The organism is Candidatus Rickettsia barbarica (genome assembly GCF_041477405.1).
Lineage (GTDB): Bacteria > Pseudomonadota > Alphaproteobacteria > Rickettsiales > Rickettsiaceae > Rickettsia > Rickettsia rickettsii.
Genome location: NZ_JBEWYL010000001.1, coordinates 115,343 through 230,685, shown reverse-complemented (window position 1 = coordinate 230,685; position 115,343 = coordinate 115,343). Strand labels below are relative to the sequence as shown.

Below are 115,343 nucleotides of genomic sequence, written 5' to 3'. Positions count from 1 at the left end.
ATGAGTGTTAGGGTTAAAATTTGTTAGAACATATACACAAAAAATACAACTAACCAAAGCAATAATTAAACAATATTTATATCCCCGATTACTTAAAGGAGCAAAACTTACTTTTTCAAGCAAAGGACCCCATAAAAATTTAAATATATGAATAAAATTCACTAAACTAAAAAGCCCGATAGTGATTTTATCAAAACCGGATTCTCGAAGCCAAAAAGAAAGAGTTGAACCGGTAAGTAAATAAATTAAACCTCCAGGAAAAGAAATTATTAATATAAAGAAAATATTAGATATATATTGAAATCGTGAAAAATTTAAACTTATGAATTTATCCTCCTTTAAAATATACAGTTGTCATTCCTGCAAAGGCATCATCACCCGCATGTATATCTAATCGTCATTGCGAGCAGCCATAAGGCTACGTGACAATCTCATGCAATAATAATAAACTCTTGAGATTGCTTCGTCAATTACTTACGTAATTTCCTCGCAATGATATAAATGACGTAAATCTAAACTACGATACTTTCTTTCTTTTATTACCGTAGCTGTTACCATCAAAGGTTCTTTTACGGCTACTATCAAAAGCATTAAACTTTTTACCGTCACCGCCGGCTCTTTTACCGAATGATCTTTTACGATTATTTTTATCACTTCTAAACTCACTACGTGGTGTAGATTCTCCTTTATTTACTAAACGATCGATTGCACGCCATCTAATAACATCATCAGGAGAAATAAAAGACAACGCATGTCCGGTAGCCCCTGCTCTACCCGTTCTACCTATCCTATGTAAATAATCTTCAGGACACATAGGTAAATCATAATTAATAACATGCTGTGTATGAGGAATATCAAGCCCACGAGCCGCTACATCAGTTGCTACCATTATTCTATGGCTTGACTTACGAAATGATAAAATTACTCTTTCACGTTGACGCTGACTTAAATCACCGTGTATAGCTTCTGCTGTATGATTTTCATATTTCAACATTTTAGCTAATTGATCGGCAGAACGTTTAGTCTTCACAAAAATAATGACCGATCCTTCCCTATTACCAAGTTGTTTAGTTAATGCACTAAATTTTTCTTTATCAGAAACATGCATTGATTCCTGTTTTATTTCTGCAGCTGCTTTATTAGTAGCACCTACCGTAATACGTACCGGATTGTTTAGATATTTTTGAGAAACAGCAATAATATGTTTTGGCATAGTAGCGGAAAACATTAAAACTTGTCTTTTTTCTGGTAAAAATTTATTGATTTCTTCTAATTGTTCTTTCATCCCCATATCAAGCATTCTATCCATTTCGTCAAGTACGGTTATGCCTATACGATCAATTTTTAGACTTCCCCTATTTAAGTGATCGATAATACGCCCCGGCGTACCGATAATCACTTTTGGATTCTTTTTTAATTGCATAAATTGTTTAGGCATCGGTTCACCGCCTATCAAAACTGCACTATTAATTTTATAGGATGTAGTTACTTTATTTAAAGTACTGTGTATTTGCGTTGCTAATTCTCTAGTCGGAACAAGAATTAAAGCAGTAGTTTTATTTTTAATAAATGAATCAATTAATGGCAATAAATAAGCAAGAGTTTTGCCTGAACCTGTTTGGCTAGAAGCGAGTATGTCCGATCCCGCCATTGCAACCGGAATCGATTGCTTTTGTATTTCAGTCGGCTCAGTTATATTCATTGTCTCGAGAGCAATAATTAATTCTTCAGATAAATTAAAATTTTTCATTATATAATCCAATATAGTTTTAAATCAAAATATGCACATTATTGATTAGACCTCTTAACATAACTCATTTCTTAAAGATATATGAGACATCGACACTGCTCTCTCATCCTTACATACTTAACTATGTACGCTGCGTAGAGTAGAAGTTCTTATTCCCTTTATAAGATAAGTTATACAAGAGGTCTATTATATAAAAAATAAGTTATAGTAAATTAAAATAACGACTTATATAATTATCCTGAATCAAAAAATATGCTTAAGCTAGATTACAAAACACCCACTAAATATATAAAACGATAATGAATAATGAAACTATTTTAGAATCTTATTCAAGCCAGAATAATATTATTAGATTTAGGGCATTTTCATGCCCTTTAGTAAAAATAATTTATTATACTTAAAATTATATAGGTTATTATAAGACAAAAACAAAATATTTACTATTTTGATAAAGATGACTAGGCTACCCTAAATTATAAACAATTTTGGATAGCTGCTTTTGGTATTATAAATTTATTTAATTCTGAGGTTAACAGCATAGGCTTTTCCTTGCTTTTCTTCAAGATCAAAAATTACATCTTGTCCTTCTTCAAGGCTATGTAAACCTGCTGCGTCTACGGCTGATTTGTGTACAAACACATCTTTGCCGCCATTGTCCTGTTCAATAAATCCAAAATTCTTTGTAGAATTATACCACTTAACTTTACCTACTATATTTGTAGCCATAAAAACCTTTATTAGATAGAAATTACTTATTTGAACTTAACACACGCTTATAATAACTAAAACTTAAATTTTACTTTAAGCCTTACTTAAATATAAGAGCCGATAAAAATTCATTATGCAAAACTACCTTACCTTGCGGCATTTGTCAATAAACATGTCAATAACATGCAAGAGAAAGTATTACCTCCTGGAACTAATCTATCATATTATTACTATTTTGTCACTATTTAAGTTAATTATCTAATAAATTAATGAGTAAACTAACGATTTTAAATGTGTTTAATAACTTTTTCATATCAGACTAATATATTAACGATGAAAGTACTTGCTTTTTCATATTTTTTTTATTAATCTGTCCACTTAGCAAATGCAACCTTAATATCCACAACTGCCCGCGTGATGGAATGGTAGACATAACGGACTTAAAATCCGTGGAGCGTAAGCTCTTGCCGGTTCAAGTCCGGCCGCGGGTACCATTCGCCATTTTTAGGCAAATTCACCAATGTATCAAACAGCGAACGTAGCATAAAATCAAGCTTTTCAGGTTTCAATATTAAGTTCCCAAATATTAAATTTACTAAACGTCTTTTTTCGCTCACGCTGGAACTTTTAAATATCTTATAGGCACTTGAGGCTGTTGATATCAAGGAAACCTGTAGCGATAACCGAAATTAATGCGTAGCTGTGACCCTAATGTATTAATTCACATCGCAACTAGATATTATGAGTGAAACTGATTTAGAGATTGCCACAAAACACTAACCACCAAGCCAATGCCATTTAATATGTTTACTTTAGCTGAACATTTGTATAAGACAATTGTCGAAATCAAGCAAATTACAATAGACGAATAGCATCACTGCTTCGCTTATTTTAGACTAAAGAAATCTAGCAAACAGAATAGATTGAAAAGGCAATAAGTAAAAGCTTTGCAGCGTTTTTACTTAATAACACATACGCTTTAATAAATGTTGTTTATTATATTGTGCTTTAGAATTTGTAGGATCAAGTTCAATTGCTTTATTATAAGACTCAAGAACTAAATTGTATTTACCTAGTAAATAGAAAAAGCCGTATTTTTGAGTAAGATAGATTTATTAAATATATAATTATTAACTTATTCCCCCTATAAATTACTTCTCTCACATGATAATTAAACTCTATCATTAATATATAAGCTAATTTTAAAGAGTTAAAATATAAAGAAGAAATTTTAACCTCTGAGTCTTATATTGATGAAAAGAAAGAAAAGAAATTAAAAGTTCAAAATGCATAGTTTTGACTAGTTTTTTAACTTTCTGTTATTTCTTTTTTAACTATATAGACGAAAAAGCAGCAGAATATAAACTACAGCAAGCAGCAGCAGCAAACAAGTTAGATAAAGCTGAATGATGCAATCTATAATATTTCAGCAATTCTCAAATAATCTTGAGGGGCAAGATTTTCAGCGCGATAATTATCATTGATTTTCAACTGAGTTAATACTTCATGTATATTAGGTACAAGATTTTTCAGTGATGATTTGATCATTTTCCGTCGTCCTGCAAAAGCAAGCTTTGTTATTTGCTCAACTTTATTTATCAGAGCAATAGACGGCGAATTTTCTAAAGGTATTAGTTTAACTATCGCAGAATATACTTTAGGAGGTGGATAGAAAGCAGTTGGCGCTACGTCAAAGCACTTTTCCACTTTAGCTATTAACTGACATATTACTGATAACCTGCCATATGCTTTAGTTGAGGGTATAGCACAAATACGTTCTACTACTTCCTTTTGTAACATTAGCGTCATACTAGTAATTAACCGTACTTCTTTCAGCCATCTAATCACTAACTCAGTACCTATATGGTACGGTAAATTAGAGATTATAGTTACTTTATAGTCAATTGATTTAGACTCGCCTATATCGTTCGCTCTCCTATTAGTTATAGGCTTCGCTTCTCGCTTCTTGTATGCAAATCCAACTGAATTGACTATATCACAGCTTAAATCGGTTAAATTTATTTTAAGAGCATCTTGTTTAATAATATTTAGATTAGGATAATATTCTTTAATCTCATTAAGGAGCGGGAGGCATCTCTCATCTGTTTCTATAACAGTTAAGGATTCAGGATTTTTCTGCAATATTGACCTAGTTAACCCTCCTGTGCCGGGCCCTATTTCTAATACTCGGCTATTTTCTGCCAGGTTACTTGCACGTACGATTTTATCACATAGACTACTGTCAAAAATAAAATTTTGTCCGTGCTTTTTAAGAGGATTAACTTGATGTAAAGCTGCGTGTTTTGCAATTGAAGGGAGCATAGGGTATATCATTCCCGTGAAAGCGGGAATCCAGTAAAACATATAAAAACTTGTTTTTATATGTTTGTTTTCATCAAATATAATTCTATATTAATAATCAAGGTTATTTGTCTGGATTCCCGCCTACGCGGGAATGACATAGAATAACACACACTAAGACGGCAGCATTATTTTTATAGCTGCTTTCTTACGCATATTTTCAAACATTTTTTGTGCTTTTTGCGAAATCTTTTTATTGGTTAGGAAATTTACTACATAATTATTTTCATCTTCATTAACATTTAATATTTTTTTGCTGCACACTAATGTTATTTCAAATTTGTTATTTACTTCAAAAACATTACTTGCTTTATCAGGAGTTAAGTCCTTTACAATAGTTTGTTTTACACCTTCTATCTTGCTAAGTTTATCGGTAATAATTTGCATAGTAGCAAAATTATCATAAAGCGATTTTTTAACATCCGCACATTTTTTTAGTCGATTTTTCAAATTATTCATCTGCGTAAACGCTTTATTGCCACCATCTTTAGATGTAAATACTTGCATTGAAATTTCTACGTCTTTTTGATCGCTAGATAAAATTGCAACATCTATTTCTTTATTACTTACTTGTACCGATCTTGATAGACTTGATAAAATATTCATTTTAATCAACTCGGATTTAATTTGGGAAATAAAACTATCAGGATTAACTGATCTGCTTTTTAGATACTGAAGAAGAGAACCGTGAGGCATTTTATTACGATCTTCAATAGACTTAATAGCATTCTCTATCTCTTCTTGCGGAATTTCTCTATCTCCTGCATATTGAAAAAGCAAAGAGTCGTCAATTAAGCTCTTAAGTGCTAAGTCACTTAGCTGCTTATCTTGAGCAGGCGTTAGACTTTCAACATTATTTAGTGCCATAATCATTTTTTTTCTAGCACGGAACTCATTAAGAGTAATAGGTTCATCATTTACGGATACTACTATATTCGGTAATGATGCTTGTGCTACATTAAAAGTAAAAAAAACGGTAATGATTAATAATAATTTTCTCATGTGATACTCTGAATAAGTGACCAGTAAGTAGACGAAGTTTTATTTGGAAAAGAGCAAGGAGTCTATAAGTCAAGGAGCGGAGCGTACATTTAGTACGTGAGCACCGCAGAACTTATAAGACGACATAGACAATTTTTCAAATAAAACGAATATACTCACATGTTTAAAACTTTTAAACCGATAGAAATAGTCGGCGAAGAGGTAGTCTTTTTGATTCCTCTACTTCCATCGGCTAGATAATCGGAATAAATCTTTGCAGTAATTCTAACACAATCTTTAGCATATGTCATCCTAATAGTTCGCGTAAGTAAATTTGGAGACCGTCTAGAGAGATCAATGCGTGCACCAAAGCCTATAGTCCAATTTTCCGCTAGCTGATAATTTATGTCTCCATAAAATTGTCGTACTCTATTATTTGAAACCTTTATACTTTCTACGGAATAATCTTTGTTAAGATTGTGAATAAAACTACCTAGCAAGTTAATCTTATCATAGTTAAAATTTCCTCCCACTTCATCCCTAATAGGTCTGAAATATCTATCTTTCCGAAAGCTATAAAACACTTCTAAATTATTAGAAAGATTACCTAGTATCCGCCCTACATTTTCCTTATCATCAGCTGGCAAATTTATACTATATCTTGTATTACGGGAGTGTCCTAAAAATAATTTTAAATAATTTTCTTCTTTAGCAATACTAGTATTTAAGCCGTAACTTAATCTATTACCGAAATCATGGCAATCAATACCGCTATAACGGTTGGATAAAAAGATATTTTTTTCGGATAATTCATATTTAGCAGGATCAATTATAACAAATTTTTTATCTTTCTTAGATAGTTTACGTCCCATAGTAAAAGAAACTACCGGCTCAATAAGTAAATTTATCGTTTTTGTTATATTGCCTACTAACGGATAACGCCATAAAGTTTGCAATTCTGGTATATTCCTTTGAAATGCTTTACTTTCTCTCGGCTTATCTACATAAGCCCGCCTAGCAAGATAAAAATCGCCTCTATCTTTAGCAGCAAAATCAAAAATTTGTCCTGAAGCAGTCAGCACATTATGCATAAAGGATAGTTGCAAAGAGGTTCTAGCAACTTGTTTTCCTATTCTTTCTTTGTACATTAACGTATTATTTTCAACAACGATATGGCTGTTGTCATTATCATTCAAATTTATCACGTTTTTTGTATTGATTTTTGGTAATACTAGAGGATCGGTATATTTACGATCATTACTACCTAAGCCTTGAAAACTTAATCCTTCCGCCGAAAAATAATCAGCCTCATGAATTTTATTTAAGAATATTTTAGAAGTTAAATATGAAGCGTAGTTATTATAATAATTTTTTAAATAAGCTTTATCCGATGTACGCTCCACCCTGAAACCGTAATCATAAACTTTATCGGTACTAATAAAATTACCGCTTGCTGTATAATGATAAGAAGAAACTCTTTTATTTTTCACTACACTTCCATCTTTTTCTAGAAAATACGGTAATTTACCGTAACTAACTTGAAAATTCATATTATCGGTATCATTCAGGCGATAACGTACTTCTAGCTCATAAGTTTGATATTTACTAAAAATTCTTGGAGTGAGAGTAAAATCGATATTAGGTTTTGCACGTAGATATAGGGGGATGCCAAACCCTTTATTTTTGACGTCAGGTACCAATAATCCAGAAGTTGCAGGGGCCGTATGAGTCGGATGGAAAAAATACGGTAAGTAACAAATCGGTACACCGTACACTTCAAAAAACACGTTTTTATAAACTACTCTATGCTCTACGGAATGAATATAAGTATCCTTAGCAGCAATTTGCCAAATAGGATTTCTATTACAAGCAACATCACAAGGGGTAAACTCGGCATGGTGCAGCTTAAGATTATTTTCATCTATTCTTTCGGCAAGTTTAGCAATTAAAAGATTATTATCACCGGAAAGCAAAATGAATTCCGATATGATACCTTTCTTAAATTCATCTTTTAAAACCGCTTTGTCTCCCTCTATTATCCGATTTTGTTTATCCTTAATTCGGATATTACCTTCTGCCCTTAAAATATCGTTTTCTATATCATAAAGTAAATTATCTGCTGTTAATAAATACTCATCCGTGATAATTCTTATATTACCTTTAGCATATATCAAATCCTGATTTTCATTATACTCTACGAAGTCAGCTATAATATTGCTTATTTTACTATTTTGACCATTCTTAGAAAGAGCGGCAAAACTTACCAAAGAAAATATTATGATAATAAGCAAACATATTATTCGCAGTAGCATTTATATTAATAAATATATTTTAATAGTAAAAAATAATAGCAAGCTATTAGCAATATATCAAATAATAAAAAATTTTGCTTGCTCTTTTGTAGTACAAGGTTATTCTATGGAGATGATAATCATCATTGCGAGGAGATGCATAGCATCGACGTGGCCATCTCATGAAGTAGGATAAACTCCTGAGATTGCTTCGTCAAAACTTATAGTTTCTCCTCGTAATGACGAATAATGTGTTACCCTCAGCGCAAAAAACCAAGTACTAATAAAATGCTAGACAATTTCATTGCGCATCAAGCAACCAAAGAGTTTTCAGTTAGTGAGATTTCTAATAAAATCAAAGAGCTATTAGAAAATAATTTTAGCTATATTAAGGTAAAAGGCGAAATTTCAGGCTTAAAAATAGCAAACTCAGGTCATGCTTATTTTAACTTAAAAGAAAATACCGCCATTTTAGCCTGTACTTGCTGGCGTCCTATTCTTGCTAAAATCAAATTTCCTTTAAATGACGGCATGGAAGTAGTAATTAGCGGTAAACTCTCAAGTTATGCAGGTAATTCACGTTATCAATTATCGGTAGATAATTTGCAACCCACAGGACTTGGAGCTATGCTGCAAATTCTAAATGAGCGTAAAGCAGGGCTCGAGAAAGAAGGCTTATTTAATAAAATACGTATTCCTATACCCTTTTTACCTGATAAAATAGGCGTTATCACTTCAATAACCGGTGCTGTTATTAAAGATATTATTCATCGTATTCGCGAACGTTTTCCGACTCGGATAATAATATGGCCGGTTAGCGTACAAGGTGAAAATTCTGGCAATGAAATTGCTGAAGCAATTGAAGGATTTAACAATTTAGAAGAGGTAAATAAACCATGTGTTATAATCGTTGCTAGAGGTGGCGGTTCTATAGAAGATCTTTGGTCATTTAACGATGAGATATTAGTACGTGCTGCTTATAACTCAAAAATTCCCATTATTTCCGCAGTAGGTCATGAAGTGGATTATACTTTAATAGATTTAGCAGCCGATAAAAGAGCTCCAACACCGACTGCTGCCGCAGAATTTGCTGTACCGGTACACTCTATTTTAAATAATACGCTACAATCTTATGAAAAAATATTATTGAATAATACTAGCCGGTTAATTAAATATCACGAACAAAATATAGTAAATTACAATAAAATACACAGATCTCTCTCTCACTATATAAATAATAGGCAGCAGTTACTGGACGAAACCGGTTTTAATTTACTAGATGCTTTACCGTGCTTTATTGCACTACAAGAAACAAAGATAAAATCTTTTTCTAAAGAAAGAGTTAACCCTGCTAAAATAATCAATTACAAAACATTAGAATTAACACATCAAACAGCTTATCTATCAAAATCGGCAAATAATACTTTGAAAAACTTTGAGTATAAATTAGAATTAAATAGTACGTTACTTGCAAGCCTTGATTATCACAACGTATTAAAACGAGGTTTTGCTATAGTTAAAGGAGAAACGGGTAATTTTTTATCTTCTAAAATTACTGCTGCGAATGAAAAAATTTTTAATATTAAATTTTCTGACGGTGAAATTAAAGTAGTTCGTGCTTAAAGGCTTTGGTTTTTATACTTCTCATTTCTAAAAATTTGTATGCTTTAAGTATAGGCACGAACAAACAACAAGCAATTTTAGAATGCGACAGCTGATAAAAAAACTTTGATAAATGCATGGTATGTAAATGAGCCTTATCAATACTTAATTGCTGCTTCAAACGGTCATACTACCGTTTCCGGTATGGATATAGAATTAATGAACGCTATTGCTGAAAAAATAGGTATCAATATTGAGTACAATCAAGATAGCTGGTATCAAGTTAGATATTCAAAGCGGCAATACCGACATGACAGCAGGAGCTACTTACACTACTGAGAGGAGTTGCAATGGTTATTATTCACAAAATTGAGCCTCTAAGTTTTTGGAGACCGTTTTTTGCTTTCATTACAGCTAATTGCGATACAATATTACGAGATTTTATTATGAAAGAAAATTCAATTAAGAGGACACCAAGAGGAGTTAGTATTGCAATCACTGTATTTATGGGGTTATAGCTTTTAGCATATTATTAGATATGTACAGTGGTAATCCAAATTATCATACAATAAAATATTCAATGAGTATAGTAATTGCCAGAGCATTTATTACTAGTCTCTTAGTTTATCATTTTGGTTTTCTTGAGTGGCAATTCCGTAATACAAAATTAGAAGATATAGCAAAACAAACATGAAGATAGCTACTTGGAATATTAATTCCATAAAAACAAGACTTAATTTATTGCGTAATTTTTTATCTAAAGAAAATCCGGATATTTTATTATTGCAAGAAATAAAATGCGAAACCGCAAAATTTCCTTTTGATGCATTATCCGATCTACCTTATAATTCTTATGTTCACGGACAAAAATCATATAACGGTGTTGCTATAATTGCAAAATTTCCTGCCGATGAAATAATTAAGGATTTTCCGAATAATTACTGCAGTGATCAAGCAAGATTCTTAGAAATAAAATTATCATTACCTATAGGGTGTTGTAATATAATCTCGCTCTATGCTCCTAACGGTTCATTTGTCGGTAGCGATAAATTTGTAGCAAAACTAGCATTTTATGATAATTTTATCAATTATCTATCAACTAAAAAATCTTTTGACGAAAAAACTATCATAGGCGGTGATTTCAATATTGCACCGTTCGATATAGACGTATATTCACCTAAGCTACTGGCTGAAACTACTTGTTTTACTGAGGTTGAACAAAAAAAATTACGCACTATTCTAAATTCCGGATTTGAGGATTTATACAGATTAATGCATCCGAGTAAACAAGAATTTTCATGGTGGGATTATAGAGCCGGATGTTTTGAACAAAATAAAGGTATGAGGATTGATATGATTCTTGGTTGTAATAATACTATTGACTATTTAGAAAATTGCTATATGGATTATAATTTAAGGACTCAAGAAAAACCTTCAGATCATATACCGGTAATTGCGAGTTTTAAGGGATAGTCAATATGGAATGTTGCTATCTTAGGATGCCGTATGTCATTCCCGCGTAGGCGGGAGTCCAAAAAAATAGCTTTAATATTGATATAGGAGTTACATAATTTGATAAAATAATCATATAAAAACAAGTTTTTATATGATTTTAATGGATTCCCGCCTACGCAGGAATGACATAGACCACTTTTTAAAAATAAATATATGTCTCCAAAATTCATGACATTTTACGAAAAATATATGACGATTGTCGGTACAATCGGCAATTTTATGTTCTATGTACAGGCTCATAAGATTTTCACCTGCCAATCTTCGGCTTCTGTTTCTATGCCCGCCTTTACTATAAGTGCTATTGCTCTTTGTAGTTGGCTTATATACGGCATATTAATAAAAAATACACCTATTATAATAGCAAATATAGTAGGTTTATCGGGGCATTATTAGTTCTCTTAACCATAATAATATATTAAATAATGACTAAGCAAATCATTACTTTAGTTGGTCGTCCGAATGTAGGCAAATCAACGCTTTTCAATAGATTAAGCATACGTAAAAAAGCTATCGTTCACGATTTGCCAGGCGTCACTAGAGATAGAAAATATACAGACGGCAAAATCGGCTCTTTTGAATTTTTGTTAATTGATACCCCAGGACTTGACGAGCATCCTAATAGTATGGGAGAGAGGTTAATTGAGCAGACTACTAAAGCAATTTTAGAGGCAGATTTAATTTGCTTTATGGTTGACGGTAGAAGCGGAATATTACCTGATGATAAGCTACTTAGTAGTTTTGTTAGAAAATATAATAAGCCTGCTATATTGGTAGTTAATAAATGCGAGAAAGCTTTTGATTTTGATAAAGAGTACTACAAATTAGGGTTTGATAGTATGATAGCTATCTCTGCCGAACATGGCACAGGCTTAATTGATTTATATGACGAAATTATTGCCAAGTTACCTGAAGAAGAATCAATCAAGACAAATATAGCCGATCCAATTAAAGGAGATTGTTTGCAAATAGTAGTTAGTGGCAGACCTAACGCCGGAAAATCTACTTTTATAAACGCTCTTATTAATGATGAAAGATTATTAACCGGTCCTGAAGCCGGCATTACTCGTGAATCAATTGAAATTGATTGGCAATATAAAAATAATCATATTAAATTGATTGATACGGCAGGACTCCGCAAGAAATCTACTATTACAGAGTCTTTAGAAAAATTATCGGCATCGGATACTATTAACAGTATTAAATTTGCTAATACCGTAATCTTAATGATTGATGCCTTAGCTCCTTTAAAACAACAAGATTTAAATATTGCAAGCCATGTGGTAAATGAAGGAAGAAGTATAGTTATAGTAGTGAATAAATGGGATTTAGTTAAAGAATCCGAAAAAGAAGCATTTCAGGAAGAATTTTATTATCAGATAAATACTCATCTGCCTCAAGTTAAAGGTATCCCTGTTCTATTCATTTCAGCAATAAATAAACAAAATATTGAACAAGTGCTAGATGCTTGTCTTAAAATTTATAAAATTTGGAATAAGAAAATAACTACTAGCAAATTAAATGAATGGCTTAATTTTACTACGGAAGCACATCTGCTGCCTTTACAAAAAGGAGGCAAAAGAGTGCGTGTAAAATATATGACTCAAACAAAAACCCGCCCCCCTACTTTCAAACTATTCTCCAATAATCCGGAAAAAATTACCGATAGCTATACTAGGTATTTAGTAAACAATATGCGTGAGGCTTTTGACATACCGGGCGTTCCTATTAGATTCATTTACGTAAAAACTAAAAACCCGTATGTGTAGTTAAAATTAATTAATAACAGTTTAGTTATTAGCACCGAAAAATCTGAATTAGATATATTACTAGATAATATTACTGATTCTAATTGTCATCATGAATTTATTAAGTAATGATAAGACTAAAGGTAATGAACTATGGTAACTTATATACTTTAACCAAGCTGTAAATTAGATAAGTTCGCTATTCCAACTACACTTATTTTTTCTGTTTTTTTATATGTATTATTCCCGGCGGTAACAATATATAAATGTTCTAACTGCAAATCGGCAAGAACGGCATGCATTGATTTAGTAATACTAGGAGCATCAGCATTTTTTACTTCAAAGCCGTATTTCTTACCATTCTTAATAATCAATAAATCTAATTCTGCTCCTGTTTGCGTTCGCCAAAAAAAATACTCTGCATCCGTTTTAAATTTACGTATTAACTCCTCTATTACAAACCCTTCAAATGAAAAACCGCGTTTTGGATGAACATACCAATCATGTTCGTGAATCCCTAATAATGCATGTAGTATTCCGCTATCTCGTATATAGACTTTTGGTGCTTTCACTTGACGTTTTGAGATATTTTCATACCAAGGTTTTAATAGCCGAATCATAAAAGTTTGCTCTAATATTTCAGTATAACGTTTTATAGTCATATCCGTTAAACCGAGCGACCTTCCAAGCTCGCTATAATTTAATAATTGCCCATGATTATGAGCAAGCATCATCCATAACTGCCTCATTACATGTGCATTAAGAGATATTCCTAAACTAGGCAAATCACGCTCGATAAAACTAGTGATGTATCTATTACGCCATCTAAGACTTTGGACATAATTTTTTGCTAAATATGATTTAGGAAAACCACCTCTTAACCATAACTCCCTAAAATCATTTATCTCTATTAAATTGAACGGAGTAAGCTCCATATATTCAATACGGCCGGCTAATGATTCTGAAGATTGTCGCAATAATTCTCCAGAAGCACTACCTAATATTAAAAATTTTTTGTTTGAATAGTCAGCAAGAACTCTTAAATAAGGAAACATTTCAGGTTGTCTTTGAATTTCATCAATTACTATTAAACCGTTTAAAGGCTCAAGAGTTGTTTTAAGATTCTTAAATTGATCTAAGTGAGCTGGATCCTCAAGGTCAAAAAAGTAGCTCTTTTCATTTTCTTTAAGCTGTTTAATATAAGCGTGAGCTAAAGTAGTTTTACCACATTGCCTTGGACCGAGCATGGCACAAATAGGGAATATCTCAAGGGCACTTGTGATATGTGTTAAATAATAATTTCTGTCTATCATCCTTGTAATTTCATAATGACACTTTGAATTTACAATATAATTTTAATCAAATAATAGCAAGATGTTTCTAGGTCCTGTGCACTTTTGATTAATGATTATAATTATTAGATCTTTTTAAGCGAAAATTAATAAGATTTTTGAAGGAATAGTTATGCATATTTCAAAAAAATTTGATAATTGCCAACTAGAGCCATAATATTCTATTAAAAGTGCACAGGACTTAGGCTCCTCTACCGGATTTTCCTATCTCTCTTTGTCTTTCTTCTAATACCTTACTTGTATGCGGTCCTACTGCTTATTTATCTTTACTAAATTTACTTTTTCCTAAATTAACTATAGTTTCTGCTAATATACTCCTAGCACTTGTGGATCTGATAATAATTTTAACGCCAGCAATAATAATTTTACCGTATTCATGTTTGCTAAATTTATCGGCAATTTGAATTAATTCAGGTGCATGTTTACTTACCAGCTATCTTTACTAATTTTTCACCGTCTAATTTTAATTTTTGACCCTTAGGTGTTTTATTTCACAACTCATCTACAAGCAGTCCTAAACTACTTACATGTTTTGTTAATAGTTCAGGAAGGTCTTTTTCAATTATTTTTCTTATTTCCGGATTATGGTTTTTAATTTGTATCAAAAGACTAATCCATTCCTTTACCTCTTTTACCTTTTCTTCTTTTGATTTCTCTTCCTTTGGAAGTGGCTTAATTAACTGAAATTTTTGTATTATATCAGCAACTTTATCGCTATCGGGAAGAGCGAAGCTTGCAAGTTTAGTAATTGACGGCAGAGCCTCTTTTAAAAAAGACGTAGATGCATCTAATGCCTTATGTATAAACTCCGGATCTTTCCCTTGTGATTCTATTCTTTCCGTTACTTTAGGATGTTTTAAAACATCTAATATATCCTGTTTATTACTATCTAAATATCGCGGTAATTTTTTTCTAAAACAGGAGGTAAATTATCAATAATTTTTTTGGCATTTTCAACTAACTCTACTATTTGAGGTTTTTTGCCTTTTAATAACTCTTTTTTAGTTTCAGTATCTAACCCTGCCATATTTAGGTTAATTTTAGTCCAACGCTGATTTGCTTTAAGCTGACTATAAGCTTTTATAGCTGAAGGAGTACTTTCAATTAATTTTTCGCTAGAATTTACAAGTAGTGCTACTGTATTTGCAATTAATTCAGGTTTAGCGATTTTTTGTGCTTTAAATGTCATGTATATTTTTAATATAGCACCTTGAGATGACGTGTTTTTTTGTTTAATATTCTTATATATTTCTTGTACTTTTGGGTTTAAATCGCTTTCTAGTGCTTTAGATATTAAATCTACTCCTAGTGTAGATAATTCTCTGATAAATTTAGGACTTATTTTGTCTAATACATTTATTTTTTCTGTTTCGGAAGTTTGAAAGTTTTTTGTTATTTTGCTAAGCCTCTTATTTAAAATAGGCGTGAGAAGAGATATGGGATAACTTTAGACTGTAAAAGAGTTTCTTTTGAACTATTGATATAGTTGCGGAATGTAAAACAGAAGCACATTTTTTTATAAGCGATGCTGCATCTGCTATCATCTTGCAACCAGCGTCAATAGAACCTACACTAGTGGTAGCACTTCTCGCTTTTCTGAGGTTATTAAGCTCCAATGCCAAGATCAGGTAAAACTTGAGAAGCCTCCCAGGTAAACTGCAATGCACTAGGAACATTCCCGACTGCTTGGATAACACTTTGTATTATACCTAAATTATCTTTATTAAGATCTAGATATCGTTTATTTAACTCATCATATTTTTTGTTACCTGTGTCAGCTCCAAGAGCTAAATATCCAACTTGAACCCACGAAAGATTTTTATATTCTTCATCAAACTGTTGCCTTATCTTATCAATGGATTCCTGCTCTTGCTCTTGGCTTTTAGACATTTAAATACCTTTATATAATTTAAAGGTTTATAAAATTTTACTTTTTAATTTTTGTTAATTTTCAAAGTCATGGTTATCTTGCAATGGTTTTTTACTATAATTTTTCATTTACCGGTAAATCCATACTAACCTCTCCACACAATAAAACAATACTCTCCATTACCTGAGGATCTATATCCGGGTTGTTATACTCTTTATTTTTCTAAATCCAGTTGTAATAGTAAGGGTCAGGCCATAATTCCATGATTTTCGGTAAAGATTTTTGCTGTATAGTACCGACATTATACTCGCGTTTTAAAACTTCAGCCGGCATTCACACCCTACATCACCGATAAAATATATTTCTGAGAAATGCAAAAGCGATTTAATATTATTATCGGGATCTATATGGATTTATAATATTCACGTTGTACATCATTAAACAATTTCGCTACTATAAATGGTTTATCGAGATGTCGTTCTATACTTACTAAAGCTATATTTTCTAAGTTTTCGGGGTATTAAACCATTTTATCTAAAGCCGTTAATTTTTCACACTCTTCCTCTCCTATTTTTTCTTTTAGGTCTCTTTTATATTTTTGTTCTTTATCTGAAGGAAATACTAATTTATCATTTTTACAATCAACCAAAAAAGAAGTAGTAATAGGATATTTAATAAATAAATCTTTTAGTTTCATAATAAAAAATTTCTTAAAATATAAGGCTAATTTTTTATATGTCAAATAATATCCTCTAGACTATCTAGGTCATGCTTTACCAATCGTAACAACTTCGCTTCAGGGCTTAGATTTTTCACGGCCCATTTTTTAATCCAAGGTTCGGCGAGCTGCCACATATTAACATTACCGTCTAACTGTCTGCCTATCCCTTCCACCATTATTAAAGTCTTTTGCAATAACAACAACTCCGGTTGTACTTCCATGCCAAAATCTTCCGTGATTTTAAATAACTGTGCAAGCAGCTTACCTACAGAAATATTTTTTATGGGCGTCCCTACTATAGGCTCGGTAACTGCTCTACAACTTTGAGCGAATAAAGCTAAATCGGTATTTGATGGGATATAGCCGGCTCTTAAATGTACTTTAGCAACTAATTTATAATCACGCCTTAAAAAGCCAAATAGACTTTCGGCAACGGCTAAACGATCTTTTTCTTTAAGTCTGCCCATAATACCGAAATCAAGTAAAATTATTTTACCTTGCTTATTCACTAAAATATTCCCTGCATGTAAATCAGCATGAAAAAATCCGTCTCTATAGGCTTGATTGAAAAACATTACGGCAAAATCCTGAGATATTTTCGCAGGCTCTAACCCCATTTCCTTTAGTAGCAAAGTATCATATATAGAAGTGCCGTCTAACCACTCGGTGGTTAGTATATTTTCTGATGTTAAATCCCAATATATTTTAGGGATTATCACGTTAATATCATTTCGCATATTATCCGTAAGCTCAGAAGCTGCTGCCGCCTCTAAACGTAAATCAAGCTCAAATTTCATAGTTTCATGAAATTTATCGACTACTTTAATCGGTTTGAGCCTTTTTGCTTTAGAAAATTTTGAGATAATTTTTGCAAGAAAATATAGCAGCTTAATATCTCTGTTATATTTTTTATGAATACCCGGACGCAAAATTTTTACGGCAACATATTCACCGGTTATAAGTTGTGCTTTATGTACCTGCGAAATTGATGCGGCAGCGATGGGGGTATCGTCGAGGTGTAAGAAAGGGAGGGCGTCATGGCTCACAGTCATAGACTGCGTGGCAATCTTTTGTTTGCTTGCTGAGATTGCTTCGTCGACATAAATGTCTCCTCGCAATGACGTTATCAACCTTCTCACCACCCCACCATCAAACGGAGGTAGCTTATCTTGCAGTAACCTTAAATAACCTGCTATCTCTGTTCCTACTAAATCGGCTCTTGTCGAAAGAGTTTGTCCAAATTTTATATAAATAGGTCCAAGATCACTTAAACAATCTATTAAGCGTTTGCCGTAATCTTCCCGTGATTTTTTTATTAACGAGACCGGAGCAAAAAATAAGGCTAATATATAACCGATAAACCTGCAATATTTAGGGCTTCTTGAATCAATTAAGATTTGCTTTTTACTGATGATACGAAAAATACGTATTAAATTAAAAAAATTACTTATCATCTATTATATACTCCGAAGTAAAATAAAGAATAGTATACGAAGATCAACTTCAAAAAGAGCAAGGAGTTCACAAGTCGAGGAGCGGAGCGTATACTTAATACGTAAGTACCGCAGATCTTGTAGAACGACGTAGCCAATTTTTGAAGTTCATTGAGTATACGCACTATGGATAGCAACTATTCCGCCACTTAGATTTTTATAACCGACTTCCTCAAAACCGGCATCTTTAATCATTATTCTAAACTCGTCTTGTGAGGGGAATAAATCTATACTTTCGACCAAATATTCATATGCCTCTTTATTACCTGCTATCATTTGACCAATACTCGGTATAATATTAAATGAGTAGAATTTATAGAAATCTTTTATGTACCCTTCCTTTACTTTTGAAAACTCAAGACATATAAACTTACCCATTGGCTTTAAAACCCTACATGCTTCCTTTAAAGCCTTATTTATATCAGGTACATTTCTAATACCGAATGCTATAGTATAATAATCAAAACTATCATCCGGAAACGGTAGTTCTTCAGCACTTGCTACAGTAAATTTAAGCTTTTGAAATAAATTCAGATCTATTGCTTTTTTCTTAGCTTGCTTTAACATTTCTTCATTAATATCACTTAAAGTTAAAGAGATATTATTAACTCTATCTCTTGCTTTTTTAGCAAGTTTTAAAGCAATATCACCGCTACCGCTAGCAACATCTAATATATGAGAGTTAAGATTTGGAATTTGCCTAATAAATTCATCTTTCCATAAGCGATGTAATCCCAAACTCATTAAGTCATTCATTAAATCATACTTATCAGCAACATTAGAAAAAACGTTATTTACTAAGCCTTGTTTTTTAGTGTAGTCTACTTTTTTAAAGCCAAAATTTGTTTGGTTCATAGTTTTTTATTATAAATATTAGTATCAAATGCCGGAACTTCCTGAAGTAGAAACTCTTAAAAACTCTCTAAAAGATAAGCTAATCGGGCTTATTATAGAAAATGTAGAGTTAAAAAGAGATAATTTACGTTATAAACTATCCCCGCTTTTAGCTACAGAAATCTTAAATACTAATATACTGGATGTTAGGCGTCGTGCAAAATATTTAATTATAGATTTTAATAATGATTATTCTTTAATAGTTCATCTAGGCATGAGCGGCAGATTTACTCTGCAATCTGCTAATTATAAAACTCAAAAACACGATCATGTGATTTTTGATTTAAGTAACGGCGAAAAGTTAATTTTCAACGATACTAGACGATTCGGTATGATTTATAGTTTTAAGACTGATCTCTTAGAAAAAGAATTTTTTAATGATTTAGGCATAGAGCCTTTTTCTGATTTATTGACGTTAGAATATCTAAAAGATAAGCTACAAACTAAAAAAATACCAATAAAAAACTTGATTATGGATAATAGAGTTATAGTCGGAATCGGTAATATCTATGCTTCCGAAAGTCTGCATTTAGCTAGAATTCATCCGGATAAATCAGGTAACGATTTAAGGGATGATGAAATAGAAAATTTAATTAAAGCGATTAGAGATGTGTTAACTAAAGCTATAACTGCCGGCGGTACTACTCTTAAAGATTTTGTAAACGGCGATAACAAACCTGGTTATTTTACTAAGCAACTTAAGGTTTACGGTAGAGAGGGACAAAGTTGTTTAAGCTGCTCTAGCACTATTATCAAGATAAAGCATTCAGGCAGAAGTACTTTTTATTGTAAAACTTGCCAATATAGTTAATTCACTTGACATATTTTTTAAAACTATTTATAAAGCTCTTTATTATTTAATTCAATTAATAGTTGTAAAAATATATGAAAGTAGACTCCTTACATAACCTATCTTATAAAGAGGAATTTGAAGGAGACATGAAACGCAGCACCGCAGCATACAAAAAGGTAAGTGAGGGTGCGAGTATTGGAGCGACGTATATCGCAGATACTTCAGGAGTTGGGAGTCAAATAAGTGGTGAGCCTGTACAGCGTATAAAAATACCTGAGCACAGGCAAATCCTGAAATGTAACGTACCAAATCTTGAAGTATCAAAGGTATACAAATTACCTTTAGAAGGAGGTTATGCAAGGATCTAATAAAACCGGTGATTATGGCAGGAGGTAACGGTAAAAGACTATGGCCTTTGGCATCTAAGGATAAACCGAAACAGTTTAAAAAAATATTGAGTGATCTAACTTTACTTCAGCAAACATTAAACCGCAATAAATTTTTAGGACAACCTACTATTATTACTTCCAAAAAATATTAATCAATCACTAAAGAACAAGCAGCAGAAATAGATGTAGAAATAGCATTAATTACCGAGCCTTTACAAAAAAATACTGCCGTTTGTGCCATTATTACGGCATTATCGGCTACAGCACTAGGATTTGATATTGTAGTGTTACTACCTTCAAACCATCATATAGCGGATGATACAAATTATCTTAATACTATAAATAAAGCTTTACATTATGTTAATGCGGCATTTGCACTATATTCCTATAAATGTTATAAGTGCCAAGGGCTATATATAAACACAGGATTACCAATTGCAGAAAATGTTTATCTAGTTGATCATTTAATTGAACAACCTATATTAGAGCAAGCAAACAAACATTTTCAAAGTAATGAATATTTTTGGAATTCAGGAATTTGTGTATACGATGTTAACTTCTTCTTAAACTTAGCAATGAACCTTCAACCTGATTTATTCTGTATTGCAGAAAAAGCATTTAATACTGCCGTAAAAAATGAGAATAGTTTGGCCATAGACAATGAGGCTTATAATGAAATCGCAGCAATTTCTATAGATAATACCATAATGGAATATATTTCGGGAATGGTCATGATAAAAGCCGATTTTGCTTGGAACGATCTTGGTACTTGGCATTCCTTATTACAGGTAAAACACCGGAATATAAACTATAATTATTGCGAGGGAAACGTAGTAACAAGCAATACTACAAACTCTTTCATTAGTTCTAATAATAAATTAAGGTCCTGACAATTTCATAATTATCGATACTATGAAAACGGTCTTTTGGTCGCCGATAAATCAAAAATGAATGATCTAGAGAAAGCTAAAATCTTATTTACTGCTCTTTTTAACGGAAAATCTGATTCATCACCGAATTATGAAATATATGAAAAAGCTTTTCTAAATAATATTTTATCTTCTGAAGAAATAAAATTAGAAACTATGAAGGAAAATAACGAAGCTTGTTATATTCTTACTAAAACTTACGAAATAATTAATCGTAACACCCCCAAGATGAATATAACTCTATGTTATTAACATTGATTGGAAGTAAATGAGGAAATACAGAATGTACAGAGCTTGTTTATTCATATCCTAAAAATATACAAACTTTGAATCTACTGTTAACAATTTTATTCAAGACTATACAGGACAGCTTAATATCACTTTTGATGATGCTATATTATCAGCTGCTTACTCCGATACTTTAAATACTTCAATGTTAGGAGACTCAAATTATAATAATATGTATAACCTTGTTGAACACCGCTAATATTCAAGGCTATTGACATAGCGTTATTGCTTATATATCCTATTTTTATGAGTTTAAACCTCATCATTCAAATATAGCTAATCTTATACACTTCAACAATCTGTAAGTTATAGGAACAGCTTAGTAATAAAGAGGTTCATTTTAGTTGAGTTACAACATGGAAAATACTACAGAAGAACAAACAATAATATCTGAAGTCAAAAATGATGAAGACATAGATGAAGAAGCGAAAAGGTTAAAAGCAGAAGATTCACGAAAGCAACTTAAAGCAATACTAATAACATTTGGTATTATTTTGACCGGTTTTTTAACTTTTACTTATTTCTTTTTTAATTACATCGAAGAAAAAGCGGAAGAATACAGACAACAGCAACAACAAGAAATTCAAAAGATTAATAAGAGTTGAATATTAGATTACCACACTTCTCCTTTAATTATGATCTTGTTGTATGGCTGCGATATAATTCCAGCAAGGTATTGTTGCGTGGATACCACCCTGTCATTACGAGCGACTGAAAGAAGCGTGACAATCCAGAAAAAATAACAAAAAAATGCTGTAAATCAGCATTTTTTACTGCATTGCTGCGTCAATTACTTACGTAATGTCCTCGCAATGACGGAAAAAACAATCCACGTAGGCAATGTCCGCTCATAATGACTATTTTTATGCTGCCTTAAGTTTAGATGGCTTGAAATTAGTTTTATCAATGTTTAAATTTACTTCCGCTAAATACCCCGTAATGCCCTGCCCCTTTTTGTAAATGGTATCTTTGCATTGATTCAGGTATATTTGAACAAAGTTTTAAAGCAGCTTTTGTTTGCCCTACCACTGCAATATCATCTAATTCCCCTTCAATACCGAGTAAAGCACATTTAGTAATATGTTTTAAATCGATCGGACGCTTCTCAGAAACTAATTTACCTGTTGCTAACGAAAATTGTTAGAATACTTCATCTATAGTTTGTAAGTAAAACTCTGCCGGCATATCCATACCTGCTAAATACTCATAATAAAATTTAATAGTATGATCGGCTTTTTTATAGTCAGAATTTAATAAACTTTGCCATAATTCTAAATGTGAATCTATATGACAACATAAGTTTAAACCCATAAAGACGGCAAGTGGGAGGAAACCAGGATAGTTTGGCGACACCTGCATTGTAACCATTTGGCAGAACCATTCTAAACTTTTACTTTGAGCGAATTCATTAACTACCGTGGGATTTTTTCTAGCATCTATAGGGCCGCCCATCAAAATCATCGAACTCGGCACATTTGGACTATTACTCTCCGACATTAAGCTAATGGCGGCAAGCAATGGAACAGTAGGTTGGCAAACTGCCATAGTATGAACATTCGGTCCTATAAAATTGATAAACTCCATTACGTAATCAATATAATCATCCATATCAAAATGCCTTGCTTCAAGCAGCACATATAACTGGCTTCCGTCCAATCTGTAATATAAATACCGGTATACAGTAATAATTCTTGTACTGTTGTTCTAAGTAAAGTAGCGTGATGTCCCGCCATGGCCATGGGTGCTACTATTAATAATTGAGGTAATTCTTTTTTAAAACCTATTTTCTGAAAATGCCTTAGTTCACAAAAAGACTTTTTTAGTATAACTTTTCCATTAATGTTATAGGTTTTATCATCAATAATTGTTTCAAGGATTATTAAATTCGGGTTTTTCATATTTTCTAGTCATGCGTTCACAAAGCGTTAAATAAGCATGCATAATTCTTGCAAAACCGTTATCTCATGTTAATATGCTTCTTTTAGAATTTTTATACCTAAACGCATTGGAGCAATTTGTGCTCTAAGCCCCTCTAACATATAATATGTATAATTAGTACTTAAATCACAGTTAATTATAATTTATCCACAAATTTAAAAATAATTAATATAAATTTAGTTTAACACTAAAAATTCTCAGTACATTAATTTTAGGACTCACTGCTTAAATTTTTATAAATGCGTAATAATAATGGTCTATATATAAATATGTTTATTTTTTCTTCTTATTTTGCTTAGGAATTTTATTTACGTGATCATTAAATATTAAACCAAATACTATCATTTACTTTCTGTTTTTTATAGACTGTATCAATATTATTTATATAATTTTCAAAATCTTTATTCTCTTCTGCTAACCTATTAGCCATATTCCAATCTATTTCTGGTCTTTCTCTAGCAGGAATTGATATTTTACTATCTTCAGGATTTTCTATATCTACTAAAATAAATCCTATACCATGCCTAGTATCATTTTATCTACTTTCAATTAAATCAGCAGCAACTAAATAACTATAATGTGCACATGAGAAATTTGATAAAGCCTGAAAAAAGATTCTCGTAAATTACTACGATTGATAATTTTTTTTGCTTCAAAAGACCAAAACCTTACTTGTTTTCATGCATAATATTTAGCACAATCTTTAATTAGTAAACTCCACTTTTCATTAAGAACTTCCATACCTACCCAATCTGGGGTAACCATTTATTATTACCTTTAGTGCCTTGTTTATTTGAAGAAAAATTATGCTTAATAGGCATATTATGCATCTTCAATTTGTTTTGAAGATATAATGCCAGTGCATCATCACATACTTACACTGCGGTTATTTTATCTTCTTTATTTGCATTTATTTTAGGTTCTGTGGCTTGTGCATTATTGACATAGTAATCAGGGTTTTGCGAATAATAAAACTTTAGCTTAGGTTTTATTCTAATATTAGGTTCTTGTCTTCGTTCAGCAGAAAGCTTACTACTGCTAATTGCACCTGCATCAATTCCTATAATCTCCTTATCTTTTTCTGCTTGAGTCTTGCTTAGTCAATGTGATTTTCTACAAACCATTCAGCTATACCATAAGAGGTAAATTTCTGATCTTCATGTGCTTTGAAAAAACCAATGATGGTATTTTTGCGATTAAATTCCATATCAAATGTACTAATAATTGAAATACTATAAAATATACATATTATTTTAAAAAATTTCAACTTTAAATTATCAAACTTGCTGTTTTTATAAAGTATTATTTATATATTTTTCAAATTTAAAAAATAATGTTTTGAAGTTATGAGTAGTAACATTTGCTACTTCTTTTGATGTTATATTTTTGAGTTCGGCAACTTTTTCAGCGACATACCTAATAAATGCCGGTTCGTTTTGTTTGCCTCGCATAGGCGTAGGAGCTAAGTAAGGAGTGTCGGTTTCTATTAATAACTTATCAAGCGGTATATATTTGACTATTTCTTGTAAATCAGTAGCATTCTTGAAAGTTATAATCCCTGACATTGAAATATATAAACCGATATCTAGCATTTTTGCCGCTAGATTTTTTGAAGAGGTAAAGCAATGTATTAAACCTGGAAATGTGCTGTTACGCATTTCTGAGGTTAAAATGTCAATAGTATCTTCGTCTGCTTCTCTTGTATGAACAATAACAGGCAGACGTGTACTAGACGCCGCATGTATATGTGCTACAAACAAATCTTTTTGTAATTTTTGATCGTAAGGCTGATGATAATAATCAAGCCCCGTTTCACCGATTCCGATAATTTTCGGATGCTGGGTTAGCATAATAATTGCCTCAGCATCTGAGTTCGGAAAGACGTAGTCTTGAGGTAGCAATCTTGTCCAAGCTTCCTGAGATTGCCACAGCACTTGCAGTGCTTCGCAATGACTAATAAAAGAATTCACTTCACACGGATGCACCCCAACACTCGCAAAAACATTTGCATATTTTTCAGCTATCTCTAAAATAATAGGTAAATCTTCAATTTTAGTGCAGATAGTTTGCATATACTGCACATTATTTTCTAATGCTCTTTGAATGACAGAATCTAAAAGCACTGCGTCATACCATGGTTTGACTACGGTATCTATGTCGCGGGATGACAAGTTACTACGTAAATTAAGATGACAATGTGAATCTATTAACATATTATACTCTTAGTAGGTGTGTCATACTGCGGTCTCGCCACGGTATGACACACTATTCAAATTTTGGAAATATTATGGTAGGTTCTAAAATATTGCTACCCGCTGTTAAAGTATAATCACGTATTAAATGCTTAAACAGACGTTCTTCTTTATTTACCCCTAACTGATCAAGCATTTTATTTGCTGAACTCGGTATAAAAGGCAGAAGCATTATCGCAATATAGCGTAAAACTTCTAGTAAAGCGTATAACACTTCTAACGTTTTATCTGGATCGGTTTTTTTCAAATTCCAGGGTGCTTCGCTATCAATATAGATATTTGCCTCTTCGGCCAAATTAATAATATTTTCAAGAATTTTATTAATCTCTGTTTTGTCCATCAATAAAATATTCTGCTCGACAAATTTACTTGCGGTTTTTAAAATCGGTAGCTCATATATTTTATCTATAACACCTTGCGTAAGCAAAGGCACTTTGGCGTCATTATTCTTATAAACAAAAGATGTAATACGCTGTAATAAATTACCTATTTTGTTTGACAACTCGCTATTAATACGGGTAATTAAATTACTACGAGCAAAATTGCCGTCCGCACCAAAAGTTACTTCACGCATCAGAAAATACCTAACTTGATCAACACCGAATTCATCAATTAACTTAATCGGATCAATGGTATTACCAAGAGATTTAGAGATTTTCTGCCCCTCACTCGTCCACCAGCCATGAGCCATAATTGTTTTCGGCAGCGGAACTTCTGCAGCCATTAAGAAAGCAGGCCAATAGACGGCATGAAAACGCAAGATATCTTTACCGACTACATGTAAATCAGCCGGCCAAAACTTATTGTAATTACTTTGTTCGTCAAGATAACCGAGTGCTGAAATATAATTAGCCAGTGCATCAAGCCAAACATAAATTACATGTTTTTCATTATTTGGTACTTTTATTCCCCAGTTAAAAGTAGTACGCGATACCGATAAATCTTTTAACCCCGATTTAACAAAGCTAATTACTTCGTTACGCCTTGATATAGGTCTGATAAAATCAGGGTTTGCTTCATAAAACTCAAGCAATTTATCCTGCCATTTTGAAAGATTAAAGAAATAGCTAGGCTCTTTAACCCATTCAACTGGAGCACCCGTCGGTGCTAAACCGTCCCTCGTAAGTTCCGACTCATCAAAAAAAGCCTCATCTCGCACTGCATACCACCCTTCATAAAAACCTTCATAAATAGTGCCGTTATCTAGTAATTTCTGCCAAAAAACAGCTACAGCTTCTTTATGTCTGTGTTCCGTTGTTCTGATAAAATCATCATTGGAAATATGCATAGCAGTCATCAGATGACGAAAACTCTCGGATGTTTGATCGGTAAATTTTTGTGGATCAATATTTTTATTAATAGCTGCTTTTTCTACTTTCTGCCCATGTTCGTCAGTACCTGTTAAAAACATTACATCGAAACCTCGCAGTCGCATGAAACGAGCGATTACGTCACTTGCAACGCTAGTATAAGCATGACCGATATGGGGAATATCGTTAACGTAATATATAGGGGTAGTAATGTAGTAAGTATTGTTCATAAATGCTTTTTTATTAACTCATGTACTTCAAGTGAACTTAAATCTGAAGCTTTAATTGTTTTTATTCTCTCAGGAAATCTATTACTTAATTCTTTAAAGCAATAATAGATTTTTTTATAAAAATCTATACCTCTTATGTCAAATTTATTGTTCATATTTCGTGAATTGACTCTCTTAATAGCAGTATCCGGCTCTACGTCAATAAAAAACGTAATATCCGGCATAAGAGAAGGCATTAAAGTTTTGTGCAGATTATAAACTAAATCTATGCCGTTTTCTAGCTCTAATCCTTGATAACATACAGTTGAGTCAATAAACCTATCACATATTACAATATGTCCCTCTTGTAGAGCTGGTATAATTTTCCGTGCCATATGATCATAACGTGCTGCCATAGCTTGTAATAGCTCAGACATGGGTAGTAATTCTTCCTGTACTAGAATTTCACGCATTTTTTCGGCTACAATAGTACCACCGACTTCACGAGTTAAAATAACGGGAGTATTTTGAGATTGTAAATATTCATAGAGCATTTGAGATTGAGTAGATTTGCCTATCCCTTCCCCTCCCTCAAATGTAATAAACTTTCCTTGTTTCAAATTATTTATTCATTCATTACAATTACTTTAAGCTATAACTTTATAATCATATCTCTTAAAAAAATATTTACAAGGAAGATTACATACTTATATACTCCTACAAAACGAAGCGCTGTTATACGAAGATCAACTTGGAAAAGAGTAATCGGTCTGTAAGCCGAGGAGCAGAGCGTATATTAAACGTTCAGCATCCGAGGACTTACAAAGACATTGTCACCAATGTTCCAAATTCATCGAGTATAATCCATTATAAATTTTAAATTATTAATATATGAGTAATGCATTAAGTAAAAGGGATTTTTCGATCCTAATCGGTAATGCGATGGATCATTTCGATACTGCACTTTATGGGTTTCTTGCTCCGCTACTTGCTGGTATTTTTTTTCCGAATCATGATAAAGTCGTTGCTTTAATACTTACCTATAGTGTTCTTGCTACGTCTTTATTTACACGTCTCATAGGCTCTTATTTTTTTGGCGTAATTGCTAAAAAATACGGCGGTGTTTTTGCTTTATCTTACTCTTTAATCGGCGTTGCTTTAACAACGAGCCTAATCGGTTTAATACCTTCACATGCTCAAATAGGCTGGCTTGCACCGCTATTATTAGTGTTGCTTAGAACGTTGCAAGGAGTATATTCCGAGGGTGAATGTACCATTGCTAAATTATTTATTTTAGAGAATAAAGAAGAAAAAAAAGCGCTTAAAGCTTCTTACCTTTATCAAACATCTACTATGGTCGGTATTATTCTTGCTTCATTTATCAGTACTATAGTTTTAAATGTAGAGTATAATACATATTGGCGTTTATGTTTCATATTTGGCGGACTTACAGCACTGATAGGTCATTTTTTAAGAAAGCGTGAGGATATTGTAGTCAAACCCTCATTTTCATCCCGTGGCTTGACCACGGGATCCAATAAAAAAGATAAAATTACTTTACGTAATTTTTGGATACTGTGGTCAAGCCACGGGATGACACCTGGGTCCTCTCCTCGCAATGACGTAGTATCATCACTATTACAAGACTTAACTACAATTTGGAACTGTAAACTAAGTATCTTATGCATTAGTTTTGCCATAGGTTTCTCATATATGACTTATATAGTACCTTTCGTCTTTTTGAATAGTTTTATTCCGCTTATCACTGATATATCACTCGAAATAATGATGAAATTTAATACTGAGTTTCTGATTTTTGATATGATTATGATTCCGATAATAGGGCATCTAACAAAAAAGCTACATTACCTTAAAATACTAAACGGTACTCTTATTTTAATGAGTTTAAGCATAATTCCTTTATGGCTCTGCTTGAATAATGCATCTATATGGTATGTTAATTTTGTACGTATTTGGATTATAATACTCGGTGTCGGGTTCTTGGCACCTTTGAACTGCTGGCTAAATGATTTATTTAAAACTGCCGATAAATATATGTTAGTCGGTATCGGCAGTAGTATAGGTGCTTCATTAATCGGACGTCTTACTCCGTCAATCTGCCTAATGCTATGGTATGTAACCAGCAACTCTTTATCAATTGCGGTTTATATAACCGCAATATCGATGGTCACTTTATGGGCTGTTAGAGGAGTTGTTGCACGGGTCAATGTCATTCCTGCGGAAGCAGGAATCCAGTAAAACATATAAAAATTAAATGCTTATATGTTTTTTACTAGAAATGTAATACTTACAGCAATATTAATGTTATTTTTATGGATTCCTGCTTTCGCAGGAATGACACATCAAGAACATTATCTAATCCCTAACAAGACTGTTATTAGGAAAAGAATTTAATAAAACACCATACTCAAAACTAATCCGATATAATTATTAGCTCTGAATCTTGTCATACAATTGGCAGGATTTTCAATATCAAGAGTTGCTACTTGTAATATCAGTAAAATTAAAGCAGCTAAAATAGGTAAATAGTCGATATTATGGTTAGCCATTTTTGTTGCTAGAATAAATAACAATATAAAACCTATATAACATATATAAAGCCAAAGCTTAGAATGCTTGTTCTCTAAATATATACTTAACGATTTCACTCCTATTTTCTTATCATCTCTTATATCCATATATCCGTAAATCGTATCATAACCGATGGCCCAAAAACAGCATGCTAAATACATAATAATCGCTGCTATATCAAGTGTATCCTGAACTGCCGCATAAGCTATTAAGGCCCCTAGCTTAAATGTAAATCCCAAAAAGATTTGCGGGAAATACGTGATACGTTTCATTAACGGGTATAGGCTAATCATTATTACCGCAAAAAAAACTATATATATAGCTGTTTTGTTTAAAAGTAGCAAAATACAAAGTGAGATAACGCTAAGAATCAAGAGTATCAAAATAGCATAAGAAACAGATAAAGCCTTGCTAGCTAAAGGTCGCTCTTTAGTCCTTGCGACATGCTTATCAAATTTTCTATCAAATATATCGTTAATAATACACCCGCTACTTCTAGCTGTTATACTACCTAAAATAAATAACGGTAATAAATGTATTAACTCCGTTCTTGAGGGGTTTGCAAGCAGTAACCCAAATAAAGCAGGAAAAAAAACCAGCAAATAAGCTACCAGCTTATCTGCACGCATTAATTTTAAGGTAAGCAAAAGTTTGTCTAGAATTAGCATATTAAACTTTAAATTTAAATAAATATGGACATTATAGATAATTTAAGATACAATACGCCACGAAATAAAGCTACTAGATTTTTATGGCTAAAAAATTAAAACATGATTCATTAGTAAAAATAATAATGAACGACCCAGTAGCAGCAGAAGAATTTTTGTAATATTATTTACCCGATGATTTTAATAGTAGATTTATCAAAAATAACGGTAGAACAAGAAAGCTACATTGAGGAATCTTTAAATAAGAAATATAGTAATATAACATATAAAATTAGCACCAATAATAAAGAAGAAGCATTTGTTTATGTATTAGTAGAGGCCCAATCAACAATTGATTATTGGACGGCTTTGCGGTTATGGAAATATACACTATTATTATGTGAAAGACATAAGCAAGGAAAGGATAAATTACCGCTAGTCTATAATTTAGTTATTTGCAACGGTAAAGAAATTTATAATGCTCCAAGAAATCTGTGGAGTTTATTTACTGATAGTGTGATGGCAAGGAAATTAATGGAGGAAGATTATCAATTAGTAGATTTGCAAGCTATGACAGATGATGAAATCGTCAAGAAAAAACATTTAGGTATGCTAGAATATATGATACAGCATATCCAATATGCAGGATATGATAAAACTATGGGAGAAGTTTTTAACAGAGTTTAAGCATATTATAATATTGGATAAAGAAAAAGGTTATATTTACCTAAGATCCTTCTTATGGTATACTAACGCAAAATTATCAACACAAAAACAACCGGAATTAGTAGAAGTATTGGATGCACATCTATTACCGCAAGATAAGGATACTATTATGAAAACTATCGCTGATACATATAGAGATGAAGGAAAGGTGCCAGGGTATTGAGATAGGCAAAGCTGAGGGCGAACATAATAAGGCAGTAATTATAGCGAAGGAAATGTTCAGTCAGGGCTTTAAAATTCCTGTTATTGCTAAAATTACAGGTCTTCAAGAAACTTTCGTTCGCTCAATTGTAAATAAGTACTTAATCATGCAAGCACCACTTGCACAAATCCTAAATATCCATCCTCCCAAAGAAAAGCATCTATTGTCATAATCACATATAATCTTTATAATAATATTCTTGAATCAACTACAAAATCTATGAAAGAATTTCCAAAAAATTATAATTTTACCGAAAATGAAAAAAAGTGGCAGCAAATTTGGCAAGAGAAACAAATTTATGCTTATAATCCAAACGTTGCAAAAGAAGAAACCTATGTAATCGATACTCCGCCTCCAACAGTTTCAGGGCAGTTACATATCGGTCATGTTTATAGCTATACGCAAACCGACTTTATTGTACGTTTTCAGCGTATGATGGGTAAAAATATCTTTTATCCTATGGGTTTTGACGATAACGGGCTACCGACCGAGAGACTTGTTGAAAAGCAGAAACAGATCAAAGCTTATAATATGGATCGATCTGAATTTATAAAAATTTGCGAAGAGGTAGTAGAAAGTGAAGAAGAAAAGTTTAGAAGTCTATTGAACCAAATAGCTTTATCGGTTGATTGGAGTTTAGAGTACCAAACTATTAGTCCATTATCACGAAAAATATCACAAATGTCTTTTCTTGATTTAGTACAAAAAGAAGAAATTTATCGTACTAATCAACCGATTTTATGGGATCCAGTAGATGGTACAGCTCTTGCCCAAGCCGATATTGAGGATAAGGAAAAAACCTCTTTCATGAATTATATTACGTTTAAAACCGAGCAAGGAGACCCGCTTACTATAGCCACTACCAGACCTGAGCTATTACCGGCTTGCGTAGCCGTATTTTATCACCCTGACGATGGACGTTATAAGCATCTAGCAGGTCAATCAGCTATAACCCCACTTTTTAATGAGCAAGTTCCACTGCTTGCTGACCCTTTAGTACGACAAGATAAAGGCACGGGACTGGTAATGTGCTGTACGTTTGGTGATCAAACGGATATTACTTGGTGGAAGACGCATAATCTACCTTTAAAAACTACTATCACTAAAAAAGGTACAATAGACTTCCAACATGAAACTTCTATAGATGGGTTGAAAATTAAAGAAGCTCGAACAAAAATAATAGATATTTTAAAAGAACAAGCGTTGCTTATTAAACAAGAAGACATCACTCATACCGTTAAATGTGCCGAGAGGTCAGGTGCTCCTCTTGAGATACTAACTGTACCGCAATGGTTCATTAAAACTATATCACATAAAGAAGAATTGCTTAAAAGAGCGAATGAGTTAAATTGGCATCCTAAAAATATGAAGATTCGTTTAGAGAATTGGATTAATGCCATTAGTTGGGATTGGTGTATAAGTAGGCAGCGTTATTTTGGTGTGCCTTTCCCTGTTTGGTACTCTAAAAGAGTAGGTGAGGAAGGAAAAATCTTATATGCCGATGTTACGCAGCTACCTATCGATCCGTTAAAAGATTTACCTATGGGTTATAGTAAAGAAGAAGTAGAACCTGATTATGACGTAATGGATACTTGGGCAATAAGTTCCGTTTCGCCTCAACTTTCTACTCATGGGATTTCTGACGACTTCGCTGTTAATAAAGATAGGCACGATAAATTATTTCCGATGGATTTAAGACCTCAAGCACATGAAATTATCAGAACTTGGGCGTTCTATACTATTTTAAAAGCTCATTTACACCAAAATACTTTGCCGTGGAAAAACATCATGGTAAACGGTTGGTGTTTAGCTGAAGATCGAAGTAAAATGTCAAAATCTAAGGGCAATGTTTTAGTTCCTGAAAAACTGTTAGAACAATATGGTTCCGACGTGATACGTTATTGGTCGGCAAATGCAAAGCTAGGTGCTGATACCACCTATTCTGAAGACGTTATGAAAAACGGCAAAAGGCTTGTTAACAAGCTATGGAATGCTGCTAAATTTGTTTTTATACATTTTGATAAACTGAAAGGTGAAGATAAAAAAGCGAGTTTACTCGATATTAAAGAAAAAATCACTAACGAGTTTGATAAATGGATGGTTAATAAACTAGTGGAATTAGTTAAGCTAGCTACAAATGAGTTACAAAACTACGAATATGCAAATGCTATGCATCTGACGGAAAAATTCTTTTGGGTGGTATTGTGTGATAATTATTTAGAAATAAGCAAAACAAGAAGCTATGATGAGGAACACAAAAATCCACAAGGACAATATAGTAGCATATTAACTTTATATCATGTTATGCAAACGTTACTGAAACTATTTGCACCTTTCATGCCACATATTACCGAAGAATTATACCAAATATTATATAGTGAAAATTCTATTCATGTTAAAGGTAGCTGGGTTAATTACAGTGACTTAAATTATGAAATCAATGCAAAAGGAGCAGAAGGGCTGCTTGAAATACTAGATATCGTCAGAAAATTCAAAGCTGAGAAGAATCTATCTATAAAAACTCCAATAAAATTGCTTGAAGTTAGCGGCATAGTATTATCTGCAGAATTAGCAGAAGATTTAAAAAACGTCACATCGGCAGAAGAAATACAATTTGAGATGAAAGATGATAAAATTAAAGTCAATATTATCCTTTAAAAATATTATAGGTTTAATATTAATTATATTTGCCGGGATATTTTTTTATGCTTATATATTAGAACATGACTGGCGATATGTAACCTTAAGTGATGAACAAGTAAAAAAATACAGGATTAGCGAGAAAAAAGCTATTGCCCTTTATCAGTTAATGAAAGACACTCATGAGCTACTTGGTAAGAATAATATTAATTATTGGATAGACAGCGGCACTCTGCTTGGAGCCGTTAGACATCAAGGCATAATTCCTTTTGACGATGATTTAGATATCGGCATTATGCATGAAGACGAAATACGTTTGCAACAAATATTACCGCAATTTGAACAACTCGGTTATACTGTTTCCTATAAGAGAGCTTATAATATATGCAAAAAAGCTTGTTTAGATATTTTCATTTTTCATAAAGAACAAAACAAATTTATATATACTAATTTAGCGGTTCGAAATAAGTATCCGAAGAGTTCATTTTATGATAATGAATTATATCCTTTAAAAAAATATAAATTCGGTAGTATAGAGGTTTACGGTCCCACTGATCCTATAGAAAATCTAAATAGGCAATATCCAGAATGGGATAAGTATGCAGTGATAGAGCAGCCCCATAGCTTACATTTACCTTTTTTATCGAATATCGAGAAAAAAACTAAATTTATATTAACGCCGGAATTGTTAAAACCGGCTCAGCCACTCGGACCGCTAGAAGATAAAGTGAATATAGTCAATTCAGCTACATTTAGTGGTATGTGCGAGGATACAGCTTATCATTAAATGTCGAATTGGTAATGACTATTTCGATATAAGCAACGAAATAGTCATATGATTTACATTTGCCTAGATTACTTTTTTGCAAAAATTCATATCAAACAAGTTGAGATAAGAAAGTAATAGCCGGTACTATTCATAAACCCGGTTTATCAAAAGCAAGAGTCCGAAATAGCTTGTTTATTTTGAATTACTTGAACACTAAACTCAGGGTTAAGTAATTCATGAAAATATTTTAAGCTTGAAGAAACGGTTGAGTCACTTACTTTTGCTTCCACTAAAATCCACGGTTGGTTATCTTTTGTTATTACTAAATTGACTTCACGTTTTTGTTTATCACGCAGATAGTATAAACCAAAATCACCAAGCCCTGTTTCGTTCCAAAAATATACGGCTTTTAAAAGGTGAGAAGCTACAAGATTTTCAAATCTCGTTCCTATATCTTTTATTTGCGATCAATCCCAAAGGTAAATTTGGGGCTCTTTTATCAAACTTTTTACAACATTTTTAGACCAAGGTGTGATAGCAAAACAATACTAATGCTTTTCTAGCAAAGAGAGCCATCTTCTTATTGTTTGGTCTGAAACTCTAACTTTGTTAGCAAGGTATAGCTTATAAATGAGCCTGCTTACTCATTTATAATGCTAGCAAGTAATTCTAACGCACAAATATTGTTGATATCTTCAGTATTTCTTACATCTTCTCTAAATAATTGCTCGAATCTTTGATTACTCCATATTCTATGAAATTTAGCAGTTACTTTTAAATAACTTTCTGCAAATCCTCCAAAATTTATTAAAGCTTCACATTCATCTATAGTGATATTTTTGGGGCTTTTTATATAATCAATGTCATTATCAAAATTTTTAGCTATTTCAGATACCGATAACGGATACACGGTTAAACTTATATAACGTCCCATTAGGCTATCACCGCCTTTTTTATATATATTTAATTTGGCACTAGCTGTTATAATAAATTCAATATTTTCTCCGAATTTATCATAAAATCCTTTTACAAGATTTTTCCAATCTTTATATTTATGAATTTCATCTAATATTAAGCACGGTTTCTTATCGGATATAGTAGAAAGTAGATTTTTAAAAAGTTCGGTGTGTTTGTTTAAGATTTTATTTCTATCTTCTAGATAATCCCAATTTAGGTAAATTGAATTAGGATTAGGCTTAATTACTTGTTTTGATATTGTAGTTTTTCCTACTTGCCTTGCTCCGCTTATAAATACAAGCTTACCGTAATTTGTTAGATATTCTTCAACTTGCTTTTTATATAACCTATCCATTATAATATTTCTATAAGTTTATAAAAATATTATAGGCTAATATCGAAATAGTCTTACTTGTAGTATTGAAATTGAGCATTGCCTAGAAAAAGTTGTTTTATAGTTTAGCCTTCCGATGTCATTCCCACGAAAGCGAGAATGCTTTGTTGCGTGGACCAGTTTCCTAATTGTCATCCCGCGACTTGATCGCGGAATCCAGTTTAAAACATTAAAATTTTAGTATTTTAAGTTGTGTTTTTGGATATCGTGGTCAAGTCACTGCATAACACCGAACGGGTTTTTCGGTCCACACAACAAGACCTGCGCAGGCATGACATAAAACGAGCCATGCAACAACACCTGCAGTAACTCACAATGACTATATCAACCTTTTCTAGGCAATACCAAAATAATTAGTGCAAATTATGCGGTACTTTAGTATTATTTAACATTAAACTTTGCTTCATTCTATGCCTTATTTATTACCCACTATTATAACTACTCTACTTATTTTATTAGCGCTAATAATTTGGTTTTATGTAAAAACTCAAACCTTAAGGACACAGCTACAATTTTTATCAGAACAGAATCTAGAAATTAGCAATAACAACCAATTATTAAATCAAGAAAAGATAGGATATTTACAGAAAATTGAGCAATTGCAGTGTAAAATAGAATATCAAGCACAGACTATTAAGGATTCAGAAAAAATAAGAGAAGAGTCATTTTCATCGGCTAAAGCTGCGTTATTTGATTTAGGTCAAGATTTGTCTAAACAATTAATAGCGATACATAAAATGGAAAACACGGTGGCAAGAGAGCTAGCCGAGAAAAATATCGCTACTGCTTCAAGAAAATTTAATAGTGAGTTTGAACGGTTAATTACGATGGTGGGAACATTAAATAAAGATATAGAGCAATCAAAAGGTACGGTTGATTTGATAAAACAGTCTCTGCTTTCTCCGATCGGAGCGGGGCTACTTGCTGAGATTACCCTTGAGAATATCTTAAAATCTTCGGGCTTACGTCCTAATTTAGATTTCATTATGCAATACGGTCTAACTACATTAGATAGCGGAAAGCTAAGACCTGATGCGCTCATTTTTCTTCCTTCCGGTAATTTAATGGTTATTGATTCTAAAGCTTCAAAGTTTCTTGTAGACGAACAAGATAATAACATGAGTCTTAATAAAACTATGAATTACCATTTAAAATCTTTGGCGAATAAAGAATATGCCGCAAATATTTTAACTAATCTAAACAAAAAGGATCAGAGCTTTAACAATGTTATTACTTTAATGTTTTTGCCGACTGAACAAGCGGTTGAGAAAGTTATTGCAGCCGACCCTGAATTTTTACAAAAAGCTTGGGGCTGTAATATCTTTCCGGTAGGACCTAGCGGCCTTATGAATATGCTATCATTTGCAAAATTTCAAATTACCGATCATCGCCGCTCAGAAAATTATAAGGTAATCATTGAAGAAGTGAGAAAGCTATTAAACTCCATCGGTACTATGGCAGATTATTCTCAAAAGATCGGTAATAACCTGTATAATATGGTTACTAATTACGATAAATTTGCTGCTTCGTTTAATCGTAATTTTATGTCAAGAGTAAAGAATATTCAAAAACTCGGTATTGATTCAGGGAATAAAGCCATGCCGGCTACCTTAGAGCGTTATCAAATCGTTTCCTCTAAATCTGAGATTATTGAAGTGGAAGCAGAAAATCCACCACAAATAGCAGAAAAATTATAAATAAATTTTTCTCGTAATAGGTAATTTAAATGTTAAAAAAACTTTCCATAATCTGTATAGCCATATTATTACTATGTGTAAGCATATAAGATTAAAGCTCCTAAAAAAGAAAACAAACATGCTATAAGAGTGAGTTTTATTAATATTTGGCCGGGCTTTACAATAGACGAGTACCTATGATAAAAGAAATCATTGAAGAAAACGGACAAACAATTGTTATAGATCATAACAATTATGACCTTATTATTGATAGTGTTTTTGGTCAAAGAACTATTAGTAATAACGATAGTATAAAGATATTTTTTGTGAATCGGTTAGACCAAAGCTAGAAAATTATGATATATCTATAGGTTTTGATTATATAGATCATCCAAATTATATAAGAATACCTTTATATTATATGTATTGTATGACATCAGTACTTGAATATAAACACTCAAAATACAATCGGAACAAAACGTATTTTGCTTGTTTCTTAGTCTCTAACGGTATAGAAGATCCTGAGAACGACGGCTGCATAGCAAGAAATCGATTTTTTCATAAATTATCGCTGTATAAAAAAGTAGTAAGCGGCAGTAAATATTTAAATACTGAATCTACAATTATACCAAAAGAAAAAACTCGTGAATGGTTATCTAAATGTAAATTTGTTATTGCTTTTGAAAATAAAACATCTGAGGGGTATGTTACTACAAAACCTTTTCAAGCTTATTTAGCAGGAGCAGTACCTATTATATATTATGCAGATAAAAGTTATATAAAAGATGTAAACCCTAATTCAGTAATATTTGTTAAAGATTATTCAGAAGAAGATTTATATAATTATATTATTCCTGTTGATAAAGATGATGAAAAATATTATAAGATATATAGATTGTACCGGCTTCAGAAAAAAATTACCTCTATTAAATACAAATTAAAAACTATTTTTATAATATCAATTATAATTATTTGTTTATCATTGCTTTTTATATTTTTAAAAACTTATCAAATAGGTTCTTGCTCCACTTGAAGAAACGGTTATAATTTATCTATAACAGATTCAGGGGGAAAAAGATTTACCGGATTAGAAAAATAACCCTGCTCTTTTATCCCTTAATAACGGTTATACTGTACTTTGTCCTTCGGAAAATATAAATTATTATTCCGATAGCAAAATATTAAATCATACTTTAACTGCAGGTGAACTCGGTTGTTATTGTAACCATAGAGAAATTTGGCTTAAAATGGTTAAAGACAATATACCTTATGCCCTAATAATAGAAGATGATGCTATACTAAATGACGATTTCCGTAATAAATTTTTAACAATGCTTAAGCATTTACCTACCGATTGGGATTTAATTTATTTGTCCTTGTCACATGCTAAAAACAAAATATTTTATAATATTTACAATAATCCGTATTTAAAGAAGATAGGTCATGGTGGTTACTTTAATACAACTACAGGTTATTTGATACACTTAAAAGCTGCTCAAAAACTGCTTGAATATAGCAAAAACTTTACTTTAGAGATTGATAATGTACCAAGCTTTTATGCATAGCGAAGTGCAGTCCTATGTCACCTCGCCTTTTTTAATATATGCAACACTTAATTCTGAAGATTCAATTATATTTGAAATGAGAAGAGCACATTAAATAACGTAAATTTTACAACCTTAATAGAGGTTTTGTGGACATTTCTAAAAAGATTTAATTTTGGCTATTTTTTGCTGCAAAATAGCAAATCAATTAGCAGTGTCCACAAAACCTCTAAGCATGGTACTTCTTCTGTAGGATCAATATCAATAACTGTATCATCGTTTGTGCCTGAGGTAACCTTATTAAGCCAAGTAAGGGTAGTAGCGGTTTTCTTGGCAATATTCTTGCCTGCACTACTCATTGCCTTGCCGACATTGAAATCCGATATAACAGTTGTTAAAACATCTATGAAAGTTGCAAAACTTAAGAATTTTAAATCTTTAATAGACTCAAACATTATTAAAGGTACTATCGCTAGGGTCAATCTTGCCGTATCATTATAGTAAAACTTTTGAAAAAACACATCATTAGTTAATGTTTTGTTGGTGATATTTTCTATAACTTTATTGCCATAATATGTTGATACTAATATAAAGAAGCAAGACGCATGAATTTAACAGAAGTTGATGCATAAAACATTGAATCTTCATAAAATTCTAATGCTGGATTACGAAAATAAAAACAGATATAATCCAAAATCAGTGTGGCTATTGCCGAACATATAGCAGTCCTCTTCTATCCATGATAGATACTAATGTCTGATTCAATATTGTTAAAATCTATATTATTGCCTGAAGTTTTATTTGCGTATTCTTATCTGTTTTGGAATGTTTATATAGTAACTGAAAATATGGTTTAATTTCTTCAGCTGTAAATTGCTTATGCTCAATTAAAGCCGGTACAATTTTATCATGCCAAAATTTAATTAATTTATTTTGCATAAAATTTGTAACTTTACTTTGTTCTTCTACTACTCCTGCAACTGTATACCATAGTAAAGCCCGTATATACAATTATACGATTAATAGTATTATTATTTAATAAATCAATAGGCTGCAACCCTAAATTAGCAGCATATCTAAAACAAATCGCAGTTGTATTTACGGCATCATTAGCAAAGCTTGGAGTATGATCAAATAAAAATTTAACATCTTCAGCATTGTCATTGTTATTTTCTAATGCTTGAAACATATTATTATTCATCTCTTGAGTGTATCTATTTGATAAGACCGTACCGGGAAAGATAATAAAATTTGTAACATCGCAAGGTTAGTGGTCGGTAAAGCACATAATTCATACCAAGGATCCTTTTCGTCAATTACATATGAACGTAAAGCAATTACACCCACTATAAGAGAAACATAAGTAATTGCTATTTTACCTGAATGATTACTAACTAAAGCTGATTTTTCGGTTAACCAAGAAGCAATTTTGTGATCTTCATTATACTTATCACTAGCTTTTTCTATTCTAGTAAGACTTTGCTCTAATGAATTAAGATAATTTGCAAAATTTAAATGAGCTTTTTTTACTATATTAAACTCGTTTTCATACGAGGAAGGCGCATTTAAATTATTTGTAAATAATATTGCTTTAGCTATATAGCGATATAAAAAATATTCTCTCGTCAGAGGATATGCCATAGCATCGATTTCTTTGGCTGCTTTAATCAAGTGTTCAGATTGATCTAAATTATTTTTTAAAAACACTTGGACTTTAGTAATTAGGGTACTAAAATCTAATGAATTTATATCCCCTATATCATCTAGCATAGCATCAATGATATTCTTGTTTTCTACTCCTATTAACTTCTGTAGAAAAATGATCTCAATTATTTAGCTCTTCAAAACAATGGCTCCATTGAGAATGATCAATATCTTGATACTTTCCGGTAGCAGCTACTTTACTTAACATTGTTTCTAAAGATTGAGTATAAATTAAACTTTGATCTAGTGTCAGTAGATCTTGAAAATTTTTATCACAGAACCATATTTTCCATACCTCACCTAAATTAAAACTAGCAAGTTGCTGTAGTAGTTTTCCATAATCTTACGCCTAAATTTGATATATCATATTGTATTATTACTTCTAGTTTATTACTCATAATTTTAATTACATAAATATTAAAAATATAAACATCTCTTAATATTTATGCAAATCTTTTATATATAATCATTTATAATCTTTAATTATTTTAACATTAAAGTCACACACGAGCAACCCCAGTTTATGATAAGCGAGAAGAGGATTGGGTTATAAAAGTTTTTAACCAAAAAAACAATAGTTATGGACATAACATATCCTTTTTTATCTTCTATTGGCAACAGGATCTGATTAATGATATAAAAAATATCAGTACCTGAATAGTTTATATTATAATGAGAATACTAGTAACAGGAGCTAACGGCTTTATTGGATCATATATTACAGCTGAATTATTAAAGAATAATTATAAAGTAATATGCTGTGTTAGGGATGTTGAATCGACCAGGAAAAATTCCCTACTGCAGAAGTGATATACTGTGATTTTAATATAGACCTAACACCACAAAGCTGGATAAATAGATTAAATAACATAGATATAGTTATTAATGTATCAGGTGTGTTAACGTCTAGTCATGCAATAATATTGGCAATGTTCATGTCAATGATCCAAAGGCTCTATTTAAGGCTTGCACCCTTACTAACGTACAAAGAATTATTCATATTTCAGCTCTTGGAATAGATAATGAAAAAAACACTGCTTATGCTTTAACTAAAAAAGCAGCTGAAGAATATGTACAAAAATTAGGAATATAGACTGGATAATTTTACAACCGTCTCTTGTTTACGCAAGCGGTTGTTATGGTGGTACCTCGCTATTTAGGGCTCTTTCAACATTACCTTATTTTATTCCTTTAATAGGTGATGGTTTACAACAATTTCAACCTATTCATATTGATGACTTAACGAAAGTAATTATTCACTGTATAGAAAGGGAAGGAAAAATCCACACATTATTAAAAATAGTTGGACCAGACATAGTGAACATGAAGGATATCTTGCTTGGATTCAGAAGATGGCTTGGAGTCATGGAAGACTAATAAAAATTCCTTTAATATTCATTAAAATAGCAGCTAAATTAGGGGATTGTCTTAAAAATAGGACCCATTAATTCTACTGCGTATAATATGTTACTTCAACCTAATATTGCTGATAAAAAAGATTTTATCGATCTTACTTCTATAATCCCTAGAAACTTGCAACAAGGTTTTGCAACCGAACCTTTAACCGTACAATCCATATGGCACGCTAGGCTTTATTTTTTAAAACCTATAATAAAAATTGTCTTAGGACTATTTTGGATAATGACAGGAATTATTTCAAGCATTTTTGTTTATGATGCTAGTATGCAAATTATACTATCACTAGGATTTGATAAACAAATAGCACCTTACATATTATATGGACGCTGCTTTACAGATATTATTCTTAGAATTCTACTAATTATCAAAAATAAAATAAATAGGATATGTAGTTTACAAATTTTATTAATACTAGCTTATACTCTACTATTAACATATCTTAAGCCAATATTGTGGCTAGATCCGCTTGGTCCGATATTTAAAAATATTCCAGTAATATTACTTACTTTAGTATTCATGGCAATAGAACGAGATAAATAATGGATTATCTTTTTATAAAAACTATGCATATTATTAGCTCTACCACTTTATTTGGTATTGCTTTTTTTTATGTGGTGGGCAAATAAAACCAATGATTTGAATGCAACGGCATATGCAACTCGCACTACAATAGCTGATCTTCTTTTTACTACTCCAACTGTGATAATTCAACCGGTTAGCGGCATAATATTAGTAAATATGCTTGGCTATAATTATTTTGATTTATGGCTTACCTTAACTTATATCGGATACATAATCGCCGGTAGTTGTTGGCTTCTGCTGGTATGGATTCAAATTCCACTACGAAATATGGCACTTGAAGCATTAAAACCGCGAATTCCCCTACCGGAAAAATATTATAAATTATTTAAATTATGATTCTACCTAGGCTGGCCGGTATTTATCAGTTTGAGTATTATTTTTTTCTTAATGGTATTTAAACCGCTATAATACTAGTTTAGGATAAATTTTATCCTAAATTAGTATTGTCCCGTGGTCAAGCCGGCGTTGTTGTGTGGATACCCACCCATCATTGCGAGCAGTCGTAGGTCTTGTTGCATGCTTCTCTATGTCATTCCCGCGTAGGCGGGAATGACATAGAGCAGCAAATAATATTTACGCCGGTATATCTGCAATAATCGGTTGTTTTTTGTTTGATTTTGTAGAAATGAGAGAGGTCATTATCGGTTCGACTAAGCCGTTAACTACCTCTTTTGTAATAGTAACACGCTGTTTTTTTAGCTCGGCAACTTTATACATACTATCAAGCAAAAGATGCTCAAGTATTGAACGAAGTCCTCTTGCTCCCGTCTTTTTAGCTAGAGCTTTTTCGGCAATAGTTTCTAAGGCTGAATAATCAATTACAAGCTCAGCATCATCAAGCTCAAATTGTTTCTGATATTGCTTTACTATGGCGTTCTTAGGCTTAGTTAAAATTGTAATTAAAGCTTCTTTGTCTAACTCATCTAAAGTAGTAACGATAGGTAATCTACCGATAAATTCAGGAATTAAACCGAATTTAGTTAAATCCTCAATCTCTAGGGATTTAAGAATCTCACTATTATTTTTCTCTTTATCTATATTTACGTTAGCTGCAAAGCCTATAGAACTATGATTAGTTCTTGAGGTTATAATGCTATCAATCCCCATAAAAGCACCACCACAAATAAATAAGATATTTGCAGTATCTAACTGTACGAAATCTTGTTGTGGGTGTTTCCTACCACCTTGAGGAGGCACGGAAGCAACTGTTCCTTCCATAATTTTGAGTAATGCCTGCTGTACTCCTTCACCCGATACATCCCGTGTAATAGAAGGATTCTCCGATTTACGGGCAATTTTATCAACCTCGTCAATATAAATTATACCTTTTTGTGCTTTTGCTATATTAAACTCAGATGCTATCAATAAACGTAGTAATATATTCTCAACATCTTCACCGACATACCCAGCTTCCGTTAAAGAAGTAGCATCCGCCATAGTAAAAGGTACATCTAAAATTTTAGCAAGCGTTTGAGCAAGTAAAGTTTTTCCTGAACCGGTAGGACCGATCAGTAAGATATTCGACTTATTAAGCTCAACGTCATTATTGCCGGATTGTACATATTCAAGCCTCTTATAATGGTTATAAACCGCTACTGCTAAAATCTTTTTCGCTTGATCTTGCCCAACTACATAATCATTTAGAATGCCACATATTTTTTGCGGCGTTGGAATTGAAGAAGTAATGTGCTTTAAAGCAACTTTATTTTCTTCTTTCATAATATCCGTACATAAATCTATACATTCATCACAAATAAATACTGCAGGACCTGCTATCAGTTTTTTTACTTCATGTTGTTTTTTACTACAAAACGAACAAATCAATGCTTTTTTATCAGCTTCTACTACCATTAACTTTCTTTTTTATGTTTATTTTAACAATTCTTACTATAGTACTCTTGCGTATATATAATAATCTTTATGCTCATTTGCAACTATTTCGTATTTTTTAAGAATTCCTTCCCTAGCAAAACCGCATCTCTCAAGAAGATGAATTGAACGAAAATTATCAGTAATTACTGTTGCTTGTACTCTTATAATACCAATATAATCAGCAAATTTTAAAATATTCTTTATAGATTTTAACATCATACCTTGACCCCAAAAATTAGGATCTAGATCATAACTTATTTCTGCTCTATGATGCTCTAGATTTATTATATTAAAACCGGCAGTACCTATTAATTTATTATCGTCTTTAATGGCCATTCCCCAATAAAAACTTCTATGATTTTTATATAAACTAGACCAATAACGTATTTCCTCTCCGGCTTCTTCTACGTCTTTAGGCCTATTGCTATCAGTTATATAAATAGCCATTTCCGGCTTACTCATATAATTAAAATAATCTTGCGCATCCTCCGCGGCTAACTCTCGTAAAACTATATCGTTTAAATCAAGCACAGGAAAAGGGGCATATAAATGTCCTCTATTTATCATATATACTAACTATTTTTCTGTATAATATAAATATTGCATATTCATATTATACAGAAGATTTTTAAATAATGAGTATACAAGGTGAACAATGGTTTCCACCTTGTATACAAATTTACTTCATATTATTTTATTATTAATTTTATGAGTATATATCTATAATTATACATACTTAATCGGATCTTGTATATTATTCTTTTTAAAAGCATCAAGTCGTGCAATGCATGATAGACATTGACCACAAGATAAACCGTCTTCTGTTGGATCATAACATGATATTGTTTTACTATAATCTACTCCAAGCTCAAGCCCTTTTTTAATTATTTGCTCTTTGGTCATATTTATTAAAGGAGCATGGATAGTAATTTTTTCTCCATTTACTCCTACCCTAGTTGCTAAATTTGCCATTGCTTCAAAAGATTTTATATATTCAGGACGACAATCAGGATAGTTAGTATAATCATTAGTGTGTACCCCAATAAAAATATCTCTAGCTCCTATAACCTCAGCAACTCCTAGTGCGTAGCTTAAAAATATTGTATTACGTGCCGGTACATAAGTAACCGGTATGTCACTTGGTAATTGATCTGTGTTTTTAAATTTTGGTACATCTATATTATCATCAGTCAATGCAGAACCGATAAATGACTGCAAATCAATATTAATAACCCTATGTTGTTTTACATTATAATCTTTAATTAATCCTTGGATTTTTTGGACCTCCAGACTATTGCGTCTATGATAATTAAAACTTAGAGCATAAATTTCATAATCTGTTTTGCTCACTATCTCAAGAACCGTAGTAGAATCAGGTCCACCGCTTAATAAAATAACTGCTTTTTTTTTCATTGTTTTACTGATAAAGTTAATTTTTGAGATACTAAAGCATTTAAACTAATTTTTGCTCTAAGTGCTTCAAGTACTAAAGCTCGATGCACACGTTTATCTACTCTAACATTAAACTGTCCGCTATACTCTTTCCTAGACGGAGCTAAGGGGATAGATTGATTATGACTTATATAACTTTCTTTCATTAAAGTCCAAGCTTGTTGTAATTCTTGCAGTGCTTTTTCAGGCGAATTGCCAAAAGCTGATATATTCGGTAGCTCTTCAAACCTTGCTAGCCAATCTCCATCCGTATCTTTAAAAAGTTCTATAGTAAACCCATCAAATGTATCATTTGTTTTCATCTTCATTTCCTTTTGCAAAGTTTAAAAATGGTCGAACTTGATATTCTTTTTCCATATTTCCAAAAGTGTGAATAGATAACCTATTTCCTTTGGGCAAGTACCAAATCTGATGGCTACCTTTTTGCCTATCTTTAACCCAACCGCACTTAGTCATTAAAGTATGAATCAGAGAAACTGAATCCTTTAGGATTTTGTTTAGCTTTCTTTATTTATAAGTTTTATATACTGATTCATGTTGTAACTATATATAGTTATAATATATAAGTCAAATAATTATGTTAATACAATAAATATTCTTGACTAACTCCTTCTGATAATCTAAATTTATGTTGTTAATTTATGGCGGGTGTAGCTCAGTTGGTTAGAGCATCAGGTTGTGGTTCTGAGGGTCGCGGGTTCGAATCCCGTCACTCGCCCCATGTTTTGGAATTGTTGTGTGGTTACCAAATCATCATTGCGAAGAAAATTACAAAGTAATTGACGAAGCAATCCAGTAAAAAATGCTAAAATTAGTACTTTTTTGTTATTTTTCTGGATTACCACGTCGCTTCGCTCCTTGCAATGACGATTTGACATCCATGCAACAACGCCTACAGTCACTCGCAATGACATTTTTTTCTTATGGATATCAAACTTTTATATAGACTAGCTAAATATCTAAGGTTCTATAAAAAAGATTTGATCATCGTTATGATCTCTTTACTTAGCGTATCAGCTTCATTATTACTAATCGGTAGTGTTTTTAGAAATTTAGTTGATAAAGGCTTGAGCAAAGACCATATTTCATCGGTTGATAAATCTATATTATATATTTGTTTATTAATTATCATCTTAAGTATTGCTAGTTTTTTTCGTTCATATTTTATCAATAATGTTGCTGAAAAGGCAGTTAATCAAATAAGAAAAGAAGCTTATAGTAATTTAATTAATTATGAAATTGAAGAGTTTGAAGAACTAAAAATCGGCGATATAATTTCACGCCTAACAAATGATATAGATCAAATATCTACTCTCATCGTTAATTTCTTATCTTTTTTTATTCGCAATTCGGTGATGCTAATTGGCAGCATTACATTAATGTTTTTTGAAAGCTTTAAACTCGCTTCTATAGTAATTATTACCATTCCTATCTTATTAATTCCTTTAATTAAATTCGGCAAGCATGTTAAGGTTTTATCTAAAAAAGCTCTAGAATCTAAGTCACTTTTAGCATCGGATATTGATGAAACTTTTAATAATATTAGAGCTATTTATGCTTTTAACCATCAAATAAACAAAATTGCCGATTTTGACACTAAATTACAAAACTATTTAATATACTGCAAAACCCGTTTAAAAATTCGTGCTTTATTCTTTGCGATTTCAATAGCCGTTATATTTCTTGCGATTACTTTAGTCGTTTGGATCGGAGCTTCAGATATAGTGAAAGGTCATTTATCTGCGGGACAAATTATCTCGTTTATTTATTATGCGATTATCACCGGAGTTAGCTGTGGCGGTATTTTTGAGCTACTAAGCGAAATGCATTTACCTGTTACAGCCCTTGAGAGAATAATTACAATTATAGATAAGACACCTATAGCACATAATAATTATTTAGAATTAAATAATTCCGATCCAATCTCGATAGAATTCAAAAATGTTGATTTTAGCTATCATTCAAGACCTAATTTAAGGATTATTAATAATATGTCTTTGAAGATAAATGCCAATAAGTTTCTTGGTATTGTAGGTAGATCAGGTGCAGGAAAAAGTACTGTGATACAGTTACTGCTGCGTTTTTACCGGCAAGAAAACGGCACTATCCTTATTAACAATCAAGATATAACTCTTTTAAATCCTGCTGAAATTCGTAAATTAATTGCCTATGTTCCTCAAGAGGCTAGCATTTTTTCCGGCACTATAAAATCAAATATTATATTCGGTAATAATGAAGCAAGCGACGACGAAATAAATGAGATAATAAAAATTACAGGAATAGAAGAATTTGCTGCTAAACTTCATGACGGTATAAATGCTAAAATCGGTGAAAGAGGGATTAGATTATCAGGAGGACAGAAACAAAGAATAGCTATTGCTAGAGCATTACTACGCATGCCGCAAATTTTGCTTCTTGATGAGGCAATGAGTGCTTTAGATACGATGAGCGAACAGAAATTACTAGAGTCTATAAAAAAAATAATGAGAGGGAACATTATTATATCAATTGCCCATCGAATTAGTAGTATAGAATCAGCTGATTATATTTTAGTCATAGATAAAGGAGGAGTAGTCGCTGAAGGATCACATAATGATTTATCTAAAAACTCAGAAATTTATCGAAATATTTGCAGAGAGCAGTTAACAATATAAAGGGGTATGTCATTCCTGCGAAAGCAGGAATCCAGTCAATCTTAATGTCATACCACGACTTGAGCGTGGTATCTTAGGACATAATCTGTGACACAAGATCCCGTGGTCAAGCCACGGTATAATACTGAACGCTTTTTACTGGATTCCCGCTTTCGCGGGAATGACAATAAAGTATATATATTGATATATTTGTTACAATAAAAGTTTCTTAGTATAAAAAATTTAAATGTTTAATATAATTTAGCTTGAAAGCTGCCGTAGCTTTGTTATAATCGTAATTACAAAACAAAAAAGGTTTACAAAATGAAAAATTTATTAAAGATTTTATTAATTCTAACTTTCGCGAGCTCAGTATTTGCTTCATCAATGCAAATGCCTGCCCCAGCTTCAGTTACAACAACCCAAATACAAGCTATGAGTACTGACGATCAACAAGCTTGGGTTGCTAGTTTAACAGCAGATCAGTATAATATGTTAAGTCCTGATGTCCAAAAGTGGGTAATGGAGAATACTACCGATACTCAAAAACAAGCTTTAGGAATTAATCAGTAATATTTTAATTAATTTTTAAAATTGATAGGGGACTGCTAACAAAATAATTTTAATTGATAATTAAAAAGAATTTTTAGCGAAAATTAATAAGAGTTTTGAAGGAATAGTGTGAATCCTATTTTAAAAAAGCCTTATAATTTGCAGTAAAAATAAATTTAATTAGCTTTAAAATTTATTCTGTTAATAGTCCCACATGTTAGGAATCATTATTATTAACATATATTACTAAAAGTTTCTACTTGCACTTCCTTTCAGTCTTCCTGTTATCGTGTCATGTATATACTCTTGATAAATAAAAATTGCTAGACGAGCATAAATATTCATTTATTCTCTCTTTAGTAAAACAATACACTAATTATTGTAAGCTATAAGAATATAGAAGGCTAATTTGTTGTGTGGCTTTTTGCTGCCATTCCTGCATCCTTATTTATGTCATTCCTGCAAAAATGTTGTTGCGTGGATCGGTTTTTCCATCATTGCGAGAAAATTTACAATAGTAAATTGATGAAGCAATCTTGGAAAGAATTCCTGAGATTGCCATGCTCACTAACGTTCGCTCGCAATGATGACTTGGTATCTATGCAACAATGCCTTGCAGGGATGACATCGCGCAAGGCTTTCGGCTTCAATAATACTTTGCTAAAATAACCTCAAACTAACAATTAATTATGAAATTAATTATTACCGTAATCATCATGGAAATACTTGCTGGAGCGGAAATAGATTTATTCATTCCAAGTTTTCCTGAAATACAAGATACATTCAACCTTTCAACTTTTATGACAGAGTTACTACTTGGTGTTAATCTAACTGCTTATTGTATTACTTCGCTTATAGTCGGTAATTTAGGAGATAGGTACGGACGCAGACCGATTATTATACTCGGTTTACTGATTTTTAATCTTGGTAGTTTATTTTGTGTATTTGCAAATAATTATGCAGCTATATTATTTGGAAGATTTTTGCAAGGATGCGGGATATCATCGGTTGCAGTGCTAATATATATTGTTCTTGCCGATATTTATTCGGTACAAGAACAGCAAAGATTCATGGGCATTTTAAACGGCACTATTGCCCTTTCTATGGCAATAGCACCGGTTATAGGTAGCTACGTCAATTTATTTTGGGGCTGGCGTGGCAATTTTGTTTTGTTGCTTATAATAGGTTTGATCAGCCTAATTCTTGGTATATTATTTATTCCAAAAAGAGAAGTTAATAAAAAAATACGTATTTCTTTAAAAGACTATATACCTATCTTCAAATCGCCAAAAGCTATATATTATATACTTACAATGATATTTCTTGCACAAGGATATTGGATATTTATTGGGATTGCTCCTATTTTATATATGCAAGATTTAGGTGTAACTTTAGAATATTTCGGACTTTATCAAGGAGCAATGGCAGCTCTATTCTCAATTATGAGCTTTTCAAGCGGTTATTGCTTTAAAAAATTCGGTATTAAAAATTGCTTCTATTTTGGAGTTATATTTATAATACTATTCCTACTAGGCAATAGCATATTAGTTGTATATAATATTAATAATCCTTTAACCATAACAATAGTTACTTTATTATTATCTCTTGGCGTGATATATCCGATTAACATATTATGGCCATTGCTTTTAGAAGCTATTCCGGACGGTAAAGCTCGTATGATGGCTATTTTCACTGTGGCTAGATTGATTTTAACAGCATTTGGGCTGCAATTAGTAGGATTTTTATATAACGGTACTTTTACTCCTCTTGGCATTACTATATCCAGTGTTACACTATTTGGGTTAGTAACATTACCTAAATTATTTAAGTATGATAAAGTCTTTGAGATTTCTAGTAACGTGTAGATGTCTTTATGTCATCAATTGTGTCGTCATTGCGAGGAAAAACTGTAAGTGTTGACGAAACAATCTCAGGAATTTGTTATTATTTCATAAGATTGCCACGCAGCCTACGGCTGTTCACAATGACAAAAAAGCTGATTCACACAGGAATAACCTAGAAACGGATGTAAGAAAAAATAAACAAATGATCAATAGCAATTTTATCTTCAAGATAGCTTTCAGATATTTTAGAGCTAAGAAAAACGAAAAGTTTGTTTCTATTATTTCTGCCTTTTCTTTAGTGGGCGTCATGATCGGCGTTGCAGCATTGATAGTAGTCATGTCCGTTATGAACGGTTTTCATATAGAGCTTACTAAAAATATTATCAGCTTAAATGGGGATATAGTGATAAATCGGCAAGGTGGTAGTATTGATAACTATGAAGAGATTAAAGCCAAACTCCTAAAACAAGATTATGTAAAACATGTAACATTCATTGCTCACGGTCAAGCTTTGGCTCTTGGTAAAAGTAATAATAGCGGTGTGCTTGTTAAAGGTATGAAATTAAAGGATCTAAGTATAAGAAATGAAATTTTTAAAAATGTAAATTTTGGTAGTTTTGATAATTTTCACGGCAAAAACGTAATAGCACTCGGAGAACAATTAGCAAGCAATTTAGGCGTAACCGTTGGGGATAAGATTAGATTAATTTCACCGAATAATTCAGTTTCTACCACCTTTGGCAGTATGCCAAGATCAAAAGAATTTACAGTTATAGCAATTTTCAATAGCGGTATGTATGATTATGATTTGACAACGATATTAATGCCGCTTACCGCAGCACAAAATTTCTTATCTCTCGGCAACGATATTAATTTAATTGAAATTAATAGTCTAGATCCCGATAAAGCTCTCACATATTCACATAAAATACAATCACTCTTAGGTCCAACCCTATATGTATTTAATTGGCAAACCTTAAATTCACAATTTTTAAGTGCTCTTGCTGTTGAGCGTACAGCTATGTTTACTATTCTATCTTTAATTATTACGGTTGCCGCATTTAATATTATTTCAAGCTTATTTATGCTTGTTAAAGATAAAACTTCAGATATTGCAATTCTTAGAACTATGGGAGCAAGCACTAAGCAAATAATGTTTATTTTTATCTATAACGGAATGTTTATAGGATTACTTGGCACAACACTAGGTGTAATCCTTGGTGTTACCTTTTCTTATAATATTCAAACTATCAAGAATTATTTGGAGCGTATAACCGGTACTAAAATTTTCGAGGCAGCTATTTATTTTCTTTATAGTTTACCTTCAAAAGTAAGAGCTGAGGATATTATTTTAATTACCTCTTTATCTATAATATTGTGTTTTCTTGCGACAATTTATCCTTCTTATAGAGCCTCAAAATTAAATCCCGTGGATGCCCTAAGATATGAATAATACAGTCCTCATTTTAAAAAATATCTCAAAACATTACAGCCAAGGCAAAATTATTGTTAGAGTACTAGATGATCTTAATCTAACGGTTAATGAAGGTGAATTAATCGCTATAATAGGTTCTTCAGGTAGCGGCAAATCAACTTTACTACATATTGCCGGCTTGCTTGATAAACCTACAAAAGGTCAAGTCATCATACCAAATAGCAAGTATCAAAAATATCATCTCATTCGTCTTCATTATTTAGGTTTTATCTATCAACAACATCACTTACTTAAAGATTTTACCGCTCTTGAAAATGTTATTATGCCAAGGCTTATTAGTGGTCTTGATCAAAAAGAAGCAATAGAAGATGCAACAAAGATATTAGATGATTTAGGGCTTGGGAAAAAACTCTATAATATGCCTGGAGAATTATCGGGAGGAGAAAAACAACGGGTTGCTATAGCTCGGAGCTTAATTAATAAGCCGAAAATTATTTTAGCAGATGAACCGACAGGTAATTTAGATCCCAAAACTACAAATGAAGTATTTAATTTATTTTTAAAAGTAGCAAGAGAACAAAATACTGCAATTATTATGGTAACACATAACCATGAATTAGCACATAAAATGGATAAATTATATAAGCTAAAGCACAGATTATTAAATATAGCTTGATTTAAAGCTCAAAAATTCTAATAATTATATGTAGGTTCTGTGAAGATTTCTAAAAAGATTTAATTTTGGCTCTTTTTTGCTGCAAATTATAAGATTTTTTTGAAATATGAATAACTATTCCTTCAAAAACCTTATAATTTTTGCTAAAAAATATCTTAAAATAGCAAATCAATTAGAAATTTTCACAGAACCCAATATTCTTTTAATAAAGGTTAGTAATGGCTGAGCCTATTATATTTACTCTTTTACTTGGAGATGAAGATCGGATATTAGAGAAAATAAACAAGCAGGAAACTCAAAATAAACTGCCTATTATCCGGCTAGAAGTTAATAAAGCATCACATATACCCGATAAAGAACGTATTTTTTCGGAGATCTTACAAGAATCCCACAAAAAGGACAAAACACCGATTTTTAATATTCAACTTAATAACAATAATATACAACCCATTTTTACGGTACAAGATTTAATTAATTTACAAAATTTAAATATAAAAACTACTATTACTTTTGATCAATATAATTCATTACCCCAAAATTCTGAACTAGAAGCTTATTGGAAGCAAATTATGAAAAAAGTTGATCATGTTTTTTTTACAAATGAAGCAGATCAAAATTTATCTATAGCCGATGGTATAGTACCAAAAGATAAAGCCACTACAATTACAGATATAAGTTTAGTAACATCTGTTTTTAACAATCTTGTATCTGATCGTAAAATTGATCAATTACTTTCCGGTACAATACCTGATAAAGAAAAGCTAGATAAAATAATAAAAAACGCTAAAAATCAAGGCGGTAGAGTGATTATAGAAACTTGGCCTCTTTCTGCAGACGAAACAACAAATCTTATCACTGCTAAATTCGGTATTACCTCTGAAGCTCAAATTTACGGATTGAAACTCGAAATTAATGAAATCTTAAAAGATGCAAATAATGCTGCTGAAAACTTAAAAAAGTATGTATCACAAATATCTAGGCAATTTCAAAAAGATTTAGGTAAAACTGAGGTAAATCCTATTGACTTTAATTTTATTAATACAAAGAAAGTTATGAATGATAGACCTAAGGATATACAAGTAGAACACACAATATCATATGAACCTCCAAAAGCAAACCAACCACAACCGCAAGGTTTTTTTAAAAGAGTTTTTAACTATTTTAAAGATATAATAACTAGTTTTAAAGAAGCAATATTCGGCAAAAAAGAAGAACCTAAAACTCACGAATCAACAACTCCAACTACGGAAGCAAAGCCGACAATAACAGAAGAACCACTAACCACTGTTGCATCTTCTATAAATCCACCGCAACAGCAAGCTCCCGCTAATAATCAAAAACCATGGGAAAAATTAGGAATTCCACAGGAAATGTATAAGGAATCTCTAAAAGCAGAACAACAATTAGCCAAACCAGTAATAGAGCCAAAACAGCAGATACCTGAAAAAAAAATCATCACTGGTTATAAATACTGAAGATCAAGTTGGTGTTTATAATACAGGAAATATAAAACAACCTACTTATTTATACACTGAAGATGATATAAAAAATATATTGGAAGCAAATATAGATAAGAATATGTTCTCTATATTTCATCATGCCTCTTTAGAAGAGCCGGAAATACTAAAAGATACTCTTCGTGTTACAGTAGCAGATTTAATACTAGATCATAAGCCTGCAATTATACCACTAAATACAGGACATAAACATTGGTTACTCTTAATGGCTAGTAAAGATGATAAAGGTAATATAAACTTTATGTATAATGATCCCTATGGTGAGCCATTGGAATCTCGACCAAAAGTAACAGAATATATTACCGACATTTATTCCGATGCAAAAATAACAGACCTAAATACCAAGCAACAAGAAAATGTATATGATTGCGGAGTGTTCGTATGCGATAGTGCAATCAAACTCTCTAAAGGGCAAAAAATTCTAACTACTGAAGAATCTAAAGACCAAGGTATAAATTTAAGGAAAGCTCAAGCTAATACATTATTAATACAGCAACAAGCAATAGCGATTGGACACGAATCACGCAAGACATCATCTACAAATAACAAATTTCACAATCTTATTAACAGCCGAAAAACAAAAGATACTGAAAGGAGTCGTTGATAACAAAAAAACATTAGGCAAAATCTATAATTACTAATATAATTATTTATAGTTAATTTATATTTTAACAAAGAATGACTACCATACTTGTGATCGTTATTATAATAATGATCGCCTTATCTGCTTTATTGGCCGCTACCGAAACTGCTATTACCGCTTCTTCCCCAGGGAAGATTCATAAGCTTAAAATCGCCGGTAATAAGCGTGCTAAAACAATTTTAGAGGTTCTTAAGAAAAAAGAAAAGGTCATAGGAACTTTATTAATAGGTAATAGTTTAATCAATACTGTTTGTACCACTATTGCTACTACTCTCTTTATTAGCTTTCTTGGAGATAATGGACCCATTGTTGCTTCCGGCGTTATGGCTTTTATAATTATTGTTTTTGCCGAAGTAGTACCGAAAGCAATAGCCGTTGCTAAACCTGAACAATTAGCATTAAAAATGGCTTCAACTATTGTAATATTTTTAAAGCTTTTCAAACCTATTAATATTGCTCTTGATTACATTACAAAAATATTTTGCTTCATATTTCGTATTAATTTAAATCCTCAAATATCAGGCACGGAAGAAGTAAGAGGCGTGATTGAACATTACCATCAAGAAGGCGGAGTTTATAAATCTGATCGTAATATGCTCGGCGGGATATTAGATATACGTAATATGATGGTATCGGAAATTATGACTCACAGAAGTAGTATTATAGCCCTTAATATCGACCTACCTCATGAAGTGATAATTAAAACTTTATTATCAGGTGCTCATACACGTATACCTTTGTGGCAAGATAATAGAGATAATATAATAGGGATTCTCAATCTAAAAGATTTGCTTAAAGCATTATACGAAAATAATAATGATGCAAAAAAAGTTGATATTAATAAACTTCTAACCCCACCTTGGTTTATCCCTGAGAATGCACTTGTAGTAGACCAGCTACATGCATTTAGAGAACGTAATAATCATTTTGCTTGTGTTGTAGATGAGTATGGTACTCTACTAGGTATTATTACTCTTGAAGATGTTATAGAAGAAATCGTAGGACCCATTACTGATGAACATGATAGACTTAATAATGACATTATCAAGAAGTCTAATACCGAGTTCATTATAAAAGGAACTACGACTATTAGAGATATTAACCGAGAACTTGATTGGAATTTATCGGATGAAGATGCAAACACTATAGCAGGATTAATAATCCATAAAATTGCTAGAATTCCAAATCAAGGGGAAGTAATTGAAATATTTAATTTAAAGGTAATTATTTTAAAGAAAATTGCCAATAAGATTGATAGCGTAAAAATTACCGTATTACCTACTACCGAGGCAACAATAAGCAGTGAGTGAAATCGGTAATTTTTTACTACTAACAACGATGTACTTGTCGGTTATCGGTTTGTCTTTTGTCTTTTATGTCATTCCTGTGAAAGCGGGAATCCATAAAAAATCTCTACTTTATAGACTGGATTGCTGCTTTCGCGGGAATGACAACTACCTCATTACTTGCCCCTTCTACATAGCTGCCTCATGTACTATACTTGCCTTTTTTACCCTAGTCTATGCTTTTATTATCTCTGACTTTTCACTACAAAATGTTTTCTTAAATTCCAGTACTTTAAAACCTTTAATATATAAAATAGCCGGTAGTTGGTCGAGCCACGAAGGCTCAATGTTATTATGGTTTTGTTTATTACAAATCGTTAGTTGCTGTTATATATTTTTACTTGAAGATAACCGTCTTAAATTTTTATCTATTATTATTCTATCAGCCATACAATTATTTTTTAGCAGCTTTATTTACTTTACCTCCAATCCTTTTAACGTGTTTTCTTTCATTCCTAAAGAAGGGTTAGGCTTAAACCCGATGCTACAAGATATTGCTTTGAGCATCCATCCTCCTCTGCTTTATTTAGGCTATGTTAGCTATGTAGTACCGTTTACTATTGTTTGTGCCTCTATGTCATTCTCATACCCACTTATGTCATTCCCGCGAAAGCGGGAATCCATTAATGACATAAGACTTCTCAAAACATTTTCCAATATCGGTATCTTATTTACTACCATAGGAATTAGCCTTGGTTCTTGGTGGGCATATAGAGAACTCGGCTGGGGCGGATTTTGGTTTTTTGATCCGGTAGAAAATATTTCACTATTTCCTTGGTTATCCGGAATTATGCTCCATCATTCTATAATTGTAACAACAAAAACCAGACGTATGCAAAACTGGACAGTAATTTTATCCATCATTACTTTTTTATTAGTAATATTTAGTGCTTTTTTAGTACGTTCCGGTTTTATTACCTCAATTCACTCTTTTGCATTCTCACCTGAGAGAGGAATATACTTGCTTGGAATATTTTTGATTATGGGGATTGGTAGTATTGGGTGGTATACTACCACATCATTGCGAGGAAATGCATTAACATTGACGAAGCAATCTCAGGAAGCTAACCGAGATTGCCACAGCCACTTTCGTGGCTTCGCAATGACGAATTGTGGAAACTCCATACTCCTCGGTAATATATTCCTCCTTCTTAGCCTTATTGTGCTAATAGCTGCCACACTTTATCCGCCAATTTACTCTTTATTCGACGATAAATCTATTATTATTAGTGAAACATTTTTTGTTAATAATTTTATTATATTCGTTATCCCTATTCTTGGTACCATAGGATTATTTACTACTAGAAGCTCTATTAAAAAACATATTATAATTCTAATATTATCTCTAATAATTACTTATTTAATATCATTAAAAGTAACATTTAGTGTTATATCGATTTTAACTATAATCGCATCTATATTTCTTATGCTTCATAATATTCATTATCTTTTGGTTAAAACTAATTATTGTAGAAATAGACTTAAAGCAAGTAACGCTAGTATGATCCTTGGACATTTTGGTTTTGCACTAATTAGTTTTAGTATTACTATGAATACATTATTACAAAGTGAAATGGATTTTACCGGCAGAGTAGGAACAAGTAAAACATTTAACGAATTTAAAGTCACATTGCAAAATATTAAGTTTGCTCAAGGTCAAAATTATTATAGACAAATCGCTGAATTTTGGCTTGAGGATAATAGCCGTAATATAACTATATTAAAGCCGGAAAATAGACTTTATATAGTTGAAAAGAGTTTATCGCAAGAAAGTGATATATACTCTTACTTATTATATGATCTTTACGCAGTTTTAAGTAATATAGACGGCGATATAATCCATGCTAAAATATATTACAAGCCAACGATAAGCTTTATTTGGCTTGGAATTATTCTTATCGCGTCCGGTTTTTTTATTGCACTAATCAGAAAAAATTCTAGCTAATTTGAACCATCACATTTAAGGTTTAAAATTTTAATACTATTCGGATGATCAGCACCGAATTGTTCTATCTGATTATTACGGAATTTTTCATACCAAAATTTCTTAGGTAAAGTACAACTAGCTTTAGCGGCTGCAAAATACATATTACTTATTTCATACACATTTTTCATATTTTCTTTATAATTATTCCAATATATATTTTCAGCAGTAGCATAAGTATCTACCGCCTCCTCATTTTGATTAAGTAACACTAGTGCATCCCCTTCAGCAACAAACGTTTTTACCAAATCTATATCCGGTGATATAATAATCTCTTTGTTAGGTCTAGTTGGATCATTAAGAAAAATTGCTTTAGCTTTTTTATTCTAGAGCTTCGGTAACATCACCTAAACCTAGTTTTGCTCTTGATTTTTGGGTAAAAATTCGTCCAAATACTTGATTTTCCTCTTTTTTACTCGACTTATTCATATCATATACTTATTCTAATAAAGAAAGAGCTTCCTGATGTTTCTTAAGATTATTTAATACATCTAATTTAATGAGATATGAACCGGTAAGAAATAAATCTTGAGGTTTCATCCCGTTTTCGATACAAGCATTTATAGTATCGTCAATTCTTCTTAATGCTTCATAATTTTTACCTTGGATATTAAATAATTTAGCTTTTGCATAATATATAGTTGCTATGTCAGTTTGATCTACTAGATTTTGATTGAACATATCTTCCATCATTTGGATATTTTTTTCTGCTTCTGCTAGATTTCCTAGCTGAATATTGGATATAGCCGAACCGAAAACTACATTACATTTTATGGAATCATATACTTTCACTTCATCAAATACCTGCTTAGCTTTCGTATCTATTCAATTGCTTTTTAGGATCTGACCAGGTTCTATAATACCACCCTATGCGTCCTAAATATGCAGCATAAGCAAATTTTTCTTCATTATTCATTGTCCATAATTTAAATTTACCTTTTTGACCGTTTTTATCAAACCAATTTACTAATTTTTTTGAGTTATATAAATCGGAAGAATTAGCATATTGTATTAATAAATTTATAACTCTAAAATTTTATATATTGATATATCGTATTTTTCTGCATTTTTTGTAATTAATCCGGTATAGTTTTAGCATTTCTAAAAATACGCCCCTTTACTAAACTTTTAGGCATAGAATTTAAAAGATTAGTAACACTACGTTTAAGATATTCTTTATTTCCTTTATCTCCATTTATTTGTAATATTTTGTAATATTTTTTCCATCATGCATTTCAAATATCGGATTAACTTCATTAGGTTCAATATTAGAGATCAAAGCAAATTTAGAAAACTGATAAATATCATCATCTAGACTATGCTTATCTTCAGTAATAGCATTTAATAATTCTTTTGAAACACTTTGATTATTAAGCAATGCTATCCCATCTAGTAATCTCTTGGCACTAGGCTTTAATTCATTGCTAACAAGTTTTATATTTAGCTCAATTTTATCCTTAGAGGCTTTTATCTTTTGCTTGTATTTCTCTAAGTTTAAACCTTGTATTTGATTTAATATTTGTGCTCCTTGAACTATGAGAATCGGATAACCTCCAAATGCTTGAGTCAAACAATTTATTAATTCCAGATTTTTATTTTCCAATATATTTGTTGCAAGTAATGCAGCTTCCGGCTTAGTGAAAGCGTTTGCTTTGATTATATTAGATAATAATTCATCGTCTTGGGTACAAAATATAATATTACCTTTATACTCCCAATTAATAACATCCTCTATTTTCTTATTCTCGCCTATTTCTAAATTATCAAACACCAATAACTATTTATCCTTACTTACTAGATAAACCATTAAATCTTTCTTCATCACTGCCACATCTTCTGAAATCACCGGTGATTTTACCTCGGTATTAATAGTTTTAGATAATTTGAGTAATTGCGGCTCTATATTTAGATTACAATCAATCAACCAAATTATGTTATAGTGATCTTTATTTTCATAAGCATACATTCTAGCAAGCTGCGTTTTACCCATACCGCTTACCCCTACTACACTAGATTGCTTATATTTATTAAGATTTTCCTTTAGTTTTTCCAATTGGGATACATGATTTATAAAATAGCTAACACCGGGACAACTAAATTAGATATTTGACTTTGAGCAAATATACTGCCGCTTATTAGAAGCATAATAATCACTAATATATATTTTTTTCATAATATTTATTAATTTTAAATTTTTAGCTGTAAAAATTTATATCTTTTCGACTAGAAGTCAATAAAATTTGAGGTTAGTGAAGGTATTGCACGGGGTGGAAAAGTAGGTGATGTCATTCTCGCATAGGCGGAGGGTTGTGTATGGCTTGTTTATATCCTTCCCGCGAAAGCGGGACTCCAGTAATTTAAAGATTATACACAATAAGTTTGTAAAATTAAAAGCTCGATTTATCTCGCTGTTTTCTGGATCCCTGCCTACGCGGGAATGTAATAGGTTTTGAGCCATGCAACAAGGCATGTAGGCAGGAAGAAAGAATAAACAAAGCCCCCCCCTTTTTCAAAGAGGGCTTTTTTCTTGAGGAACTTATAAACCGGCTAATCGGGAGCGATTAGAAGTTTACACGGACTTTTAGAGTACCTTGATGTGCAGTATATTTACTTGAAATCTGAGCATCGTAACCGATTCCGTACTCCATCTTAGCATCAGATCTTATGCTTGCACTTAAACCTAAATTATAAGATGTTTTAGCAGTTCTGTCAGCCTGGCTGATACACGGAGTAACTTGTCCGTCTAATACAGACTGAGTTTTAGATAATCTACCGGTTACTTTGTGAACCACAAAAGCGTGAACTTCCGGATATACCGCAAGATCAGTTATGTTCATAGTACTGCCGGCTACTTTAGCACCTACTATTAAATCAGTTCTATCGCTAAATTTGCTGTTAACTTGCTTGTTTGCAACTGTTGTACCGGTTTCTTTGTAGTTTTCGTCAGAAGACTTTAAGTAGCTAAGTCCTGCCATTGGAGTTACTAACACACCTTGCATTGCATTGTAATCATAACCGACTGTTAAGTTACCACCGAATGTCATGTTATCGTAATGACCAACAGCAATTTGCTTGCTCATATTACCGTTAGCATCGAAGAAGTAACGCTGACTTTTGTTCTTCACTTGGTTTAAGCTAAATATTGCACTACCTTGAGCAAAGAAGTTCTTAACAAGCTGCTGGGCACCATATAGAGAGAATGAGAAACCGTTAACGTCGGTTTTATCACCTTTCTTATAATCTTGGTGTTTTATATCAGTTTTAGTGAGACCAATAGCAGCACCGATCATTAAGTTATCGTTAGCTAGCGTATCTAAACCGATTACGACACCGGTGGTTTTAGCTTTATAACCAGCTAAACCACCTTCCTTACTTTGATGTGTATCAGTATAGAAAGGTTTTGCCCATATACCGTAAGCTACATTATCAACAGCCTCGTCACCTGCAGCAACTGCAGCCGGTATTGCTCCAGCTTTAGGTCCAGCCATTTCAGCAGTTTCAGGAGTACCTAAATATCTAAGAGCACCTAATCTGTTACCAAGTTGAGCTTGGATATCTTTAGCTACATCTAATTGCGCATTAGTTATGGCCGCACTTGTATCGGTAACGATAGCTCCAACAAAGTTAGCAGCATTAGCACTATTTTTAGCTAAAAGAAGATTATTATATGCTGCAGTATTAGTTGCATTTACAAATGTTGTAACGTTCTGACCTACACCCGGTACACCTCCAAACGGACTATTTGCGATATCATTAGTAACTACGTTTTCTACATTGTTAGTACGTGTTATTACATAATCTTGGTTAGCAGCACGTATTAAACCGTAATTTACGAAACGATTACTTCCGGTTACAACAAAGTTGGGACCTCCTAAAGTACCGTTAAATCTAGCACCACCTTGGATTAAAGTATAAGTTTGTGTACCACTGAAATTTGCATTGGCATCATCTTGTACTTTAATGGTTGCAGTTCCTGTGGTTGTTGCATTAACTTGCGCACCTTCCAAAATAACGATGTTACCTATATTACCGTTTGCTAATGTTAAAGTAGTTTCAATAGAAGTATTGTTTCCCCATGTTGAAGTACCACTTGCAAATATTAAAGTATTTGTAAGAAGATTGATTTTACCGTTAATAGCAGTAGTACCGCCGCCTAAAATTACATTAGAATTTAAAATACCTAAGTTATAAGTACCAAAGTCTATGACTTGTGAATAAATATTTCCTTGTAATCCTGCACCACCATCACTACCTGTAAATCTAACAGAAGCTACAGGAGTACCTGAATCACCTATATTACCGACGAATGCATTACCTAAATAAGTTACAGTACCATTATTAGCTTTAGTAGTACCAATCATACTTGTAGAATTAGACAATATACCGTCAACAAATCTTACATTACCGTTACCGTTAACACTTCCAAGAGTAATTTTACCGTCAAAACCTATTCCGGCTATACCGCCTGTAGTAACAGTTACACCGTCATTAATTGTTGCGTTAGTTGCAATAATATTACCTAAATTGTTATAGTCTGTAGTAAACGTTACTTGCTTGAACTTTGAAGCGCCAATACCTGTGCCTAAGCCATAAACTGTACCAGGGGTATTAGGAATACCACCGCTAAGTGTGACAGTACCTTGATTATTGTTTATAGTACTGATACCTGCATATAATGTAGTAGCATTAACGATTATATCGTTATCGCTTCCAAGACCTAGACCTACGATATTATTTTGATCACCGATTACTTGACCGTCAGCGATGACACTATCAACACCTAAAACAATCACGCTAGGAACATCAAAACCTGCAGCTGTTTTATTACCTACGGTACTTTTAATTGTTAAAGGAATTATGTTGCCTGCATCATTGAATGGAATGCCTGTAGGTAATAATACAACTGCACCTAAACTTGAATTTTCAAAAGCAATCGTATCAGTCACGGCACCATGATAATTACCTGCATTACCTATCTCATTAATCACTACGTTACCGGAACCAGAAACCGTTATTTGTTTTAAAGCATTAACAGGTGCAGCTTGTTTGTTTAATGTTACGGTAATAGGATCGGTGTTAACGAATTCCACTATACCGGTACCATCGGCAGATGCAACAAAGTCTGTAGTATAGTTACCACCGATTTGTAAGGTAGAATTAGCTGCAATTGTAGTGTTACCGTTAAATGTTGCATTACCTAAGAACTTAACAGTAGTACCGTTATCTAATGCTACAGTATTAAACTTATTACCTTGCTGTCCACCGACTGTACCGCTTACTATATTTGTTCTACCGGCATTAAAGATGAAAGAACCTACGTTAGCATCGGTAGTAGTAATATTAGTAGCATATAAATTTACACCTTCACCAACATTTAATACAGTATCAACATTAACCCCTTTAGATCCAAAATTAATTTCTGCAAGTGGATTTGTAGCACTACCTAAATTTGTACCGGCTGCAAGAGTTGTATTATTATTTACAACAGGATTAAATATTATTTTACCTTGACCGGCAGCATTTGTAGTTCTTGTTATTAAATAAGTATTATGAGCGAATTGTACTGCACCGTTATTTCCAATAACTAACTCGTTAATAGCAACATCACCACCACTTAAAGCTGTTTTACTTGAGCCAATATTAAATTGTCCAAGAGTTTTATTATTAGCTCCAATAGTACCGATTTTACCGTTAATAGTTAAAGTTTGAGCATTTGTTAGGCTACTCGCATCAACAACGCCTGTTTGATCAGTAGTTATAGCTAAATCAAAATCAACTACAATATTATTTTGAGTGCTTGTGAATTTAATAGTACCACCGTTAGCTTGGAAATCAATCGTTCCACCATTAGCACCGATAATATTTGCTCCACCAAGTGTTAATGTTTTTGTAGCATCGTTAGCTAAAGTAATGCCTTGTAACGCAGCAGCACCGCCAGCGTTCCCTATATCGCCGGTAATTGTAGCACTACCGTCTAAGGTAATAGTACCGGCTGCAAGAGCACCGGCGACAAGAGCAGTTTGGTTAACCTTACCGTTTATAACTGTACCGTCAGCAAGTTTAAAGACAGAACCGGCATTTCCTAAACGTAACTCGGCAGCATGTGTTCCTGATAATTGGACAACTCCGGCACCTGATGCTTCAATTGCTGTAATATTATTTGTCACCGCAACATTTGCATCTGCACTAGCACTTGCTAAAGTACCGTTAGCATCAAAAGTTATCACACCTGCAGTGTTACCGGGATTGTTAGCATCACCTGTAAAATTACCTTTAAGGGTCATAGTATTAGGAATTGTAATCTGTGCTGCAAGATTACCGAAATCAGTAGTACCAAAGTTTGAGTTTTGGGTTATTGCAACTTTAGAAGCTGCTGTTTTAAAGGCAGTAGTACCGTCTATACCAACGTCAACTATGTGTCTAAAATTTACTTGTCCAACTGCATTAGCACTTTGTATAACCATGTCTTTAGCATAAACTTGTCCATCGATTGTTGCTACCTTACCATTATCTACGCTAACAACAAATCCTGCAGCTCTACCTGCGCCATTATTAGTACCTATTACTGCATTAGCAGGGCCTGCATTAGCTTTAAGTTGACCGTCTACTGCAACAGTGTTAAATTCAATAATACCTTTTAGATTACCGCCTAAACTTCCTGTAACGTTAAAGTCGGTAGCAGCAGCATTCTTACTTAATAATACTAATCTACCCGTACCGTCTGTTCCATTAAAATTAATAGCAGCACCACCTGCTTGTAAATTTAAAGCATTAGCATTATTAGCATCAGTATTGAATATGATACCTTGACCGTCACCGATATTAATTGCATTAACAGTAGCAAAACTTTTACTTGAAACTTTAATAAATCCATTAGTAACATTTAATGTACCGTTAGCACCATTAACTATTACAGCATTATCTCCAAGTATAAGAGGCACTTTTTGAGTTGTAGGATTTGCTAAATTAAATACTAATGTAGAAGCCGCAGCACCGAAGTCTATTGTTCCTACACTTTGAAGATCATTATTTTCAATAGCAGCACCATTATTAACTTGTACAACAACATTTTGAGCATTTTTTGTAGCAGCAGCTTGTACATTAGTAATACCTTGACCTGTTATAGTAAGAGTTTTACCGGCATTAAGCGTAAGGTTAAAGAAGTTAGCGTTATTAACAGCACGAGTGATGAACCCTAAGGTAGTATCTTCACTCACTGTCACTGCTAAATCGTTTTCAGTATTTAAAAACAAACCGTTAAAACTACCGGCTGGAGTATTTAAATTAATACCCTTATGAACACTAGCAGTAATAACTGCATTTAGAGGAACTGCAACATTTGCAGGAACTGCAGTTTGGTCAAATCCCACACCATCAACAGTTGTAGCATCTGCGTTTGTTGTTCTATTCTGCTGTATAGCAGCACCCATAGCTGACCCTGCAAAACTGGCTACTATGGTAGCTGTAGAAGCAGTTACCAACCCTGCGGAAATTAATTTTTTTAGAAGATTTGGTTTTTGAGCCATAATTTTTGTCCTATATTTAAGTTAAAATTTAGTACCTAGTATTAAAACAATCAAACGTGAGTCAAGATATCCCACATTTGATAAGAAAATAACCTAATATTTTGTTTCAATAGTTTCTAAACTACGAGCTGTAGTATACTATATATTGTATATAATTACAAGCATCTCTATAGTTTTTTTATAAAGTTTTAATAAATGTTATATTTTTACCACATTGGCGTTATGCCTTATCAGTGTCATCCCGTGGCTTGACCGCGGGATCCAAAAAAATAACTTAATACGTATACATTTTTGATTTTTTTAGATGGATACCGCTACAAGCTCGCAGTATGACACCAAGCACTGGATCCCGTGGTCAAGTCACGGGATGACGAACTAATTATCCCCCTAATCTTTGTTAAATATTAGCACTTCAGCAGTATTTGCCCATTTTAGCATTTCATCGTATTTAGTATGCCAAATACGCATAATTTCTTTTTCATATTCTACAATTTGCTCTTCGAATCCTTCAAATTGTTGCACCATTTGACGTGCTTTAGAAAGTATCGTGTCATTAGTAACGTCAAAAACTTTTTGCAAATGACGGTCTTGTTCTTCTTTATAATTTAAATGAGCTGCTCTACCAAGCTCGGCATCTTTATGCATATTTTCACTTCTTATCTGTATTTCAAAATTACGTTTAGAGTGTAAAAGCTGCATTATATTATGAAGAGACTGATAGCCGTTACTTTTTGGTCTATTGATATAATCTTTGGTGTATAACCAATCTAAATGTGGAGAACTCTTAACTACGTACAAAGCATTATAGCATAGAGCTTTAGATTTAACTATAATCCTACATGCAATTAAGTCTTTCAATGCATCAATCGGCACTTCTTTCCTTTTCATCTTTTTTAAAACAGAATAAGGGTCTTTAAGACGCATATATATCTCATTGTCTATATCTGCTTTATTTAAATCTTCTTTAAGCAGATTAATAATATCACAGATCAAACCCCCTCCTGCTACCTAAAATTCTCTATATCTCTATTCTTAGTAAATATTACCTATAGCTTTTAGAACTTAAATCCACAAGACTGTTCATAACACTATTCCAGTAATTTATAAAATTAATTCTTTAACTAAAAATTAAGAAACAGATTAATAGTAAAAATAGATTTTTTCAATATAATTGTTTAATTAATTTTAACTTAGATTAATTGGATAAGTTCCTTAATAGCCATTTTACGGCTAAATAGCTGCCGTTGTGCAGTTCTGTTGTCATCCCGTGGCTTTATATGACCACGGGATCTTACATCACAGACTGTGTCCTAAGATACCGCGGTCGAGCCGCGGTACGACATTAAATAAATAATAGCCTTACGCAATAAACAAGTCAGAAAATTTATCTATAGAACTTTCCGAAACACTACATAGAACTTCAGAAATTTTGTTAAATTCTCCGGTACATTCAAGCACTATATCTACGCCTGCATCTAAAACTTCTTTGGTCATATCTGCCATACTACCGCTTAAAGCTTTCATATCTATTGCATCGGAAATAATAAGCCCTTTAAAGCCGATATTATTTTTAATATAGTCTATCACTTTTTTTGATAGGGTGGCAGGAGTCTCAGGATCAAGAGCTTTATAAATTATATGTGCCGTCATAGCAAGTTTAATATTATCGTGCTTCGCGAGCTCCTTAAATACTTTAAAGTCTGTTTTTGCTAACTCTTCTATATCAACATCAACAATCGGTAATTTTTTATGGCTATCCACCGTAGCTCTACCATGGCCCGGAATATGTTTTATACAAGCCCCGACTTTCTCTTCTTGTAATCCGTCTATAGCAGCTAAACATAAAGGCACGACTACTTCCGGCTCCCCGCCGAAACTTCTATCGCCGACTATCTTGTCTGCTCCTTCGTGGAGCAAATCCGCTACCGGTGCAAAATCTAGATTAATGCCTACTTCTCTCAGCCCTTTCGCAATATCACTATAATTTTGTTTACATGCTTGGGGATCAGTAAAAGTTTGAGCAGCCGGAGCGTCATAAAAAGTCGGTGCTATAAGCCTTTGTACCCTACCGCCTTCTTGATCTATAGAGATGATAGTATTTTCCCCTAATACTTCTTTTATATCTGCAATAAGCTTAATAAGGGCTTCTTTAGCCTGCGCACCGTTATCATTCTTTCTAATATTACGACGGAATAAAACTACACCTAAAGGATTATGCTCTTCAAATAATTCTCTTTCGGCATCGGTTAATTCAGGACCAGATATACCTATAATTACTGGCTTTACCATTTGTCTTATTGTCATAATATGTTCCTTTCTTTTCTTTAAAACGTGATATGACCAGTACTATACGCACGTCATCGAGGAATCGGCAAGAATTTTTTTTATTTGAAGAGACAAATTATGGAAATTGGTAAGTAATATATCGATTCTAGCGGTAGAAAGAGATGTAATATCTTTATTTAAAGATTTTTGGAGTAGATCAATATCATTAGCAGTATAATATTTTCTATTATTTATTTTATAATTAGATAAATCAGGGTTTTGTGTCTCTAGATATCTTAATTGATGTAAAGCAATATTTAAATGCTTAATCACTTCACTAGCAGAATAATATTTTTTTGTTAGCTTATTGTTTGTCATATACTCCGAATACAGATTTTGTTGCATGGCTCGTTTTATGTCATTCCCGCGTAGGCGGGAGTCCCAAAAATAACCTTAATATTGATACACATTATTGACACAATAAACCTAAAAAAACAAGTTTTTTATAGGTTTTACTGGATTCCTGCTTTCGCGGGAATGACATAAACAGCATTTTCCGAGACATACAACAAGCCAACAAATTATAACGAAGTTCATCGAGTAGATTCATTAATTAAAGCTTTTAATTTAGAAGAAGGGACAAAACGTAAATGCTTTTTTGATTCTATAATTACCGGTGCTTTGGTATGAAAATTTATTCCGGGACGTGGATTTTTTTGTTTCACCTCAAAACTACCAAAATTCTTTAAAGTTAATTTTTGCTCTTTTGCTATTTCTAAAATATTAGACAAAACCGTATGAACTATTTCCTCGCATAAATTATTTGAAAAACCCAATTTAGAGCTTAACATAGCTGCAATTTTTGCTTTGGTAATAGTCATAAATAATACCGGTTTTTAAGGGTATATTGTCTGCAGTCATTGCGAGGAGAAACTATAAGTTTCGACGAAGCAATCTCAGAAGTTGATCCTACTTTATGAGATTGCCGCGTCGATGCTACGCATCTCCTCGCAATGACATTAAAAAATTACGAATTTGCTTTTTCTTTATCGTATTATATTCGTTAATATTTTTATCTAGCTCTTCTAATTTATCCACTAGGTGCTGACGTATTTTTTCTTGCTTCTTGCTGCCTGCTTTTTTATAAGCTTCCATTTTTGCTTTTACAGCATCTATAGATTTTTGCAGTTCTTCACCTTTTTTATCTTTCTGATCTTTCACATTCTTTTTTATCTCTGTAACGCTTTGGGCTATCTGATCATAAGTATTGCTTAAGGTCTGATTAAATTTATCGGCTCCCGTTTGTGCTAGGTGCGTTAAATTGTCTTTTAATTCCTGTAAGTTTTCGGTAATTGTTTTTGTACTGCTTGTAGCTACTTCTGCAGTTTGCACTTCATTTGCTTTTGTTTCATCCTTGGTAGGCAAAGCTGCAAAAATACTAGGTGTTAATAATAAAGTAGCGGTAGCACCTAATGTTTTATTAAAAATTTTTTCATTATATTCTCCAATTATTTATGTTTATTATTATATTGTTCAACTTTCTTACTTAAATCATCAAGTTTTTTCACAAGAGTCTGTCTATATTCTTCCACTTTATCATCTTTAATTTTCTGATAATCCTGTAATTCTTTCGTTAAATTTTTATATTGCGCTTTTATAGTTTCTAAAGAATGGTCTTTACCATCCTTAGCATATTCCTCTAAATCATTAATTTTGACAGATAATTTATCTGCTACTTCATGACATTTTTTATTAAAATCGACAGTAATAATTTTAGCAGAGTCCTTAAGATTTAAATGTAATGCTTCAAGTGCTTCACTTATAGTGCTTATAAAACCTCTTTATTGAAATAGTTAATAAAAATTAAACTTAACTATTATATACCGGTATCATAAATAGTATAATTATAAAAAGCAATTTCAAATTTATTTGATATAATAACTATATATTCAATATGTACATATTGAATATATAGTTATTATATCAAATAAATTTGAGGGTGTTATGACATTAGAACTAGGAAAAAAACTTCCTGATTTATCTTTACACATAGGTCAAGATAACGTAATTAAACTATCGGATTTAAAAGGAAAATTTGTAATATTATATTTTTATCCGAAAGACGATACACCTGGATGTACTATTGAAGCACAAGATTTTAACAAGCTACAACCGGAATTCGATAAACTTAATACGGTAATTATCGGAGTATCCAAAGATAAGCTTGACTCTCATGATAAATTTAAAGAAAAATATAGTTTAGGATTTGATTTAGCCTCTGATGCAAATTCAAATTTATGCGAACAACTAGGGGTATGGATAGAAAAATCAATGTTCGGTAAAAAATATATGGGTATTGATAGAGCTACGTTTTTACTTGATAAGGAAGGCATAGTTAAGCATATTTGGCGGTCGGTAAATGCTAAAAATCACGCTCAAGAAGTACTTGAGAAATTACGGACTATGCTTTCTTAAAATGTCATACCGTGGCTCATTTTTTTGTCATTGCGCGGAAATTGCATAGCAATTGACGAAGCAATCTCAGGATATTTGACGAGATTGCCACGCAGCCTACGGCTACTCGCAATGACGTTTCATTTCTTCCATCTATTGTGAAACCAAAACCATTGAGCAGGCTTTTGCTTAACCCATTCTCCTAGCATTTGATTAATATTAAGCATAATATTATAGCAATCGGCTTTATTATCGCCGGTTTGCTCAAACTTTAATTGCGGGTGAACTATTACTTTAAAATAACTGCCTTTAGTTCTAATGATTTGGCAAGGTATAATTGGATATTTATACTGCAAAGCAATTTTAGCGATGGCGCTTGCAGTCATAGCAGGATGCCCTAAAAAAGGCACTTCAATTCCATCGTTCATTTTTTGATCAACAAGCATAACAATAGATTCACTCTCCTTGATAGCCCTGACTAAAGCTCTGCTACCTTCAGGACCTTTCGGTATAAGTCTTAATTTATCACCGGCACGACTTTCATTAACCAACTTGTTAACATACGGGTTATTTGCTTTACGATAAATTACGGCAACTTTCGGATAAAATTTATGAAGAATCTTAATACTAATATCCCAATTGGCAAAGTGACCGCCAAATAATAAAAAAGGTTGTCCTTCAAGTTTTTTAATATTTTCTATGCCGATCATTGCGATTCTACGCTCTAACTCGGCTTCATCCATCTTGCTAACATATGTAAATTCACCGATAAACCTACCAAAATTATCCCAAGTTTGATCTATGATTGTTTCAACATCACACATATCGCCGAATACTACTTTAATATTTCGTCTAGCAATTTTATTAACAGCAAATAATGTACCGACTTTTCTTGCTATAAAACTACAAATATCCGCCGCTTTATCTACACCGAATATTCCTATTACTTTCAGGAATATAACAACGATAAAATACTCAATTAAATATCTAAGCTTTTTTAAAAATTTTTTCATTTAATAAATCAGGATGGTTTATAGATAATTCTACATCTAGACAGACAATATTATTATTTAAATCATTAAACTTAACATGATCTTTTCTTGTAGTAACTAAGGTAGCATTATGCTCTTTAGCTAATGAATATAAATTTTCTAAATCTGCTTGTAAATAATTATAATGATCAGGAAAAATTTTGTAACCGGTTATATTTAATCCGTAATTTTTTAAAGTCGCAAAGAAACGCTCAGGATTACCGATACCGCTAAAAGCAAAATAATTTTTAGTTTTATCTATATTATTTGAAGGAACTATTTGAGCATTTATTAACTTATTGACATAAGGAGTTAAAATATTTGGTATTTTATCTTGGTGGCTACTGACTAAAAAAATTAAATCAGCTGCATCAAGGGCTTTATTTGGATATTGTCTTAAAGGACCAGCAGGAATTAGAAAACCGTTGCCGAAAAGCCTTTGGCTATCTACTGAGACTATAGTAAAGTCTTTATGAAAATAAGGATTTTGTAGGAAATCATCAACTATTATTATATCAGGCTTAAGCTCGTTAAGTAACGGCACAATCTCTTTAATATTTTTAGTAGCAATAACTGCTCCGTACTTTGCAAGTATTACCCCCTCATCTCCTACCTCTAATGCTGTATGTCCTTGATGTATGGTAGTTGCACTTTTAAGGTTACTACCATAAGCCTTAGTTACTATTACAAAACTTACATTTCTAGCTTTTAGTAATTTGGCTAGATACATTACTATCTGCGTCTTACCCGTACCTCCTACGCTACAATTACCGACACAAATAACTTTAGCAGGCAACATAATAGGACGTGCTAAACTAGCTCGTAAATAGCCTAAAAATTGATATATCACGCTTATAGGCAAAAGCAAATAAGCTATAATATTTCGCTTCTGCCAAAATTCAGGATATAAAAGTTTGATCATAGTTTAACATTTATGGTAGTTAAAAATAAAGTCAAACGGATTGATTGCTTTATTATCTAATAGAATTTCAAAATGCAAATGTTCACCCGTTGCATTACCAGTGCTTCCTTGTATACCGATAAATTGACCACGCTTAATTTTATTTCCTCCCTTGACTGACATTTCTTTTAAATGAGCATATTTCGTAACAAATTTGCGTCCATGTTTAATCTCAACAAAATTCCCGTAATCAGGTGCTCTAGCGGCTTTTATAACAATTCCGCTTGCTGCTACATATATATCGGTGCTGCTTTTTTAGCTTGTAAATCAATACCGCTATGGAAACATTTCTTTTTTCTTTTCTTTTTATGAGGACTTGTCCTAGTTCCGTAATGGCTAGTAATTTTCGGCTCATATTCCGGCATCATAAGTGGTATTGTACTAATTATTTTATCAAGCTTGGTTAATTCTGAGATATTATTCCTATGAGTTTGTTTTTTTGCAAAATAGCTAGCTTCCGGTTTAGAGAGAAGCTTATATTTTGAATGTAGTCTCGTTACCACTGCCTTTATATTAGCTATTTTTATTTCAGCTGCTTTATTAAATTCTGCCAGGTTTTTATTATGTAATTTGTGTAAAAAAATCTTATTTTGTTTAGGGTTATTAATTATTAGACCTAAGTTTTTTGCATATATACATTTGCTATTTTTGTTTGTTCAATCATACTGTACTACTAAATCCGCATGGCTGATTTTATATTTTTGTTTTAATTGAGATGAAGTAGTAGCAAGTAACGTAGTATCACTAGATTTTTTAATACTGCTACAACCTTGAACAAGAAAAACTATAAACAGTAAAAAGATATATTTTTTAAAAGACATTAAAGATAAATGTATGTAAATTTCAAATTAAGAGTGCCACTTAAATATTCTGTTAATTTCTCTAATTCTCCTCTAATATTTGGAGGGTTAATTAACATTAACCCACACTTTACCATATTTTTATCACTATTTAAAAGCTCATATTCAATAATCATAGTTTCTTTAAATCCGATATTTTTGTAATTATGGTAAACATCACGGACTAAAGATAAATCTTTTATAGGATACCAAATTAAGACAGTATTATTAAGAACTCTTAGCTTAATTTTTTTAAGTGCTTCAAGTAATTTTTGAAACTCATTTTTTACTTCAAAAGGCGGATCAAGAAAAATTAATCCTCTATTCTCTTTAAATGGTAGCAAAGCTTTGATAGCATTATAAGCATCTATATTATGCGTATCATTTGGTAATAATTTTTTTAAACTTAAATAATCGCTTGGATGAAAGTTCGCAGGCAATTAAGCGATCATTTGGTCTTAATAATTGCTTAATTATAAAAGGTGAACCTGGGTAGTGACTTTTGCCTGCTATATTTATTATATTTAAAAAAGTTTGTAAGAGCTGAGGAATAGGATCGGTAGCTTGCAGTAATTTATTAATTCCCGTATCGCTTTCTAGAGTTTTAGAAGCCACCTCCGAGTTTAAATCGTAAAGACCTAGCCCAGTAAAAGCATCTAAAACCGCAAAAGGTTTTTCTTTTTTCTTGAGCTGTTCTAAAATACTAATTAGGACTAAATGTTTGACTATATCGGCAAAATTGCCTGCATGATAAATATGACGATAGTTCATTTTAAATTAATCATAAATTTCACTTCTATGACCAACTCGCACGCATGGCTCTATGTCATTCCCGCGAAAGCGGGAATGACATAGAGCATATACTTTATAAACCATATTTCTTTTTTAAGAATTCCGTTGCTTCTGCTGAAGTAAGTAATTTATCACTTTTATTATTGCTTCTTGCTAAAGCAGTTTCTACATCTTCTCTATCTTCTTTTAGTGCACGTAAATTAATTTTCTTCTCGTATTAGTAGATTTAGGCATCTCATCTAATTTAGCTACAGTAATTTATATATTATATCATAGTATAATTTTACTGTGCAATCTTTCGTAAAAGCAGTGTAGATTAATACTATAGCCTTTAATTAGACATTCTTTAAGTAAGTTAGTAGCCCATTTTCTGAAAGCAATCCCTCTCTTAGCATTTACCCTATATCCTACTGATATTATCATATCTAAATTATAGTATTCTACTTGGTATGTTTTACCATCAGCGGCAGTATGTGCAAAATTTGCACATACTATATTGTCTAGTTTTCTTTCTTCTAGAATTTTATTAATATGTTTTGTAATAACTGTTCTATCTTTCTTTGTCAAAAAGTTTAGCATTGCCTAGAAAAAGTTGTTTTATAGTGTAGTTTAGCTTTCCGATGTCATTCCCGCTTTCGTGGAAATGACATCGAGTTTTTTATTTACTATCATTTAGTTAGCAATGCCTTGCTTTAAACATTTTTTATAAGCGTAAGCCATTCTTCTTCATCAATAATTTTAATATTAAGCTCTTTAGCTTTTTTAAGTTTACTGCCTGCATCAACGCCGGCTACAACTAAATCCGTGTTCGATGATACGCCAACTGCAACTTTAGCCCCAAGCTTTTCAGCCGTTGCTTTAGCTTCTGCTCTAGATATCGTCGCTAAACTACCGGTAAATACGACTATCTTGTCCGTTAAACTACTCTGTTCTCTAGTCTCTTTATAATCTTCAATATTTAATATTTCACCAAGTTTTTTGATAAGCTCAATATTTTCTTTAACATCAAAAAAATCAATAATATCTACTAAAATCTTATCACCGATTCCTTCTAAATTGTTTAGTTTTTGATAAATATCAGGCTCATTTGTTCTAAGCAATTCCATTTGAGCTATAAAATTATTATAGCTGCCAAATTCTCTAGCAAGCAATTTAGCATTTTGTTCACCGATATGCCTTATGCCTAATGCATATATAAATCTTGGTAAACTAACGTTTTTTGATTTTTCTATATTTTTAAAAAGATTTTCTACTGATTTTTTACCCCATCCATCCATATTGTCAAGTTTTGCTAAGCTAGAGTCATTTTTTTCTTTTAAAAAGAAAATATCTAAAGGATTACTAATCAATCCCTTATCTATTAAAAACTCAACTTGCTTACGCCCAAGCCCCTCAATATCCATAGCATTTTTCGATACAAAATGACGGATACGCTCATAATTCTGAGCAGGGCAGTTAAGGCCATTATCACAGCGTATAATAATATCTTCAGGCGTATAATACAATTTAGAATTGCATGACAGACAAAATAAAGGAGTATCAAACGTTTCTGTATCATTAGGACGTTTATCAAAATCAACTCCCATGATTTTAGGAATAACGTCACCAGCACGTTGCAGGAATACATAATCCTTAATCCGCAAATCTTTTCGTGCAATTTCTTGGAAATTATGTAATGTTGCTCTGCTAACAGTTACCCCGCCTATTTCTATGGGTTCAAGTTCGGCTACCGGCGTTAACGTACCAGTTCTACCGACCTGTACAGTAATAGAAAGTAACTTTGTTTGTCCTATTATTGCAGGAAATTTATGAGCGGTAGCAAAGCGTGGACTTCGTGCAATAAAGCCCATTCTATTTTGCAGTGCAAAATCATTTAGCTTATATACTACTCCATCAATTTCATAAGGTAAATTTTCTCTATTTGTTTTGAGATATTCGTAAAAGGCAAAAATTTCTTCTTCAGAACTCGCAAGTTTAGATATTGCATTAATATTAAAGCCGCATTCTTTTAATTTTGTAAGTAATTGATCTTGTGAAGAAGCGAGATTCTGTTCAGTTATCCCTCCTGAATATACAAAATATTTGAGCGGTCTTTTAGCCGTAATAGAAGAATCAAGCTGACGAAGTGATCCGGCAGCAGCATTACGAGGATTGGCAAATTTATCCTTGCCCTGCTCTTCTTGTTCTTTATTTAGATTTAAAAAATCTTGTTTTTCAATATAAATTTCCCCTCGTACTTCTAAAAACTCCGGAACATTATCTATTGTATGAGGAAAATTTTTGATTGTTTTAACATTTGCTGTTATATCTTCACCAACATATCCGTCACCTCTTGTAGCTCCCGTTGTAAGCACCCCGTGTTTATAAACAGCAGAAAAAGACACACCGTCTATTTTAGGTTCACAAAAGATAGGAGCAAACTCATTAAGGCGTAAGAAAATTTTTATACGGTCTACAAAATCTCTCACATCTTGCTCATCAAAAGCATTACTGAGAGATAGCATGGGCACTTGATGCGTAACTTTAGCAAATTTATTTGCTATTTTAGCCCCTACTTTTTTGCTAGGACTATTTTCTAAAATTAAATGAGGAAATTTTTGTTCTAACTTGAGATTGGTATTAAATAGCTGATCATACTCGCTATCAGAAACTAAAGGATTATCTTCTATATAATAAGCATGGTTATACGCTGCAATTTTATCAGCGAGTTCTTCTAGTAATTTTTGTGCTTCCTCTTCAGATATTAAATCAATATTTTGCATTAGTAGTTCATACTTTTATTTTAATGTACAATCAAATCCAATTCCTAAAATTTTTATTTTCTTCAAAATCGCTAATTGCTCGTTTTAGTCTTTCAGCATTTTTAGGACTTTTTAACAAGTATAGTTTCCTCCACAGCATTATGATCTTCAAGCGACATAATAACCACTGGTTTTTGTCTAGTTACAATCACTGAAGTGTGATCTGCACAAACTTTTTTCATAACATAACACACTTAAGTACGTTTACATGTAATAAGGCATGTTTTATAACTGGTCACTTTAAGAATCAAAATCAAAATCTTTACCTAGTTTAATATATGCTCTAATACGGCTCATGAGATTTTGGAAATATGTTAAATTATGCCATGTCATTAGCATAGAGCCAAGTATTTCACCGATTCTAACTAAATGATGTAGATAAGCTTTACTATAGTTTCTACAAGCAGGACATAGGCAATCATGTTCTAGCGGCTTGTTATCATCGGCATATTTGCTATTGCGGATATTTACCGTACCGTATTTCGTAAAAGCCTGACCGTTGCGACCTGAGCGTGTCGGGATTACGCAGTCAAACATATCTATACCCCTGCTAACCGCACCTATAATATCAACAGGCTTACCGACTCCCATTAAATAACGCGGCTTATTTTGCGGCAAAAACTCAGGAGCATAATCAAGTACTTTAAACATAAGCTCCTGCCCCTCACCTACTGCAAGTCCACCTATAGCATAGCCCTCAAAATCAAGTTCTACTAGATCCTTAGCCGATTGCTCACGTAATTCTTCGTAAACGCTACCTTGAATAATACCGAATTGTGCATAGCCTTCCCGCTTAACAAAAGCATTACGTGATCTATTCGCCCATCTAGTCGTAAGCTGCATAGAAGTTTTAGCTTCTTCAAAGGTTGCAGGGTAAGGCGTACATTCATCAAAAGCCATAGTGATTGTGCTACCGAGCCGATATTGTATTTCGGTAGAACGCTCAGGAGTTAACATATATTTATTGCCGTTAATATGAGAGCTGAAACTTACTCCCTCTTCGGTTATCTTGCATAACTTCGATAGCGACATTACCTGAAAACCGCCAGAATCGGTTAATATCGGCTTATCCCAATTCATGAATTTATGTAAGCCACCAAGCTGTACTATACGTTCGGCAGTCGGCTGAAGCATTAAGTGGTAAGTATTGCCAAGCAATATATCCGCCCCCGTTTCTGCTACCGATTCAGGTAGCATTGCCTTAACCGTTCCTCTAGTTCCAACTGGCATAAAAGCAGGTGTACGCATCTCACCGTGTGCGGTTACGATAATACCGCTTCTAGCTTTTTTATGCTGATGATGAATATTAAAAGAAAATTTTGACACTGATAATCACTTATTTTTAAAAGTAATATCTTAGCATACTATAGTTTATCCTGGAATATAAACATTAAGATTAAAAGCAGTTGTTTTATGCTGTAATTTAGCCTTCTGATGTCATTCCCGCGTAATGATAATCTTTTCAACTCTAAATAATTATAGTCATTGACTTATTTTAATTACTTTATAGATTACTTTTCTTAAAAATGATAATTAAACTCTGTCATTCATAATTTAATTTATAAGAGTTAAAATATGGAAAATAAAGAAGCAGAAACTTTAACCTTTGAGTGAATAATAGATGAAGAGGAGGAAAAGCGTTTAAAAGCTCACAATGCAAGGAAAGAGCTTAAGTTAATATTAATAACATTTGCTATTATTCTCACTAGTTTTTTAACTTTTTGTTATTTCTTTTTTAACTATATAGAAGAAAAAGCAGCAGGGTATAAATTACAGCAAGAACAAGAAGCAAAAATAAATAATAACACAAAATGAAATTGTTTAAATACAATGTAACCAAAAACTATTAATCTATTTAAAGTTAAAAAATTATTTGTTATTACAATTTTTACACTTTTGCTTTAATTGTAATCAACTATTATTAATATAAATAAAATAACTTTTATGGAAGATATAAAATCTTGGAAAGAAAAGTTTGAAATTTGTGTTTACGCTAAAAAGCTAGTTGATAAACTCGAATATTTAAACACTAAAGTAAAAAATCCTGTTGATATAGAGGAAGTTAAAACAGGTATCTACTACACTCGTAAATATCATGGTTCACAAATGCGTCAGTCAGGTGATCCGTATTATTCGCACCCGATCGAAGTAGCGATTATGCTTGCAAAGTTTGTAGCAGACGAAGCACCTAAGCTTTTTACTTATAATATGATAAATGCTGCTCTACTTCCACTATACTATTGAGGATACAGAACTTACTGAAAAGCTGATCATCGAAATTTTTGGTAAAGAAATAGCAAAACATGTAGAAGGTTTAACTAGCATTAAACCTCACAGACAAATCAGTGTCGAGGAAAGCTTAAACCTATTTTAATTAAGCAAAAAAGATAGGATACCGCACTTATAAAATTATTTTCGTATTCATAATGTACAAATATTAGCAGCTAAATCACCTGAAAAAGCGAAGCAGATCATTGTGGAAACATTTAAGAAGTTTCTAGTTGTTGCTATACATTTAGAGTGTTATGAAATTGAAGAAAAGTTTAATGAAATTTGCTATAGGTTTTTATACAAAGATAAATTTTCTCAACAAAAATAAATATCATTATTCACTATGAATAACCTGTTTCTTTTTCCAACTTTTGAAAATGATTTAGACCAAACATACAAATTATAAGTAATGGAACCATCACAACAAACAAACCATATTGACCCCAATATTTTGTTAAATATATAATTCCAAACGAAGTAATTATACACATTAAGACTCTAGAAACAGCATATATCATACTACTGTAAAGCGTTGAAAAACCGGAGCCTAAAAAAGATTGAAACAGCAGGAACAGTATCAAATGAACATATTATCAAACCTATTTGAATTAACAGAAGCTGGAAAGGTGTAGTTGTACTTTTTAAAAGGTATGGTGCAAATAGAATAAATATAAGAGTAAAGCTAATTTTACTCTAAGAATTTTTAAAGGATATATTTTATAACTTAGAAAACATATTAAAGACATACTAGCTAGGTAGAACATTGAAATAACAAAATTATGATGAATAACCTGAGCTGCACTATATCCAAATGCATTCTTTAAAACTTCACCACAAGTAATATAAGTATAGTAGAAAATATGGGCCAAGCACAACCATTATGAAAAAATATATAGTTGTCTTCTTATTAGGTTTTTGGTAAAAAATCTCATCGTTTTTTAATTCTTTTTTGTCGATATTTGCTTTTTCATATTTTTGTAAAAGTCTAGCACTTGCATCTACAAAATCAGGCGTTTCTCTAAGATGAGCTTTAGCGTAACCTCTCACAACTGCAATAATTGCATCTATCCAAACGGCAAGACGCCAATTAAATCCTTGAGTAGTAACTAAAGATACTATAGCTAAAGCTACAGTTGTCCCAATTACTGATGCTACGGCGATAAAAGAAACTACGGGATATTGTATAGGTGGTTTTGTAATTTCAGTTAAATAAAGTTCTGCTACTACTATTTCACCTACAGAAGCTATACCTTGAATTGCACGGCAAATTGTGATTAATACAGCAGCAAAATAACCTACTTGCTCATAATAAGTAGGAGCATTTGCCATAATTATACAGGACAAAGACATTAAGGTAGATAATAATAGTAGATTTTCGCCCTAATTTATATATCACCTATTCGACCAAAAACATATGCTCCTAGTGGTCTAAATATAAAGGTAGAACAAAAGGTAAAGGCAGAGAGAAGAGCAGCTGCACACTCGCATCATATTTAGGAAAGAACAATTCATTTATACTGCTAAATGGACGTACAACATTAAATCAAAATACTCAAGCAAAGTAGCTGTAGATAAAATTCCCGTGGCTGCTTTTTGCTCGTTTGTTAAACTTCTCTGTTCTTTTTCATAGCCTAGCATAAATTCTTTACAAAAAATTAAATTGTAAAGAAATTTATACTGTTTTATATAAAAGTCAATAGAAAATTTCAACTTTACACGATAAATAAGAAAAGGAAGCGCAACTTAATATATGCTGTGAATTGATAGAAAACAGTTATAATATATTGCGATGTTTTTTATAGTTGTAATTATATAGATTTAACTGTATTCCCCAGCAAATAGTAATGTTAAAAGCAAGAAACAAGCTAACAATTAGTACTTTAAATTTACTTTATTTTATTAGCATGGATAGATATGTGATAAATAAACTAATTGAAAGAAAAAATAAATAATGTACAGTAATAATGGTTCATGTTTAGATTGAACAGCAAAAAATACTATACTATCATTGGTAGTTATAATTAAATATATTCAAAATATGCTTTTTCAATCACTAAATTTATACTCTATCTTAGTTGCAGGTCTTACAGCTACTTTTATCGTGTTTATGCGTCAATTATCTTATTACAAACAACAAATTATTAATAAGGATTTAAAAATAATACCTGCATATTTTGATAAAAAAATGTTATATAAAATTCTTAATAATAACTGCGATAGATATTCTGCTCTTGAAATGATTAAATCATATTTTAAGTTGAAAACCGCAAGATCGTTATCATATGAAGAACTTGAAAATGATAAGCAATTAAGCGAATTATTTAGAGATTCTTTAAACTATTTTATTGATGATTTTATATCAAAATCCGATAAATCAGTTACAGTAAATAAAGTGTTTAGTATACAAGATGAACATAACAATATAAATCATATGCGTTTTTAGAGAAAAATAAAATATCGGACAAAACACATCAAATGCTTATATATGTCAAAGTGCATTATATAATGACCAAAGACGACGAAGAAAGCTTAAACACTTTCATACACTTGGCTAAGATAATGTAGATTGCCCAAAAACAAAATTAGACACTCAAATAACAAATTTAAGAGTGAGCTTAACGAAGTCGTATAAGCGAATCTTACCAAATTCGGTATCAAGAGCTTAATATTGAAACTATATTTTTAAGTAAGACAGAGTTATTTAAAGCTCGGTTTAGAGTTACCTAAACCGAGAGATAAATTACTACTTACCTAAAAGTGGATATGTAACATTTTTTAAGAATTTTCTTTTAATATAAGTACATACTAAAAATGTCAGTACGGTACTTGGAACATAGCGAATTATCGTAGGTAAATATCTTATTAAGGTCTTAGTTGAGACTAAGTCAGTAAACGACGTACTGATGCTCTCTACTAACTCTCTACTTTTTGATCTTAAACAATCTAAAGTACGATATCTATTTTTGTATTTTAAATAACATCTAACAGCTTCAATAACCATAGAAGATATAATAGGAATTATTCCGCTTTGCATAAGAAAATAAAATTCCAGACTATCCGAACAATAACAATAATTAGCAATAATTATTAAAACTAAACCTAGAATATTAAAAAAATAGACAAATGGTTTGCCATAAGATTTCTCTTCTTGCTTAATGCTACTTTTTAATAATTAATATATTAGAGATTTTAACATGGAATTACTTATTTCATAAGAATAGCGAGCAATACACCTGCACCAAAAGCGTAAGCGAGATTCCGCAAAGGGTGGTCACGTGTCAACTCACATAAATCCGCTACATTAGCTTTACCTTTATCCATTCCTTTATCTTTATAATGTTCCATAACGGGATGATAAATTACCTAACTGCTCATCTAGAATATCTCTGGATTACCTTTTAAATTACGTAATCTTGACACTAAGCTTTCAATATCTTTCTTGATACCTTCGACATCTGCTTTAGCAGAGTTTGAATTTGATTCTTTCATAATTTACTCCCTTATTAGTTTACATTTTGTTAAGCAAATTATTTTGTCTACAAAACTTATACGATGCTCCTCTTATAAGAACTTTACAATAGCTTAAACAATAAAAAAACCGAATCTAAACTAGATTCGGCTAAATTTAATGATTTTTTATTTCGTATTACTTCTACTTACTACCGAATGAAGAAACAATTTTATTAATTAATGACTCAATATTAATTGCTGATTGAGTATATTTTATCTCTTCATTAGCCGCTAAATTTTCATCGTCATTACCCGGTACAATTGAAATATATTTACCTCCAAGTAACCCGCTGGTGACTACTTGGGCTTTAGAATCTTTAGGTATTTTAACATCATCATTAATATTTAGATATACACTTGCATCAAAACTATTTGGATCTAAAGTAATTTGCTTTACACTACCGATTTTTATACCTGAAATCATTACGTCGCTTCCAACTGCTATCCCTTCCACACTTTGGAAATGAGCAGTTACCTGATATCCTTTTGAGCTAGTTATAGAACTACCTGTTTTGTAGGCAAAAATCAAAAATAGCAAAGCAATAATTAATACTACAAAGCCTATAATTGTTTCAATAATGTTCTGTTGCATTGTTGTTTATATTTTATTAATTAATTACGGTTGCCATCTATTATATTTAAGATTTGATGTTTTAGGCAGCTTTTTAACTATTTTATTATTCTTTTGCCATGGAAAAAGCTGAATATTTTTTGGTATCTCATTTACTAAATGATGTAACCAAGCGTGCCAACTTGGCGGAATTTTTGTAGGTTCATTTACATTTTTATAAATAACAAACCTCCTTGGACGCCCTAAATAATTAATATTACGGCTTTCATAATATTGATTCAAAAGCTCATCTTCTCCTACTTTTTTGTGAAAAAAAGTAATAAAACACTTATCTATCCACGACATTTTAAAATTTCTATAGCAGTTTCTCTTCCTTGCACTGCAAGTTTATCGGCAACAATATTACCGCTATTATTTGCATGACCTTTTACCCATTTCCAAATAATAGTATGTTTACTCAATTCTGCGTATAATTTTTGCCATAAATCGGCATTTTTAACGGGTTCATTGTTGCTTTTACACCAATTATTTTTTATCCAATTATGAATCCAAGCGGTAATTCCTTGTTGCAAATATTTACTATCGGTATAAATCTCAATATTACAAGATTTTTTTAAAATCCTCAAGGCTTCAAGTGCTGCCGTAATTTCCATACGATTATTAGTCGTATCTAACTCATACCCAAATACTTCTTTGCTAGTATCATGAAATTGAAGCAAAGCTCCCCACCCTCCGGGACCTGGATTACCTGCACATGCACCATCAGTATATATCACTACTTTTGAATCCATAATATGCATTAACTAGGTTTAGAAGAATTACGAAACTTATCTAACATTATAACATTTGGACTTGAAGATGATGAAGTCTGATCACTTTTATTATTACTTATTGCCTCTTCATGTTGAGAATTTTCATGTATATTTAACGACTGATTAAAAGTGAGACTGTAATTATTATTGGAATCAACAAAGCTAATAAGTGCATCAAAAGGTACGTAAATTATTTCTTTAACACCGTCAAAACTTACCGTTAAAGAAAAGCCCGTACCATTTACTATTAAATTTTCAAACTGATATTGCAGTACTATTGTTATCTGTTTCGGATATGCCTGTTTAACTTTTGAAGGTAAAATTACTGCAGGGTTATCGGTTCTGTACGATATGTATATTAACTGATCCCAATATAAATTTTCATGCTGAATTTTTGTTAGAATTTTTTTCACAAATTCTAGCATATATTCATGCACAAATTTTTTATATTCAATATTCATACGAGAACAATAAATAAAAATAAGTCAACGAAATTTAATTTGAACAGTTTAAGTCATTGCAAGGAAAAACTGTAAGTTTTGACGAAACAATCTCAGGAGTCCTACTTTATGAGATTGCCACATTCTCTACGTTCGCCTGCAATGACAAGATCAAGCATTTTTAGGCAATGCCAATTGTTCAAATTAAACAAGTATAAGTGAGGGTTGTTCTGTTGCCCGGCACACCCTCCAGCCGCGTAGGATTAAGCTGCTAAAGCTAAATGACCTACAGAACGATTATTATCGTTTGCGTTTCTTTGTTTTGACCCACATGGCACAAGCCATCGGCGGAATCATCCCGAGTAAAAGCAATCTTTTTATTAGGCACGTCGATCCTATTTCGCCCCCCAAAAATACTCGATGAACTTCGTATTGTCTACTCTTTAAGAGTTATTACATATTTAAACTTTTCTAAATGACGTAGCTAATAAAGAGAAATTTGAAGGCAACACGGAACACAGAACCGCAGGGTACACGCAAGTAACGTGAGGATTCGAATACCGGATCGACGTACAAATTACCTTTAGGAGCAAGTTATTTAGAAAGTTTTGGTGGAGGCGTCGGGTACTGCCCCCGAGTCCGCAACCTCTATTCTAAATTACGTTTATTACTATAGCTATATTAGCACCAAATATTATGCCTTAATTTGATTAAAATGTAAAGGTCAAATTATAAGTCCATTTTTAATATAAATGAATTCTAGATTTATATTAAAAATGGACTTATAATAAATTGGTTAGAATTCTAAATTAAAAACTTAATTATGCTACCAAATCTTGGAATTATCGCCGGCAGAGGTTCATTACCTTACTTAATAACAGGTAATTATACAAAGCAAGGTGGTAATTGCTATATCGCAGCAATTAAAGACGAAGCTGATATAGAGCAAATTAAAGATTTTGAATATAAGATTTTAAAAATCGGTATGGTCGGGGAAGCTATAAAATATTTTAAGGAGCATAAGGTAAAAAATATTATTTTTATCGGTGGAGTTAATAGACCGAATTTTAAAAATTTAGCCGTAGATAAAATAGGCGGTTTATTGCTTTTCAAAATAGTTGGGCAAAAAATTCGAGGAGATGATAGTTTGCTAAAAATAGTAGCGGATTTTTTTGAAAGTTACGGTTTCAAGGTCATTTCAAGTAATGAAATATATAAAAATCAACAAGGTAACTCCAATATTATAACCAATACTAACCCTATAAGTTCAGATAAAAATGATATTGAGCTTGGAATAAAATTATTGAATCATCTAAGTGCATTCGATATCGCACAATCGGTTATAGTTGAAAGTGGCTATATACTTGGTATAGAGGCTGCCGAAGGAACGGATAATTTAATAATGAGATGTGCAGATTTACGTAAAAATCCTCATGGAGGAGTATTAGTAAAAATAGCGAAATTAGGTCAAGATAATAGACTAGATATGCCGACGATCGGTCCTAATACTATAAAGAATCTTGCTAAATATAATTACAAAGGGGTAGCGATTCAAAAAAATAACGTAATTATAGTCGAAGAGGAATTAACTATAAAACTCGCTAATGAACATAAAATTTTTATAACAAAATGTTAGCAATAGGTATTACCGGTAGCTATGCATCGGGTAAAACTTTTATGTTGGATTATTTAACAGAAAAAGGATATAAAACTTTTTGTGCCGATAGATGCATAAAAGAATTATATCAAGATGTAGTTTTGCAAACTCAGATTTTAAAATTACTACCTGAACTTGAGTCTTTCAATATTAGAAAAATCAGTAATTTAATTTACAATAACGACCTAGCTAGAGAAAAACTACAAAATTTTATTTACCCCTTACTAATAGATAAACTCATTTTATTTAAAAAAGAAAATGCTAATTCCAAATTTGGCTTTGCCGAAATACCGCTGCTTTATGAAGCTAAATTTGAGAAATATTTTGATTTTGTCGTAACAATATACTGCTCTGAAGCAATAAGAATGCAAAGAGCAATAACGAGATCTTCGTTTGATATAGAAATTTATAATAAAATCAAAGAAATTCAACTATCACAAGAAAGCAAAATAGCAAAAGCAGATTTTGCTATAAATAGCGGCGTTGATATGTTAGACTTGGAAAAACAAATAGCGAAGCTAATAAAGGATTTGGAATGGCGCGTTTAAGAGAAATAATTTTAGATACCGAGACTACGGGACTTGACCCACGACAAGGTCATCGAATCGTTGAGATCGGTGCTATTGAGATGGTAAATAAGGTATTAACAGGCAGGAATTTTCATTTTTATATTAATCCTGAGCGAGATATGCCGTTTGAGGCTTATAGAATTCATGGCATATCCGGCGAATTTTTAAAAGACAAGCCTCTATTTCATACAATAGCCGATGATTTTTTAGAGTTTATTTCAGATAGCAAACTGATTATTCATAATGCTCCTTTCGATATTAAATTTCTAAATCACGAATTATCATTATTAAAAAGAACCGACATTAAACTCTTGGAACTAGCAAATACTATTGATACTTTAGTAATGGCTAGAAGCATATTTCCAGGCTCAAAATATAATCTTGATGCATTATGTAAAAGATTTAAAGTTGATACTTCAGGTAGGCAGCTTCACGGAGCTTTGAAAGATGCCGCATTACTTGCAGAAGTATATGTAGAGTTAATGGGCGGTAGACAATCCGCCTTTAAAATGGTTGATAAATCTGCCGTAATAAATAATTTAGCAACTAATCAAGTAAATAACAAAACAGAGCAAACTACTATTGTTATTAAACCTACAAAAGAAGAGCTGCAAAAACATAAAGAGTTTCTCAGTAGAATTTTAAAAACTGCTTAGTAAAACGTCATTGCGAGGAGAGGCAAAGCCTCGACATGACAATCTCAGGAAATAATATAAAATTCCTGAGATTGTCATGTCGAGGCTTTGCCTCTCCTCGCAATGACGATTATCAACAATCCCCTTATCTATGAAAACAAATTTTCTTGTATTTATAACCTTTACAATACTTATCTCTTTAGGCTTTTGGCAGCTTAGTCGTTTAAAAGAAAAGAAATTATTTTTAGCTTCAATGCAAGCTAACCTAACCTCACCTGCAATTAATTTAGCAGAAATTCAAGACGGTTTACCTTATCACAAAGTAAAAATTACCGGTCAATTTTTGCCTAATAAAGACATATATTTATACGGTAGAAGGTCAATGTCGAGTGAAAAAGACGGATATTATTTAGTTACTCCTTTTAAAACCATAGAAGATAAAGTTATTTTAGTAGCACGAGGTTGGTTCAGTAATCGCAATAAAAATATTATCACGCAAGCTAAAAACGACCGGCAGCACGAGATTATCGGTGTTACCATGCCATCAGAAAAAACTCGTATCTACTTACCTGCTAACGATATAAAAAATAATGTGTGGCTAACGCTAAATTTAAAAGAAACATCCAAAGTGTTAGGCTTAGATCTTGAGAATTTTTATATTATTGCGGAAGGAAAAGATATTAGCAATCTAGATATTTTATTACCTCTTGTAATAAATCATTTAGCAGCAATCAGAAATGACCATTTAGAATACGCCCTAACTTGGTTTGGACTTGCTATTTCTTTAATCGTAATATATGTAATTTATCGGCGTCGTTATATGGCTGTGGATGTCATCCCGCGAGCTTGTAGCGGGATCCAGAAAAATAATTAAAAAGACTGGGCCCCGTGGTCAAGCCACAGGGTAACAGTAGAAAATCGATACATAAATGAGTGACTTACAAAGAGAAGCATCCGATCCTAATTACTCCGTTTGGGTATCGGCATCTGCCGGTACCGGTAAAACCAAAATCCTAACCGATCGATTTTTACGTCTGTTAATAACGGGCGTAGAGCCTTCCAATATTTTATGCCTTACTTTTACTAATGCTGCAGCTATAGAGATGCAAGTAAGGATTAATAGCAGACTTAAATATCTTTCTCTTTGCAACGCCGAGAAACTAGAAGAAGCACTTTTCTTAATGAGCGGCAATAAGCCATCGCCGCAAGACACAGAAAACGCAAAAACTTTATATGATAAAATACTAAATAGCAATAAGCTTTTCAATATCTATACAATACATGCTTTTTGTCAAAAAATCCTTAACACTTTTCCATTAGAAGCCGGCATAACACCAGAATTTAAAATCCTTGAAGAAACTAAATTACAAGATATCTTCCTAAATATCAGAAACGAAATTTACTTAAGTGATGAACATAATGACTTAATGAAAATTTTACTTAACCGATTTCATGAAATAACTCTGCAAGATATTTTTACCGAGATAATCGAGCAGAAAATTAAATTCAGAAAGTTATTTATAAATAAGCAAATTCCCAAAGAAATATCTAATAAAAGATTAGCGTTAGGGGAATTAAATAATATTTACGATAAGGTAAAAAACTTATTTGCCGAGTATGATGTGGAGATAGCACCGAAAGAAATTTTTTTTACCAAAGATGGGAAAAAACGAAAAAGCCTTTTATCGAAAGAATTAATAAGGAAATATCCTACATTATTACTAGAGCTAGAAAACATTACCTCTGAAATTTACCGATTAGATGAGCTGCGTCGCATAGAAGAACTAGAATATCATACGAACTTACTTACTAAACTTGCACATATTATTTTAAAAAAATACGATTCATATAAGGAAGAAAATAATTTACTCGATTACGACGATTTAATTTACTACACCGAGAAATTACTAAATAATAAAACTACTCATAAGTGGTTGCTGCATAAGCTTGAAAGCGAGATAAATCATATTCTTGTCGATGAAGCACAAGATACAAGCCCCTCGCAGTGGAATATTATTACTACTTTAATAACAGAGTTTAATGCTGTAGAGAGGCCAAACAATAGTGTTTTCATAGTCGGCGATGATAAACAATCGATCTTCAGTTTTCAAGGGGCTAATCTTCGTAATTTCAACTTAGTAAATGAGCAACTAAAAGCAAATCTTACAAATGCTAATAAGAAATTCAAAAATATCACCCTTGAATATTCTTATAGATCATGTACAGAGATTTTACAATTTACTTATAATGTTTTAAAAAATATAAAATCCAATTACCCGGGTTTATTCCTTTCGAATAATCCTTTAATATCCTCATTTCGTACACATCAAGGTTCTGTAACGGTTTGGCCATTAGTGACGAGTGAAAAACAAGAAGAGCTTTTTTGGGCACTACCTGAAGATTATGAAAATTCTAAATCTGCTGCCGATTTACTCATAGAAAAAATCGTAAGTTTTATAAAAGAACAAATAAAAAGCGAAGAAATTTTACCATCTACTGCAAACAGAATATCTGAAAAAGATTTCATGATATTAGTCCGAAAGAGAGATGAATTTAGTAATAATCTGATCAAAAAACTTAGCAAAGCTAAGCTTAAAGTTGAGGTAAGCGATAGAATGAACCTTAAGGAAAATCTAACTATAATGGATTTAATTTCATTAGCTAAATTTGTGTTACTACCTGATGATGATTTAAATCTTGCCGGTTTACTAAAATCACCGATTATTGGAATAAGCGAGCAGCAATTATACGAACTTCTTGTAAATAAAAGTGAGAATAGCTTATGGGATATACTCTCTTCACATGAGGAGATATATAATAAGTTAGGTTCTCTAATTGAACTTTATAAAATATCTATTGTTGAGAACTTCTTTGATTTAGTGGTACATAATCTAAATTTACGAGAGCTTTACGATGATGATAGTGATGATATGATAAATGAGCTATTAACATTAAGCAAAAACTATGCAAATGATATAGATAATTCACTGCAAGGATTCGTTGCTTGGTTTGAGAATAACGATATCTATATTAAACGTGATATAGAGCATTCAGACAAAATAAGAGTAATGACCGTCCACGGCTCTAAAGGGCTTGAAACTCCTATTGTTATATTATGCGATTCTACTACTTTACCGATAAGCAGCAATAAATTTATTTGGGATGATAAAGGAGAAATGTTTTTCTCTGCTAATGCTGCCGATACTCCTGAGTTTTTGCAAGAGCTGAAAGAAGCTGAAAAATTAAAAGATTTGCAAGAATATATAAGACTACTCTACGTTGCAATGACAAGAGCTAAAGACAGGCTGATTATATGCGGTTTTAGTAATAAATCTACCACTCCTGAAAATTGCTGGTATGAAATAGCCAAACAAACTTACGATAAATCTCTCAATTAGTAGCTGCTATATTAAATATAATAGACTATTAAGACGCACATATATTTAAATAGCATCTTATGTTAAAAATTTTAGAAAGTTTCTTTGAAAATAAAGCAAGAATTAAAATAGGGAGGTTAAACAATTACCATCCCTGCATTATGCTTATAAAAAAGGTCATAAGGAATAATACTTAAATTTTTTTCTTTTAAGGCTTGTTTATACTTTGTTATTTTAGAAATAACAACTACAACAAGAAAAATAAAAATACTTATTAACAGAGGATATAAGATATTTAACTGATCAAACATCATTAATTTCATAGAATTTAGTTAGATACTACATAATAGTAGTAACATTTATTTGAATTTCAACTTAAATATTTTTTATTTCAATTTAACTCCTATATCTTAAATTTAAATGCATTTATAGATATTGTCATAAGAAAATTAATAAGATTTTTATTGAAACCGCTACTTCTAAAATAGATAGCATAATAATTTATGCATTATGATAATAATCATGCCTTAATAAATCAGATTTAAGAATACCACAATTATATTCATATGAATCTAAATAAGCTTGTAATTCATGAACATTTTGTTCTATTTTTTCATAATTATATTTATATGAGTTTTGGAATTTTTCAACTAATTTACCTTTATTAACAACTTTTTTATAAGCATCTTCTTTAAAAAACCCATCTTTTTGTTCTTCACTACAAAAGTAATCCTTAAATTCACTATGTTTTTTCGGTAAATTAGAGATAAATTCTGCAAACTTTTCTAATTGAATATTGGTAATTAGAGTAAATACCAAACCTATATTTTCTTTATATTGGTTAACTCTTGAAATTTCATGCGCTATTGTATCTTTTTGTCCAATTTCAATAACATTATTAGATAAAATAACTAAATCTTTTTTATTAACCTCTTGCTTTTCAGATTCCTTTAGTTTTATATTCAGTATTTCCTCTTCTAATGCCTCTTTACTCAATAATTTTTTAAATGCAGCCAAGCCACGAACCAAAAGCTGTACTTTCTAACTTTTTAAAATATTCTTTTAACTTCATAACTAATTTCCTTGTTTATATTTTCTTAGTTTAATTTATAGTACTAGTTGGAAGTAATCAAGTTATAGAGCTAAGAAAAATTAATACTTTTGTAAAAATTATATATAGCGTAAAAATTGAAAAACAGTGTTAAAATGCTTAAAATAATTTGACTATTTTAGAAAATTTTAATAAAATCTATTAATAAACTCAATCGATAATACAAAATATGAAAACAGCTTTTATCTTCCCCGGTCAAGGGTTGCAATTGATCGGCATGGGAAAAGATTTTTATGATAATTTTAAACCCGCCAAAGAAACTTTTCAAATCGTTGATGAAGTACTAAACCGAAAACTCACTGATATAATTTTTAATGGACCTTCTGAAGAACTTACCTTAACCACTAACGCACAACCGGCATTAATGGCAGTATCTATGGCAATAATAAATATTATCAAAGCTGAAACCGGTAAAAGTTTGGATAGTCTTTGCGATTATGCTGCCGGTCATTCGCTAGGTGAATATAGTGCTTTATGTAGCACCGAAAGTATTAACCTTGAGACAGCAGCAAAACTACTTCATATACGTAGTACATCTATGCAGGAAGCATGTCCTGAAGGTGAGGGAAGCATGGCGGCTTGTATCAATATTCCGCTTCAAACACTTGAAGAAATATTAGAAGAGATCAACAAAATAAATTTATGCCAAATTGCCAACGATAACATCGAGGGACAAATAGTTATTAGCGGCAAGACCACAGCTATAGATCATGCTATTAGTATAATTAAAGATTTAGGTTATAAAGCAATAAAGCTGAAAGTCAGTGCTCCATTTCATTGTAGCTTAATGAAGCCGGCAGAAGAAAAAATGCGAGTAGCTCTTGATAAAGCTGTAATTAATAAACCTCTGATACCGATAATCCAAAATTATACCGCAAAACCTACTCTAGATCCTACAGAAATCAAACAAAATTTAATGCTTCAGATATGCGGACGAGTTAGATGGCGTGAAACTTTAGAACTATTTCACACATTAGAAATTGCTCATATAGTAGAAATAGGGGCAGGAAGCGTACTAACAAATATGCTCCGGAAAATTAATTATCCATATAAGTTAAGTAATATAAGTAATTTAGAAGAACTACAGCATTATTTAGATAACATTAGTCAATAACTGTCTCTAATAACTCCTGATTCATATAAAGTTTTTAAATTAACTTAATATTATTATATGCAAATTAGTTTTAGTTTTTTTAGCAATTACTAGAATTATTCACTAGTGATTGGCAGAGCTATTTAGACAAGGTAATAGAGGATTTTAAAATTTAGCCTTAACAGATACTAATGATACATTTTTAAAAGAAGAATGTTATAATTGCTCTTATCCAAAAAGACATTAAAGAAGGTGAATATCCATGGTATGTTGCTCCTTTTAATAAAATAGATCATGCAAGTTTATTACTTACCAATATTCTCATATATTAGAGCTTGATTATCTAAATCAAAATACGGTAAAAGCAGTAAAAATATGCTGCGAAATAACTTCAAAGATATATATAATCCGGAAATTTATATTATTGCTAATTATGAAGAACCTATAATTAAAAACTATACAATAATAGATAAAATAGCCGAAGGTAAAGTTATTACCTTTGAAGATTTAAATATTAAATATGTAGATCACACGGATGAAGAGTTAAAATATATAGGTGATATAGTAAATGATATTAGAAAACTAGACAGCAAGTTAGTAGCAGATATTCAAATATCATCAAATTTATTTATCAATTTTATTTTGTAGATTTTCTTATTACTCAGTGTACAATCATTTTTATGGCTGCATATTTTGAAGAATTAAACAATTTTCATCAAAATTCAGATAACCTCAATTTTTCCGTTACAAAAATATATTCCCGAATGCCAACCAAAAGACTATAAGAGTTTTGTCAATCTTAAAGCAATAACTTGGAATAGATTTTTAGTTAAATATCAGAAATTATTTGAGAACATTCAGAACATATTATTTAGCATCTGTAGTGATAGTGAGCATTTTGTAAAATTGTTAATTTCAGACTCTTATAATCTTAGCTTAAACAAGCGAATCGAAATTATAGAGTACTTAATAGATAAATATAAAAATGATACTAAATCTATTTATTACATAACCCAACAACTTTTTGATATTTGTGATGATAACACGGATATTAAAACTCTTGAAGCCAAGGCTAAACAGTTTTACAAATATATTGAATATTTCCGTAGTTGGGATGATTTACCTAGTTATTGGTATATGGACTTTAAAGGGCCATCCGAATGTGATAAGGAAGCTTTGATTATGGGCAATTCCGTAAAGCCGGAAAATGATTATATTGAGTTAGAAAAATTATAAAATAATTCTAGAAATTGTGCTTATTAGATGATATAAAGTAAAGCCATAACCGGAGAGATGGCCGAGTGGCCGAAGGCGGCGGTTTGCTAAACCGTTATACGGGTCATACCGTATCGAGGGTTCGAATCCCTCTCTCTCCGCCAGTCTGGATAGTTAGCCAATTCTTGTAGTTTATCGAATGGAAAAGCCAAGGAGTAATCAAGATTTCCGCCTTTCAAATTTAGGTTCGCAAATACACATTATCGCCTTATTGCCTTGATTTAACAAGGATTTCAGCTCTTAATACAAACCTACTAATATGTTCTATGCTATTCATATGTTAGTTTATGCTAGACTTTTCTCTAATATTTTCTGTTACTTATACGTTATTTTCTACAAATTTCACCAATTTTAGCCATTTTTTTCTAAAAATATGTACGCTATACAAACTAGGGGCTATTCCTCGTAAAATAAGGGATTGGAGGGCTTTTTGTAAAAATTTTTTTTAATAGAATTAATTGTTTATACCAAAATTTTTCAGTTTTTGTGTATAAAAATTGCACCTATTACCAGAATTGAGTGAGGACTTAAATAAAGCTCAAGGGTTGGGTCGGAAATATAAAGGTTTAAAAATTTCAATGTTTCTTCTTTATTACTACAGTCTGTGCTACCATTATTACACATGGTACATCCTAATTTTACTTTATCATCTGCTACTAAATCTTTTAATTGTGTTACTTCCTCTAAGGTAGCCAATTTTATATCACTTATGTTGCGAAAACCATCTATTACTTCATTAAATATATTATTTACGCCTTGCGAAACTGTCCTTCTTATATCATTTATATCTTCATTAGTATGCCAAGAAGCATAAGGTAAACTACTATCGTATTTGTGAAACAAACCCCAACACCAACCTTGTACTCCTTCTGTATTTCCAAGTGTTGATTTATATAATTCATCTCATTTATAAATAATCTTTGTTCTTTCATTTTTTACTTCTTACAATAGTTAAATTCTATTTATTCAAAATAACCTAGCTATTTCAGCTTTTGATTACAACATAAATTATACAAATCTGCTAAATCATAAGTAGGAAAACCTATAATACACTATATAAATATAAGGTTTATCTCCTGTAACCTTAGGTTTAATAGAATTTATATATGAGTAGCAATTACACACCAAAAAATTACGGTTTATTCAGAAAGTACATAAGTAAGATATCAAAAGCCATAATTACTAAATATAGAAAATAATATAAGCAATACTAAAAGTAGTAATTAATATGCAAAGATATTTAGACCCAACGAATGATAGTTTGTTTAAAAAAATCTTTCGTGATTTAGAGAGATTAAAGGAATGTATCAATGCAGTTCTTGAACTTCAGGAGGGTTTTAGAATTAAAGAAATAGAGTTTATGCCCATAGAGCAAGTACCTATGCTCAATAAAGGAAAAAAAGCATATTGGATTTAAAGGTTAAAGATGAAGCCGGTAGCTGGTATATAATCGAGATGCAAAATAGCAGAAATTAAGGAATAAATCTAAGGCGTTAACTACGCAATCACAACATACAAAATCGTATCCCGCTACCCAGTAAACGACCTCTTCAGCTCATTGGTGGGAAAGGACGAACCCACATAAGATATTATAACACTTCAATACTCAACTTACAATAATCATAGCTTAGTAGTTGAGATATTATTTAAAGGATTAAATTATGACTGATTTAATCAAACAATTTGAGGTGCTACTGTCATTCCCGCAAGGCATTGTTGTGTGGATCAATTTCACCTCTGTCATCCCCCCCGTGGCTTGAACGCGGAATCCAGTTAAAAATACTAATAATATTAGTATTTTTTATTGTTTTTATGGACCCTGTGGTCAAGCCACGGGATGACAGAGGTGAAATTGATCCACACAACAATGCCTTCCTGCGAAAGCGAAAATCCAGTACTTTAAAGCTTTTTTAAAAGTTTTACCTTGAAAAAAATGATATAATAAAAAATCTTTAAAATTAAGATTTTTTAGCCTGGATCCCTGCTTTCGTAGGGATGACATCTAGGGCTTTTTAAAAATTGTCCGGTACTATACTTAGTAACACGCCGGCAAATAGAGCGGTCATTGTCCTTAAGTGCAACAGACACAACCTCAATTGCTAATGAGATTGCGGTTGCTGCACATGTAGTAACTGATTGTTTAAAATAATTAACTAATATATTAAATTACTAATTGTAATTATTATCATTTATTAAAATAATCTCTCTTAATCTTCTATCTATTCAAAAATTCCCTAAATCAATTCCAATTTATTTATGCTTTTAGTAAAATTTCTATTGCGTTCTTAAAGTTTCTTATTATGATTCTATCTATAGCTCATTTTTAACAAAATATTAAAATTTATAGACTTTAATAAGAATGTAATTATGTTCATACTAAACATTTTTAAAACAAACTGGCACAAAAGATTATCCGAAAGTACAACAAGTGACCTTAGTAATAAAAATATAACTGATGAACAAGCAAAAGATTTAGCTGCAGCACTTAAAGCTAATAGATCTTTAACGTCGCTTTATCTTCCTTGGAACAACATAGGCGAGGCAACATTTAAAATAATTAATGAATATCTGTACAGAAATAAAACTATAACCAAAAAAAACAGAAACGAAATATGAAGAACAGCAAAAGCAAGAACTAGGAAACACAACAAGTAGAGGAAGAAAAAAGAAAACTATTGGACGAACAAGCAAAACAACAGCAAAACCTCAAGCTTGATGAGCTAAAATATAATCAACTAATTTTAGTAATAAAAGAAAGTACGGAAGAAGAAGCAGAAAATTTAGTTAAAGAGCTAAACGGTGACACGCTTAACAAGATAGACGATAACAACGATACGGCTTTAACTTTAGCTGCTTATAAAGGATTAGATAAAGTTTGCAACTAATCTCTAAAATGTCTAATCAGGCTATTAGTACTATTAATAGCAATGGTGAAACGGTTTTAACTTATGCTGCTAGTAAAGGCTTAAGTAAAGTATGCATGCAACTAATCCCTCTAATGAGCAATCCGGCTATTAATACTATTACCAAAACTTATAGTACTATAGCCTTAACTTTAGCTGTATGGAAGGGTTTAGAAAGGGTTTATGAGTTATATTAATACCTAGAACGACTATTCAAGCTATTTATCATGACTTATTAACTTTAAGAGTAAAATGAGTTAGAATTAGAGCTTGATTATAAAAGCTCTAATTCTAACTCATTTTACTCTTCTTTTTTTCTGCATATATCAATCCTCTTCCTTAATTAACTCTCTTGTCTTTTTATTAAATTCAATAACTGATGCAATATTTTCATAAACTTCATGAATTGCACTGTATAAATTGTTAAAACCAGCACACGCTTCTTTCCATTCATTATTAATTTCATCTATAGAATTACAATACTCAGGTTTAAAATGTGCAGGGGCTTTATCTCTACATTTATTATTAACTAACAGATTAAGATATTACAGCATTGTATGTTTTTCATCATTCTTATCATCGTTTTCTTCTTCATCTTTATATTTCCAAAACTTATTTGAAAATCTCTTTTTATTTCCATGATTAACGAGCACCGCAGCAAATATACCCCTATCTTTCTCTTTTTCCTCTTTCAATAAAAGTTATTTAAAATAACTTAAATCTTTATGATATAGCTTATCTATTTTACTATATAACGATATTTCTTTAGATATATTTTCAACGGCATTGTTATTAGATGATGCAACAACCATACCGTAAGTTTGTAATTCCGGTTTTAAAGAATTAACATGATAATCAAAATTTGGTGTATGTAAGGAAGATTTTTTATTTTGAAACCCCTCCTTAGGATCTTCTAAAGTTGCTAAATAAGAAGCACGATCTACATAGATATTTGCTATAAGATCAAAAAGTATAGTGGTTTTCCTGTACAGGTGGACCATTAACAGCAAAAAGCTTTCCTGAAAAGAGGGTAATACCAAATTAATCGCAACAGCTTGCAGTACCGCAAGAGAGTGAATCGGCGATGAACACCAACGCATCGGTTGCATCATAAATGGAGATAACAGTTCTTGTAGACTTTCTTGATGCTTTAAAACATCTATGGAATCCGGCTTATCTTCTTTACCGAGATATTTGGCAATTGCTGATTCCGAGTCAAACTTTTCTATATTACTTCGTACAAAATCTAATGGTCTTAGAAAAAAACTATTAAACATTTCTAAGGAAGGAGCGGCAAAATTATAAATTACCGGTTTATCTTTTTTCTTTTTATGCGAGGTAACTCTTCTTAAGCATATTTCAGAGCGGCTAAATAAATATTTTTTGTCCATTTCTAACTTCTGCACTACAAGATCATTTTTAAATCTAGAGTTTTAACTCAAGAATCTTGCTTTTTATCCTTAAAATATATTCTCTCACTTTCTGAAAATACTTCCTCTATTAGGCTGTTATTATTATCCACAAAATTTGGCAAATCTTTTAATTCTTTTTCTTGGAATTCATCTCTCATGATTCTACCGAGAGCATAAGCAGCAGTAGAGATAACCATCAATCCTTCAATATATTTACCGTTTTCATCTATAGTTAAACCAGCAATAGGTGTTTGTCGGTTGCTCTTGCTTATCTTGATGGTTATTATAATCATTTAAGAACTCTTGATCTAATTTAGTGATATTTTGGATTTTCTTTAAAATATCAAGTGCAGCTCCCGACCATTTTAAATAACCGAGATAAATATGCTAATGCACTGCTACTTCGCTTTTCTCAAGATCAATACCGAGTTTTGTTTTATCCACAAACTAAGCATCTTTTAAGAACAAAGTGTTTCTTTCTTATCCAGTTTGCAACTAAAACTGCCTTTTTTATCGGTATGTTCTCTAATAATGTCAAAATATCTATTTAAATTTTCGTTTTTATTAGGAGTTAGTACTTCAATAATCTTCCATACACCGAGGATAGATTTGATTTGTTCATCAGATTGATTGTACATCAAAAGAAGTGTACACTTAAAATAGAAATATCCTAAGTATGAAACTAGAAGAAGTAAACAACTTTTTAATGTTACTATTTATAGCATATAAAGATGTGTATAATTAACACAATTATCACCAAATTATTAATGATTTAATAAAATTTAGTATTTTATAAATTCATTTAATATATTTCCTTAACCCAAATAGGATATAATAAATGCAAAATAATAAGGAAATTATTAAATATATAGTGTCTAGCATTTGGTCTTATTGGAATCCTATAAACTGGTCACCAAGCATACAATTAGCTACCTTAAGTTATATATTGTCTTGTTTAATTGATGGGAATGATGCATTATTAGGTTGTAGAGATATTAGATCAGATATATATTACAATGAATTATAGTTAATTCAGATGAATACAACTTTCTTCTTTAGCAAATAAAGCAATGAATGCCTATATAGTCAAATGCACATTTAAACCGCTTCAACGCACATAGCCATACCCATACCGTCACCGATACATAAAGTAACTAAGCCTTTTTTCGCTTTAGCTCTGCGTAAGCCATGTATCAGAGTAATAAGTACACGTCCGCCGCTTGCCCCGATCGGATGACCGATGGCTATTGCTCCACCGTTAACATTACCCTTCTCCATATCCCATTTCATTTCACGGTTTACATAAATACTTTGAGCGGTAAACGCCTCATTAACCTCGATAACTTCCAAATCATTCACGCTCCAACCTGCTTTACTTAAAGCTTTTTTGGATGCAGGAACAGGGGCAGTACCCATAATACTTGGATCAACACCGGCTGAAGCATAAGAAACAATACAAGCTAGCGGCGTTAAATTATGCTTTTTCAAAACTTCTTCGGAAACTACCATAAGACATGCCGCACCGTCATTAATAGAGGAAGCATTATCCGCTGTAACTACACCGTTTTTATCAAAAGCAGGACATAATTTACTCAGAATTTCAAGGCTGATATCAGGTCTTACTGTTTCATCATGATCAAACAAACTAGTAGTTTTTTTAATCGTTACTTCGACAGGTAAGATTTCATCTTTAAAAACTCCTGCTAGCTGTGCTTTAGCTGCTTTCTTGTGAGAGCTTAAGGCAAACTCGTCCTGCTGTTGTCTGCTAATATTAAACTGTTTCGAGATATTTCCGGCTGTAATACCCATAAATACTCCTGAAAATACATCGGTTAATCCGTCATACTGCATTAGATCAACCATTTTAATATCGCCGAATTTAGCTCCTGCTCTGATATAGCTACCGTGCATACAGAACGACATATTCTCCTGCCCACCTGCTATAACTATTTCATTATCATCCATCATAATTGAATTTGCTGCAAGTACTACGCTTTTAAGACCTGAGCCGCATACTTTATTAATCGTATAGCCCGGCACTTCTTTCGGTATTCCCGCATAAATCAGAGTTTGCCTCGCCGGATTCTGCCCGCTACCGCCGGTTATTACCTGTCCAAGGATTACCTCACCTACTAAAGCTGGATCGATTGTGCTGTTTTGCAGTATATCCTTTATTAAATGAACAGCAAGCATAGGTGCAGCCGTTGTACTAAGGCTACCCATAAACGAGCCGAAAGTAGTCCTTTTCGCATAAGTTATATAAACCAGTTTTGTCATAATGTGTACTCCTTAAACAATTTATCTAGTTTATCATTTATTAAATAACTAATATGTCCGCCTGCTACATCTTATAAGCTTAGAGTTTTTTAATAATTTTTGCAAAGGTAAAATGGAAAATTTAGGTACTATTTGATCATCTTCGGCTGCTATATATATACAGGACAATGAATTAAACTCGGATCAATAATAAAATTATTCGATTTTCCATTTAAGATTTATAAACATATTTTCATCTAATATATTTTGTATAATTTGATTATAAACCTCCTTAGATATACTATTACCTGACATAAGCCAATTCTCTATTCTCAATGCTAATTCTTGCTCCTTATCGGAAGTTATAGAGAAAAAATTTTTTAATTTAGCATTGAAATAATCAGGGAATAAAAGAAAAAATAAAATTTGAATATGAATTTTAGGAATTATCGTAAATTGTCTATGCCACTATCTAGTTTTAAATATCGATGCAACATTCTTATATAGAAAAAATAAGAAAAATCCCACGGGCAGGTAAGTAAAGTCAGAGTTTTGATAAATTTAGGCATAAGTACGTTTGTAGCTATCGCAAGGTTACCGCTGATACAATGACCTATTAAATTAATGTCTTTAATTTTCAAATTATCTATTACTTCGATTATTTTATGCACATAGTCGTCTATAAATATTTAGGTTCCTCAATCTCTAGCCAATTTATTAAATAAACTTCACCGTAGCTTCTCAAAGTTTCAATAAAACTTTTGTCACGAGCTAAAAAAATATTTCCAGTGAGTTGAAGATAGAGAGGATGATTAGGAAAGTTTTGATGTCATCCTGACTTCTTTCTATGTCATTCCTGACTTCCCCTTTGTCATTCTCACGAAAGCGGAAATCCATTTTTAATTTATTTTTACTGGAATCTCTGGACAAACCACGGGATAACGCCGAGTAATACAACACCCTATAATGCTCTGTTTGCATTACTATTTTACCTGATTTTAAATATTAATTACCTAAATTATGTGTCTTTGTATAATTATTATAAAGGTCACAATATTCCTGTAGTTTATTACTATCTAGCATTGAGAGTATCTAGTAATTCTTGACAAAAGGCTAAATATATTGTATAAGTTCAGCACCCTCAGAATGTAATAACAAGTATATAGGCTCTAAAGTTTTAGGGGAAATATCTTTTCATAAAATCTTGAAGTGCTTAAGTTTTTTTTTTTGTCCTTAGGGATTTATAATGCTAAGTACCTCATCACGATCGTTTAAAAACAAATTCAGAGCAGCATTTTGGCCTGTGCATAATTACGAACTCGGAAAGTTTATTCCGATGAGTACCTTAATGTTTTGTATTTTATTTAATCAAAACGTTTTACGAATCTTAAAAGATAGTATTTTAATCTCCGAGATTAGTGCAGAAATAGCAGGTTTTGCTAAAGTTTATTGCGTTACGCCTGCTGCTGCTTTATTCGTGATTATTTATGCTAAAATGATTAATTATCTTACTTTTGAAAAGATCTTTTATTATTTAAGTGCATTTTTTATCAGCTTTTTTGTTTTATTCACTTTTGTAATCTATCCTAATATTCATATTTTTCATGTACATCCCGATAATCTAGCTGACTGGATGGAACGTTATCCTCATTTTAAGTGGTACATCTCATTAGTAGGTAATTGGGGTTATATAGTATATTATAGTCTTGCCGAGCTTTGGCCTAATATTTTTTACGTATTATTATTTTGGCAGTTTGCTAATGAACTTACTACTACCGAAGAAGCAAAAAGATTTTATACTCTCTTTTCGCTATTCGGCAACTCTTCTTTAATATTAGTCGGCTTTTTAATGATGAATCTATCATCGGAAGATACTATTATTAAGAAGTTTATGAGTATTTCGGATAGTAAAATCACTTTAGTTCAAGTATCCACGACAATTGTGGCAATTGTTGCTATTATTTGTTGTTTGTTAGTTAGATTTATTAGCAAGAACGTTTTTACTAATCCGTTATTTTATGCTAAAGCAAAAAGCGGTCGCTCAACTTCAGAACGTATGGGGCTAATTAAAAGCTTTAAATATATTGCGAAATCAAAATATTTATGGCTACTTTTAATTTGTTCAGCAACTTTCGGATTTGCTATTAACTTAGTCGAAGCCGTATGGAAAGCAAAAATTAAGGAATTATATCCGACTGTAAATACCTATGCTGAATTTAACAGTCTGTATATACTTTGGACAGGCGTGGCAATAATGGTTATGACCATCATCGGTAATAACATTATGCGTATGCACAATTGGTTTGTAGCAGCAGTTATTTCACCGGTTATAATAATGGTGACCGGCATTTTGTTCTTTGTACTTATCGTATTTGACCAACAAATTTTATCATTATTTGATGGAGCAGTTTTAATGTCACCTCTTGCTCTTGCCGTTTCAATCGGTGGTATTCAAAATATTTTAGCTAAAGGTACTAAATATTCTATATGGGATACTTCAAGAGAAATGTTATATATCCCTCTTGATGAGGAGCTTAAAACCAAAGGCAAAGCTGCGGTTGACGTGATAAGTGCCAAAGTCGGCAAATCCTCTAGCGGTCTTGTGCAATCTATTATTTTTACTTTAGTTCCAACCGCTACTTTTACCTTAATCTCACCAATTCTAATGGTGATATTTACTTTTGTATGCTTAGCGTGGATTTATGCAGTAAGAAAAATATATTTTGAATATCAAAAAATAGCATAAAATAAATTATTGTCATCCCGCGACTTGACCACGGAATCTAAGAATACAAGTCTATACCAAGATACCGTGGTCAAGCCACGGTATGACACCGAACGCGTTTTTTGATCCACACGGGTAATGCCCTTTTTAGCTAGGAACCTTACAGCATAAAACTATCGATGTTACTATGAATCCATCTCTCCTAAAGCTTTAGTCTCTATATTATCTAAGAAAATCTCAAAATCCTTTAAGATATCGTCTTTACTTTAATAAGAAGGCGGTTTAAATGAAGTTAGGGTAACTTTTTCACTCTTTATAAAATTATGAGGCTGAGGTTAATCCTTAAGTTTAATAGTAACCACTTCGCCTGCTAAAGAGTTCGGATATCTGTTCTTATTAATTGAATCTGGATGCGTAATTTCTAGGTTTTTTGGAGTATTATCTTCCTTGTTCTTACTACGGAATGAAAAAATTCTAGATGATGGCATTTGATTTACATTTTATTTAAAAAACGCTATTTATTATAGAGCAATAATTTATATTTAACAAGCAGGATGGTTAATTGTCATAAACTTTTCTATCATTCTAGTAACAGAACGTTCTAGCTCAATATCTAATTTTAAATAATCAGAACAGTTAAACCATTTAAGTTCATTCGATTCGTTATTTTTTATAAAATTATCATTATTTACTGTTTTTAGTAAAAATCGTACATCATAGTGATAATGAGCAAGCTCCTTATGAGTTCGCGGAATATAATGGGTGTCTATATCAAAAATCTCCTTATTTATCGTTTTGATTTCATTAATTCCGGATTCTTCTATAGCTTCTTTAACCGCTACATTTAATATATTACTATCTCCATCACAATGACCGCCTGGTTGAAGCCACTTATCAAGCTTTTTATGGTGCATCAATAAAAATTTAGTTTTATCATTATTAAGTAAAAAAGCCGAAGCAATGAAATGTCCTATTTGTAAATCTCAACTAAAAGGGTTTTCATATTCATTTAAAAATTCAAGCATTTTTGTTTTTGTAACCATTTCTTCAGAATATGTACTACTGTAATTTTGTAGTTTAATATATAATTCATTCATAATGATAATTTTTTATGTATAGAGCTTTGATATTTAACTCAAATTTCTCTGCTAAGTCAAGTGACAATAATTGCATAAAATTATATTGTCCATGTTTCATGGTAATTATCATTGACAATTAGTTAATGTTTAGTTATATATCGCATAACTAAACATTAACTAATTAGGTTTACTTTTATGCTTAACAAAATAGTCGAATTATTTAGAAGTGATGATACCAACCCCTTGGTATGGTAAGCTTGCAGTAGTAAGAGCATGTACTGTTAGAATTTATGTGATAGCAGGTGATTTACTTAAATCTCTGGCTTTTATTCTCAAATGTGGTGCCAATATAGTAGCAACAATGGGAGCAATGCTAGCATATGAGCATTATACAGACACAACTTCGCAAGAAAGTCCGATGATAGGAAATGAAGCACAAGCTGCAATATAATAACAAAATATTTTTAACGAATTTAGAGGACACACCGACTCTAAATTCGTATTCATTGACCATTCAAACCGTTTTTTAGTCTAATTTTGACTTGTTTTAAAGAACGAGGAGTTGCGTCTGTAACTTCAATTTCAATATTTTCTGAAATATCTATTCTAGTACCGATAGCCGGAACACTACTGACTCTAGTCAATACTAATCCACCTATCGTATCAAATTCATCATAATCATTGTGTAGCTTTTCTCCTATTATTTCTTCAAGCACTTCTACTTCAACACGTGCATTTGAAATAATTGTTGAGTTATTAATAACCTTGAAATTATCGCTATCTAATTGCTGATCATGCTCATCATCTATTCGTCCTACTATTTCTTCTATCAGATCTTCAATAGTAACTAAACCGTCAGTACCGCCATACTCATCAACAACTATTGCAATATGTGTTCTCTCACGACGCATTTTTGCTAACAAATCTAATAATTTCATAGAAGGAGCTGCAATTATATGCTTACGTATAAGCTTTTTTAAACGACCGTTTTGCTTTGTAGCCAATGCTTTAAATAAATCCTTGATATGAATGAACCCTACTACATTATCCAAAGTACCATCATATATAAGAGTTCGTGTATGTGGGACTTCTAACTTAATAGACTCACTTAATTCTTCTAGATTCGTAGTTAATTTTATTGCCGCAATATCGGAACGCGGTACCATTATATCTTCAATAGTTTTATCTTCTAGCTCCAATAAATTAGCTAAAATATTACGCGCGTCTAAAGTCATTTTTTGGCTATTAATTTTAAGGCGTTTTATGACACCAAAAAAATTATCGGGCGTTTTTGTTTTTCTAAAAAAATTTTTTATCGGAGAGAATAATTTTCGTACAGTAAAAATTAACTTATTATTTTGATTTTTTTTACTAGAATCTTCTTGTTTTGAAGATTTTAACATAAATTTTTTTATTTAGTTAATAAGGGGGAAAATACTGAAATATGATAATATTTCAATTTCTAGATTTTCCATAATATTTGCTTCTGTGTCATTTTGATGATCAAAACCAATTAAGTGTAAAATACTATGTATTAAAAGATGAATAAAATGATTCTCAAAAGTTTTGTGCTGCTCGCACGATTCGTTATATATTACCTCATAACAAAATGCTATATCACCTAAATGCATATAATCAGAGTCACCTAAAAATTCAAGTTTAGAGTATAAATCCTGCCAATTTAATTCGTTGCTTGGAAAAGAAAGAACGTTAGTAGCTTTTTCTATATTACGAAACTGTTTGTTTAAGGTCAATATTTCTGCAGCATTTGTTAGTAAAATTGATAATTCAAATTGTTTTATTTTACTAAAATTATCATCAAACCGCAATAAAATATTTTGAGTTATTTTTTTGATTAAACTCTTATTTATCTGCTTATACTCACGCCATTTGTTGTAGTTTCTTACAATTTCTACGTTTATCATTGTACCAAATATTGAATAAATAGTCTTTATAGACTTAGCTGTAACTTAAGAGCATATTTTAAAAGCTGTATATCTTCATTAGAGATAACGTTAATTTTAGATTTTAATCTTACTTTGCTTACTGTCATTATTCGATCAGTCATGGCTTTACCTTTTTTGCTACCTATCATTACGTAGGCTTCACAAGGATAGCATTTATCGATGTTACTAGTTAAAGGTATTACTTGCACACGATTTAATAAAGCATTTGAGTAATTATTGCCAGTCTTACCTTAGCGACTTCCCACCTAACAAAAGATTAAAGTCGACCACCATACCTCAGCTCTTTTCATAAAAATCGCGTTCTATTAACCCTTCTACCCACTCATTGGCCTTCTCCTCAGCTTTTGTATCTTGAACCATGGCTTTGTAGCGGCTCCAAACTTCTCATTAATTACATAAGGTTTTACAAGTTGCTCAATAAATTTGCTAATTTTACGTTCACCTATTACAGAATAAAGCCTATAATAAACCGCTTCATCTATAGTAATTGTCAATTTCTTCTGCATAAAATACTCGTATACACGTGTGTTACACGTATGATATCATATATATAAATTAATCAACATAAGGATTATTTACTTTAGTAAACAAAGAATAATAGCTCTGAAAACTGACCACACAGGCAATAAGCATGATATTTTAAGACACCAGTTTTTGTTGGTAATTCTCTCTTAATTTTTGAAAATCCTCATCGGCATGGTATGAAGAACGGGTTAGCGGGCTTGCCGAAACCATCAAGAATCCTTTTGTTTTTGCTACTCGCTCTAGATATTTAAACTCTTCCGGCGTAACATATTTTGCGACCTCAGCATGATTTTTGGTAGGCTGCAGATACTGCCCGATAGTTAGGAAATCAACCTTTGCTTCTCTTAAATCATCTATAACCTGTACTACTTCATTTATTTCTTCTCCAAGTCCTACCATCATACCGGATTTTGTAAAAATTTCAGGAGATAATTTTTTAATATTATGAAGTAAGCTTAAAGAATTATAATATCTAGCCCCTGGTCTAATCGTTTTGTATAAAGACGGTACTGTTTCAACATTATGGTTAAAAACGTCAGGTTTTGCGTTTGCTATTATTTCAGCTGCTCCTTCTTTTCTTAAAAAATCGGGTGTTAGAATCTCAATAGTAGTATTTGGCGATGATTTTCGGATTTCGCTAATACACTCCGCAAAATGTGACGCTCCACCATCCTCAAGATCATCACGATCGACGGAAGTAATTACTACATGCTTAAGATTTAGCTTTTGTACCGCCTCCGCTAACCTTTGCGGTTCATAGGGATCAAGTAAATCCGGTCTACCCGTTTTAACGTTACAAAACCTACAAGCTCTAGTACAAACCGAACCTAAAATCATCACAGTTGTATGTTTTTTTGACCAGCACTCACCAATATTAGGACAAGCAGCTTCCTCGCACACAGTATTTAATCTCAGATTCTTTATTAAATCCTTTGTATTATAGTACTCTGTAGAATTAGGAGCTTTTACTTTTATCCAATCAGGTCGTTTATTTAAATTAGCCATAAAACGGAAATAATTCAATTAATTTTGTCACTTCATTTAATACTTTCTGCTCAAGAGCGCTATTATCTTCATTATTTTTTAAGCCGTCTAAAATATCTGCTACCATATGACCGACTAATACAAAATCCTTTTCTTTAAAGCCTCTAGTAGTACATGCGGGAGTACCAAGGCGAATACCTGAAGTGATAAAAGGCGAAGTTTCATCAAACGGGATAGCATTCTTATTACACGTAATCCCTGCTCTATCCAAAGAATTTGCGGCAAGCTTACCCGTGATTCCGTCTTTACGCAAATCCACTAAAACAATATGATTATCGGTACCACCTGTTAATATATCATATCCTCTTTCTTGCAAGCTACTTGCTAAAGCTTTAGCGTTACTTATTACCTGCTGAATATAACTTTTATATTCAGGCTGCAAATTTTCTAAAAAAGCTACGGCTTTTGCAGCTATTATATGCATTAACGGACCACCTTGTAGTCCTGGAAATAATGCAGAATTTATTTTGTGACCTATCGCTTCATCGTTAGATAAAATTAAACCGCCTCTTGGACCTCTAAGTGTTTTATGAGTAGTAGAGGTAACAGCGTGAGCATAAGGAATAGGGCTTTGATGCTCACCTGTGGCAACAAGTCCTGCAATATGAGCAATATCTGCCATAAAGTAAGCTCCTACTTTATCCACGATTTCTCTAAATTTTGCAAAATCAATATTACGAGGATAAGCAGAAAAACCGGCTATAAGTAATTTTGGTTTATGCAAATCCGCTAAGCGTGCAATCTCATCATAATCGATTAAATAAGTCTCTTTATTTACGCTATAAGAAACGGCGTTAAACCATTTACCAGACATATTAGGAGCTGCACCGTGCGTTAGATGCCCGCCGCTATCTAAGGACATACCAAGAACCGTATCACCCGGCTGTAATAAAGCAAGATATACAGCCTGATTTGCTTGTGATCCTGAATGAGGTTGGACATTTGCATATTTGCAGTTAAAGAGTTTTTTTACTCGTTCTATAGCTAAATTTTCAGCTTTATCTACTTCCTCGCAACCGTTATAGAATCGCTTACTTGGGTATCCTTCAGCATATTTGTTAGTCAGAAGCGCCCCTTGAGCTTCAAGCACAGCAGGACTTACGAAATTTTCTGATGCAATAAGCTCGATTACGCTACTTTGACGTAGCTTTTCATGCTTTATTATTTCATTAATCTCTTTATCCGTTTCATGTAAATTATTATTAAAAATATTCATTCATCCTCATATTTTTTTGGTTTTGTTGTGTGGATATCTAATCATCATTGCGAGGAAAAATTGAAAATTTTGACGAAGCAATCTCATACCAAAATCCTGAGATTGCCACGCAGCCTACGGCTGCTCGCAATGACGGTTATTTATAAAATTAATCGCAATCTCAAGCCCCCGTCCATCTATTGAATGAGCAAGAGACGTTAATTTATGTCCGCTATGCTCTATATGCAGCTTAGATAAATAGTTTGAAGCATTATACATCTCGCTAACACCGACCACCTCATCTAATTCCCCATGAATCAAGCATATAGGAGTAAGCTTATTATTCACTTCCATAGGTGGAATTAATGCACCTGAAAAACCTATAGTACAGCAAAACGGCTCTTTTTGAACTAGTGTTAAATATAATCCTATCATCGTACCTTGAGAAAAGCCAATAATTATAGTATCTTTGTTGGTTAGATTTAACTCGTCCTGCTTTTGCTTTATTATATCTTCAACCTTAGAAATATTATTTGCAATTAGCTTTGCCATAATATGCGGGCTGCGGTCTTGCAAACTAAACCATTGTCTACCATAAGGCATCATATCATAAGCCTCGATACCATGCGGGGAAATAAAATGACAATTGGGCAAATAATTTTTGATATAAGGCACAAGTCCTATTAAATCATGTCCGTCCGAGCCGACACCGTGCAGTAATACTACTAGCTTCTTCGGCGGCTGCTCTTTACTTTCTACTTCGGGGTATTCTAAATATTTGCTCATGTTTTTATATGTTTATGTACTTAAAATATTAAGGTTGAGTAGTAGTGAAGGTCAATTTCAAAAAGAGCAAGAAGTCTGCAAGGCGAGGAGCAGAGCGTATACTGAATACGTGAACACCGCAGAACTTACTAGACGAATACACCAATTTTTGAAATTCACCGAGTATACGCTTTCAACATCTTCTCAAGTTCTCCACTTTGATATAACTCTCTAGCAATATCACACCCGCCGACTAATTCTCCGTTAATGTATAATTGTGGGAATGTCGGCCAGTCGCTAAATTTTTTTAAATCTTCACGTAATTCAGCATCAAAAAGTACATTAATATCACGAAATTCTACACCTAATTTATTCAAAATAGCTACTATGGTTCCTGAAAATCCGCATGCAGGCGACTTTTTAATACCTTTCATGAACAATACTACTTTATTATTTTTTATCTCATTTTCTATAAATTTAAAATTTTTATTTTCTAGCATTTTAAGACTCAATAATTTATCTTCTAAAATACACTTTCTATAGCAATATATGCAAGCACAAATAGTTAATAAAATTTTTGAGATTTTTAGCAAGAATAATCCAAATCCGAAAACCGAATTAATATATAAGAATGATTTTACCTTATTAATAGCGGTCATATTATCTGCTCAAGCCACCGATATATCAGTAAATGTAGCAACTAAATCTTTATTTGCAACTTATGATACACCAGAAAAAATTTTAGAACTCGGCGAAGAAGGACTTAAAAAATATATAAAATCTATAGGACTATTTAACAGCAAAGCAAAAAATATTATCGCATTATGTAAAATATTGATAAGCAATTATCAAGCTTCAGTACCGAATGATTTTAAGGCATTAATTAAACTACCGGGCGTTGGCAGAAAAACTGCTAATGTTGTACTAAATTGCTTATTCGGCATGCCTACAATGGCAGTTGATACGCATGTCTTTAGAGTAGCCAACAAAATCGGGCTTGCTAAAGGCGGTACTCCTGAAATAGTAGAAAAAGAGCTACTGCAGATTATCGATACAAAATGGCTAACGCATGCCCATCACTGGCTAATTCTGCACGGCAGATATATATGCAAAGCTAGAAAACCCGATTGCGACATCTGCCCTATTAAAGAGTATTGCGATTATTATTTTAACCTTAAATAAGAGTTATAGTAAATCTTATAAATTACCAATTATTTCTGAATAATATTCATGTTCTATAGAATTAGGTTTAGGATCAAGTGTTGCTAATGTTTCTAAATGACAAGTAACGAACAGTGCACCTTTTACCTTGCCCCCTGCATAGATACGGATGTTTGCAAAACCAAGCGAATTCTCCTTCCATTTGTGCACTAGTTAATTCCCGTTTTTATCATAAAGACTAAATAAAGTTTTGTCATTATCCTCAATAAGTTTTATAGGGGTTTGTTTATTATCTAAATTTTCTTGCTGATGTCCTATATATATTTTATCTAAAACTCCTTTTTTCTCATATTCTTTAAGAATTATTTGTGTCATTTCTTTTACCGGTACAGTAATCATATATTCTTTTTTATTAGAATAAATATCTTTGGCACAGGCGGCAATAAAACTATGAAGTTTAACTGCAAGATTTTTATGTTTTATAATAAAAGGTTTTTCTTGATATATTGGAAGTCTTGCTATACCAGAATGCGAAATAAAGCTTGCATTTTGAGAAGTCAGCATGGTTATAAACATCTCTATAGATGAAGTATCACGCGAGTCATATTTTATTGGAAACAAAGGCTACATAATACATCGGTTAAGCCTTGATCATGGTAATCTAAGCTAGCGGAAAAGGCATACTTCCCCTTAAAAATTTTTATCACCAGATCATTACCTTGATAAGAACTTTGAAAGCTACTCTGCTTACCCAAAAAATCTTGCCAAGCAGACATATTCGCTCCGTTGACTTTTACCATATAAAAATGTAAATCATCTTCCTGTTTATAATGATGAATTTCTGAATTTACTTTTTGTATTTGTGTCTCTTGTAACTTTTTAAAAATACCCTGTAAATCAGAATATTGTTTATCTATTTTACTGAAATTATACTTAGAACCAAGCTGTAAAGCTCGCCCATATTGCATTTCGATTCCATCCGGGGTTTTATCTTCTTTACATACAGCTTTTATAAATTGACTTAACTGTTCTTCATCTTTAGTAAAATTATTTTTTTAAATTTCTCTAAGAATTTTTTTAATAAAGCCTCTTTTCTGCGATCTGTCATATTAACATCACAATATGATTAGTAATATTTATGCCTGTTTTTAATCTTAAATTCAAAATATCTTCCATATATCTATAGAAGGTATAAATTTCTATAGTTTGGGGCTTAAAAGATGAATTATCATTTAATTGCAAAATAAAATCATTTACTTCTTTCCAATGTTCATAAGTTGATATATCAAGAGCGATAATTTTATCCTTTACTATAATAAGGATTTTGAAGAAAATTAAAAATCTCTTGTAAGCTTATTCCCTCTAAATTTGTACAATCTAAGACACCGTCTTTCATAAAAGATAGTGCTTCTTTCAATTGATCATTGATTTTTCTTTCATTTTATAAATCTTTTAAATATTAATTCTTAAAGAAGTATTAAAAAATTAATATTTTATCAACAAAATATCTTATGTGATTATAAAGATACGGATAAGTGATGTGTACAAATACTTTAAATTTTAATATATTTTCAAGTTGACAATTTTTTGCTTACTTCATAACATCTAGGCTCACTTTGATAAAGGTAAAATTTATGCGTTCAGCACTTATAACTTCTATATTAGTAGCTGTAGCTTTCTTAACAAGTGCTTGTAATACAATGCAAGGTGCAGGTCAAAATATACAGGCAGCCGGTAAAAAACTTAAAGATTCAGCAGAAAGCAATAAGCCTCAAAAAGGTTGCGGCTGTCCTCACAGCTCAGCTAACTAAATATACTGTTTTTTATCATGGGTCGTCTGCCAATTCTTCATTTACTCGGAGTATATATCGCAGACGACTTTTTATTTTTCTGCCTCATCGATTTCTGCTTTTAGCTTTTCTATTTCTTCTTTTGAAAGTTTAGTATATTTAATTATTGTTTCTAGAGGCCCTTTATCAATTAGCATTTCTTTTGTTATTTCAATATTTCTTCTAGCTTCGCCTTCAGCTCTTCCTTCCTCTTTCATCTTTTTAAAAGCACTAGTTTTCAATTCTCAGCCACTCTAAACGATTTTCATATTCCTCTCTTTCTGCATCATTTAAATTTATTACCTCAAGCACGGTTAATGCTTTTTTCAATACATCATTATCCAATTCTTTCGGTCAATTATCTTTATTTAATAAATCATTACGTGTTAAAAATGCTAGCCATATATCTAAAGCATTTTTAACTTTCTTGACAACATCAGATAACTCCTCCTTAGGATGCTTAGCAAATTTATTAATCTCTATCGTATGTAACTCTATATCTTTAAAATATACTAAACCACTTTTTATTTCCTTTAACTGAAAAGAATTATGATATTCATCTGTATCTGTAATACTGGTAAAATTAAGTATGTGTATCCCTATTGTTTTATTTAATGCCACATAATCTGATCCCTCTTTCAGTTGCTCCGTATACATTTTCGCCCAGTAATACAAAGCTCTTTTATCGTAATCCACTTCATCGGTTACTTGGATTTCGATTTATACCTTTTACTGCTTTTACTTTTGGTTTTTATATCAAGTATAGATAGTTTATCGGCTTTAAAATTCTTTGGATTATACGGATTAAGTAATGTTACTTCTACAATCTGATCTTTCTCACTTACTATCGAATTAATAAGCGATATCAATAAATCTTTATTCTCTTCTACTCCAAAGATTTTTTTAAATGCTCAATCTACTCTCGGATTAACTTTTGACATATTATTATGTTACTGAATGTGATTGTCTTTTTATTTTAGCATATTCTGAGGTAAATATTCTACTATAAATTTATATTAAATCTTTTGCTTATTCACCAATCTATATATCTCTTTTTTACTATAAACATCTTTGAATTTGTCATAAACAAGTTCGGTAGTAGTTTTGCTACTTAAGTTTTTACTTAAGCAAAGTTCTATAAATTTTTCTAAATTTTTGTGTTGGTTTTGTTCCTGTATATTTCCTGAAATCAACAATACTATCTCACCTTTTAAAATATTATTTTGATAGAACTCTATTATTTCATCTATATCCCCTGTTTTTATTTCTTGATACAGTTTAGTTAACTCACGAGC

Annotated in this window: 123 protein-coding genes, 3 tRNA genes, 1 other RNA gene and 12 pseudogenes (2 of these 139 running past the window's edge); 56 read left to right on the top strand and 83 right to left on the bottom strand. The window is 31.9% G+C overall.

The features are described from left to right. From ABVF33_RS01285 to ABVF33_RS01275, 3 genes are all read right to left on the bottom strand, one after another. A protein-coding gene (locus tag ABVF33_RS01285) for an MFS transporter (RefSeq protein ID WP_499706127.1) crosses the window boundary here: on the bottom strand, positions 1-324 show its 5' end (the start). Its footprint begins 903 nt before the window's first position; 324 of the gene's 1,227 nt are visible here — the first part of the coding sequence; the start codon lies at positions 322-324; its stop codon lies beyond the left edge, outside the window. A gap of 193 nt (positions 325-517) precedes the next feature. Then, positions 518-1,750, bottom strand: coding sequence for a DEAD/DEAH box helicase (locus tag ABVF33_RS01280; protein ID WP_499705949.1), 1,233 nt, complete (start codon positions 1,748-1,750; stop codon positions 518-520). A gap of 513 nt (positions 1,751-2,263) precedes the next feature. Beyond that, complete coding sequence (locus tag ABVF33_RS01275; protein ID WP_004997759.1) at positions 2,264-2,476, bottom strand: cold-shock protein; 213 nt, start codon at positions 2,474-2,476, stop codon at positions 2,264-2,266. A gap of 390 nt (positions 2,477-2,866) precedes the next feature. Here ABVF33_RS01275 and ABVF33_RS01270 point away from each other — a divergent pair. Next, a tRNA-Leu gene (locus ABVF33_RS01270) sits at positions 2,867-2,952 on the top strand. 468 nt (positions 2,953-3,420) lie between these two features. Here ABVF33_RS01270 and ABVF33_RS01265 read toward each other — a convergent pair. The 4 genes from ABVF33_RS01265 to ABVF33_RS01250 form a co-directional block, all read right to left on the bottom strand. Beyond that, positions 3,421-3,570, bottom strand: a complete 150-nt coding sequence (locus tag ABVF33_RS01265) for a tetratricopeptide repeat protein (RefSeq protein ID WP_146610389.1) — start codon at positions 3,568-3,570, stop codon at positions 3,421-3,423. A 304-nt stretch (positions 3,571-3,874) separates the two neighbouring features. Then, positions 3,875-4,780, bottom strand: coding sequence for a 16S rRNA (adenine(1518)-N(6)/adenine(1519)-N(6))-dimethyltransferase RsmA (gene rsmA, locus ABVF33_RS01260; RefSeq protein ID WP_499705948.1), 906 nt, complete (start codon positions 4,778-4,780; stop codon positions 3,875-3,877). A 153-nt stretch (positions 4,781-4,933) separates the two neighbouring features. Then, the gene (locus ABVF33_RS01255) at positions 4,934-5,821 is read right to left on the bottom strand and encodes a SurA N-terminal domain-containing protein (RefSeq protein ID WP_499705947.1); all 888 of its coding nucleotides are present in this window, start codon (positions 5,819-5,821) and stop codon (positions 4,934-4,936) included. Between the two features lie 155 nt (positions 5,822-5,976). Then, entirely contained in the window at positions 5,977-8,112 is a 2,136-nt protein-coding gene (locus ABVF33_RS01250; protein ID WP_499705946.1) for an LPS-assembly protein LptD, read from the bottom strand. Here ABVF33_RS01250 and ABVF33_RS01245 point away from each other — a divergent pair. From ABVF33_RS01245 to der, 7 genes and pseudogenes are all read left to right on the top strand, one after another. Beyond that, complete coding sequence (locus ABVF33_RS01245) at positions 8,078-8,287, top strand: hypothetical protein (protein ID WP_014273704.1); 210 nt, start codon at positions 8,078-8,080, stop codon at positions 8,285-8,287. The genes ABVF33_RS01250 and ABVF33_RS01245 overlap by 35 nt on opposite strands. A 92-nt stretch (positions 8,288-8,379) precedes the next feature. Then, positions 8,380-9,714 (top strand): exodeoxyribonuclease VII large subunit, encoded by a 1,335-nt coding sequence (gene xseA / locus ABVF33_RS01240; protein WP_499706126.1) that lies wholly within the window; start codon positions 8,380-8,382, stop codon positions 9,712-9,714. A 329-nt stretch (positions 9,715-10,043) separates the two neighbouring features. Then, positions 10,044-10,211, top strand: a complete 168-nt coding sequence (locus ABVF33_RS01235; protein WP_499705945.1) for a hypothetical protein — start codon at positions 10,044-10,046, stop codon at positions 10,209-10,211. Between the two features lie 20 nt (positions 10,212-10,231). Next, positions 10,232-10,387, top strand: coding sequence for a hypothetical protein (locus tag ABVF33_RS01230; RefSeq protein WP_499705944.1), 156 nt, complete (start codon positions 10,232-10,234; stop codon positions 10,385-10,387). Next, entirely contained in the window at positions 10,384-11,166 is a 783-nt protein-coding gene (xth, locus tag ABVF33_RS01225) for an exodeoxyribonuclease III (RefSeq protein ID WP_499705943.1), read from the top strand. The genes ABVF33_RS01230 and xth overlap by 4 nt, the downstream gene beginning before the upstream one ends. Before the next feature lie 195 nt (positions 11,167-11,361). Beyond that, positions 11,362-11,627 (top strand): annotated as a pseudogene (locus tag ABVF33_RS01220) (SemiSWEET family transporter). Positions 11,628-11,630: 3 nt separating this feature from the next. Continuing rightward, positions 11,631-12,974: a ribosome biogenesis GTPase Der gene (gene der / locus ABVF33_RS01215; RefSeq protein ID WP_499705942.1), complete on the top strand. Its 1,344-nt coding sequence runs from the start codon at positions 11,631-11,633 to the stop codon at positions 12,972-12,974. A 149-nt stretch (positions 12,975-13,123) separates the two neighbouring features. On the opposite strand, the gene ABVF33_RS01210 is transcribed toward der, so the two are convergent. From ABVF33_RS01210 to ubiE, 7 genes and pseudogenes are all read right to left on the bottom strand, one after another. After that, complete coding sequence (locus ABVF33_RS01210) at positions 13,124-14,266, bottom strand: ATP-binding protein (RefSeq protein WP_499705941.1); 1,143 nt, start codon at positions 14,264-14,266, stop codon at positions 13,124-13,126. Positions 14,267-15,194: 928 nt separating this feature from the next. Next, positions 15,195-15,494 (bottom strand): hypothetical protein, encoded by a 300-nt coding sequence (locus tag ABVF33_RS01205; protein ID WP_499705940.1) that lies wholly within the window; start codon positions 15,492-15,494, stop codon positions 15,195-15,197. Between the two features lie 416 nt (positions 15,495-15,910). Beyond that, a complete protein-coding gene (locus ABVF33_RS01200) occupies positions 15,911-16,195 on the bottom strand; it encodes a hypothetical protein (protein ID WP_234943879.1) in 285 nt (94 codons plus the stop codon). Between the two features lie 94 nt (positions 16,196-16,289). After that, a pseudogene (locus tag ABVF33_RS01195) lies at positions 16,290-16,508 on the bottom strand (hypothetical protein). A 187-nt stretch (positions 16,509-16,695) separates the two neighbouring features. Continuing rightward, complete coding sequence (locus tag ABVF33_RS01190) at positions 16,696-16,917, bottom strand: hypothetical protein (RefSeq protein ID WP_499705939.1); 222 nt, start codon at positions 16,915-16,917, stop codon at positions 16,696-16,698. Further along, complete coding sequence (gene ubiB, locus ABVF33_RS01185; RefSeq protein ID WP_499705938.1) at positions 16,914-18,350, bottom strand: 2-polyprenylphenol 6-hydroxylase; 1,437 nt, start codon at positions 18,348-18,350, stop codon at positions 16,914-16,916. The genes ABVF33_RS01190 and ubiB overlap by 4 nt, the downstream gene beginning before the upstream one ends. A 147-nt stretch (positions 18,351-18,497) precedes the next feature. Beyond that, positions 18,498-19,244: a bifunctional demethylmenaquinone methyltransferase/2-methoxy-6-polyprenyl-1,4-benzoquinol methylase UbiE gene (ubiE, locus tag ABVF33_RS01180; protein ID WP_499705937.1), complete on the bottom strand. Its 747-nt coding sequence runs from the start codon at positions 19,242-19,244 to the stop codon at positions 18,498-18,500. Positions 19,245-19,272: 28 nt separating this feature from the next. On the opposite strand from ubiE, the gene mutM reads away from it, so the two are divergent. The 5 genes and pseudogenes from mutM to ABVF33_RS01155 all read left to right on the top strand — a co-directional run bounded on the left by mutM (position 19,273) and on the right by ABVF33_RS01155 (position 22,287). After that, entirely contained in the window at positions 19,273-20,094 is an 822-nt protein-coding gene (gene mutM, locus ABVF33_RS01175) for an Fpg/Nei family DNA glycosylase (RefSeq protein WP_499196372.1), read from the top strand. Positions 20,095-20,168: 74 nt separating this feature from the next. Continuing rightward, positions 20,169-20,444 carry a palindromic element RPE1 domain-containing protein gene (locus ABVF33_RS01170; protein ID WP_499705936.1) on the top strand — a complete coding sequence of 92 codons (276 nt, stop codon included), beginning with the start codon at positions 20,169-20,171 and terminating at the stop codon, positions 20,442-20,444. Between the two features lie 14 nt (positions 20,445-20,458). Then, positions 20,459-21,355: pseudogene (locus ABVF33_RS01165) on the top strand (sugar phosphate nucleotidyltransferase). Positions 21,356-21,391: 36 nt separating this feature from the next. Then, entirely contained in the window at positions 21,392-21,646 is a 255-nt protein-coding gene (locus tag ABVF33_RS01160; protein ID WP_499705935.1) for a hypothetical protein, read from the top strand. Positions 21,647-22,038: 392 nt separating this feature from the next. Next, positions 22,039-22,287 carry an RP671a family tick cell line-upregulated protein gene (locus ABVF33_RS01155; protein ID WP_499705934.1) on the top strand — a complete coding sequence of 83 codons (249 nt, stop codon included), beginning with the start codon at positions 22,039-22,041 and terminating at the stop codon, positions 22,285-22,287. 298 nt (positions 22,288-22,585) lie between these two features. Here ABVF33_RS01155 and phaZ read toward each other — a convergent pair. The 4 genes and pseudogenes from phaZ to tmk form a co-directional block, all read right to left on the bottom strand. Then, positions 22,586-23,760: pseudogene (phaZ, locus tag ABVF33_RS01150) on the bottom strand (polyhydroxyalkanoate depolymerase). A gap of 1,152 nt (positions 23,761-24,912) precedes the next feature. Next, positions 24,913-25,833: a TatD family hydrolase gene (locus ABVF33_RS01145; RefSeq protein WP_499705933.1), complete on the bottom strand. Its 921-nt coding sequence runs from the start codon at positions 25,831-25,833 to the stop codon at positions 24,913-24,915. A gap of 52 nt (positions 25,834-25,885) precedes the next feature. Next, the gene (gene metG, locus ABVF33_RS01140) at positions 25,886-27,412 is read right to left on the bottom strand and encodes a methionine--tRNA ligase (RefSeq protein WP_499705932.1); all 1,527 of its coding nucleotides are present in this window, start codon (positions 27,410-27,412) and stop codon (positions 25,886-25,888) included. After that, entirely contained in the window at positions 27,409-28,020 is a 612-nt protein-coding gene (gene tmk / locus ABVF33_RS01135) for a dTMP kinase (protein WP_499706125.1), read from the bottom strand. Before tmk ends, metG begins: the two co-directional genes overlap by 4 nt. A gap of 262 nt (positions 28,021-28,282) precedes the next feature. On the opposite strand from tmk, the gene ABVF33_RS01130 reads away from it, so the two are divergent. Continuing rightward, positions 28,283-29,650, top strand: a complete 1,368-nt coding sequence (locus ABVF33_RS01130) for an MFS transporter (protein WP_499705931.1) — start codon at positions 28,283-28,285, stop codon at positions 29,648-29,650. 152 nt (positions 29,651-29,802) lie between these two features. Here the strand turns inward: ABVF33_RS01130 and ubiA are convergent, their stop codons facing one another. Further along, positions 29,803-30,651 (bottom strand): 4-hydroxybenzoate octaprenyltransferase, encoded by an 849-nt coding sequence (gene ubiA, locus ABVF33_RS01125; RefSeq protein WP_499705930.1) that lies wholly within the window; start codon positions 30,649-30,651, stop codon positions 29,803-29,805. Between the two features lie 83 nt (positions 30,652-30,734). Between ubiA and ABVF33_RS01120 the strand changes: the two are divergent. The 3 genes and pseudogenes from ABVF33_RS01120 to ABVF33_RS01110 all read left to right on the top strand — a co-directional run. After that, a pseudogene (locus ABVF33_RS01120) lies at positions 30,735-31,655 on the top strand (Rpn family recombination-promoting nuclease/putative transposase); the annotation flags it as partial. 122 nt (positions 31,656-31,777) lie between these two features. Then, positions 31,778-34,216, top strand: coding sequence for a valine--tRNA ligase (locus ABVF33_RS01115; protein WP_499705929.1), 2,439 nt, complete (start codon positions 31,778-31,780; stop codon positions 34,214-34,216). After that, the gene (locus ABVF33_RS01110; RefSeq protein WP_499705928.1) at positions 34,185-34,985 is read left to right on the top strand and encodes a LicD family protein; all 801 of its coding nucleotides are present in this window, start codon (positions 34,185-34,187) and stop codon (positions 34,983-34,985) included. The genes ABVF33_RS01115 and ABVF33_RS01110 overlap by 32 nt, the downstream gene beginning before the upstream one ends. Positions 34,986-35,131: 146 nt before the next feature. On the opposite strand, the gene ABVF33_RS01105 is transcribed toward ABVF33_RS01110, so the two are convergent. Beyond that, on the bottom strand, positions 35,132-35,419 hold the full coding sequence (locus tag ABVF33_RS01105; RefSeq protein ID WP_499706124.1) for a DUF4143 domain-containing protein: 288 nt from the start codon (positions 35,417-35,419) through the stop codon (positions 35,132-35,134). A gap of 188 nt (positions 35,420-35,607) precedes the next feature. Continuing rightward, on the bottom strand, positions 35,608-36,279 hold the full coding sequence (locus tag ABVF33_RS01100; protein ID WP_499705927.1) for an ATP-binding protein: 672 nt from the start codon (positions 36,277-36,279) through the stop codon (positions 35,608-35,610). Positions 36,280-36,728: 449 nt separating this feature from the next. On the opposite strand from ABVF33_RS01100, the gene ABVF33_RS01095 reads away from it, so the two are divergent. The 4 genes from ABVF33_RS01095 to ABVF33_RS01080 all read left to right on the top strand — a co-directional run bounded on the left by ABVF33_RS01095 (position 36,729) and on the right by ABVF33_RS01080 (position 39,559). After that, entirely contained in the window at positions 36,729-38,015 is a 1,287-nt protein-coding gene (locus ABVF33_RS01095; protein ID WP_499705926.1) for a DNA recombination protein RmuC, read from the top strand. A 176-nt stretch (positions 38,016-38,191) separates the two neighbouring features. Continuing rightward, entirely contained in the window at positions 38,192-38,344 is a 153-nt protein-coding gene (locus tag ABVF33_RS01090) for a hypothetical protein (protein ID WP_499705925.1), read from the top strand. Between the two features lie 80 nt (positions 38,345-38,424). Beyond that, entirely contained in the window at positions 38,425-39,027 is a 603-nt protein-coding gene (locus tag ABVF33_RS01085; protein WP_499705924.1) for a glycosyltransferase family 10 domain-containing protein, read from the top strand. Positions 39,028-39,148: 121 nt separating this feature from the next. After that, on the top strand, positions 39,149-39,559 hold the full coding sequence (locus ABVF33_RS01080; RefSeq protein WP_499706123.1) for a glycosyltransferase family 25 protein: 411 nt from the start codon (positions 39,149-39,151) through the stop codon (positions 39,557-39,559). A gap of 158 nt (positions 39,560-39,717) precedes the next feature. On the opposite strand, the gene ABVF33_RS01075 is transcribed toward ABVF33_RS01080, so the two are convergent. The 4 genes from ABVF33_RS01075 to ABVF33_RS01060 form a co-directional block, all read right to left on the bottom strand. Further along, the gene (locus tag ABVF33_RS01075; RefSeq protein WP_499705923.1) at positions 39,718-40,059 is read right to left on the bottom strand and encodes a hypothetical protein; all 342 of its coding nucleotides are present in this window, start codon (positions 40,057-40,059) and stop codon (positions 39,718-39,720) included. Between the two features lie 256 nt (positions 40,060-40,315). Further along, positions 40,316-40,477, bottom strand: coding sequence for a hypothetical protein (locus ABVF33_RS01070; RefSeq protein ID WP_499705922.1), 162 nt, complete (start codon positions 40,475-40,477; stop codon positions 40,316-40,318). Positions 40,478-40,490: 13 nt separating this feature from the next. Then, positions 40,491-40,727 (bottom strand): hypothetical protein, encoded by a 237-nt coding sequence (locus ABVF33_RS01065; RefSeq protein WP_499705921.1) that lies wholly within the window; start codon positions 40,725-40,727, stop codon positions 40,491-40,493. Between the two features lie 8 nt (positions 40,728-40,735). Beyond that, positions 40,736-41,308 (bottom strand): hypothetical protein, encoded by a 573-nt coding sequence (locus ABVF33_RS01060; RefSeq protein ID WP_499705920.1) that lies wholly within the window; start codon positions 41,306-41,308, stop codon positions 40,736-40,738. Between the two features lie 606 nt (positions 41,309-41,914). Here ABVF33_RS01060 and ABVF33_RS01055 point away from each other — a divergent pair. The 3 genes from ABVF33_RS01055 (at position 41,915) to ABVF33_RS01045 (ending at position 43,579) form a co-directional block, all read left to right on the top strand. Beyond that, complete coding sequence (locus tag ABVF33_RS01055) at positions 41,915-42,052, top strand: NAD-dependent epimerase/dehydratase family protein (RefSeq protein WP_014273722.1); 138 nt, start codon at positions 41,915-41,917, stop codon at positions 42,050-42,052. A 654-nt stretch (positions 42,053-42,706) separates the two neighbouring features. Continuing rightward, entirely contained in the window at positions 42,707-43,201 is a 495-nt protein-coding gene (locus ABVF33_RS01050) for a DoxX-like family protein (RefSeq protein WP_499705919.1), read from the top strand. 69 nt (positions 43,202-43,270) lie between these two features. Then, positions 43,271-43,579: a DUF2269 family protein gene (locus ABVF33_RS01045; RefSeq protein WP_499705918.1), complete on the top strand. Its 309-nt coding sequence runs from the start codon at positions 43,271-43,273 to the stop codon at positions 43,577-43,579. 237 nt (positions 43,580-43,816) lie between these two features. Here the strand turns inward: ABVF33_RS01045 and clpX are convergent, their stop codons facing one another. The 5 genes from clpX to ABVF33_RS01020 all read right to left on the bottom strand — a co-directional run bounded on the left by clpX (position 43,817) and on the right by ABVF33_RS01020 (position 47,023). Then, on the bottom strand, positions 43,817-45,094 hold the full coding sequence (gene clpX / locus ABVF33_RS01040; RefSeq protein WP_499705917.1) for an ATP-dependent Clp protease ATP-binding subunit ClpX: 1,278 nt from the start codon (positions 45,092-45,094) through the stop codon (positions 43,817-43,819). Positions 45,095-45,130: 36 nt separating this feature from the next. Next, a complete protein-coding gene (locus ABVF33_RS01035) occupies positions 45,131-45,682 on the bottom strand; it encodes a GNAT family N-acetyltransferase (protein WP_499705916.1) in 552 nt (183 codons plus the stop codon). Positions 45,683-45,841: 159 nt separating this feature from the next. Continuing rightward, on the bottom strand, positions 45,842-46,528 hold the full coding sequence (queC, locus tag ABVF33_RS01030; protein WP_499705915.1) for a 7-cyano-7-deazaguanine synthase QueC: 687 nt from the start codon (positions 46,526-46,528) through the stop codon (positions 45,842-45,844). After that, the gene (locus ABVF33_RS01025) at positions 46,525-46,869 is read right to left on the bottom strand and encodes a toxin-antitoxin system HicB family antitoxin (RefSeq protein WP_499705914.1); all 345 of its coding nucleotides are present in this window, start codon (positions 46,867-46,869) and stop codon (positions 46,525-46,527) included. The genes queC and ABVF33_RS01025 overlap by 4 nt, the downstream gene beginning before the upstream one ends. Beyond that, a complete protein-coding gene (locus ABVF33_RS01020) occupies positions 46,856-47,023 on the bottom strand; it encodes a type II toxin-antitoxin system HicA family toxin (protein WP_004997648.1) in 168 nt (55 codons plus the stop codon). The genes ABVF33_RS01025 and ABVF33_RS01020 overlap by 14 nt, the downstream gene beginning before the upstream one ends. Positions 47,024-47,211: 188 nt before the next feature. On the opposite strand from ABVF33_RS01020, the gene ABVF33_RS01015 reads away from it, so the two are divergent. The 9 genes and pseudogenes from ABVF33_RS01015 to ABVF33_RS00975 all read left to right on the top strand — a co-directional run bounded on the left by ABVF33_RS01015 (position 47,212) and on the right by ABVF33_RS00975 (position 59,158). Continuing rightward, positions 47,212-47,288, top strand: a tRNA-His gene (locus tag ABVF33_RS01015). A 202-nt stretch (positions 47,289-47,490) separates the two neighbouring features. After that, positions 47,491-49,221 carry an ABC transporter ATP-binding protein gene (locus ABVF33_RS01010; RefSeq protein WP_499705913.1) on the top strand — a complete coding sequence of 577 codons (1,731 nt, stop codon included), beginning with the start codon at positions 47,491-47,493 and terminating at the stop codon, positions 49,219-49,221. 303 nt (positions 49,222-49,524) lie between these two features. Further along, positions 49,525-49,773 (top strand): DUF2673 domain-containing protein, encoded by a 249-nt coding sequence (locus ABVF33_RS01005; RefSeq protein ID WP_004997643.1) that lies wholly within the window; start codon positions 49,525-49,527, stop codon positions 49,771-49,773. A gap of 668 nt (positions 49,774-50,441) precedes the next feature. Beyond that, a complete protein-coding gene (locus ABVF33_RS01000; RefSeq protein ID WP_499705912.1) occupies positions 50,442-51,617 on the top strand; it encodes a multidrug effflux MFS transporter in 1,176 nt (391 codons plus the stop codon). Positions 51,618-51,798: 181 nt separating this feature from the next. Continuing rightward, on the top strand, positions 51,799-53,049 hold the full coding sequence (locus tag ABVF33_RS00995; protein ID WP_499706122.1) for a lipoprotein-releasing ABC transporter permease subunit: 1,251 nt from the start codon (positions 51,799-51,801) through the stop codon (positions 53,047-53,049). Then, positions 53,042-53,707, top strand: coding sequence for an ABC transporter ATP-binding protein (locus tag ABVF33_RS00990; RefSeq protein ID WP_012719960.1), 666 nt, complete (start codon positions 53,042-53,044; stop codon positions 53,705-53,707). Before ABVF33_RS00995 ends, ABVF33_RS00990 begins: the two co-directional genes overlap by 8 nt. 218 nt (positions 53,708-53,925) lie before the next feature. Beyond that, positions 53,926-55,828 (top strand): annotated as a pseudogene (locus tag ABVF33_RS00985) (Ulp1 family isopeptidase). Between the two features lie 74 nt (positions 55,829-55,902). Next, entirely contained in the window at positions 55,903-57,177 is a 1,275-nt protein-coding gene (locus ABVF33_RS00980; RefSeq protein ID WP_499705911.1) for an HlyC/CorC family transporter, read from the top strand. Then, entirely contained in the window at positions 57,170-59,158 is a 1,989-nt protein-coding gene (locus ABVF33_RS00975) for a heme lyase CcmF/NrfE family subunit (RefSeq protein ID WP_499705910.1), read from the top strand. Before ABVF33_RS00980 ends, ABVF33_RS00975 begins: the two co-directional genes overlap by 8 nt. Here ABVF33_RS00975 and ABVF33_RS00970 read toward each other — a convergent pair. From ABVF33_RS00970 to ABVF33_RS00925, 10 genes and pseudogenes are all read right to left on the bottom strand, one after another. Next, positions 59,155-59,445: a hypothetical protein gene (locus ABVF33_RS00970; protein ID WP_499705909.1), complete on the bottom strand. Its 291-nt coding sequence runs from the start codon at positions 59,443-59,445 to the stop codon at positions 59,155-59,157. The genes ABVF33_RS00975 and ABVF33_RS00970 overlap by 4 nt on opposite strands. 190 nt (positions 59,446-59,635) lie before the next feature. Further along, on the bottom strand, positions 59,636-59,989 hold the full coding sequence (locus tag ABVF33_RS00965) for a hypothetical protein (RefSeq protein WP_499705908.1): 354 nt from the start codon (positions 59,987-59,989) through the stop codon (positions 59,636-59,638). Positions 59,990-60,392: 403 nt separating this feature from the next. Continuing rightward, complete coding sequence (locus ABVF33_RS00960) at positions 60,393-60,971, bottom strand: hypothetical protein (protein ID WP_499705907.1); 579 nt, start codon at positions 60,969-60,971, stop codon at positions 60,393-60,395. A gap of 3 nt (positions 60,972-60,974) precedes the next feature. Next, positions 60,975-61,250 carry an ATP-binding protein gene (locus ABVF33_RS00955; protein WP_499705906.1) on the bottom strand — a complete coding sequence of 92 codons (276 nt, stop codon included), beginning with the start codon at positions 61,248-61,250 and terminating at the stop codon, positions 60,975-60,977. A gap of 508 nt (positions 61,251-61,758) precedes the next feature. Continuing rightward, positions 61,759-66,723: an outer membrane protein OmpB gene (gene ompB, locus ABVF33_RS00950; RefSeq protein ID WP_499705905.1), complete on the bottom strand. Its 4,965-nt coding sequence runs from the start codon at positions 66,721-66,723 to the stop codon at positions 61,759-61,761. Between the two features lie 387 nt (positions 66,724-67,110). Beyond that, a complete protein-coding gene (locus ABVF33_RS00945) occupies positions 67,111-67,716 on the bottom strand; it encodes a RelA/SpoT-related domain-containing protein (protein WP_499705904.1) in 606 nt (201 codons plus the stop codon). A gap of 366 nt (positions 67,717-68,082) precedes the next feature. After that, positions 68,083-69,027 carry a glycoside hydrolase family 3 N-terminal domain-containing protein gene (locus ABVF33_RS00940; RefSeq protein WP_499705903.1) on the bottom strand — a complete coding sequence of 315 codons (945 nt, stop codon included), beginning with the start codon at positions 69,025-69,027 and terminating at the stop codon, positions 68,083-68,085. Between the two features lie 42 nt (positions 69,028-69,069). Then, positions 69,070-69,366 (bottom strand): MerR family transcriptional regulator, encoded by a 297-nt coding sequence (locus tag ABVF33_RS00935; RefSeq protein ID WP_499705902.1) that lies wholly within the window; start codon positions 69,364-69,366, stop codon positions 69,070-69,072. Positions 69,367-69,581: 215 nt separating this feature from the next. Then, positions 69,582-69,869, bottom strand: a complete 288-nt coding sequence (locus tag ABVF33_RS00930) for an HU family DNA-binding protein (protein WP_499705901.1) — start codon at positions 69,867-69,869, stop codon at positions 69,582-69,584. Positions 69,870-70,015: 146 nt separating this feature from the next. Then, positions 70,016-70,484 (bottom strand): annotated as a pseudogene (locus tag ABVF33_RS00925) (hypothetical protein). Positions 70,485-70,992: 508 nt separating this feature from the next. Here ABVF33_RS00925 and bcp point away from each other — a divergent pair. Beyond that, positions 70,993-71,463, top strand: coding sequence for a thioredoxin-dependent thiol peroxidase (gene bcp / locus ABVF33_RS00920; RefSeq protein WP_499705900.1), 471 nt, complete (start codon positions 70,993-70,995; stop codon positions 71,461-71,463). A gap of 119 nt (positions 71,464-71,582) precedes the next feature. On the opposite strand, the gene ABVF33_RS00915 is transcribed toward bcp, so the two are convergent. From ABVF33_RS00915 to rlmJ, 4 genes and pseudogenes are all read right to left on the bottom strand, one after another. Next, entirely contained in the window at positions 71,583-72,455 is an 873-nt protein-coding gene (locus tag ABVF33_RS00915; RefSeq protein ID WP_499705899.1) for a lipid A biosynthesis lauroyl acyltransferase, read from the bottom strand. Continuing rightward, complete coding sequence (lpxK, locus tag ABVF33_RS00910; RefSeq protein ID WP_004997591.1) at positions 72,430-73,395, bottom strand: tetraacyldisaccharide 4'-kinase; 966 nt, start codon at positions 73,393-73,395, stop codon at positions 72,430-72,432. The genes ABVF33_RS00915 and lpxK overlap by 26 nt, the downstream gene beginning before the upstream one ends. A 3-nt stretch (positions 73,396-73,398) precedes the next feature. Beyond that, a pseudogene (locus tag ABVF33_RS00905) lies at positions 73,399-74,255 on the bottom strand (M23 family metallopeptidase). Next, positions 74,255-75,044 (bottom strand): annotated as a pseudogene (rlmJ, locus tag ABVF33_RS00900) (23S rRNA (adenine(2030)-N(6))-methyltransferase RlmJ). The pseudogenes ABVF33_RS00905 and rlmJ overlap by 1 nt, the downstream one beginning before the upstream one ends. 44 nt (positions 75,045-75,088) lie before the next feature. Here rlmJ and ABVF33_RS00895 point away from each other — a divergent pair. Then, positions 75,089-75,286, top strand: coding sequence for a hypothetical protein (locus tag ABVF33_RS00895; protein WP_499705898.1), 198 nt, complete (start codon positions 75,089-75,091; stop codon positions 75,284-75,286). Between the two features lie 49 nt (positions 75,287-75,335). Here the strand turns inward: ABVF33_RS00895 and rhuM are convergent, their stop codons facing one another. The 3 genes from rhuM to tgt form a co-directional block, all read right to left on the bottom strand. Then, positions 75,336-75,632, bottom strand: a complete 297-nt coding sequence (gene rhuM, locus ABVF33_RS00890) for a RhuM family protein (RefSeq protein WP_499705897.1) — start codon at positions 75,630-75,632, stop codon at positions 75,336-75,338. A 125-nt stretch (positions 75,633-75,757) separates the two neighbouring features. Then, positions 75,758-77,827: an NAD-dependent DNA ligase LigA gene (ligA, locus tag ABVF33_RS00885; RefSeq protein ID WP_499705896.1), complete on the bottom strand. Its 2,070-nt coding sequence runs from the start codon at positions 77,825-77,827 to the stop codon at positions 75,758-75,760. A 279-nt stretch (positions 77,828-78,106) separates the two neighbouring features. Further along, entirely contained in the window at positions 78,107-79,192 is a 1,086-nt protein-coding gene (tgt, locus tag ABVF33_RS00880; protein WP_499705895.1) for a tRNA guanosine(34) transglycosylase Tgt, read from the bottom strand. A 288-nt stretch (positions 79,193-79,480) separates the two neighbouring features. Here tgt and ABVF33_RS00875 point away from each other — a divergent pair, with 288 nt between their 5' ends. Together ABVF33_RS00875 and ABVF33_RS00870 are read left to right on the top strand one after the other, a co-directional pair. Beyond that, complete coding sequence (locus ABVF33_RS00875; protein WP_233417769.1) at positions 79,481-79,681, top strand: RP671a family tick cell line-upregulated protein; 201 nt, start codon at positions 79,481-79,483, stop codon at positions 79,679-79,681. Positions 79,682-79,810: 129 nt separating this feature from the next. Continuing rightward, positions 79,811-80,110 (top strand): bifunctional (p)ppGpp synthetase/guanosine-3',5'-bis(diphosphate) 3'-pyrophosphohydrolase, encoded by a 300-nt coding sequence (locus ABVF33_RS00870; RefSeq protein WP_499705894.1) that lies wholly within the window; start codon positions 79,811-79,813, stop codon positions 80,108-80,110. Positions 80,111-80,965: 855 nt separating this feature from the next. On the opposite strand, the gene ABVF33_RS00865 is transcribed toward ABVF33_RS00870, so the two are convergent. Both ABVF33_RS00865 and ABVF33_RS00860 read right to left on the bottom strand, forming a co-directional pair. Then, positions 80,966-81,487: an MFS transporter gene (locus tag ABVF33_RS00865; RefSeq protein ID WP_499705893.1), complete on the bottom strand. Its 522-nt coding sequence runs from the start codon at positions 81,485-81,487 to the stop codon at positions 80,966-80,968. 162 nt (positions 81,488-81,649) lie between these two features. Continuing rightward, positions 81,650-81,775, bottom strand: coding sequence for a proline/betaine transporter (locus ABVF33_RS00860; RefSeq protein ID WP_499705892.1), 126 nt, complete (start codon positions 81,773-81,775; stop codon positions 81,650-81,652). A 370-nt stretch (positions 81,776-82,145) separates the two neighbouring features. Here ABVF33_RS00860 and ABVF33_RS00855 point away from each other — a divergent pair. Next, positions 82,146-82,702 (top strand): annotated as a pseudogene (locus ABVF33_RS00855) (hypothetical protein). 178 nt (positions 82,703-82,880) lie between these two features. Here ABVF33_RS00855 and ABVF33_RS00850 read toward each other — a convergent pair. From ABVF33_RS00850 to ssrA, 7 genes are all read right to left on the bottom strand, one after another. Further along, complete coding sequence (locus ABVF33_RS00850; protein WP_499706121.1) at positions 82,881-83,294, bottom strand: hypothetical protein; 414 nt, start codon at positions 83,292-83,294, stop codon at positions 82,881-82,883. 47 nt (positions 83,295-83,341) lie between these two features. Next, positions 83,342-83,482 carry a hypothetical protein gene (locus tag ABVF33_RS00845; RefSeq protein ID WP_012719977.1) on the bottom strand — a complete coding sequence of 47 codons (141 nt, stop codon included), beginning with the start codon at positions 83,480-83,482 and terminating at the stop codon, positions 83,342-83,344. Between the two features lie 307 nt (positions 83,483-83,789). Continuing rightward, positions 83,790-84,239, bottom strand: coding sequence for an outer membrane lipid asymmetry maintenance protein MlaD (gene mlaD / locus ABVF33_RS00840; RefSeq protein ID WP_499705891.1), 450 nt, complete (start codon positions 84,237-84,239; stop codon positions 83,790-83,792). Positions 84,240-84,263: 24 nt separating this feature from the next. Then, a complete protein-coding gene (locus tag ABVF33_RS00835) occupies positions 84,264-84,563 on the bottom strand; it encodes an NADH-ubiquinone oxidoreductase subunit NDUFA12 family protein (protein ID WP_499705890.1) in 300 nt (99 codons plus the stop codon). Continuing rightward, complete coding sequence (rnhA, locus tag ABVF33_RS00830; RefSeq protein ID WP_499705889.1) at positions 84,551-85,018, bottom strand: ribonuclease HI; 468 nt, start codon at positions 85,016-85,018, stop codon at positions 84,551-84,553. The genes ABVF33_RS00835 and rnhA overlap by 13 nt, the downstream gene beginning before the upstream one ends. After that, positions 85,018-85,491, bottom strand: coding sequence for a ClpXP protease specificity-enhancing factor SspB (locus ABVF33_RS00825; RefSeq protein WP_499705888.1), 474 nt, complete (start codon positions 85,489-85,491; stop codon positions 85,018-85,020). The genes rnhA and ABVF33_RS00825 overlap by 1 nt, the downstream gene beginning before the upstream one ends. A gap of 196 nt (positions 85,492-85,687) precedes the next feature. After that, positions 85,688-86,196: a transfer-messenger RNA gene (gene ssrA / locus ABVF33_RS00820) on the bottom strand. A 97-nt stretch (positions 86,197-86,293) separates the two neighbouring features. Between ssrA and ABVF33_RS00815 the strand changes: the two genes are divergently transcribed. The 5 genes from ABVF33_RS00815 (at position 86,294) to ABVF33_RS00795 (ending at position 91,729) form a co-directional block, all read left to right on the top strand. Then, positions 86,294-87,106: an LpxI family protein gene (locus tag ABVF33_RS00815; protein ID WP_499705887.1), complete on the top strand. Its 813-nt coding sequence runs from the start codon at positions 86,294-86,296 to the stop codon at positions 87,104-87,106. Next, the gene (gene coaE / locus ABVF33_RS00810) at positions 87,100-87,675 is read left to right on the top strand and encodes a dephospho-CoA kinase (RefSeq protein ID WP_499705886.1); all 576 of its coding nucleotides are present in this window, start codon (positions 87,100-87,102) and stop codon (positions 87,673-87,675) included. The genes ABVF33_RS00815 and coaE overlap by 7 nt, the downstream gene beginning before the upstream one ends. Continuing rightward, the gene (gene dnaQ / locus ABVF33_RS00805) at positions 87,663-88,352 is read left to right on the top strand and encodes a DNA polymerase III subunit epsilon (protein WP_499705885.1); all 690 of its coding nucleotides are present in this window, start codon (positions 87,663-87,665) and stop codon (positions 88,350-88,352) included. Before coaE ends, dnaQ begins: the two co-directional genes overlap by 13 nt. Before the next feature lie 130 nt (positions 88,353-88,482). Next, on the top strand, positions 88,483-89,205 hold the full coding sequence (locus ABVF33_RS00800) for an SURF1 family protein (RefSeq protein ID WP_499705884.1): 723 nt from the start codon (positions 88,483-88,485) through the stop codon (positions 89,203-89,205). Positions 89,206-89,260: 55 nt separating this feature from the next. Continuing rightward, complete coding sequence (locus ABVF33_RS00795; protein ID WP_499705883.1) at positions 89,261-91,729, top strand: UvrD-helicase domain-containing protein; 2,469 nt, start codon at positions 89,261-89,263, stop codon at positions 91,727-91,729. Between the two features lie 116 nt (positions 91,730-91,845). Here the strand turns inward: ABVF33_RS00795 and ABVF33_RS00790 are convergent, their stop codons facing one another. Both ABVF33_RS00790 and ABVF33_RS00785 read right to left on the bottom strand, forming a co-directional pair. Next, complete coding sequence (locus ABVF33_RS00790; RefSeq protein WP_499706137.1) at positions 91,846-92,022, bottom strand: hypothetical protein; 177 nt, start codon at positions 92,020-92,022, stop codon at positions 91,846-91,848. Positions 92,023-92,209: 187 nt separating this feature from the next. Next, the gene (locus ABVF33_RS00785; RefSeq protein WP_499705882.1) at positions 92,210-92,704 is read right to left on the bottom strand and encodes a hypothetical protein; all 495 of its coding nucleotides are present in this window, start codon (positions 92,702-92,704) and stop codon (positions 92,210-92,212) included. A 284-nt stretch (positions 92,705-92,988) separates the two neighbouring features. Here ABVF33_RS00785 and fabD point away from each other — a divergent pair, with 284 nt between their 5' ends. The 4 genes from fabD to ABVF33_RS00765 all read left to right on the top strand — a co-directional run bounded on the left by fabD (position 92,989) and on the right by ABVF33_RS00765 (position 95,291). Further along, the gene (fabD, locus tag ABVF33_RS00780) at positions 92,989-93,933 is read left to right on the top strand and encodes an ACP S-malonyltransferase (protein ID WP_499705881.1); all 945 of its coding nucleotides are present in this window, start codon (positions 92,989-92,991) and stop codon (positions 93,931-93,933) included. A gap of 354 nt (positions 93,934-94,287) precedes the next feature. Further along, positions 94,288-94,560 carry a hypothetical protein gene (locus ABVF33_RS00775; RefSeq protein ID WP_014419929.1) on the top strand — a complete coding sequence of 91 codons (273 nt, stop codon included), beginning with the start codon at positions 94,288-94,290 and terminating at the stop codon, positions 94,558-94,560. 258 nt (positions 94,561-94,818) lie between these two features. Beyond that, positions 94,819-95,148, top strand: a complete 330-nt coding sequence (locus ABVF33_RS00770; protein ID WP_499705880.1) for a hypothetical protein — start codon at positions 94,819-94,821, stop codon at positions 95,146-95,148. A gap of 51 nt (positions 95,149-95,199) precedes the next feature. Continuing rightward, positions 95,200-95,291: transfer RNA gene (locus ABVF33_RS00765), tRNA-Ser, on the top strand. Positions 95,292-95,664: 373 nt separating this feature from the next. Here ABVF33_RS00765 and ABVF33_RS00760 read toward each other — a convergent pair. Beyond that, complete coding sequence (locus ABVF33_RS00760) at positions 95,665-96,030, bottom strand: hypothetical protein (RefSeq protein WP_499705879.1); 366 nt, start codon at positions 96,028-96,030, stop codon at positions 95,665-95,667. A 385-nt stretch (positions 96,031-96,415) separates the two neighbouring features. Between ABVF33_RS00760 and ABVF33_RS00755 the strand changes: the two genes are divergently transcribed. Beyond that, complete coding sequence (locus tag ABVF33_RS00755; RefSeq protein WP_499705878.1) at positions 96,416-96,604, top strand: hypothetical protein; 189 nt, start codon at positions 96,416-96,418, stop codon at positions 96,602-96,604. A gap of 280 nt (positions 96,605-96,884) precedes the next feature. On the opposite strand, the gene ABVF33_RS00750 is transcribed toward ABVF33_RS00755, so the two are convergent. Next, on the bottom strand, positions 96,885-97,052 hold the full coding sequence (locus ABVF33_RS00750; protein ID WP_499705877.1) for a proline/betaine transporter: 168 nt from the start codon (positions 97,050-97,052) through the stop codon (positions 96,885-96,887). 502 nt (positions 97,053-97,554) lie between these two features. Between ABVF33_RS00750 and ABVF33_RS00745 the strand changes: the two genes are divergently transcribed. The 3 genes from ABVF33_RS00745 to ABVF33_RS00735 are packed head-to-tail and all read left to right on the top strand — an operon-like array spanning position 97,555 to position 98,287. Further along, positions 97,555-97,803 carry a hypothetical protein gene (locus ABVF33_RS00745; protein WP_499705876.1) on the top strand — a complete coding sequence of 83 codons (249 nt, stop codon included), beginning with the start codon at positions 97,555-97,557 and terminating at the stop codon, positions 97,801-97,803. Between the two features lie 59 nt (positions 97,804-97,862). Continuing rightward, positions 97,863-98,072, top strand: coding sequence for a hypothetical protein (locus ABVF33_RS00740; RefSeq protein ID WP_499705875.1), 210 nt, complete (start codon positions 97,863-97,865; stop codon positions 98,070-98,072). Between the two features lie 8 nt (positions 98,073-98,080). Then, on the top strand, positions 98,081-98,287 hold the full coding sequence (locus tag ABVF33_RS00735; protein WP_499705874.1) for a hypothetical protein: 207 nt from the start codon (positions 98,081-98,083) through the stop codon (positions 98,285-98,287). Positions 98,288-98,635: 348 nt separating this feature from the next. Here the strand turns inward: ABVF33_RS00735 and ABVF33_RS00730 are convergent, their stop codons facing one another. From ABVF33_RS00730 to ABVF33_RS00715, 4 genes are all read right to left on the bottom strand, one after another. Then, a complete protein-coding gene (locus ABVF33_RS00730; protein WP_012151252.1) occupies positions 98,636-98,785 on the bottom strand; it encodes a hypothetical protein in 150 nt (49 codons plus the stop codon). Positions 98,786-98,791: 6 nt separating this feature from the next. After that, entirely contained in the window at positions 98,792-99,481 is a 690-nt protein-coding gene (locus ABVF33_RS00725; RefSeq protein ID WP_499705873.1) for a DNA helicase, read from the bottom strand. 47 nt (positions 99,482-99,528) lie between these two features. Continuing rightward, the gene (locus tag ABVF33_RS00720) at positions 99,529-99,795 is read right to left on the bottom strand and encodes a hypothetical protein (protein WP_146610387.1); all 267 of its coding nucleotides are present in this window, start codon (positions 99,793-99,795) and stop codon (positions 99,529-99,531) included. A 165-nt stretch (positions 99,796-99,960) separates the two neighbouring features. After that, positions 99,961-100,140, bottom strand: coding sequence for a hypothetical protein (locus ABVF33_RS00715; RefSeq protein ID WP_014411028.1), 180 nt, complete (start codon positions 100,138-100,140; stop codon positions 99,961-99,963). A 200-nt stretch (positions 100,141-100,340) separates the two neighbouring features. Between ABVF33_RS00715 and ABVF33_RS00710 the strand changes: the two genes are divergently transcribed. After that, positions 100,341-100,529 (top strand): hypothetical protein, encoded by a 189-nt coding sequence (locus ABVF33_RS00710; protein ID WP_148206975.1) that lies wholly within the window; start codon positions 100,341-100,343, stop codon positions 100,527-100,529. A 71-nt stretch (positions 100,530-100,600) separates the two neighbouring features. Here ABVF33_RS00710 and ABVF33_RS00705 read toward each other — a convergent pair whose 3' ends face one another. Together ABVF33_RS00705 and ABVF33_RS00700 are read right to left on the bottom strand one after the other, a co-directional pair. Continuing rightward, the gene (locus tag ABVF33_RS00705) at positions 100,601-101,779 is read right to left on the bottom strand and encodes an acetyl-CoA C-acetyltransferase (protein WP_499705872.1); all 1,179 of its coding nucleotides are present in this window, start codon (positions 101,777-101,779) and stop codon (positions 100,601-100,603) included. A 195-nt stretch (positions 101,780-101,974) separates the two neighbouring features. Beyond that, positions 101,975-102,655, bottom strand: a pseudogene (locus ABVF33_RS00700) (alpha/beta hydrolase). A 349-nt stretch (positions 102,656-103,004) separates the two neighbouring features. On the opposite strand from ABVF33_RS00700, the gene tlc5 reads away from it, so the two are divergent. Continuing rightward, entirely contained in the window at positions 103,005-104,504 is a 1,500-nt protein-coding gene (gene tlc5 / locus ABVF33_RS00695; protein WP_499705871.1) for a GTP/GDP exchange transporter Tlc5, read from the top strand. 314 nt (positions 104,505-104,818) lie between these two features. Here tlc5 and ABVF33_RS00690 read toward each other — a convergent pair whose 3' ends face one another. The 3 genes from ABVF33_RS00690 to ABVF33_RS00680 are packed head-to-tail and all read right to left on the bottom strand — an operon-like array spanning position 104,819 to position 105,580. Further along, entirely contained in the window at positions 104,819-104,971 is a 153-nt protein-coding gene (locus ABVF33_RS00690) for a hypothetical protein (RefSeq protein ID WP_231282964.1), read from the bottom strand. Between the two features lie 54 nt (positions 104,972-105,025). Beyond that, a complete protein-coding gene (locus tag ABVF33_RS00685; protein ID WP_499706120.1) occupies positions 105,026-105,457 on the bottom strand; it encodes an NUDIX hydrolase in 432 nt (143 codons plus the stop codon). Between the two features lie 9 nt (positions 105,458-105,466). Next, positions 105,467-105,580 (bottom strand): nucleoside triphosphate hydrolase, encoded by a 114-nt coding sequence (locus tag ABVF33_RS00680; protein ID WP_499705870.1) that lies wholly within the window; start codon positions 105,578-105,580, stop codon positions 105,467-105,469. A gap of 211 nt (positions 105,581-105,791) precedes the next feature. On the opposite strand from ABVF33_RS00680, the gene ABVF33_RS00675 reads away from it, so the two are divergent. After that, the gene (locus ABVF33_RS00675) at positions 105,792-106,013 is read left to right on the top strand and encodes a hypothetical protein (protein WP_499705869.1); all 222 of its coding nucleotides are present in this window, start codon (positions 105,792-105,794) and stop codon (positions 106,011-106,013) included. Positions 106,014-106,065: 52 nt separating this feature from the next. Here the strand turns inward: ABVF33_RS00675 and tlyC are convergent, their stop codons facing one another. The 7 genes and pseudogenes from tlyC to grxD form a co-directional block, all read right to left on the bottom strand. Continuing rightward, entirely contained in the window at positions 106,066-106,965 is a 900-nt protein-coding gene (tlyC, locus tag ABVF33_RS00670; protein ID WP_499705868.1) for a hemolysin C, read from the bottom strand. A gap of 12 nt (positions 106,966-106,977) precedes the next feature. Beyond that, a complete protein-coding gene (gene ybeY / locus ABVF33_RS00665; RefSeq protein WP_499705867.1) occupies positions 106,978-107,487 on the bottom strand; it encodes an rRNA maturation RNase YbeY in 510 nt (169 codons plus the stop codon). A 26-nt stretch (positions 107,488-107,513) separates the two neighbouring features. After that, a pseudogene (locus ABVF33_RS00660) lies at positions 107,514-107,735 on the bottom strand (type II toxin-antitoxin system PemK/MazF family toxin); the annotation flags it as partial. 433 nt (positions 107,736-108,168) lie between these two features. Beyond that, the gene (gene lipA / locus ABVF33_RS00655; protein WP_499705866.1) at positions 108,169-109,059 is read right to left on the bottom strand and encodes a lipoyl synthase; all 891 of its coding nucleotides are present in this window, start codon (positions 109,057-109,059) and stop codon (positions 108,169-108,171) included. Continuing rightward, positions 109,052-110,314 carry a serine hydroxymethyltransferase gene (glyA, locus tag ABVF33_RS00650; protein ID WP_499705865.1) on the bottom strand — a complete coding sequence of 421 codons (1,263 nt, stop codon included), beginning with the start codon at positions 110,312-110,314 and terminating at the stop codon, positions 109,052-109,054. Before glyA ends, lipA begins: the two co-directional genes overlap by 8 nt. 114 nt (positions 110,315-110,428) lie before the next feature. Beyond that, positions 110,429-111,079 carry an alpha/beta hydrolase family protein gene (locus tag ABVF33_RS00645; protein ID WP_004997508.1) on the bottom strand — a complete coding sequence of 217 codons (651 nt, stop codon included), beginning with the start codon at positions 111,077-111,079 and terminating at the stop codon, positions 110,429-110,431. Between the two features lie 155 nt (positions 111,080-111,234). Further along, positions 111,235-111,558: a Grx4 family monothiol glutaredoxin gene (gene grxD / locus ABVF33_RS00640; protein ID WP_499705864.1), complete on the bottom strand. Its 324-nt coding sequence runs from the start codon at positions 111,556-111,558 to the stop codon at positions 111,235-111,237. 49 nt (positions 111,559-111,607) lie between these two features. On the opposite strand from grxD, the gene nth reads away from it, so the two are divergent. After that, a complete protein-coding gene (gene nth / locus ABVF33_RS00635) occupies positions 111,608-112,240 on the top strand; it encodes an endonuclease III (RefSeq protein ID WP_499705863.1) in 633 nt (210 codons plus the stop codon). 15 nt (positions 112,241-112,255) lie between these two features. On the opposite strand, the gene ABVF33_RS00630 is transcribed toward nth, so the two are convergent. From ABVF33_RS00630 to ABVF33_RS00620, 3 genes are read right to left on the bottom strand one after another with little or no spacing between them, the layout of a single operon-like run. Continuing rightward, the gene (locus ABVF33_RS00630) at positions 112,256-112,429 is read right to left on the bottom strand and encodes a hypothetical protein (protein ID WP_499705862.1); all 174 of its coding nucleotides are present in this window, start codon (positions 112,427-112,429) and stop codon (positions 112,256-112,258) included. A gap of 3 nt (positions 112,430-112,432) precedes the next feature. Further along, entirely contained in the window at positions 112,433-112,840 is a 408-nt protein-coding gene (locus ABVF33_RS00625; protein ID WP_499705861.1) for a hypothetical protein, read from the bottom strand. Next, complete coding sequence (locus ABVF33_RS00620) at positions 112,828-113,187, bottom strand: hypothetical protein (protein ID WP_234943893.1); 360 nt, start codon at positions 113,185-113,187, stop codon at positions 112,828-112,830. The genes ABVF33_RS00625 and ABVF33_RS00620 overlap by 13 nt, the downstream gene beginning before the upstream one ends. Positions 113,188-113,853: 666 nt before the next feature. On the opposite strand from ABVF33_RS00620, the gene ABVF33_RS00615 reads away from it, so the two are divergent. After that, positions 113,854-114,030: an entericidin A/B family lipoprotein gene (locus ABVF33_RS00615; protein ID WP_499705860.1), complete on the top strand. Its 177-nt coding sequence runs from the start codon at positions 113,854-113,856 to the stop codon at positions 114,028-114,030. A gap of 71 nt (positions 114,031-114,101) precedes the next feature. Here the strand turns inward: ABVF33_RS00615 and ABVF33_RS00610 are convergent, their stop codons facing one another. The 4 genes from ABVF33_RS00610 to rsmI all read right to left on the bottom strand — a co-directional run. After that, a complete protein-coding gene (locus ABVF33_RS00610; protein WP_499705859.1) occupies positions 114,102-114,290 on the bottom strand; it encodes a hypothetical protein in 189 nt (62 codons plus the stop codon). A 112-nt stretch (positions 114,291-114,402) separates the two neighbouring features. Beyond that, entirely contained in the window at positions 114,403-114,744 is a 342-nt protein-coding gene (locus ABVF33_RS00605) for an Rpn family recombination-promoting nuclease/putative transposase (RefSeq protein WP_499705858.1), read from the bottom strand. An 8-nt stretch (positions 114,745-114,752) separates the two neighbouring features. Continuing rightward, the gene (locus ABVF33_RS00600) at positions 114,753-114,947 is read right to left on the bottom strand and encodes a PD-(D/E)XK nuclease family transposase (protein ID WP_499706119.1); all 195 of its coding nucleotides are present in this window, start codon (positions 114,945-114,947) and stop codon (positions 114,753-114,755) included. Between the two features lie 117 nt (positions 114,948-115,064). Beyond that, on the bottom strand, positions 115,065-115,343 hold the end of the coding sequence (gene rsmI / locus ABVF33_RS00595) for a 16S rRNA (cytidine(1402)-2'-O)-methyltransferase (RefSeq protein ID WP_499705857.1). It continues 567 nt past the right edge of the window; only the last 279 of its 846 coding nucleotides appear in the window; its start codon lies beyond the right edge, outside the window; the stop codon is at positions 115,065-115,067.

What these genes read in the sequence shown, in the direction of transcription:
- ABVF33_RS01025 (WP_499705914.1), bottom strand. Translation starts at nt 46,869, where the DNA reads ATGAAAACAAATGATACATTTGATGGGTTTACTATAGAACTTTTTAAA.
- lpxK (WP_004997591.1), bottom strand. Translation starts at nt 73,395, where the DNA reads ATGATCAAACTTTTATATCCTGAATTTTGGCAGAAGCGAAATATTATA.
- ABVF33_RS00865 (WP_499705893.1), bottom strand. Translation starts at nt 81,487, where the DNA reads ATGTCTTTGTCCTGTATAATTATGGCAAATGCTCCTACTTATTATGAG.
- ABVF33_RS01280 (WP_499705949.1), bottom strand. Translation starts at nt 1,750, where the DNA reads ATGAAAAATTTTAATTTATCTGAAGAATTAATTATTGCTCTCGAGACA.
- queC (WP_499705915.1), bottom strand. Translation starts at nt 46,528, where the DNA reads ATGAAAAAAAAAGCAGTTATTTTATTAAGCGGTGGACCTGATTCTACT.
- ABVF33_RS01235 (WP_499705945.1), top strand. Translation starts at nt 10,044, where the DNA reads ATGGTTATTATTCACAAAATTGAGCCTCTAAGTTTTTGGAGACCGTTT.
- ABVF33_RS00815 (WP_499705887.1), top strand. Translation starts at nt 86,294, where the DNA reads ATGCTACCAAATCTTGGAATTATCGCCGGCAGAGGTTCATTACCTTAC.
- ABVF33_RS00860 (WP_499705892.1), bottom strand. Translation starts at nt 81,775, where the DNA reads ATGCTAGGCTATGAAAAAGAACAGAGAAGTTTAACAAACGAGCAAAAA.
- ABVF33_RS01100 (WP_499705927.1), bottom strand. Translation starts at nt 36,279, where the DNA reads ATGGATAGGTTATATAAAAAGCAAGTTGAAGAATATCTAACAAATTAC.
- tlyC (WP_499705868.1), bottom strand. Translation starts at nt 106,965, where the DNA reads ATGTTAAAATCTTCAAAACAAGAAGATTCTAGTAAAAAAAATCAAAAT.
- clpX (WP_499705917.1), bottom strand. Translation starts at nt 45,094, where the DNA reads ATGGTAGTAGAAGCTGATAAAAAAGCATTGATTTGTTCGTTTTGTAGT.
- fabD (WP_499705881.1), top strand. Translation starts at nt 92,989, where the DNA reads ATGAAAACAGCTTTTATCTTCCCCGGTCAAGGGTTGCAATTGATCGGC.
- der (WP_499705942.1), top strand. Translation starts at nt 11,631, where the DNA reads ATGACTAAGCAAATCATTACTTTAGTTGGTCGTCCGAATGTAGGCAAA.
- ABVF33_RS01230 (WP_499705944.1), top strand. Translation starts at nt 10,232, where the DNA reads ATGTACAGTGGTAATCCAAATTATCATACAATAAAATATTCAATGAGT.
- ABVF33_RS01095 (WP_499705926.1), top strand. Translation starts at nt 36,729, where the DNA reads ATGCCTTATTTATTACCCACTATTATAACTACTCTACTTATTTTATTA.
- ABVF33_RS01110 (WP_499705928.1), top strand. Translation starts at nt 34,185, where the DNA reads ATGATAAAATTAAAGTCAATATTATCCTTTAAAAATATTATAGGTTTA.
- ligA (WP_499705896.1), bottom strand. Translation starts at nt 77,827, where the DNA reads ATGCAAAATATTGATTTAATATCTGAAGAGGAAGCACAAAAATTACTA.
- ABVF33_RS01145 (WP_499705933.1), bottom strand. Translation starts at nt 25,833, where the DNA reads ATGTTAATAGATTCACATTGTCATCTTAATTTACGTAGTAACTTGTCA.
- ABVF33_RS00645 (WP_004997508.1), bottom strand. Translation starts at nt 111,079, where the DNA reads ATGAGCAAATATTTAGAATACCCCGAAGTAGAAAGTAAAGAGCAGCCG.
- ABVF33_RS01020 (WP_004997648.1), bottom strand. Translation starts at nt 47,023, where the DNA reads ATGACTAAGTGCGGTTGGGTTAAAGATAGGCAAAAAGGTAGCCATCAG.
- ABVF33_RS00790 (WP_499706137.1), bottom strand. Translation starts at nt 92,022, where the DNA reads ATGATGTTTGATCAGTTAAATATCTTATATCCTCTGTTAATAAGTATT.
- ABVF33_RS01070 (WP_499705922.1), bottom strand. Translation starts at nt 40,477, where the DNA reads ATGCAAAATAAATTAATTAAATTTTGGCATGATAAAATTGTACCGGCT.
- ABVF33_RS01055 (WP_014273722.1), top strand. Translation starts at nt 41,915, where the DNA reads ATGAGAATACTAGTAACAGGAGCTAACGGCTTTATTGGATCATATATT.
- ABVF33_RS00995 (WP_499706122.1), top strand. Translation starts at nt 51,799, where the DNA reads ATGATCAATAGCAATTTTATCTTCAAGATAGCTTTCAGATATTTTAGA.
- ABVF33_RS00870 (WP_499705894.1), top strand. Translation starts at nt 79,811, where the DNA reads ATGGAAGATATAAAATCTTGGAAAGAAAAGTTTGAAATTTGTGTTTAC.
- ABVF33_RS01060 (WP_499705920.1), bottom strand. Translation starts at nt 41,308, where the DNA reads ATGCTAGATGATATAGGGGATATAAATTCATTAGATTTTAGTACCCTA.
- mlaD (WP_499705891.1), bottom strand. Translation starts at nt 84,239, where the DNA reads ATGCAACAGAACATTATTGAAACAATTATAGGCTTTGTAGTATTAATT.
- ABVF33_RS01005 (WP_004997643.1), top strand. Translation starts at nt 49,525, where the DNA reads ATGAAAAATTTATTAAAGATTTTATTAATTCTAACTTTCGCGAGCTCA.
- ompB (WP_499705905.1), bottom strand. Translation starts at nt 66,723, where the DNA reads ATGGCTCAAAAACCAAATCTTCTAAAAAAATTAATTTCCGCAGGGTTG.
- ABVF33_RS00795 (WP_499705883.1), top strand. Translation starts at nt 89,261, where the DNA reads ATGAGTGACTTACAAAGAGAAGCATCCGATCCTAATTACTCCGTTTGG.
- ABVF33_RS00775 (WP_014419929.1), top strand. Translation starts at nt 94,288, where the DNA reads ATGCTGCGAAATAACTTCAAAGATATATATAATCCGGAAATTTATATT.
- grxD (WP_499705864.1), bottom strand. Translation starts at nt 111,558, where the DNA reads ATGCTAGAAAATAAAAATTTTAAATTTATAGAAAATGAGATAAAAAAT.
- ABVF33_RS01250 (WP_499705946.1), bottom strand. Translation starts at nt 8,112, where the DNA reads ATGCTACTGCGAATAATATGTTTGCTTATTATCATAATATTTTCTTTG.
- ABVF33_RS00715 (WP_014411028.1), bottom strand. Translation starts at nt 100,140, where the DNA reads ATGTACAATCAATCTGATGAACAAATCAAATCTATCCTCGGTGTATGG.
- ABVF33_RS01045 (WP_499705918.1), top strand. Translation starts at nt 43,271, where the DNA reads ATGTGGTGGGCAAATAAAACCAATGATTTGAATGCAACGGCATATGCA.
- dnaQ (WP_499705885.1), top strand. Translation starts at nt 87,663, where the DNA reads ATGGCGCGTTTAAGAGAAATAATTTTAGATACCGAGACTACGGGACTT.
- nth (WP_499705863.1), top strand. Translation starts at nt 111,608, where the DNA reads ATGCAAGCACAAATAGTTAATAAAATTTTTGAGATTTTTAGCAAGAAT.
- ABVF33_RS01130 (WP_499705931.1), top strand. Translation starts at nt 28,283, where the DNA reads ATGAGTAATGCATTAAGTAAAAGGGATTTTTCGATCCTAATCGGTAAT.
- ABVF33_RS00800 (WP_499705884.1), top strand. Translation starts at nt 88,483, where the DNA reads ATGAAAACAAATTTTCTTGTATTTATAACCTTTACAATACTTATCTCT.
- ABVF33_RS00940 (WP_499705903.1), bottom strand. Translation starts at nt 69,027, where the DNA reads ATGACAATAAGACAAATGGTAAAGCCAGTAATTATAGGTATATCTGGT.
- ABVF33_RS01200 (WP_234943879.1), bottom strand. Translation starts at nt 16,195, where the DNA reads ATGTCTAAAAGCCAAGAGCAAGAGCAGGAATCCATTGATAAGATAAGG.
- ABVF33_RS00825 (WP_499705888.1), bottom strand. Translation starts at nt 85,491, where the DNA reads ATGAATATTGAATATAAAAAATTTGTGCATGAATATATGCTAGAATTT.
- xseA (WP_499706126.1), top strand. Translation starts at nt 8,380, where the DNA reads ATGCTAGACAATTTCATTGCGCATCAAGCAACCAAAGAGTTTTCAGTT.
- ABVF33_RS00915 (WP_499705899.1), bottom strand. Translation starts at nt 72,455, where the DNA reads ATGAAAAAATTTTTAAAAAAGCTTAGATATTTAATTGAGTATTTTATC.
- ABVF33_RS00980 (WP_499705911.1), top strand. Translation starts at nt 55,903, where the DNA reads ATGACTACCATACTTGTGATCGTTATTATAATAATGATCGCCTTATCT.
- ABVF33_RS00745 (WP_499705876.1), top strand. Translation starts at nt 97,555, where the DNA reads ATGTTCATACTAAACATTTTTAAAACAAACTGGCACAAAAGATTATCC.
- ABVF33_RS01090 (WP_499705925.1), top strand. Translation starts at nt 38,192, where the DNA reads ATGATAAAAGAAATCATTGAAGAAAACGGACAAACAATTGTTATAGAT.
- ubiB (WP_499705938.1), bottom strand. Translation starts at nt 18,350, where the DNA reads ATGATAAGTAATTTTTTTAATTTAATACGTATTTTTCGTATCATCAGT.
- ABVF33_RS01010 (WP_499705913.1), top strand. Translation starts at nt 47,491, where the DNA reads ATGGATATCAAACTTTTATATAGACTAGCTAAATATCTAAGGTTCTAT.
- ubiA (WP_499705930.1), bottom strand. Translation starts at nt 30,651, where the DNA reads ATGCTAATTCTAGACAAACTTTTGCTTACCTTAAAATTAATGCGTGCA.
- ABVF33_RS01085 (WP_499705924.1), top strand. Translation starts at nt 38,425, where the DNA reads ATGACATCAGTACTTGAATATAAACACTCAAAATACAATCGGAACAAA.
- ABVF33_RS00710 (WP_148206975.1), top strand. Translation starts at nt 100,341, where the DNA reads ATGCAAAATAATAAGGAAATTATTAAATATATAGTGTCTAGCATTTGG.
- ABVF33_RS01050 (WP_499705919.1), top strand. Translation starts at nt 42,707, where the DNA reads ATGTTACTTCAACCTAATATTGCTGATAAAAAAGATTTTATCGATCTT.
- ABVF33_RS00690 (WP_231282964.1), bottom strand. Translation starts at nt 104,971, where the DNA reads ATGCCATCATCTAGAATTTTTTCATTCCGTAGTAAGAACAAGGAAGAT.
- ABVF33_RS01170 (WP_499705936.1), top strand. Translation starts at nt 20,169, where the DNA reads ATGAAAGTAGACTCCTTACATAACCTATCTTATAAAGAGGAATTTGAA.
- ABVF33_RS00990 (WP_012719960.1), top strand. Translation starts at nt 53,042, where the DNA reads ATGAATAATACAGTCCTCATTTTAAAAAATATCTCAAAACATTACAGC.
- ABVF33_RS00845 (WP_012719977.1), bottom strand. Translation starts at nt 83,482, where the DNA reads ATGGAACATTATAAAGATAAAGGAATGGATAAAGGTAAAGCTAATGTA.
- ubiE (WP_499705937.1), bottom strand. Translation starts at nt 19,244, where the DNA reads ATGAACCAAACAAATTTTGGCTTTAAAAAAGTAGACTACACTAAAAAA.
- ABVF33_RS01065 (WP_499705921.1), bottom strand. Translation starts at nt 40,727, where the DNA reads ATGTTTCAAGCATTAGAAAATAACAATGACAATGCTGAAGATGTTAAA.
- ABVF33_RS00705 (WP_499705872.1), bottom strand. Translation starts at nt 101,779, where the DNA reads ATGACAAAACTGGTTTATATAACTTATGCGAAAAGGACTACTTTCGGC.
- bcp (WP_499705900.1), top strand. Translation starts at nt 70,993, where the DNA reads ATGACATTAGAACTAGGAAAAAAACTTCCTGATTTATCTTTACACATA.
- ABVF33_RS00755 (WP_499705878.1), top strand. Translation starts at nt 96,416, where the DNA reads ATGCAAAGATATTTAGACCCAACGAATGATAGTTTGTTTAAAAAAATC.
- ABVF33_RS00895 (WP_499705898.1), top strand. Translation starts at nt 75,089, where the DNA reads ATGGCTCTATGTCATTCCCGCGAAAGCGGGAATGACATAGAGCATATA.
- ABVF33_RS00720 (WP_146610387.1), bottom strand. Translation starts at nt 99,795, where the DNA reads ATGATTATAATAACCATCAAGATAAGCAAGAGCAACCGACAAACACCT.
- rsmA (WP_499705948.1), bottom strand. Translation starts at nt 4,780, where the DNA reads ATGCTCCCTTCAATTGCAAAACACGCAGCTTTACATCAAGTTAATCCT.
- ABVF33_RS00680 (WP_499705870.1), bottom strand. Translation starts at nt 105,580, where the DNA reads ATGAATGAATTATATATTAAACTACAAAATTACAGTAGTACATATTCT.
- ABVF33_RS00735 (WP_499705874.1), top strand. Translation starts at nt 98,081, where the DNA reads ATGTCTAATCAGGCTATTAGTACTATTAATAGCAATGGTGAAACGGTT.
- mutM (WP_499196372.1), top strand. Translation starts at nt 19,273, where the DNA reads ATGCCGGAACTTCCTGAAGTAGAAACTCTTAAAAACTCTCTAAAAGAT.
- ABVF33_RS00930 (WP_499705901.1), bottom strand. Translation starts at nt 69,869, where the DNA reads ATGACTATTACCAAAGCAAAAATTGCAGCTATGTTAAGCTCTAAATTG.
- xth (WP_499705943.1), top strand. Translation starts at nt 10,384, where the DNA reads ATGAAGATAGCTACTTGGAATATTAATTCCATAAAAACAAGACTTAAT.
- ABVF33_RS01245 (WP_014273704.1), top strand. Translation starts at nt 8,078, where the DNA reads ATGATAATAAGCAAACATATTATTCGCAGTAGCATTTATATTAATAAA.
- ybeY (WP_499705867.1), bottom strand. Translation starts at nt 107,487, where the DNA reads ATGATAAACGTAGAAATTGTAAGAAACTACAACAAATGGCGTGAGTAT.
- ABVF33_RS01210 (WP_499705941.1), bottom strand. Translation starts at nt 14,266, where the DNA reads ATGATAGACAGAAATTATTATTTAACACATATCACAAGTGCCCTTGAG.
- ABVF33_RS00615 (WP_499705860.1), top strand. Translation starts at nt 113,854, where the DNA reads ATGCGTTCAGCACTTATAACTTCTATATTAGTAGCTGTAGCTTTCTTA.
- tlc5 (WP_499705871.1), top strand. Translation starts at nt 103,005, where the DNA reads ATGCTAAGTACCTCATCACGATCGTTTAAAAACAAATTCAGAGCAGCA.
- ABVF33_RS01115 (WP_499705929.1), top strand. Translation starts at nt 31,778, where the DNA reads ATGAAAGAATTTCCAAAAAATTATAATTTTACCGAAAATGAAAAAAAG.
- lipA (WP_499705866.1), bottom strand. Translation starts at nt 109,059, where the DNA reads ATGGCTAATTTAAATAAACGACCTGATTGGATAAAAGTAAAAGCTCCT.
- glyA (WP_499705865.1), bottom strand. Translation starts at nt 110,314, where the DNA reads ATGAATATTTTTAATAATAATTTACATGAAACGGATAAAGAGATTAAT.
- ABVF33_RS00835 (WP_499705890.1), bottom strand. Translation starts at nt 84,563, where the DNA reads ATGTCGTGGATAGATAAGTGTTTTATTACTTTTTTTCACAAAAAAGTA.
- coaE (WP_499705886.1), top strand. Translation starts at nt 87,100, where the DNA reads ATGTTAGCAATAGGTATTACCGGTAGCTATGCATCGGGTAAAACTTTT.
- metG (WP_499705932.1), bottom strand. Translation starts at nt 27,412, where the DNA reads ATGAACAATACTTACTACATTACTACCCCTATATATTACGTTAACGAT.
- ABVF33_RS00620 (WP_234943893.1), bottom strand. Translation starts at nt 113,187, where the DNA reads ATGCAATATGGGCGAGCTTTACAGCTTGGTTCTAAGTATAATTTCAGT.
- ABVF33_RS01205 (WP_499705940.1), bottom strand. Translation starts at nt 15,494, where the DNA reads ATGACATTTAAAGCACAAAAAATCGCTAAACCTGAATTAATTGCAAAT.
- ABVF33_RS01255 (WP_499705947.1), bottom strand. Translation starts at nt 5,821, where the DNA reads ATGAGAAAATTATTATTAATCATTACCGTTTTTTTTACTTTTAATGTA.
- ABVF33_RS01000 (WP_499705912.1), top strand. Translation starts at nt 50,442, where the DNA reads ATGAAATTAATTATTACCGTAATCATCATGGAAATACTTGCTGGAGCG.
- ABVF33_RS00675 (WP_499705869.1), top strand. Translation starts at nt 105,792, where the DNA reads ATGATACCAACCCCTTGGTATGGTAAGCTTGCAGTAGTAAGAGCATGT.
- rnhA (WP_499705889.1), bottom strand. Translation starts at nt 85,018, where the DNA reads ATGCATATTATGGATTCAAAAGTAGTGATATATACTGATGGTGCATGT.
- ABVF33_RS01035 (WP_499705916.1), bottom strand. Translation starts at nt 45,682, where the DNA reads ATGATAAATAGAGGACATTTATATGCCCCTTTTCCTGTGCTTGATTTA.
- ABVF33_RS01155 (WP_499705934.1), top strand. Translation starts at nt 22,039, where the DNA reads ATGGAAAATACTACAGAAGAACAAACAATAATATCTGAAGTCAAAAAT.
- ABVF33_RS00725 (WP_499705873.1), bottom strand. Translation starts at nt 99,481, where the DNA reads ATGGACAAAAAATATTTATTTAGCCGCTCTGAAATATGCTTAAGAAGA.
- ABVF33_RS00935 (WP_499705902.1), bottom strand. Translation starts at nt 69,366, where the DNA reads ATGACAAACAATAAGCTAACAAAAAAATATTATTCTGCTAGTGAAGTG.
- ABVF33_RS01275 (WP_004997759.1), bottom strand. Translation starts at nt 2,476, where the DNA reads ATGGCTACAAATATAGTAGGTAAAGTTAAGTGGTATAATTCTACAAAG.